The 113,284-nt window shown below is 71.8% G+C and carries 99 protein-coding genes, 3 tRNA genes and 5 pseudogenes; 42 read left to right on the top strand and 65 right to left on the bottom strand.

From position 1 onward, the window contains the following. Positions 1–32: 32 nt before the first annotated feature. The 3 genes from nirD to ACZ6D7_RS00525 are packed head-to-tail and all read right to left on the bottom strand — an operon-like array spanning position 33 to position 4,192. Entirely contained in the window at positions 33–383 is a 351-nt protein-coding gene (gene nirD / locus ACZ6D7_RS00535; protein WP_469481706.1) for a nitrite reductase small subunit NirD, read from the bottom strand. Next, positions 380–2,977 carry a nitrite reductase large subunit NirB gene (gene nirB, locus ACZ6D7_RS00530; protein WP_469481703.1) on the bottom strand — a complete coding sequence of 866 codons (2,598 nt, stop codon included), beginning with the start codon at positions 2,975–2,977 and terminating at the stop codon, positions 380–382. The genes nirD and nirB overlap by 4 nt, the downstream gene beginning before the upstream one ends. Continuing rightward, positions 2,978–4,192 (bottom strand): NAD(P)/FAD-dependent oxidoreductase, encoded by a 1,215-nt coding sequence (locus tag ACZ6D7_RS00525; protein WP_469481700.1) that lies wholly within the window; start codon positions 4,190–4,192, stop codon positions 2,978–2,980. A gap of 250 nt (positions 4,193–4,442) precedes the next feature. Here ACZ6D7_RS00525 and ACZ6D7_RS00520 point away from each other — a divergent pair. Further along, positions 4,443–5,257, top strand: a pseudogene (locus tag ACZ6D7_RS00520) (sulfite exporter TauE/SafE family protein). 30 nt (positions 5,258–5,287) lie between these two features. Here ACZ6D7_RS00520 and ACZ6D7_RS00515 read toward each other — a convergent pair. The 3 genes from ACZ6D7_RS00515 to ACZ6D7_RS00505 form a co-directional block, all read right to left on the bottom strand. After that, positions 5,288–5,962, bottom strand: coding sequence for a class F sortase (locus tag ACZ6D7_RS00515; protein ID WP_469481698.1), 675 nt, complete (start codon positions 5,960–5,962; stop codon positions 5,288–5,290). A 131-nt stretch (positions 5,963–6,093) separates the two neighbouring features. Further along, positions 6,094–6,621 (bottom strand): hypothetical protein, encoded by a 528-nt coding sequence (locus tag ACZ6D7_RS00510; protein WP_469481693.1) that lies wholly within the window; start codon positions 6,619–6,621, stop codon positions 6,094–6,096. A gap of 224 nt (positions 6,622–6,845) precedes the next feature. Further along, positions 6,846–7,280 (bottom strand): gamma-glutamylcyclotransferase family protein, encoded by a 435-nt coding sequence (locus ACZ6D7_RS00505; RefSeq protein WP_469481690.1) that lies wholly within the window; start codon positions 7,278–7,280, stop codon positions 6,846–6,848. A gap of 248 nt (positions 7,281–7,528) precedes the next feature. Here ACZ6D7_RS00505 and ACZ6D7_RS00500 point away from each other — a divergent pair, with 248 nt between their 5' ends. Continuing rightward, positions 7,529–9,175, top strand: coding sequence for a M4 family metallopeptidase (locus ACZ6D7_RS00500; RefSeq protein ID WP_469481683.1), 1,647 nt, complete (start codon positions 7,529–7,531; stop codon positions 9,173–9,175). Positions 9,176–9,320: 145 nt separating this feature from the next. Here ACZ6D7_RS00500 and ACZ6D7_RS00495 read toward each other — a convergent pair whose 3' ends face one another. Beyond that, positions 9,321–10,829 carry an MFS transporter gene (locus ACZ6D7_RS00495; protein WP_469482974.1) on the bottom strand — a complete coding sequence of 503 codons (1,509 nt, stop codon included), beginning with the start codon at positions 10,827–10,829 and terminating at the stop codon, positions 9,321–9,323. Positions 10,830–11,027: 198 nt separating this feature from the next. Between ACZ6D7_RS00495 and ACZ6D7_RS00490 the strand changes: the two genes are divergently transcribed. Beyond that, a complete protein-coding gene (locus ACZ6D7_RS00490; protein WP_469481681.1) occupies positions 11,028–11,783 on the top strand; it encodes a TetR/AcrR family transcriptional regulator C-terminal domain-containing protein in 756 nt (251 codons plus the stop codon). 62 nt (positions 11,784–11,845) lie between these two features. Here ACZ6D7_RS00490 and ACZ6D7_RS00485 read toward each other — a convergent pair whose 3' ends face one another. From ACZ6D7_RS00485 to ACZ6D7_RS00475, 3 genes are all read right to left on the bottom strand, one after another. After that, a complete protein-coding gene (locus ACZ6D7_RS00485; RefSeq protein WP_469481678.1) occupies positions 11,846–14,023 on the bottom strand; it encodes a molybdopterin oxidoreductase family protein in 2,178 nt (725 codons plus the stop codon). Positions 14,024–14,140: 117 nt separating this feature from the next. Continuing rightward, on the bottom strand, positions 14,141–14,437 hold the full coding sequence (locus ACZ6D7_RS00480; RefSeq protein WP_469481675.1) for a hypothetical protein: 297 nt from the start codon (positions 14,435–14,437) through the stop codon (positions 14,141–14,143). Positions 14,438–14,609: 172 nt separating this feature from the next. Continuing rightward, a complete protein-coding gene (locus tag ACZ6D7_RS00475) occupies positions 14,610–15,287 on the bottom strand; it encodes a SanA/YdcF family protein (RefSeq protein WP_469481672.1) in 678 nt (225 codons plus the stop codon). Between the two features lie 227 nt (positions 15,288–15,514). Here ACZ6D7_RS00475 and ACZ6D7_RS00470 point away from each other — a divergent pair, with 227 nt between their 5' ends. The 5 genes from ACZ6D7_RS00470 to ACZ6D7_RS00450 all read left to right on the top strand — a co-directional run bounded on the left by ACZ6D7_RS00470 (position 15,515) and on the right by ACZ6D7_RS00450 (position 22,551). Then, complete coding sequence (locus ACZ6D7_RS00470; RefSeq protein WP_469481669.1) at positions 15,515–16,396, top strand: sirohydrochlorin chelatase; 882 nt, start codon at positions 15,515–15,517, stop codon at positions 16,394–16,396. Between the two features lie 69 nt (positions 16,397–16,465). Further along, the gene (locus ACZ6D7_RS00465; protein ID WP_469481666.1) at positions 16,466–17,719 is read left to right on the top strand and encodes a deoxyguanosinetriphosphate triphosphohydrolase; all 1,254 of its coding nucleotides are present in this window, start codon (positions 16,466–16,468) and stop codon (positions 17,717–17,719) included. A 166-nt stretch (positions 17,720–17,885) separates the two neighbouring features. Then, positions 17,886–19,151, top strand: coding sequence for an NAD(P)/FAD-dependent oxidoreductase (locus ACZ6D7_RS00460; protein ID WP_469481663.1), 1,266 nt, complete (start codon positions 17,886–17,888; stop codon positions 19,149–19,151). Between the two features lie 44 nt (positions 19,152–19,195). After that, positions 19,196–21,097, top strand: a complete 1,902-nt coding sequence (gene dnaG, locus ACZ6D7_RS00455) for a DNA primase (RefSeq protein WP_469481660.1) — start codon at positions 19,196–19,198, stop codon at positions 21,095–21,097. A 104-nt stretch (positions 21,098–21,201) separates the two neighbouring features. After that, positions 21,202–22,551, top strand: coding sequence for an RNA polymerase sigma factor (locus ACZ6D7_RS00450; protein ID WP_469481657.1), 1,350 nt, complete (start codon positions 21,202–21,204; stop codon positions 22,549–22,551). Between the two features lie 63 nt (positions 22,552–22,614). Here ACZ6D7_RS00450 and ACZ6D7_RS00445 read toward each other — a convergent pair whose 3' ends face one another. The 4 genes from ACZ6D7_RS00445 to ACZ6D7_RS00430 form a co-directional block, all read right to left on the bottom strand. After that, positions 22,615–24,543 carry an ABC transporter ATP-binding protein gene (locus tag ACZ6D7_RS00445; protein WP_469481653.1) on the bottom strand — a complete coding sequence of 643 codons (1,929 nt, stop codon included), beginning with the start codon at positions 24,541–24,543 and terminating at the stop codon, positions 22,615–22,617. Further along, on the bottom strand, positions 24,543–26,276 hold the full coding sequence (locus tag ACZ6D7_RS00440) for an ABC transporter ATP-binding protein (RefSeq protein WP_469481650.1): 1,734 nt from the start codon (positions 26,274–26,276) through the stop codon (positions 24,543–24,545). The genes ACZ6D7_RS00445 and ACZ6D7_RS00440 overlap by 1 nt, the downstream gene beginning before the upstream one ends. Positions 26,277–26,458: 182 nt before the next feature. After that, complete coding sequence (locus tag ACZ6D7_RS00435) at positions 26,459–27,913, bottom strand: xylulokinase (RefSeq protein ID WP_469481648.1); 1,455 nt, start codon at positions 27,911–27,913, stop codon at positions 26,459–26,461. 51 nt (positions 27,914–27,964) lie between these two features. Then, on the bottom strand, positions 27,965–28,270 hold the full coding sequence (locus tag ACZ6D7_RS00430; RefSeq protein ID WP_469481645.1) for a YtxH domain-containing protein: 306 nt from the start codon (positions 28,268–28,270) through the stop codon (positions 27,965–27,967). Positions 28,271–28,430: 160 nt separating this feature from the next. Between ACZ6D7_RS00430 and ACZ6D7_RS00425 the strand changes: the two genes are divergently transcribed. The 5 genes from ACZ6D7_RS00425 (at position 28,431) to ACZ6D7_RS00405 (ending at position 29,915) form a co-directional block, all read left to right on the top strand. After that, positions 28,431–28,503 (top strand) — tRNA-Asn (locus ACZ6D7_RS00425). Between the two features lie 5 nt (positions 28,504–28,508). Next, a tRNA-Asn gene (locus tag ACZ6D7_RS00420) sits at positions 28,509–28,581 on the top strand. A 179-nt stretch (positions 28,582–28,760) separates the two neighbouring features. Beyond that, positions 28,761–28,834 (top strand) — tRNA-Ile (locus ACZ6D7_RS00415). A gap of 293 nt (positions 28,835–29,127) precedes the next feature. Beyond that, the gene (locus ACZ6D7_RS00410) at positions 29,128–29,673 is read left to right on the top strand and encodes a hypothetical protein (RefSeq protein WP_469481642.1); all 546 of its coding nucleotides are present in this window, start codon (positions 29,128–29,130) and stop codon (positions 29,671–29,673) included. Then, positions 29,637–29,915, top strand: a complete 279-nt coding sequence (locus tag ACZ6D7_RS00405; protein WP_469481639.1) for a hypothetical protein — start codon at positions 29,637–29,639, stop codon at positions 29,913–29,915. Before ACZ6D7_RS00410 ends, ACZ6D7_RS00405 begins: the two co-directional genes overlap by 37 nt. Before the next feature lie 118 nt (positions 29,916–30,033). On the opposite strand, the gene ACZ6D7_RS00400 is transcribed toward ACZ6D7_RS00405, so the two are convergent. Then, the gene (locus ACZ6D7_RS00400; protein ID WP_469481636.1) at positions 30,034–30,981 is read right to left on the bottom strand and encodes a hypothetical protein; all 948 of its coding nucleotides are present in this window, start codon (positions 30,979–30,981) and stop codon (positions 30,034–30,036) included. Beyond that, positions 30,978–31,334, bottom strand: a complete 357-nt coding sequence (locus ACZ6D7_RS00395; RefSeq protein ID WP_189944291.1) for a PadR family transcriptional regulator — start codon at positions 31,332–31,334, stop codon at positions 30,978–30,980. Before ACZ6D7_RS00395 ends, ACZ6D7_RS00400 begins: the two co-directional genes overlap by 4 nt. Positions 31,335–31,429: 95 nt before the next feature. Between ACZ6D7_RS00395 and ACZ6D7_RS00390 the strand changes: the two genes are divergently transcribed. Beyond that, positions 31,430–31,648, top strand: a complete 219-nt coding sequence (locus ACZ6D7_RS00390) for a hypothetical protein (protein WP_469481633.1) — start codon at positions 31,430–31,432, stop codon at positions 31,646–31,648. A 520-nt stretch (positions 31,649–32,168) separates the two neighbouring features. Continuing rightward, positions 32,169–32,915 (top strand): sulfite exporter TauE/SafE family protein, encoded by a 747-nt coding sequence (locus ACZ6D7_RS00385; RefSeq protein WP_469482972.1) that lies wholly within the window; start codon positions 32,169–32,171, stop codon positions 32,913–32,915. Positions 32,916–33,003: 88 nt separating this feature from the next. On the opposite strand, the gene ACZ6D7_RS00380 is transcribed toward ACZ6D7_RS00385, so the two are convergent. Further along, positions 33,004–33,393 carry a pentapeptide repeat-containing protein gene (locus ACZ6D7_RS00380; RefSeq protein WP_469481631.1) on the bottom strand — a complete coding sequence of 130 codons (390 nt, stop codon included), beginning with the start codon at positions 33,391–33,393 and terminating at the stop codon, positions 33,004–33,006. An 11-nt stretch (positions 33,394–33,404) separates the two neighbouring features. On the opposite strand from ACZ6D7_RS00380, the gene ACZ6D7_RS00375 reads away from it, so the two are divergent. Further along, on the top strand, positions 33,405–33,584 hold the full coding sequence (locus ACZ6D7_RS00375; protein ID WP_469481628.1) for a hypothetical protein: 180 nt from the start codon (positions 33,405–33,407) through the stop codon (positions 33,582–33,584). Between the two features lie 12 nt (positions 33,585–33,596). Here the strand turns inward: ACZ6D7_RS00375 and ACZ6D7_RS00370 are convergent, their stop codons facing one another. The 5 genes and pseudogenes from ACZ6D7_RS00370 to ACZ6D7_RS00350 all read right to left on the bottom strand — a co-directional run. Continuing rightward, positions 33,597–35,684 (bottom strand): trypsin-like serine peptidase, encoded by a 2,088-nt coding sequence (locus tag ACZ6D7_RS00370; protein WP_469481625.1) that lies wholly within the window; start codon positions 35,682–35,684, stop codon positions 33,597–33,599. 1 nt (position 35,685) lies between these two features. Next, positions 35,686–37,542: a peroxidase family protein gene (locus ACZ6D7_RS00365; RefSeq protein WP_469481622.1), complete on the bottom strand. Its 1,857-nt coding sequence runs from the start codon at positions 37,540–37,542 to the stop codon at positions 35,686–35,688. Positions 37,543–37,630: 88 nt separating this feature from the next. Beyond that, on the bottom strand, positions 37,631–41,470 hold the full coding sequence (locus ACZ6D7_RS00360; protein WP_469481619.1) for an nSTAND1 domain-containing NTPase: 3,840 nt from the start codon (positions 41,468–41,470) through the stop codon (positions 37,631–37,633). After that, a complete protein-coding gene (locus ACZ6D7_RS00355) occupies positions 41,467–41,742 on the bottom strand; it encodes a hypothetical protein (protein WP_469481614.1) in 276 nt (91 codons plus the stop codon). Before ACZ6D7_RS00355 ends, ACZ6D7_RS00360 begins: the two co-directional genes overlap by 4 nt. A 765-nt stretch (positions 41,743–42,507) precedes the next feature. Beyond that, a pseudogene (locus ACZ6D7_RS00350) lies at positions 42,508–42,669 on the bottom strand (fumarylacetoacetate hydrolase family protein); the annotation flags it as partial. A gap of 438 nt (positions 42,670–43,107) precedes the next feature. On the opposite strand from ACZ6D7_RS00350, the gene ACZ6D7_RS00345 reads away from it, so the two are divergent. Further along, positions 43,108–44,229 carry a PP2C family protein-serine/threonine phosphatase gene (locus tag ACZ6D7_RS00345; RefSeq protein WP_469481611.1) on the top strand — a complete coding sequence of 374 codons (1,122 nt, stop codon included), beginning with the start codon at positions 43,108–43,110 and terminating at the stop codon, positions 44,227–44,229. A 34-nt stretch (positions 44,230–44,263) separates the two neighbouring features. On the opposite strand, the gene ACZ6D7_RS00340 is transcribed toward ACZ6D7_RS00345, so the two are convergent. Then, entirely contained in the window at positions 44,264–45,970 is a 1,707-nt protein-coding gene (locus ACZ6D7_RS00340; RefSeq protein WP_469481608.1) for a VanW family protein, read from the bottom strand. Between the two features lie 288 nt (positions 45,971–46,258). Between ACZ6D7_RS00340 and ACZ6D7_RS00335 the strand changes: the two genes are divergently transcribed. Then, positions 46,259–46,636, top strand: a complete 378-nt coding sequence (locus tag ACZ6D7_RS00335) for a hypothetical protein (protein WP_469481605.1) — start codon at positions 46,259–46,261, stop codon at positions 46,634–46,636. After that, positions 46,603–46,848 (top strand): annotated as a pseudogene (locus ACZ6D7_RS00330) (cation:proton antiporter); the annotation flags it as partial. The gene ACZ6D7_RS00335 and the pseudogene ACZ6D7_RS00330, both read left to right, overlap by 34 nt. On the opposite strand, the gene ACZ6D7_RS00325 reads toward ACZ6D7_RS00330, so the two are convergent. Next, the gene (locus ACZ6D7_RS00325) at positions 46,838–47,203 is read right to left on the bottom strand and encodes a DUF2278 family protein (RefSeq protein ID WP_469481602.1); all 366 of its coding nucleotides are present in this window, start codon (positions 47,201–47,203) and stop codon (positions 46,838–46,840) included. The pseudogene ACZ6D7_RS00330 and the gene ACZ6D7_RS00325 overlap by 11 nt on opposite strands. 215 nt (positions 47,204–47,418) lie before the next feature. Beyond that, a complete protein-coding gene (locus ACZ6D7_RS00320) occupies positions 47,419–47,748 on the bottom strand; it encodes a hypothetical protein (RefSeq protein ID WP_469481599.1) in 330 nt (109 codons plus the stop codon). Between the two features lie 233 nt (positions 47,749–47,981). On the opposite strand from ACZ6D7_RS00320, the gene ACZ6D7_RS00315 reads away from it, so the two are divergent. Continuing rightward, positions 47,982–48,932 (top strand): zinc metalloprotease, encoded by a 951-nt coding sequence (locus ACZ6D7_RS00315; protein WP_469481597.1) that lies wholly within the window; start codon positions 47,982–47,984, stop codon positions 48,930–48,932. A gap of 19 nt (positions 48,933–48,951) precedes the next feature. Here the strand turns inward: ACZ6D7_RS00315 and ACZ6D7_RS00310 are convergent, their stop codons facing one another. The 4 genes from ACZ6D7_RS00310 to ACZ6D7_RS00295 form a co-directional block, all read right to left on the bottom strand. Then, complete coding sequence (locus ACZ6D7_RS00310) at positions 48,952–49,512, bottom strand: hypothetical protein (protein ID WP_469481591.1); 561 nt, start codon at positions 49,510–49,512, stop codon at positions 48,952–48,954. A 3-nt stretch (positions 49,513–49,515) separates the two neighbouring features. Further along, complete coding sequence (locus ACZ6D7_RS00305; RefSeq protein ID WP_469481588.1) at positions 49,516–49,890, bottom strand: hypothetical protein; 375 nt, start codon at positions 49,888–49,890, stop codon at positions 49,516–49,518. Between the two features lie 130 nt (positions 49,891–50,020). Next, positions 50,021–50,974, bottom strand: coding sequence for an ArsR/SmtB family transcription factor (locus tag ACZ6D7_RS00300; RefSeq protein ID WP_469481583.1), 954 nt, complete (start codon positions 50,972–50,974; stop codon positions 50,021–50,023). 267 nt (positions 50,975–51,241) lie between these two features. After that, on the bottom strand, positions 51,242–52,081 hold the full coding sequence (locus ACZ6D7_RS00295; protein WP_469481581.1) for an SAM-dependent methyltransferase: 840 nt from the start codon (positions 52,079–52,081) through the stop codon (positions 51,242–51,244). A 108-nt stretch (positions 52,082–52,189) separates the two neighbouring features. Here ACZ6D7_RS00295 and ACZ6D7_RS00290 point away from each other — a divergent pair, with 108 nt between their 5' ends. Beyond that, positions 52,190–53,392: a cytochrome P450 family protein gene (locus ACZ6D7_RS00290; RefSeq protein ID WP_469481577.1), complete on the top strand. Its 1,203-nt coding sequence runs from the start codon at positions 52,190–52,192 to the stop codon at positions 53,390–53,392. A gap of 89 nt (positions 53,393–53,481) precedes the next feature. On the opposite strand, the gene ACZ6D7_RS00285 is transcribed toward ACZ6D7_RS00290, so the two are convergent. The 5 genes from ACZ6D7_RS00285 to ACZ6D7_RS00265 are packed head-to-tail and all read right to left on the bottom strand — an operon-like array spanning position 53,482 to position 58,097. Next, positions 53,482–54,657, bottom strand: coding sequence for a DUF475 domain-containing protein (locus tag ACZ6D7_RS00285; protein WP_469481574.1), 1,176 nt, complete (start codon positions 54,655–54,657; stop codon positions 53,482–53,484). Next, positions 54,654–55,055 carry a universal stress protein gene (locus ACZ6D7_RS00280; RefSeq protein WP_469481571.1) on the bottom strand — a complete coding sequence of 134 codons (402 nt, stop codon included), beginning with the start codon at positions 55,053–55,055 and terminating at the stop codon, positions 54,654–54,656. The genes ACZ6D7_RS00285 and ACZ6D7_RS00280 overlap by 4 nt, the downstream gene beginning before the upstream one ends. Beyond that, positions 55,052–56,557, bottom strand: coding sequence for a tripartite tricarboxylate transporter permease (locus ACZ6D7_RS00275; RefSeq protein WP_469481568.1), 1,506 nt, complete (start codon positions 56,555–56,557; stop codon positions 55,052–55,054). The genes ACZ6D7_RS00280 and ACZ6D7_RS00275 overlap by 4 nt, the downstream gene beginning before the upstream one ends. After that, on the bottom strand, positions 56,557–57,090 hold the full coding sequence (locus tag ACZ6D7_RS00270) for a tripartite tricarboxylate transporter TctB family protein (protein ID WP_469481566.1): 534 nt from the start codon (positions 57,088–57,090) through the stop codon (positions 56,557–56,559). The genes ACZ6D7_RS00275 and ACZ6D7_RS00270 overlap by 1 nt, the downstream gene beginning before the upstream one ends. Then, a complete protein-coding gene (locus tag ACZ6D7_RS00265; protein ID WP_469481562.1) occupies positions 57,087–58,097 on the bottom strand; it encodes a Bug family tripartite tricarboxylate transporter substrate binding protein in 1,011 nt (336 codons plus the stop codon). Before ACZ6D7_RS00265 ends, ACZ6D7_RS00270 begins: the two co-directional genes overlap by 4 nt. A gap of 97 nt (positions 58,098–58,194) precedes the next feature. Between ACZ6D7_RS00265 and ACZ6D7_RS00260 the strand changes: the two genes are divergently transcribed. From ACZ6D7_RS00260 to ACZ6D7_RS00245, 4 genes are all read left to right on the top strand, one after another. Then, on the top strand, positions 58,195–59,835 hold the full coding sequence (locus tag ACZ6D7_RS00260; RefSeq protein WP_469481560.1) for a sensor histidine kinase: 1,641 nt from the start codon (positions 58,195–58,197) through the stop codon (positions 59,833–59,835). Beyond that, positions 59,832–60,509, top strand: a complete 678-nt coding sequence (locus ACZ6D7_RS00255; RefSeq protein ID WP_469481558.1) for a response regulator — start codon at positions 59,832–59,834, stop codon at positions 60,507–60,509. The genes ACZ6D7_RS00260 and ACZ6D7_RS00255 overlap by 4 nt, the downstream gene beginning before the upstream one ends. A gap of 111 nt (positions 60,510–60,620) precedes the next feature. Beyond that, positions 60,621–60,827: a hypothetical protein gene (locus ACZ6D7_RS00250; RefSeq protein ID WP_469481556.1), complete on the top strand. Its 207-nt coding sequence runs from the start codon at positions 60,621–60,623 to the stop codon at positions 60,825–60,827. 322 nt (positions 60,828–61,149) lie between these two features. Further along, positions 61,150–61,551, top strand: coding sequence for a response regulator (locus ACZ6D7_RS00245; RefSeq protein ID WP_469481553.1), 402 nt, complete (start codon positions 61,150–61,152; stop codon positions 61,549–61,551). A gap of 33 nt (positions 61,552–61,584) precedes the next feature. Here the strand turns inward: ACZ6D7_RS00245 and ACZ6D7_RS00240 are convergent, their stop codons facing one another. The 9 genes from ACZ6D7_RS00240 to ACZ6D7_RS00200 all read right to left on the bottom strand — a co-directional run bounded on the left by ACZ6D7_RS00240 (position 61,585) and on the right by ACZ6D7_RS00200 (position 75,230). Continuing rightward, positions 61,585–62,457: an LLM class flavin-dependent oxidoreductase gene (locus tag ACZ6D7_RS00240; protein WP_469481551.1), complete on the bottom strand. Its 873-nt coding sequence runs from the start codon at positions 62,455–62,457 to the stop codon at positions 61,585–61,587. A 101-nt stretch (positions 62,458–62,558) separates the two neighbouring features. Further along, the gene (locus ACZ6D7_RS00235; RefSeq protein ID WP_469481549.1) at positions 62,559–63,680 is read right to left on the bottom strand and encodes a glycoside hydrolase family 5 protein; all 1,122 of its coding nucleotides are present in this window, start codon (positions 63,678–63,680) and stop codon (positions 62,559–62,561) included. A gap of 193 nt (positions 63,681–63,873) precedes the next feature. Continuing rightward, entirely contained in the window at positions 63,874–64,911 is a 1,038-nt protein-coding gene (locus tag ACZ6D7_RS00230) for a rod shape-determining protein (protein WP_469481547.1), read from the bottom strand. Positions 64,912–65,168: 257 nt separating this feature from the next. Continuing rightward, positions 65,169–69,080, bottom strand: coding sequence for an SAV_2336 N-terminal domain-related protein (locus ACZ6D7_RS00225; RefSeq protein ID WP_469481545.1), 3,912 nt, complete (start codon positions 69,078–69,080; stop codon positions 65,169–65,171). After that, entirely contained in the window at positions 69,080–70,117 is a 1,038-nt protein-coding gene (locus tag ACZ6D7_RS00220; protein WP_469481543.1) for an AAA family ATPase, read from the bottom strand. The genes ACZ6D7_RS00225 and ACZ6D7_RS00220 overlap by 1 nt, the downstream gene beginning before the upstream one ends. 118 nt (positions 70,118–70,235) lie before the next feature. Then, positions 70,236–71,945, bottom strand: a complete 1,710-nt coding sequence (locus ACZ6D7_RS00215; protein WP_469481540.1) for a VMAP-C domain-containing protein — start codon at positions 71,943–71,945, stop codon at positions 70,236–70,238. Beyond that, positions 71,942–72,355 (bottom strand): CU044_2847 family protein, encoded by a 414-nt coding sequence (locus tag ACZ6D7_RS00210; RefSeq protein ID WP_469481537.1) that lies wholly within the window; start codon positions 72,353–72,355, stop codon positions 71,942–71,944. Before ACZ6D7_RS00210 ends, ACZ6D7_RS00215 begins: the two co-directional genes overlap by 4 nt. A 95-nt stretch (positions 72,356–72,450) precedes the next feature. Further along, on the bottom strand, positions 72,451–73,788 hold the full coding sequence (locus ACZ6D7_RS00205) for a carboxyl transferase domain-containing protein (RefSeq protein WP_469481534.1): 1,338 nt from the start codon (positions 73,786–73,788) through the stop codon (positions 72,451–72,453). Beyond that, complete coding sequence (locus ACZ6D7_RS00200; RefSeq protein WP_469481531.1) at positions 73,785–75,230, bottom strand: acyl-CoA synthetase; 1,446 nt, start codon at positions 75,228–75,230, stop codon at positions 73,785–73,787. Before ACZ6D7_RS00200 ends, ACZ6D7_RS00205 begins: the two co-directional genes overlap by 4 nt. A gap of 202 nt (positions 75,231–75,432) precedes the next feature. Between ACZ6D7_RS00200 and ACZ6D7_RS00195 the strand changes: the two genes are divergently transcribed. After that, positions 75,433–76,305 (top strand): ATP-grasp domain-containing protein, encoded by an 873-nt coding sequence (locus tag ACZ6D7_RS00195; protein WP_469481527.1) that lies wholly within the window; start codon positions 75,433–75,435, stop codon positions 76,303–76,305. On the opposite strand, the gene ACZ6D7_RS00190 is transcribed toward ACZ6D7_RS00195, so the two are convergent. Then, positions 76,286–76,885: a hypothetical protein gene (locus tag ACZ6D7_RS00190; protein ID WP_469481524.1), complete on the bottom strand. Its 600-nt coding sequence runs from the start codon at positions 76,883–76,885 to the stop codon at positions 76,286–76,288. The two genes, ACZ6D7_RS00195 and ACZ6D7_RS00190, sit on opposite strands and share 20 nt — an antisense overlap. Before the next feature lie 133 nt (positions 76,886–77,018). Between ACZ6D7_RS00190 and ACZ6D7_RS00185 the strand changes: the two genes are divergently transcribed. Beyond that, complete coding sequence (locus tag ACZ6D7_RS00185) at positions 77,019–77,792, top strand: IclR family transcriptional regulator (protein WP_469481521.1); 774 nt, start codon at positions 77,019–77,021, stop codon at positions 77,790–77,792. Continuing rightward, positions 77,789–78,637, top strand: coding sequence for an SMP-30/gluconolactonase/LRE family protein (locus ACZ6D7_RS00180; RefSeq protein ID WP_469481518.1), 849 nt, complete (start codon positions 77,789–77,791; stop codon positions 78,635–78,637). The genes ACZ6D7_RS00185 and ACZ6D7_RS00180 overlap by 4 nt, the downstream gene beginning before the upstream one ends. 844 nt (positions 78,638–79,481) lie before the next feature. Here ACZ6D7_RS00180 and ACZ6D7_RS00175 read toward each other — a convergent pair. The 7 genes from ACZ6D7_RS00175 to ACZ6D7_RS00145 all read right to left on the bottom strand — a co-directional run bounded on the left by ACZ6D7_RS00175 (position 79,482) and on the right by ACZ6D7_RS00145 (position 86,719). Then, on the bottom strand, positions 79,482–80,882 hold the full coding sequence (locus ACZ6D7_RS00175; protein ID WP_469481513.1) for an NAD(P)/FAD-dependent oxidoreductase: 1,401 nt from the start codon (positions 80,880–80,882) through the stop codon (positions 79,482–79,484). 65 nt (positions 80,883–80,947) lie between these two features. Next, entirely contained in the window at positions 80,948–82,123 is a 1,176-nt protein-coding gene (locus ACZ6D7_RS00170; protein WP_469481510.1) for an MAB_1171c family putative transporter, read from the bottom strand. After that, on the bottom strand, positions 82,120–83,307 hold the full coding sequence (locus ACZ6D7_RS00165; protein WP_469481507.1) for an MAB_1171c family putative transporter: 1,188 nt from the start codon (positions 83,305–83,307) through the stop codon (positions 82,120–82,122). The genes ACZ6D7_RS00170 and ACZ6D7_RS00165 overlap by 4 nt, the downstream gene beginning before the upstream one ends. Continuing rightward, on the bottom strand, positions 83,304–83,810 hold the full coding sequence (locus ACZ6D7_RS00160) for a toxin (RefSeq protein WP_469481504.1): 507 nt from the start codon (positions 83,808–83,810) through the stop codon (positions 83,304–83,306). The genes ACZ6D7_RS00165 and ACZ6D7_RS00160 overlap by 4 nt, the downstream gene beginning before the upstream one ends. 175 nt (positions 83,811–83,985) lie before the next feature. Beyond that, positions 83,986–84,576, bottom strand: a complete 591-nt coding sequence (locus ACZ6D7_RS00155) for an XRE family transcriptional regulator (RefSeq protein WP_469481501.1) — start codon at positions 84,574–84,576, stop codon at positions 83,986–83,988. 293 nt (positions 84,577–84,869) lie between these two features. Then, the gene (locus tag ACZ6D7_RS00150) at positions 84,870–86,105 is read right to left on the bottom strand and encodes a DUF6545 domain-containing protein (protein ID WP_469482970.1); all 1,236 of its coding nucleotides are present in this window, start codon (positions 86,103–86,105) and stop codon (positions 84,870–84,872) included. Continuing rightward, a complete protein-coding gene (locus tag ACZ6D7_RS00145; protein ID WP_469481499.1) occupies positions 86,105–86,719 on the bottom strand; it encodes a toxin-antitoxin system, toxin component family protein in 615 nt (204 codons plus the stop codon). Before ACZ6D7_RS00145 ends, ACZ6D7_RS00150 begins: the two co-directional genes overlap by 1 nt. 222 nt (positions 86,720–86,941) lie before the next feature. On the opposite strand from ACZ6D7_RS00145, the pseudogene ACZ6D7_RS00140 reads away from it, so the two are divergent. The 7 genes and pseudogenes from ACZ6D7_RS00140 to ACZ6D7_RS00110 all read left to right on the top strand — a co-directional run. Continuing rightward, positions 86,942–87,224 (top strand): annotated as a pseudogene (locus ACZ6D7_RS00140) (extracellular solute-binding protein); the annotation flags it as partial. Then, a pseudogene (locus ACZ6D7_RS00135) lies at positions 87,224–87,436 on the top strand (carbohydrate ABC transporter permease); the annotation flags it as partial. The pseudogenes ACZ6D7_RS00140 and ACZ6D7_RS00135, both read left to right, overlap by 1 nt. Positions 87,437–87,447: 11 nt before the next feature. Continuing rightward, a complete protein-coding gene (locus ACZ6D7_RS00130) occupies positions 87,448–88,416 on the top strand; it encodes an arabinan endo-1,5-alpha-L-arabinosidase (protein ID WP_469481496.1) in 969 nt (322 codons plus the stop codon). Positions 88,417–88,506: 90 nt separating this feature from the next. Then, complete coding sequence (gene arfA / locus ACZ6D7_RS00125) at positions 88,507–90,021, top strand: arabinosylfuranosidase ArfA (protein ID WP_469481493.1); 1,515 nt, start codon at positions 88,507–88,509, stop codon at positions 90,019–90,021. Between the two features lie 14 nt (positions 90,022–90,035). Next, positions 90,036–90,497, top strand: a complete 462-nt coding sequence (locus ACZ6D7_RS00120; protein WP_469481489.1) for an RrF2 family transcriptional regulator — start codon at positions 90,036–90,038, stop codon at positions 90,495–90,497. A 340-nt stretch (positions 90,498–90,837) separates the two neighbouring features. After that, positions 90,838–91,749 carry a sulfite exporter TauE/SafE family protein gene (locus tag ACZ6D7_RS00115; protein WP_469481486.1) on the top strand — a complete coding sequence of 304 codons (912 nt, stop codon included), beginning with the start codon at positions 90,838–90,840 and terminating at the stop codon, positions 91,747–91,749. A 233-nt stretch (positions 91,750–91,982) separates the two neighbouring features. After that, the gene (locus ACZ6D7_RS00110; RefSeq protein ID WP_469481483.1) at positions 91,983–92,309 is read left to right on the top strand and encodes a hypothetical protein; all 327 of its coding nucleotides are present in this window, start codon (positions 91,983–91,985) and stop codon (positions 92,307–92,309) included. A 90-nt stretch (positions 92,310–92,399) separates the two neighbouring features. On the opposite strand, the gene ACZ6D7_RS00105 is transcribed toward ACZ6D7_RS00110, so the two are convergent. Further along, positions 92,400–92,945 carry an intradiol ring-cleavage dioxygenase gene (locus ACZ6D7_RS00105; RefSeq protein ID WP_469482968.1) on the bottom strand — a complete coding sequence of 182 codons (546 nt, stop codon included), beginning with the start codon at positions 92,943–92,945 and terminating at the stop codon, positions 92,400–92,402. A gap of 581 nt (positions 92,946–93,526) precedes the next feature. Here ACZ6D7_RS00105 and ACZ6D7_RS00100 point away from each other — a divergent pair. Beyond that, positions 93,527–94,174: a DUF4360 domain-containing protein gene (locus ACZ6D7_RS00100; protein WP_469481480.1), complete on the top strand. Its 648-nt coding sequence runs from the start codon at positions 93,527–93,529 to the stop codon at positions 94,172–94,174. Positions 94,175–94,229: 55 nt separating this feature from the next. Here the strand turns inward: ACZ6D7_RS00100 and ACZ6D7_RS00095 are convergent, their stop codons facing one another. Continuing rightward, positions 94,230–94,472 (bottom strand): DUF397 domain-containing protein, encoded by a 243-nt coding sequence (locus tag ACZ6D7_RS00095; RefSeq protein ID WP_469481477.1) that lies wholly within the window; start codon positions 94,470–94,472, stop codon positions 94,230–94,232. Beyond that, entirely contained in the window at positions 94,469–95,293 is an 825-nt protein-coding gene (locus ACZ6D7_RS00090; RefSeq protein WP_469481474.1) for a helix-turn-helix domain-containing protein, read from the bottom strand. The genes ACZ6D7_RS00095 and ACZ6D7_RS00090 overlap by 4 nt, the downstream gene beginning before the upstream one ends. Positions 95,294–95,419: 126 nt before the next feature. Here ACZ6D7_RS00090 and ACZ6D7_RS00085 point away from each other — a divergent pair, with 126 nt between their 5' ends. Both ACZ6D7_RS00085 and ACZ6D7_RS00080 read left to right on the top strand, forming a co-directional pair. Beyond that, complete coding sequence (locus ACZ6D7_RS00085; protein WP_469481472.1) at positions 95,420–95,911, top strand: ATP-binding protein; 492 nt, start codon at positions 95,420–95,422, stop codon at positions 95,909–95,911. A 62-nt stretch (positions 95,912–95,973) separates the two neighbouring features. Then, a complete protein-coding gene (locus tag ACZ6D7_RS00080) occupies positions 95,974–97,098 on the top strand; it encodes an FAD-dependent monooxygenase (RefSeq protein WP_469481469.1) in 1,125 nt (374 codons plus the stop codon). Between the two features lie 32 nt (positions 97,099–97,130). Here ACZ6D7_RS00080 and ACZ6D7_RS00075 read toward each other — a convergent pair whose 3' ends face one another. Next, the gene (locus ACZ6D7_RS00075) at positions 97,131–97,901 is read right to left on the bottom strand and encodes an intradiol ring-cleavage dioxygenase (RefSeq protein ID WP_469481466.1); all 771 of its coding nucleotides are present in this window, start codon (positions 97,899–97,901) and stop codon (positions 97,131–97,133) included. A 142-nt stretch (positions 97,902–98,043) separates the two neighbouring features. Continuing rightward, on the bottom strand, positions 98,044–98,463 hold the full coding sequence (locus ACZ6D7_RS00070; protein ID WP_469481463.1) for a hypothetical protein: 420 nt from the start codon (positions 98,461–98,463) through the stop codon (positions 98,044–98,046). Positions 98,464–98,761: 298 nt separating this feature from the next. On the opposite strand from ACZ6D7_RS00070, the gene ACZ6D7_RS00065 reads away from it, so the two are divergent. Further along, positions 98,762–99,733, top strand: a complete 972-nt coding sequence (locus ACZ6D7_RS00065) for an arabinan endo-1,5-alpha-L-arabinosidase (protein WP_469481460.1) — start codon at positions 98,762–98,764, stop codon at positions 99,731–99,733. Positions 99,734–99,855: 122 nt separating this feature from the next. Beyond that, positions 99,856–100,272 (top strand): hypothetical protein, encoded by a 417-nt coding sequence (locus ACZ6D7_RS00060; protein ID WP_469481457.1) that lies wholly within the window; start codon positions 99,856–99,858, stop codon positions 100,270–100,272. A 56-nt stretch (positions 100,273–100,328) separates the two neighbouring features. On the opposite strand, the gene ACZ6D7_RS00055 is transcribed toward ACZ6D7_RS00060, so the two are convergent. From ACZ6D7_RS00055 to ACZ6D7_RS00020, 8 genes are all read right to left on the bottom strand, one after another. Continuing rightward, on the bottom strand, positions 100,329–102,020 hold the full coding sequence (locus ACZ6D7_RS00055) for a pyridoxal phosphate-dependent aminotransferase (protein WP_469481454.1): 1,692 nt from the start codon (positions 102,018–102,020) through the stop codon (positions 100,329–100,331). Positions 102,021–102,204: 184 nt separating this feature from the next. Then, positions 102,205–103,359: an aldose epimerase family protein gene (locus ACZ6D7_RS00050; RefSeq protein ID WP_469481451.1), complete on the bottom strand. Its 1,155-nt coding sequence runs from the start codon at positions 103,357–103,359 to the stop codon at positions 102,205–102,207. 57 nt (positions 103,360–103,416) lie between these two features. Further along, entirely contained in the window at positions 103,417–104,661 is a 1,245-nt protein-coding gene (gene mmsB / locus ACZ6D7_RS00045; protein ID WP_469481448.1) for a multiple monosaccharide ABC transporter permease, read from the bottom strand. Then, the gene (mmsA, locus tag ACZ6D7_RS00040) at positions 104,658–106,208 is read right to left on the bottom strand and encodes a multiple monosaccharide ABC transporter ATP-binding protein (RefSeq protein ID WP_469481446.1); all 1,551 of its coding nucleotides are present in this window, start codon (positions 106,206–106,208) and stop codon (positions 104,658–104,660) included. Before mmsA ends, mmsB begins: the two co-directional genes overlap by 4 nt. Before the next feature lie 42 nt (positions 106,209–106,250). After that, the gene (gene chvE, locus ACZ6D7_RS00035; RefSeq protein WP_469481443.1) at positions 106,251–107,357 is read right to left on the bottom strand and encodes a multiple monosaccharide ABC transporter substrate-binding protein; all 1,107 of its coding nucleotides are present in this window, start codon (positions 107,355–107,357) and stop codon (positions 106,251–106,253) included. Positions 107,358–107,509: 152 nt separating this feature from the next. Then, entirely contained in the window at positions 107,510–108,496 is a 987-nt protein-coding gene (locus ACZ6D7_RS00030) for a hypothetical protein (protein ID WP_469481440.1), read from the bottom strand. 177 nt (positions 108,497–108,673) lie between these two features. Continuing rightward, complete coding sequence (locus tag ACZ6D7_RS00025; protein WP_469481437.1) at positions 108,674–109,678, bottom strand: zinc-dependent alcohol dehydrogenase; 1,005 nt, start codon at positions 109,676–109,678, stop codon at positions 108,674–108,676. Then, complete coding sequence (locus tag ACZ6D7_RS00020; protein WP_469481434.1) at positions 109,675–110,832, bottom strand: mandelate racemase/muconate lactonizing enzyme family protein; 1,158 nt, start codon at positions 110,830–110,832, stop codon at positions 109,675–109,677. The genes ACZ6D7_RS00025 and ACZ6D7_RS00020 overlap by 4 nt, the downstream gene beginning before the upstream one ends. Positions 110,833–111,044: 212 nt before the next feature. On the opposite strand from ACZ6D7_RS00020, the gene ACZ6D7_RS00015 reads away from it, so the two are divergent. After that, a complete protein-coding gene (locus ACZ6D7_RS00015) occupies positions 111,045–111,896 on the top strand; it encodes an SCO2400 family protein (RefSeq protein WP_469481431.1) in 852 nt (283 codons plus the stop codon). A gap of 7 nt (positions 111,897–111,903) precedes the next feature. Here the strand turns inward: ACZ6D7_RS00015 and ACZ6D7_RS00010 are convergent, their stop codons facing one another. Beyond that, complete coding sequence (locus ACZ6D7_RS00010; protein WP_469481428.1) at positions 111,904–112,413, bottom strand: Imm21 family immunity protein; 510 nt, start codon at positions 112,411–112,413, stop codon at positions 111,904–111,906. Between the two features lie 275 nt (positions 112,414–112,688). Here ACZ6D7_RS00010 and ACZ6D7_RS00005 point away from each other — a divergent pair. After that, the coding region (locus ACZ6D7_RS00005; RefSeq protein ID WP_469481425.1) for a nuclease/transposase family protein at positions 112,689–113,284 on the top strand (596 nt) is incomplete at its 3' end.

Below are 113,284 nucleotides of genomic sequence, written 5' to 3'. Positions count from 1 at the left end.
GGCCCGGCCGTGTGACGTGCGGGGGAGGGGGCTCAGGCCACCCGCACCTCGTACGTCGCGATGCGTACCGTCTCGTCGTCCAGGCACACCCCGCTCACCAGGTCGAAACGCTGCTTGAGCAGCGGCGAGGCGACGAACGGGCGGCCCTGGTGGGTGCCGGTGAGGCCGCGCGAGAGGACCGCCGCGCCGCCGAACGGGTCGCGGTTGTCGACGGCGTACAGCTCGCCGGCGCGGTCGCGGAACAGGGCGACCTGGCGGCCGTCCGGCAGCAGGGCGGCCACACCGCGGCCCGGCGTCAGCGAGGTCAGGTCACAGATGGTCAACCAGTCCTCGTCCAGCCGCAGCTGGATCTTCAGGTCGGTGGTCTCGGGTGCCAGGGTCATCGCTGGGCGCTCCCTTCCAGGGGACGGTGGCCGATGGTCAGCAGCGGCAGATCGGGCTTGATCTGGTCGCGCTCCGGCACGAAGCCGACGACCGGGTCGGGGGTGTCCGGCGCGTTCACGAAGGACACGAACCGGGCGAGCTTCTCGGGGTCGTTGATGGTGGTCGCCCACTCGTCGGCGTAGTGGGACACGTGGTCCTTCATCAGGGACTCCAGCTCCTCGCAGATGCCGAGGGAGTCCTCCACCACCACGTCGCGGACGTGGTCCAGGCCGCCGGGGATCCGCTCCAGCCAGGTCGAGGTGCGCTCCAGCCGGTCGGCGGTGCGGATGTAGAACATCAGGAACCGGTCGATCAGCCGGATCAGCTCGGTGTCCGACAGGTCCTGCGCCAGCAGGTCCGCGTGGCGTGGGGTCGCGCCGCCGTTGCCGCCGACGTAGAGGTTCCAGCCGTTGGAGGTGGCGATGATGCCGAAGTCCTTCGACTGGGCCTCGGCGCACTCGCGGGCGCAGCCCGACACCGCCGACTTGAGCTTGTGCGGGGAGCGCAGGCCCCGGTAGCGCAGCTCCAGGTCGATCGCCATGCGGACGGAGTCCTGGACGCCGTAGCGGCACCAGGTCTGGCCGACGCAGGACTTCACCGTGCGCAGGGACTTGCCGTACGCGTGCCCGGACTCGAAGCCGGCGTCCACCAGCCGGGTCCAGATCAGCGGGAGCTGCTCGACGCGCGCGCCGAACATGTCGATCCGCTGACCACCCGTGATCTTCGTGTAGAGCCCGAAGTCGCGGGCGATCTCGCCGATCACGATCAGGCCCTCGGGGGTGATCTCACCGCCGGGGATGCGCGGGACGACCGAGTACGAGCCGTTCTTCTGGAGGTTGGCGAGGAAGTGGTCGTTGCTGTCCTGGAGGGCCGCCTGCTCGCCGTCCAGGACGTACCCGCTCGCGCCGATCGTCGGGGCGAGGGAGGCGATGATCGACCCCACCGCCGGCTTGCAGACCTCGCAGCCGTCGCCGCCCCGGGCGCCCTCACGGCCGTAGCGGTCGAGGAGGTCCTGGTAGGTGTTGATGCGCAGGGCGAGGACGATCTCGTACAGCTCCTCGCGGGTCTGTCCGAAGCAGCCGCACAGGCCCTTGTCGACCTCGACGCCGCTCGCCTCCAGCTCGGCGGTGACCAGCTGGCCGAGCACCTTGACGCAACTGCCGCAGGTCGTACCGGCCTTGGTGCACTTCTTCACCTCGGGCACGGTGGTGCACCGGTGCTCGGTGACCGCGGCGCGGATCGTGCCCTTGCGGACGTTGTTGCAGGAGCAGATGATCGCGTCGTCCGGCAGCGCGGACGGGCCGAGCTGGACGGACTCCCCGGCACCGGCCGGCAGGACCAGCGACTCGGGCGAGACCGGCGGGACCGAGCCGGTGAAGGCCTTCAGCGTGCCGTACGCCTCCGCGTCGCCGACCAGGATGCCGCCGAGGAGCGTGCCGTCGCGGCCGATGACCAGCTTCTTGTAGAGGCCGGAGCGGGAGTCGGAGTAGACGACGTCGAGGCAGTCCTCGGTGGTGCCGTGCGCGTCGCCGAAGGACGCCACGTCGACGCCGAGCAGCTTCAGCTTGGTGGAGAGGTCGGCGCCGGTGAAGGAGGCCTCGTCGGCGGCGATGGTGGCCGCCGCCGTCTCGGCCTGCTCGTAGCCGGGGGCCACCAGGCCGTACACCCGGCCGTCGGCCGCCAGCGCGCACTCGCCGATCGCGAAGACGTGCGGGTCGTTCACCGTGCGGCACTGCGCGTCGACGGCGATGCCGCCACGCTCGCCGACCGTGAGGCCGCAGTCGCGGGCCAGCTGGTCGCGGGGGCGGACACCGGCGCTGAACACCACGAGGTCGGTGGCGAGTTCGGAGCCGTCGGACAGCTTCATGCCGGTGACCGCGCCGGCCTCGTCGGTGACGATCTCCTGTGTGCCCACCCCGGTGTGGACGCTCAGGCCCATCTCCTCGATGGTGCGCAGCAGCGCGGCGCCGCCGCCCTCGTCGACCTGGACGGGCATCAGCCGGGGCGCGAACTCCACGATGTGGGAGGTCAGTCCCAGACCCTTCAGGGCACCGGCCGCCTCGAGTCCCAGCAGACCGCCGCCGACCACCGCGCCGGTCGTGGCGCGTGTCTTGGCGTACTCCTCGATGGCGAGGAGGTCCTCGATCGTGCGGTAGACGAAGCAGCCCTCGGCGTCCTTGTTGGGCACGGGCGGCACGAACGGGTACGAGCCGGTGGCCAGGACGAGGACGTCGTAGTCGACGACGAGCCCGGATCGCGCGGTCACCCTGCGGGCCTCGCGGTCCACGGTCTGCGCCGGGTCCCCGATGTACAGCTCGATGCCGTGCTCGCGGATGAACTCCATGTCGGTCATGGAGAGGTCCTCGGGCGTCTTGCCCGAGAAGTACGAGGTGAGGGCGACGCGGTCGTACGCGGGTCGCGGCTCCTCGCACAGCACGACTACGCGGTGCGTGGCGGTCAGGCCGCGCTCGGCGAGCGCTTCGAGGAAGCGCTGGCCGACCATGCCGTGGCCGACGAGCACGATCGTGGGGGTGGCCCCCTCGGTGGCGGTCATTCAGGAGCCTCCATCGTTGGTGAGCAGGTGGAGCAGGGGGCCGTCGTCGGAGGGGAGCGGCTCTGCTCCCTCCCAGGCACGGGCGAGCGCGCCGACGGTGCCGAGTTCGCCGACGAGGACGCCGCCGACCAGGCGGTCGTCGCGGACGACGACCTTGCGGTAGGTACCGCGGGTGGCGTCGGCGAGCTGCACGACGTCGTCGCCGGGGCGGGGCTCCGTCTCGCCGAACGCGGCGAGGTCGAAGGGGCTGTGCCCCGCGAGGGTGAGGCGGGTGAGGGAACGGGTGCCGGTGTAGCGGGCGTTCGTGTCCCCGGCGAGCGACTCGGCGAGCACATCGGCCTGTTCGAGGGCCGGGGCGGCCAGCCCGTACACGGTCCCGGAGTGCTGGGCGCAGTCGCCGACGGCACGGATGTGCGGGTCGGACGTCCGCAGTTCGTCGTCGACCAGGACGCCCTTGTGGACGGCGAGACCGGCGGCCTTGGCGAGACCGGCGCGCGGGGAGACCCCGCAGGCCAGCACCACCAGATCGGCGTCGAGGGCGTAGCCGTCGGCCATCTCGACCGAGCGGACCGCGCCGCCGACGCAGCGCACGTCCCGCACCCGGCACTCGGTGTGGACCTCGACGCCGAGGTCGACGAGGTGCCGGCGCACCAGCTTCGAGGCCGCCGGGTCGAGCTGGCGCTCCATGAGCCGCTCGGCCTGCTGGGCGAGGACGACCTGCGCGCCGCGCAGGGCGAGCGCACGGGCCGCGGAGACCCCGAGCAGCCCGCCGCCGATGACCACGGCCCGGACGCCGGGCCGTACGGCCTTCGACAGGCCCAGGCAGTCGTCCATGGTGCGGAAGGCGTGGACGCCCTCGGGCAGCACGTGGTCGGGGGTGAACAGACCGCGCAGCGGCGGCAGCACCGGGTTGGAGCCGGTGGCCAGGACCAGCGTGTCGTATGCGATCTCCGAACCGTCGGCGCAGGCGACGGTCCGCCGGCCGCGGTGGATCCCGGTGACCCGGGCCCGCACCAGTCCGGCCGGCGCGGGCAGCGCGATCACCTCGGGGGCGTACCGGCCGGCCAGCACCTCGGCGAGCAGCACCCGGTTGTAGGGCCGGTGCTCCTCGTCGCCGACGAGCAGCGCGGGCACGCCCAGCTCGCCGAGCCGCCGGGCGAGCCGTACGCCCGCGAGGCCGGCGCCGAGCACCACCACACGCGAATTCGAGGTCATGTTCAGGAGCGTGCGGTGTTGACGTTACCCGGCAGCATCACGGTTGTTTCCCGCGAGGAACGCTGCCCTCAGCGGGGGCGGGAGGTGGGTGTGAGGGTTCCCGGGGCGGGTTCCGGGGTGTGTGGGGAGGAGGCCGCCGCCGGTCGCCGTTGGCCGTCACCGGCCGTCACCGGCCGCTTTCGGGGCTGCTACCTCAGAAGATCCTCAGGTGCGTGGCCTGTGCACACACCGGGACCGTAGGGCCCCGGTCATGCCCGACACAGCCCTGACACCGTCGCCGTCCTCTGCCTCGCCGCGCTCGCGGCCGGCTGGATCGACGCGGTGGTGGGCGGGGCGGGCTGCTGCTCCTGCCGGTGCTCCTGCTCGGCTGTACGCGGCCGGCACCCCGGCCGCGTACACGCTCGGCACCAACAAGGCGGTGGCGATCGTCGGCGCCTCGGGCGCGGCGGTGGGGGCACCTCCCACGCCCTTGAGGCAGTGGGGGACTACGCGCGCCGGGCGCCGGTCGATGTGCGCACCACGGTCCGGATCGGGCTCGCGGCGCTCGCCGACTCCTCGGCGGGGGCCTTCTTCGCGGCCGGGATGAGCACCGAGGTCCTCAAGCCGGTGATCATGGTCGTGCTGCTGGCGGTCGCCGCGCTCGTGATCCTGCGGCCCGCCTTCGGCACCGCCCCCGCGACCGGCCCGGCGGGCCCGCGCCGCATCCTCGCGGCGATCGGCCTCGCGGGCCTCGGCATCGGTTTCTACGACGGTCTGGTCGGCCCCGGCACGGGCACGTTCCTGGTCCTCGCGCTCACCGCCGCCCTCCACCTCGACCTGGTCAGCGCCTCGGCCACGGCCAAGATCGTCAACTGCTGTACCAACGCGGGCGCCCTGGCGACCTTCGCCTGGCAGGGCACCGTGCTGTGGCAACTGGCCGCCCTGATGGCCGTGTTCAACCTCGCGGGCGGCATGCTCGGCGCCCGCACCGCGCTGAAGAAGGGCAGCGGCTTCGTCCGGATCGTCCTGCTGGTGGTGATGTTCGCGCTGGTGGGGAACCTGGCGTACGAGCAGTGGCCGGCCTAGGGGGCACCCCCTGGGTTCCAGGGCCTGCCCTCACCCGGGGGCCTTCCGGCGGCTGTCGGTGAGGTGGGCGAAGACGACCACGTTGCCCTGATAGCCGGTCGCCTCGGAGTAGGGGCCGCCGCAGGTGATCACCCGGAGTTCGGGGCGGGCGGCCGCGCCGTACACCTTCTCGTCGGGGAATCGGCGGGCGTCGTAGACCTCGACGGCGTCCACCGTGAAGACGGCGACCGTGCCGTCGCGCCGGTCCACCTCGACGGTGCTGTGCTTGCGCAGGGCGCCCAGGCCGTAGAAGACGGCGGGGCCGTCGGCGTTGTCGACGTGGCCCGCGAGGATCGCGGTGCCCGTCTCGCCGGGGGTGGTGCCGGACTCGTACCAGCCGACGAGGTTCGCGCGCTCGGCGGGCGGTGCGTCGAGGCCGCCGGCGGGGGTGAGGCCGAGGCCCGTGAGCGGGGCGTCGACGCGGAGGGAGGGGATACGGACCCGGTCGGGCGGGGAGGGCGGCAGGGGTGGCGCGGACCGTATGTCCCAGCGGTCCTCGCGGTCCTCGCGGTCCCCGCGATCCCCGCGGTCCTCGCCGCCCGAGCGGGCCTGCGCCGCGGACGGCTGCGGCGGGGGCGCCTGGGCGCCGCCATGCAGCAGCCACGCGCCCGCGCCGAGGGCGACCGCGGTCACGGTCGCTATCGCGGTGTTGCCGACCCTGCGCATGCGGCTTCCTCACCCTCTCCGTGAACTCTCCCTGAAACGGGCCCCGTACCCCCCTCCGGGCCGCGAGGGGCGTCGGACCCGGAGGGGGAGGGGACATGCGGTACCGGCGGACGGACAGCGGAGGGTGTCCGTCAGATCCCATCGCCTCTCGCCCGGCGATGCAGGAGCCAGGTACCGCCCGCGGCGGCGACGGCGAGAGCCGCCACACCGGCCGCGGTCTGTACGGGGTCGGGACCGAGCGCGCCACCGACCCCCGTCTTCACACTGCCGCGCGGATGCGCCGGCTGCCGGTCCGAGGCCAGCGTGACCACCAGGTCCCCGGTGAGCCGCCGGCCTCCCTCGGCGCACTGCGCGACGATCTCGTACGTCCCCGGCTGCGCGCTCGGCGGCACCCGGAACTCACCCAGTGCCCCGCCCCGGCCGGTGCCGGGCGCGAGGGTGAACCGTCCGGCGCCCACCGCGCCGGCGTCACCGGCCGCCGTGCCGTCCCGGCCGCACGCCGCCGTGCGCACCGTGACCCGCTCACCGGGCACCACGCCGACGGGCCGCACCTCCAGGCCGGCGGTGCCGGTGCCCGCGGCGTACGCGGGCACCGCGAGCCCGGCCGCGGCGACGGCGGTGAGCGCGCCGCCGGTCAGCAGCCGTGCGGTACGTCGCATCTCTGCTCCTTCGAGCCTCTCGGGTCGCGTCCCTGCCCTTCCGAGGTAAGTCCCCGCGCGGCGAGCGCGCTTCCTGAGGGTTCGTCAGGAATGGGATGAACGGGTGTCGGGTGCCGGGGTGAGCGGCTCGTCCGGCTCGCTGTTTCAGCAGGTCACCGGCGTGCGGACGGTACGGTGCGGGGCGCTGCGGAAAAGCCCGCGCGGGGGGTGTGAACGGGTGACCGTCACCGGCGCGCCAGCCAGTCCCCGCTCCCGATCCGCCTCCCCGCGGCCCGCAGTCCGGCGGCGACGGACGGCGCGGCGACATAGACCCACGCGGGGACGGCGCCGGCGCCCGCGGTCACCTCCCGTGCCACCCGTTCGTACAGGTTGTCCGGGGCGCCCGGCCGGTATTCCTCCAGCCGGTCCAGTTCGGCGAGCAGCCGCGCGTACGCCTCGGGCCGCGCGGTGACCAGCTCCCCGGCCACCGTCCCGCCGGGCTCCTCCACCGCGTAGGGGTAGCCCGGACCGTCGTACAGGACCGCGCCGGTGAGCTGGGCGGGTTCCTCGCGGAGGGTGCGGCCGCGCAGGAAGAGGTCGTGGTTGACCTCGCCGGGGCGGAGGGTGCCGTAGACGAAGAACGGCAGGCCGGGGGCGGGCGGTGTGGTCGAGATGCTCACGGAAACGATTCTCTCCCCTCACGTCACCGGCACGTGGGCGCTATGGACATGACTTGTCATGCCCTCTTAAATCTCAGGACGACCTGAGCGCACCTGAGCACACCTCAGCGCGACCTGAACACACCTCAGTGCGAACTGAGCACACCTCAGCGCGATCGCGGCACGAACCCAGCACGACCTCAGCGCGACCTCAGTGCCACCCCCACACGCGCCCCCACGGCGCCTTCCCGAGGAGACCGAGCAGACTGATGAGTCGGATACGGCAGCACGTCCGAGGTTCCCGTCTCGCCACCGCCGGCATCGCCGCCACCACGGCCACCCTGCTGGCCGCCGTACTCTCCCCGGTCGCCGACGCGGCCGACAGACCCACCCGCGCCACCGCACTGGAGCACGCCGCCGCCGTCCTCGCCGACCGCGCCGCGAGCCTGGGCCTCACCGCCACCCAGGACACCGCGGTCCGTGACGTCGTCATCGACAAGGACGGCACCCAGCACGTCCGCTACGACCGCACCTTCCGTCAACTGCCCGTCCTGGGCGGCGACTTCGTGGTCCATCTGGCGCCCGACGGCGGCTACCGCAGCGCGGACCGCGCGACGCGGGCCGCGATCTCCCTGCCGACCATCACCCCGAAGGTGTCCGCCCCGAAGGCCGCCGACACCGCGGTGAACGCGCTGCGCGCCGCCCGCCTCGGCGAGACCCTGAAGCAGGTCAAGGCCAAGCCGGAGCTGGTCGTCGACGCCCTGCACGGCACCCCGAAGCTGGCCTGGCGGACCAACGTGGTGGCCCTGGACTCGCTGGGCAACCCGGTCGCCCGCACCCTTCTCACCGACGCGCGCACCGGCGCCCGGATCGACGCCTGGGACACCATCGAGACGGCGGGCGGCGACGGCACGTCCCTCTACGGTGGCACGGTCCCGCTGGAGACGACCCTCTCGGGCTCGACGTACCAGCTCAAGGACCCCACCCGCGGCAACACCTACACCGGCGACGCGGCGAACAAGACCGACCTGTGCATCTTCGGCATCTGCATCAGCCGCGCCCCGGCGACGCTCTTCACCGACACCGACAACCACTGGGGCACCGGGACCACGGCGGACCGCTCCACGGCCGCCGTCGACGCCCAGTACGGCACCGACAAGACCTGGGACTACTACAAGAACGTCCACGGCCGCAACGGCATCGGCAACGACGGCAAGGGCTCCTACAACCGCGTCCACTACGGCAACAACTACAACAACGCCTTCTGGGACAACAGCTGCTTCTGCATGACCTACGGCGACGGCGACGGCTCGGTCTTCGGACCGCTGGTCTCCCTCGACGTGGCCGGCCACGAGATGTCCCACGGCGTCACCTCGAAGACGGCCAACCTGACCTACTCGGGCGAGTCCGGCGGCCTGAACGAGGCCACCTCCGACATCTTCGGCACCCTGGTGGAGTTCTCCGCGGGCAACGCCTCCGACACCGGCGACTACCTCATCGGCGAGAAGATCGTCCGCTCCGGCTTCGGCCGGGACGCCCTCAGGTACATGGACAAGCCGAGCAAGGACGGCAACTCCGCCGACTCCTGGAGCAGCTCGGTCGGCAACCTCGACGTCCACTACTCCTCCGGCGTCGCCAACCACTTCGCCTACCTCCTCGCGGAGGGCAGCGGCACCAAGACCATCAACGGCGTCACCTACAACTCCCCGACCTCCAACGGGTCGACGGTCACCGGCATCGGCCGCGACAAGCTCGGCGCCATCTGGTACCGCGCCCTGACCGTCTACATGACGTCCTCCACCAACTACGCCGGCGCCCGCACCGCCACCCTGAACGCGGCCCGCGACCTCTACGGCGCCGGCAGCACGGAGCGCAGCGCGGTTGCGGCGGCTTGGAGCGCGGTCAACGTGAACTGACCGCGCCCCACGGCGGCGAACCGGGCGACGCGGTCACGGCCGCCGGCCCAGCCGCTGAACGCCCCACTCGGCAACTGGTCGAACCCGGCGGGCACGCCGAAGGCCGGCACCCCGGGGTGCCGGCCTTCGTGTGGTGAGGTGGTGGTCAGGCCACCAACTCCCGTTCCTCCTGCGAGATCTCGGCCGCAGGGGCCGCCGGCTTCTTGTCCCGCATCACCAGTGTCGCCAGGACCGCCGCGGCCAGGACGCCGATCGCGCTGACCGTGAAGGTCGTCGCCATCGCGTCGGTGAAGGCCTCCCGGGCCGCCCGGACCAGACCCGCGTCCTGGCCGGCCACCGCCAGGGCGCCGCCGATCGACCGGCGGGCCGCCTCGGGGGTGTCGGCGGGCATCTCGGCGGCGAATCCGCTGGTCAGCAGGGAGCCGAGGATCGCGATGCCGAGGGCGGTGCCGGCCTGCTGGATGGTGTCGTTCAGGGCCGAGCCGACACCTGCCTTGTCCTCGGGGATGGTGCCCATCAGCGCGCCGACCGCGGCCGGCATGGCGAGACCGGCGCCGAGGCCGAGCAGACCGAGGGAGATCGCCGGGACGGTGAAACCGGAGCCGGCGTCGACCGTCGTCAGCAGGGCGAAGCAGGCGACCATCACGAGCATGCCGGACAGGATCACGAACCGGTTGCCGATCTTCTCGGCGAGCTTCACGCCCACGCCGTTGCCGATCAGCGCGGCGATCGCGAGGGGCAGGAAGGCGAGGCCCGCCTTGACGGGGGAGTAGCCGAGGACGAACTGAAGGTACTGGGTCAGGACCAGCAGCAGACCGCCGTTGCCGATCTGGACCAGGGCCAGCGAGAGCGAACCGCCGCTGAAGTTGCGGTGCTTGAAGAGGACCAGCGGGACCATGGGTGCCTTCGTGACGTTCTCCCAGACCACGAATCCGGCGAGGGCGACGACCGCGACGGCGAGGGTGAGGGTCGAACGGCCGCCCAGCGCGCCGTGCTCCGGGATCTCGATGATCCACCAGACCAGCGCGGTCATGCCCACCGCGGAGAGCACGGCACCCAGCGGGTCCGGCTTCTGCCAGGGCGCCCGGGACTCCGGCATCAGGGCCACACCGGCGACGATGGCGAGCAGCACGACCGGGACGTTGATCAGGAAGATCGAGTGCCAGGAGAAGTGGTCGATCAGCACACCGCCGAGCACCGGGCTGCCGACCAGCCCCAGCATCGACACCGAACCCCAGGCCGCCATCGCCCTGCCGCGCTCCTCCTCGTCGAAGACGGTGATCAGGATCGAGAGCGTGGACGGCATGATCAGCGCCCCGCCGACACCCATCGCGGTGCGGACGGCGATCACCTCGCCGGGGCTGGTGCAGAGCGTCGCGGCCAGTGAGGCCGCCCCGAAGAGCACCAGGCCGATCAGCATCACCCGCCGGCGGCCGAAGCGGTCACCGAGGCTGCCCGAGGTGAGCAGCAGACCCGCGAAGACCAGGATGTAGGAGTCCAGGATCCACTGGGTGTCCTGGGCGCCGGCGCCGAGGTCCTCGGTCATCGAGGGCAACGCGACGGTGAGGGCCATGCTGTCGATGGTCAGGACCACCGTGCTCAGGCACAGCACGACGAGGATCCACCAGCGTCGCGGATCGCGGGCTCGGGCCATGGCTTCCATGAGGGGCGTCCTTTCGTCGTGCGCACAACGTTCTCGCGTTGCGAACACTGTTCCGACTGCTGCGTACGGCGTTCCGTTCGATGCGAACACTGTACGCACAGCGGAACGGTGTGCGCAATTCTTGAACGGTGTACGCGGATCGAGAACTCTGTACGCTGGAAGCGCACGATGTACGCACCATGTCGCGAGATGAAGGGGAAGCACGTGGCCGCCACGACGAAGAACCCGAACCCCGTCCCGTCCGTCTGGACCCGGCAGAAGCGCGAGCCCGACCAGCCCGCGCTCAGCCGGGACGCGATCGTCCGCGAGGCGGTCGTGATGCTGGACGCCGACGGCATCGAGTCGCTGAGCATGCGCAAGCTCGGCGCCCGCCTGGGCGCCGGCGCGACCTCCCTCTACCGGCACGTGGCCACCAAGGACGAGCTGATGGAGCTGGCCGTCGACGAGGTCGCCGCCGAGATCCACGTACCCCCCGCCGACAGCACCGACTGGCGCACCGCCGTCGCCGAGGCCGCGGGCTCCTTCCGCGCGGTGGCGCTACGGCACCCGTGGCTGTCGTCGGTCCTGGGGCAGGCTGGGCTCGCCTATCTCGGCCCGAACCTGATGTCGTTCGCCGAGCGGCTCGCCGCCCTGTTCACCGCGGCCGGCTTCGACGAGCCGGGCCGGGCGATCGAGCCGCTGCTGAGCTACGTCATCGGCGTGAGCACCACCGAGGCCGCCTGGCTCACCACGGTCGCCCGTTCCGGCGAGACCGAGGCCGAGTTCATCGCCCGTCTGATGCCCGCCGCCCAGCAGGCCGCCGCCTCCTACGACCACCTCGCCGAGGAGTACGCCACCGGCGCGGCCGAGGCGGCCGACCCGGTCGCCCTCCGCGACACCAAGTTCACCTACGGCCTGGACGTCGTCCTGGACGGCCTGTCCCTGCGTCGGCCGGGCAAGGGCTAGGTTTCCCTGTTCCCCTGGGGTCCCGGCACGGGTGAGCCGCCCGTGAACCGTCCGTGAGCCGCCTACGACTCGGCGGTCTCCGCGGTCTCCGCGGTCTCCGCGGTCTCGACGGGCTCGGCGGTCTCCGCGGTTTCGGGGATCTCCACCCGCACCGCGCACACCTTGAACTCCGGCATCCGTGAGGTCGGGTCGAGGGCCGGGTTGGTCAGGGTGTTGGCGCGGCCCTCGCCGGGCCAGTGGAAGGGCATGAAGACCGTGTCGGGGCGGATGCCGGTGGTGATGCGGGCCGGTGCGACGGCCCGGCCCCGCCGGGACACCACCGCCACCGGGTCGCCCTCGGCCGCCCCGAGCCGCGCCGCCAGCCGGGGGTGCAGTTCGACGAACGGGCCCGGCGCGGCGGCGTTCAGCTCGTCCACCCGGCGGGTCTGGGCGCCGGACTGGTACTGCGCCACGACCCGCCCGGTGGTGAGCAGCACGGGGTAGTCGTCGTCCGGCTCCTCGGCCGAGGGCCGGTGGGTGACCGGCACGAACCGGGCCCGGCCGTCCGGCGTGGCGAACCGGTCGAGGAAGAGGCGGGGCGTGCCCGGGTGCGCGGGCCCGGACCCGGGGCCGGTGCCTCGCGCGAGGTCGTCCGCCGGCGCGGGGCACGGCCAGAACACCCCGTTCTCCGCCGCGAGCCGCCCGTAGGTGATCCCGGAGTAGTCCGCGATCCCGCCCGCGCTGGCCCGCCGCAGCTCCTCGAAGACCTCCTCGGGATCCGCCGGGAAGCCCTTCTCCACGCCCAGCCGCGCCGCGAGTCCGTGCAGGACGTCGAGGTCGCTGCGCACCCCGTCCGGAGGGGTGATCGCCTGCCGCCGCAGCAGCACCCGCCCCTCCAGGCTGGTCGTGGTCCCGGTCTCCTCCGCCCACTGGGTGACCGGCAGGACGACGTCCGCGAGGGCCGCCGTCTCCGACAGGACGACGTCACAGACGGCGAGGAAGTCGAGCGACCTGAGGCGCTCCTCGACATGGGCGGCGCGCGGCGCGGACACCACCGGGTTGGACCCCATCAGCAGCAGGGAGCGCACGTCCTGGCCGAGCGCGTCCAGCAGCTCGTAGGCGCTGCGTCCCGGTCCGGGCAGGCTGTCCGGGTCCACGCCCCAGACCTCCGCCACGTGCCGCCGCGCCGCCGGATCGTCCAGCTTGCGGTAGCCGGGCAACTGGTCGGCCTTCTGGCCGTGCTCGCGTCCGCCCTGTCCGTTGCCCTGCCCGGTGAGACAGCCGTAGCCGCTGAGCGGGCGGCCCGCCCGGCCGGTGGCCAGGCACAGGTTGATCCAGGCGCCGACGGTGTCGGTCCCCTTGGACTGCTGCTCGGGCCCGCGCGCGGTGAGCACCATCGCGGCCTCGGGCTCGCAGAACATCCGGACGGTTTCCCGCAGTTGGGGAACGGACACCCCCGTGATCCGTTCCACGTACTCCGGCCAGTGCGCCATCGCCGCCGCCCGGGCCTCCTCCCAGCCGGTGGTGCGCTCCCCGACGTAACTCTCGTCGACCCGCCCCTCGGCGACGACCAGGTGCAGCAGCCCGAGCGCCAGCGCGAGGTCGGTGCCCGGCCGGGGCATCAGGTGCAGATCGGCCTGCTCGGCGGTCTTCGTGCGGCGGGGATCGACGACGATCAGCGTCCCGCCGTTCTCCCGCAGTTCGCTGAAGAAGCGCAGCGACGGCGGCATGGTCTCCGCGAGGTTGGACCCGACGAGGATCACGCACCCCGTCCGCGGGATGTCCTCCAGCGGGAACGGCAGCCCCCGGTCCAGCCCGAACGCCTTGATGCCGCCCGCCGCCGCGGACGACATGCAGAAGCGGCCGTTGTAGTCGATCTGCGAGGTGCCGAGCACGACCCGGGCGAACTTGCCCAGCGCGTACGCCTTCTCGTTGGTCAGCCCGCCCCCGCCGAACACGCCCAGTGCGTCGGGCCCGTGCTCGTCCCGGATCCGGCCCAGCCGCCCGGCGATCAGGTCGAGTGCCTCGTCCCATGTGGCCGGCACGAGCGAGTCGCCGGAGCGCACCAGCGGGGAGGTGAGCCGCACCTGGGAGGAGAGCACCGCCGCGGCGGTACGGCCCTTGCCGCAGAGCGCGCCCCGGTTCACCGGGAAGTCCGCGCGCTCGACCACCTCGACGCCACCCGTGGGCAGGGGCGACAGGGCCATCCCGCACTGCAGGGCGCAGTACGGGCAGTGGGTGGGCGTCGAGGTGGTCCGCATGCCGTTCAGCGTGCGTCGGCCGTGTTACGCGCCGTGCGGTCTCCTGTTACGGCGGTGTGGTGGTGCCCTCCCGGCGGGCCGCCGGCCCGCGTGAGGCGGGCACCCCGTCCCGCCCGGTCAGCACACGTACGCGTAGTACGGCTCGTCGCCCGGCTCCAGACCGATGGTCGCGGTCGAGTAGGGGGCGATCTGGATGCACGACGGGTCCCAGCCGTCGACCTCGACGCTGGCGGAGATCGTGTAGCCGCAGGAGTTGTAGATGTTCGCCCAGCCGCTGCCGGAGGAGCCGAGCTTGGCGCAGCCGGGCTCCCTCGCCTGCGCCGCCTCGGCCGCCGAGGCGGTCGTCACGACGGCCGGGGCCATGAACAGCGCGGCCGCCGCGGCGGTGACGAGGGCGGTACGGAGTGCGGTCATGAGATGTCCTTCCCCGAGAACGCGGCGGCCGGCCCGATCCGTCGCCGCACACCGGAGGACACTAAGGGTGATCGTGCGGTCACAGATAGTGGCACCCGGGTCGCTTCACGCGCCGGAGTGAAATGCGCGCGTCAAACCTGCCGGGGAAGAATGTCCGGATCGATCCGACCGGCTATTCGGCCGTGGCCAAGGCCCGCCGCACGCCCGGCTCCCGCGGTCCGAGGAACCGTGGGTCCGGCTCGAACACCGCGTCCAGCGCCGCCTTGCCCGCCGCGAAGATCTCCCGGGTGCCCCCGTAGTACCAGGTCGCGTCGTGCTTGGCGGCGACCCCGACACCGTACGAGTCGACCCCCGCCGCCTCGCACAGCGCCACCGCCCGCCGGATGTGGAAGTCCTGGCTGATCAGGACGGCCTCGTCGACGCCGAAGATCTTCTTGGCGCGCACACAGGAGTCCCAGGTGTCGAACCCGGCGTAGTCGCTGACGATCCGCGCGTCCGGCACGCCGTGCCGGGTCAGATAGGTGCGCATGGCGTCGGGCTCGTCGTAGTCCTTCCGGCTGTTGTCGCCGGTGACCAGTACGACCTCGACCCGCCCCTCCTCGTACAGCTTCGCCGCCGCGTCCAGCCGGTGCGCCAGATACGGCGACGGCTCGCCGTCCCACAGGCCCGCGCCGAAGACCACCGCCACCTCGGTGCGCGGCGCGTCGGCGGTGGTGCCCAGCCGGCCCGCCGTCGACACGAACAGCCAGGTGGCCGGCAGCAGCGCGAGCACGCACGCGCCCATCGCGGCCTGCACCAGCCGCCGCCGTCCGGCACGGGTGCGCGGCAGACGCGGTCGACGGATGTTCATACGGTGCTCTCCCCGGTCGGCAACCCCTTCGGCCTCGCAAGACGCGCCCCGCGGTGATCCGGTTCGCCCCTCCTCGCGGGGCGTAGCTCACACCGTCTCGCGGGGCGTACCTCACACCGTCTCGCGGGGCGTACCTCACAGTGCCCGCCCCGGCGCCGTGAACGCACGGAAAATACTCGTGACGGTCAGGCAACGGCGGCGCAACCTCCCGCCGCCACGATCGATCCATGACGGCGTCGCCCCTCTCGCACGACGAGTCCGAGCACGACGAGCCCGCACCCCACCTCGACAGTACGGCGCACCTCATGGACCGGATCAGCACCCAGCTCATCAGCCAGCTCAGCCTCGTCCCGTTCGACGGACGACGGCGCCCCGGGCCGCCCGCGCTGGTCGTCGTCGCCCACGGCAGCCGCGACCCGCGCGCCCTGAACACCGTCCGCGCCCTCCTCGACCGGGTCCGCGAGCAGCGCCCCGGCCTGCCCGTGCACCTCGGTCACATCGAGCTGAACGAGCCCCTGCTGACGGACACCCTGGCCGGCCTGGACGCGCACGGCACGACGGACGCCGTCCTGGTCCCCCTCCTCCTCGCCCGTGGCTACCACGTCAAGCGCGACATCCCCGAGATGGCCGCCGCCGCACGGGTACGCACGCGCGTGGCCGCCCCTCTCGGCCCGCACCCCCTCCTCGTGGACGCGCTGTACACGCGCCTGGTGGAGGCCGGCTGGCGCACCCGGATGACGTCGCAGGAGCGCCGCACGAGCGCGGTCGTCCTCGCGGCGGCCGGCTCCCGGGACCCGGACTCGGCGATCGACACGAGCCGCACGGCCCAGCTCCTCTCGAAGCGCCTGGGCGTCCCGGTGGTCCCCGCCTACGCCTCCACGGCGACCCCCGCGGTCCCCGAGGCGCTGCGCGCCCTGGCCGCGCGGGGCCGCGACAGGGTGGCCGTCGCCTCCTGCTTCACGGCCCCCGGCCGCTTCGCGACGGAGTGCGCGCAGGCGGCCCCGTGGATCGCCGCGGCCCCCTTGGGCACCCACCCGGCGATGGCGGGCCTGCTGCTGCACCGCTACGACGAGGCCCTCGCGGCGAGCGGCTCCAGCAACGCCGCCTGATGTCCGGGAACAGGCGACCCGGCGGTCCGGCGGGCACCGATTGTCACTGCCGCCGCTTACTGTCGAGACATGCCCTACGACCCGCAGTCGACACAACGCTGGGCGTCGGAGCCCGACAAGCGCCCGGGCCGCACCGCCTTCCAAAGAGACCGCGCACGCGTCCTGCACTCCTCGGCGCTCAGAAGACTCGCGGGCAAGACCCAGGTGGTCACGCCGGGGGAGCGCAGCCAGGTCTGGGACGCCACGCCCCGCACCCGCCTCACCCACTCCCTGGAGTGCGCCCAGGTCGGCCGTGAGCTGGGCGCGGCGCTCGGCTGCGACCCGGACCTGGTGGAGGCGGCCTGCCTCTCGCACGACCTCGGCCACCCGCCCTTCGGCCACAACGGCGAACAGGCGCTGAACGAGTTCGCCCACGACTGCGGCGGCTTCGAGGGCAACGCCCAGTCGCTGCGGCTGCTCACCCGTATCGAGCCCAAGCGCTTCACCGACGAGGGCTCCGTCGGCCTCAACCTCACCCGCGCCACGCTCGACGCCGCCACGAAGTACCCCTGGCCGCGCGGCGCCCACCCCACGGACCCGGAGTCCCCCAAGTTCGGCGTCTACGACGACGACCGGCCCGTCTTCGACTGGCTCCGCAAGGAGGCCCCCGGCACCCGCATCTGCTTCGAGGCGCAGGTCATGGACTGGGCGGACGACGTGGCGTACTCGGTGCACGACGTGGAGGACGGCCTGCACGCCGGCCACATCGACCCCAACGTGCTGCACGCCGAACCGGAGCGGCAGGAGGTCTTCCGGGTCGCGGTCGGCCGGTACGTGCCCGCGGACACCGACCCGGCCGAGCTGGCCGCCGCCCTGGACCGGCTCCAGGACGCGCCCTGGTGGCCGCACGGCTACGACGGCACGGCGGTCGCCCAGGCCCGCCTGAAGGACGCGACCAGCCAGCTCATCGGCCGCTTCTGTCTGGACGCGGAGGGCGCCACACGCGCGCGGTACGGCACCGGCCCCCTCACCCGCTACGGCGCCGAACTCGTCGTACCGCACGCCACGCGCCTGGAGTGCGCGGTCCTCAAGGCGGTCGCCGACCGGTACGTGATGCAGCGCGCGGAACAGGCACGCCTGCGTGCCGACCAGCGGGTGGTCATCACCGAGCTGGCCGAGGCGCTCACCGCCCGCGCCCCCGACGGTCTGGACCCCCAGTTCCGGGCCCTGTTCGACAGCGCGCCCGACGACCGGGCGCGCAAACGGGTGGTCGTCGACCAGATCGCCTCCCTCACCGACGCCTCGGCGCGCTCGCTGCACACCCGTCTGACGGGACATCTATGACCAGACCTGACCGAGTGCGCCCAAACGGGCTCGAACCACGACACTCCGTGGCCTGATCGGACCCGTCCCCCTTCCCCCATCACGCTGCGTGCGGGACGCTCGCATGTGGCGGTTCGCACAGTGTCATCTGGGGGACACCCCCCAGATGCCCGTTAGGAGGCATCACGTGGTCGACGCGGATCAGACGTTCGTCATCGTCGGAGGAGGCCTGGCCGGCGCGAAGGCGGCCGAGACGCTGCGGGCGGAGGGCTTCACCGGCCGCGTGATACTGATCTGCGACGAGCGCGACCACCCCTACGAGCGGCCCCCGCTCTCCAAGGGCTTCCTGCTCGGCAAGGAGTCCCGCGAGAGCGTCTTCGTGCACGAACCCGCCTGGTACGCGCAGAACGACATCGAGCTGCACCTGGGCCAGAGCGTCGACGCGATCGACCGTACGGCGAAGACGGTCCGGTTCGGCGACGACGGCACGCTCGTCCATTACGACAAGCTGCTCCTGGCCACCGGCGCGGAGCCACGCCGGCTCGACATCCCCGGCACGGACCTCGCGGGCGTCCACCATCTGCGCCGGCTCGCGCACGCCGAGCGCCTCAAGGGCGTCCTGACCGCCCTGGGCCGGGACAACGGCCACCTGGTGATCGCCGGAGCCGGCTGGATCGGCCTGGAGGTGGCGGCGGCGGCCCGCGAGTACGGCGCCGAGGTCACCGTCATCGAGCCCGCCCAGACCCCGCTGCACGGCGTGCTCGGCCCCGAACTGGGCGCCGTCTTCGCCGACCTGCACCGCGAGCGCGGCGTCCGGTTCCACTTCGGCGCGCGGCTCACCGAGATCGTCGGCCAGGACGGCATGGTCCTCGCCGCCCGCACCGACGACGGCGAGGAGCACCCGGCGCACGACGTACTCGCGGCGATCGGCGCCGCCCCGCGGACCGCCCTCGCCGAGGCGGCGGGGCTGACGCTGGCCGACCGCGCGCACGGCGGGGGCGTCGCGGTGGACGAACGGCTGCGCACCTCCGACCCCGACATCCACGCCGCCGGCGACGTGGCGTCCTTCCCGCACGGCCTGTTCGACACCCGGCTGCGGGTGGAGCACTGGGCCAACGCGCTGAACGGCGGCCCGGCGGCGGCCCGCGCGATGCTCGGCAAGGCCGTCACCTACGACCGCGTGCCCTACTTCTTCACCGACCAGTACGACCTGGGCATGGAGTACAGCGGCTGGGCGCCGCCCGGGTCGTACGACGAGGTGGTGATCCGCGGCGACGCGGGCAAGCGGGAGTTCATCGCGTTCTGGGTGAAGGAGGGCCGCGTCCTCGCCGGGATGAACGTGAACGTGTGGGACGTCACAGAGCCGATCCAGAAGCTGATCGCCTCCCGTGCCGCCGTGGACACCGAGGCCCTGGCGGATCCCCATGTGCCGCTGGAGAGCCTCGGCGCCTGACCGGCGGCCCCGTCGTTGTCGGCGCGCCCCCGTAGAATCACCTCGTGGCAGGACGGATCAACGACGAGGACGTGAAGGCGGTACGGGACGCGGTCCCGATCGACGCCGTCGTCTCCGAGTACCTCCAGCTGCGAGGCGCGGGCGGCGGCAACCTCAAGGGCCTCTGCCCCTTCCACGACGAGAAGTCGCCGTCCTTCCAGGTCAGCCCGAGCAAGGGACTCTTCCACTGCTTCGGCTGCCAGGAGGGCGGCGACACCCTCACGTTCGTGATGAAGGTCGACCACCTCACCTTCTCCGAGGCGGTCGAGCGCCTCGCCGCCCAGGCCGGCATCACGCTGCGCTACGAGGAGGGCGGCTACAACCCCTCCCACCAGCGCGGCGAACGCATCCGCCTGGTCGAGGCCCACAAGATCGCCGCCGAGTGGTACGCGGAGCAGCTCGCGGTCAGCCCGGAGGCCGACACCGGCCGGATCTTCCTCGCCGAACGCGGCTTCGACCAGGCCGCCGCCGTCCACTTCGGCGTCGGCTACAGCCCCCAGGGCTGGGACCACCTCACCCGCTTCCTGCGCGGCAAGGGCTTCACCGACAAGGAACTGCTCCTCTCCGGCCTCTCCCAGGAGGGCCGCCGCGGCCCCATCGACCGCTTCCGGGGCCGTCTGATGTGGCCCATCCGCGACATCGGCGGCGAGGTGGTGGGCTTCGGCGCCCGCAAGCTGTACGAGGCGGACAACGGCCCGAAGTACCTCAACACGCCCGACACGGCGATCTACAAGAAGTCCCAGGTGCTGTACGGCATCGACCTGGCGAAGAAGGACATCGCCAAGGCCAGCCGCGCGGTCGTCGTCGAGGGCTACACCGACGTCATGGCCTGCCACCTCGCCGGGGTGACGACCGCGATCGCCACCTGCGGCACCGCCTTCGGCGGCGACCACATCAAGATCCTGCGCCGGCTGCTGATGGACAACGGCAGCGCCCGCGTGATCTTCACCTTCGACGGCGACGCGGCCGGCCAGAAGGCTGCCCTGCGCGCCTTCGAGGACGACCAGAAGTTCGCCGCCGAGACGTACATCGCCATCGCCCCCGACGGCATGGACCCCTGCGACCTGCGCCTCGCCAAGGGCGACGAGGCGGTCGCCGACCTGGCCGAACCCCGCACCCCGCTCTTCGAGTTCGCGCTGCGCCAGATCGTCGTCCGCTACGACCTCGACACCCCGGCGGGCCGCGCCGCCGCCCTCGACGAGGCCGCGCCCATCGTCGCCCGCATCAAGAACAGCGGCGCCCAGCACGAGGTCGCCGTACAGCTCGCCGGCATGCTCGGCATCCTCGACACCCAGTTCGTCGTCAAGCGGGTCTCCCAGCTGGCCCGTTGGGCGCGCGACCGCGGCGGCAAGGCCCCGGGCCCCGGCAACCGCGCCTCCCAGCCTTACGAGGCCGCCCCCCGCCCCGCCGCCTCCGGCCCGGCCCTCACCCTGCGCAACCCCGTCTACGCGACGGAACGCGAGCTGCTGAAACTCGCCCTCCAGCGCCCCGAACTGGTCTCCCCGGCCTTCGACGCGTACGGCATCGACGAGTTCACCGCCGCCCCCTACGCCGCCGTACGCCAGACCGTCCTGGACGCGGGCGGCGCCGAGTGGGGCACGCAGGACGCCCAGGAGTACCTGGTCCGGGTCCGCGAGGCCGCGCCCGACGACACGGTCCGCGCCATGGTCACCGAACTCGCCGTCGAGCCGATCATGCGCCGCACCGTCGACGAGGTCTACGCCGGCACGGTCCTGGTCCAGGTCCGCCGCCGTGCCGTCGAGCGCCGCGTCCGCGACGTCCAGTCCCAGCTGGCCCGCCTCGCCGCCTCCGGTGACCAGGCCCAACTCGCCGCCGTCCAGAACGAACTCTGGATCCTCCAGCAGTACGACCAGGCGTTGCGCGAGCACGGAGCCGCAGCTCTCTGAGCGTGTCGCGGCCCTAGGGGTCACCGGCCGGTCACGACCCGGACGCAAAAAGTCACCGCACGCCCCTCGTGGCGGCGATGTGTCGTACTCCACACTGGGTTCCGGTGCCTGAGTCCTCGGAGCGCGGCCGATCCGTCCCCAGCGGGTCCCACACCCCCGCGGTTCCGCTCATCGCGTACGGGACGGACAGCGGCATGGCCGCCGACTCCGCCCCCGAAGTACCGCTGCCGCCCGCCTCAGCAGCGATCATCCTGGAGGTCGCCCCCGTGCAGACCCAGACCCTGACCCAGACCGACCGCACGACCGCCCGCACGACCGCCCGCACGACCGACGGCACGACCGAAGGCACGGACGCGGACGCCGAGACCGACGTCCTGGTCGCGGTTCCGCCGCAGAACCGTGCCGCGCACCACCCGGAGACGGCGACGGAGCCGGAGGCCGAGCCGGACGCGGAGCCACCCGCCGAGGCGCTGGAAGAGGCCCCGGAGGCCCCGGAACCCGTCGAGGCTCCGCCCGCCCGCGCCCGCGCCACCGAGAGCGCCAGCCCCTCCTCCGACCTGTTCCGCCAGTACCTGCGGGAGATCGGCCGCATCCCGCTGCTCACCGCGGCCGAGGAGGTCGAGCTGGCCCGCCGGGTCGAGGCCGGCCTGTTCGCCGAGGAGAAGCTGGGCAGCACGCCCGACCTGGACAGCGAACTGGCCCTCGACCTCGACCGGCTGGTCGTCATGGGACGCATGGCCAAGCGCCGCCTCATCGAGGCCAACCTGCGGCTCGTCGTCTCCGTCGCCAAGCGGTACGTCGGCCGCGGCCTGACCATGCTCGACCTCGTCCAGGAGGGCAACCTCGGGCTCATCCGGGCCGTCGAGAAGTTCGACTACGCCCGCGGCTACAAGTTCTCCACGTACGCCACCTGGTGGATCCGCCAGGCCATGTCCCGGGCGCTGGCCGACCAGGCCCGCACCATCCGCGTCCCGGTCCATGTCGTCGAACTGATCAACCGGGTCGTCCGCGTCCAGCGGCGCATGCTCCAGGAACGCGGCTACGAACCGACCGCCGAGGAGGTCGCCGACCAGCTCGACCTGGCGCCGGAGCGCGTCGGCGAGGTGCTGCGGCTGGCCCAGGAACCGGTGTCCCTGCACGCCCCGGTCGGCGAGGAGGACGACGTGGCCCTCGGCGACCTCATCGAGGACGGCGACGCCGCGAGCCCCGTGGAGTCCGCGGCCTTCCTGCTCCTGCGGGAACACCTGGAAGCCGTGCTCTCCACCCTCGGCGAACGCGAGCGGAAGGTCGTACAGCTGCGCTACGGGCTGGCCGACGGCCGCCCGCGCACCCTGGAGGAGATAGGGCGCATCTTCGGCGTGACGCGGGAGCGGATCCGGCAGATCGAGTCGAAGACGCTCAACAAGCTCCGCGACCACGCCTTCGCGGACCAGCTGAGGGGCTACCTGGACTGAGCGGGGGCCGCTCCCCGGACGAGAGCGGCCCCCTTCCACCGATCTGCGGACGAACCCCGGTCCTCAGTCGACCTCCGCCACCGCCTGCGCGAACTGCGCCTGGTACAGCCGCGCGTACGCCCCGTCCGCCGCGAGCAGCTCCGCGTGGGCGCCCTGCTCCACGATCGAGCCGTTCTCCATCACCAGGATGGTGTCCGCGTCCCGGATGGTGGAGAGCCGGTGGGCGATGACGAACGACGTGCGCCCGTGCGCCAGCTTCGCCATCGCCTTCTGGATCAGCACCTCGGTCCGGGTGTCGACGGAGCTGGTCGCCTCGTCCAGGACCAGGATCACCGGGTCGGACAGGAACGCCCGCGCGATGGTGATCAGCTGCTTCTCACCGGCGCTGACCCCGCTGCCCTCGTCGTCGATCACGGTGTCGTAGCCGTCGGGCAGGGTGCGGACGAACCGGTCCGCGTGCGCCGCCCGCGCCGCCTCCTCGATCTCGCCCCGGGTGACCTCGCGCGCCGCGCCGTACGCGATGTTCTCCGCGATGGTGCCGCCGAACAGCCAGGTGTCCTGGAGCACCATGCCGATCTCGGCGCGCAGGTCGTCCCGGGTCATCGACGCGATGTCGACGCCGTCGAGGGTGATGCGTCCGCCGGAGACGTCGTAGAACCGCATCAGCAGGTTGACCAGGGTGGTCTTGCCGGCGCCCGTGGGGCCGACGATCGCCACCGTGTGGCCCGGTTCCACGGTCAGCGACAGGTCCTCGATCAGCGGCTTCTCGGGGTCGTACCGGAAGGACACGTCCTCCAGCGCCACCCGCCCGCGCAGCTTCGCCGGACGCTCCGCCGGGACCGGATCGGCCGCCTGCTCCTCCGCGTCCAGGAGTTCGAAGATCCGTTCCGCCGAGGCGACGCCCGACTGGACCAGGTTCGCCATCGACGCTACCTGCGTCAGCGGCATCGAGAACTGGCGGGAGTACTGGATGAACGCCTGCACGTCACCGATGGAGAGCGAGCCGGACGCGACGCGCAGCCCGCCGACCACCGCCACCAGCACGTAGTTGAGGTTCGACACGAACATCATCAGCGGCTGCATGACCCCGCTGTTGAACTGCGCCCTGAACCCGGCCTCGTACAGCGCGTCGTTCTGCTCGGCGAACTGCTGCGCCGACTCCTCCTGGCGGCCGAACACCTTCACCAGCGTGTGCCCGGTGTACATCTCCTCGATGTGGGCGTTCAGCTTGCCCGTGGAGCGCCACTGCTGCACGAAGTGCGGCTGCGACCGCTTGCCGACCCGGGTGGCGACGACCGCCGACAGCGGTACGGTCACCAGCGCGACCAGCGCGAGCAGCCACGACACCCAGAACATCATCGCCAGCACCCCGACGATGGTGAGCAGCGAGTTGACCAGCTGGCCCAGCGACTGCTGGAGCGTCTGCCCGATGTTGTCGATGTCGTTGGTCGCCCGGGAGAGCACCTCGCCGCGCTGACGCTTGTCGAAGTACGACAGCGGCAGCCGCGACAGCTTCGTCTGCACGTCCTCGCGCATCCGGAACATCGTGCGGTTGACGGCCCGGTTGACCAGGCGCGTCGCCACCGCCATCAGCAGACCGGCGACGAGGAACACCCCGAGCGCGAACAGCAGGACCTCACCGACCTGACCGAAGTCGATGCCCTTGCCGGGGGTGAAGTCGGTGCTCTTGAGCATGTCGGCGACCTGACCCTCGCCGCGCTCGCGCATCGAGTCGAGCACCTGCTCCTTGCTCGCGCCGGCCGGCATCTCCCGGCCCACGATCCCCGCGAAGACCAGGTCGGTGGCCCTGCCGAGGATCTTCGGCCCGACGACGTTCAGGCCGACGCTGATCACCACGCAGAACAGCATCGCGTAGAGGGTGAGCCGTTCCGGCTTGAACTGGGCGAGCAGCCGCCTGCCGGACACCTTGAAGTCCAGCGAGCGGTTCTCGGGACCGGCGCCGGCCATCATGCGCCCCATGGGCCCGGCCATCAGGCGGCCTCCGCTTCCGTCAGCTGGGAGAGCACGATCTCCCGGTAGGTCTCGTTGTCGGCCATCAGCTCGCGGTGGCTGCCCGTGCCGACGACCCGGCCCTCGTCGAGGACGATGATCCGGTCGGCGTCGCGGATGGTGGCCACCCGCTGGGCGACGATCACCACGGTCGCCTCGGCGGTCTCCCGCCCGAGTGCCGCGCGCAGGGCCGCGTCGGTGGCGTAGTCGAGGGCGGAGAAGGAGTCGTCGAAGAGGTAGATCTCCGGCCGCTGCACGAGCGTACGGGCGATGGCGAGCCGCTGGCGCTGACCGCCGGAGACGTTCGTGCCGCCCTGGGCGATGGGGGAGTCCAGCCCGTTCTCCAGCCCGCTCACGAAGTCCTTGGCCTGCGCCACCTCCAGCGCCTGCCACAGCTCCTCGTCGGTGGCGTCCGGGTTGCCGTACCGCAGATTGCTCGCGACCGTCCCGGCGAACAGGTACGGCCTCTGCGGGACGAGCCCGACGGTCTTCGCGAGGACCACGGGGTCGATCTCGGCGACGGCGACCCCGTCGACGAGGACCTCGCCGTCGGTGGCGTCGAACAGCCGGGGGACCAGCCCGAGCAGCGTGGACTTGCCGCTGCCGGTCGAGCCGATGACGGCGGTCGTCTCACCGGGCCGCGCCACCAGGTCGACGCCCTTCAGGACGGGCTCCTCGGCACCCGGGTAGCGGAAGCCGGCGCCCCGGATCTCCAGATGCCCGTGCCGGCGCAGCTCGCGCACCGCGGCCACCGGCGGCACCACCGACGACTCGGTGTCCAGCACCTCCTGGACGCGCTCGGCGCACACCTCCGCGCGCGGCACCATCATGAACATGAAGGTGGCCATCATCACGGACATGACGATCTGCATGAGGTAGGCCAGGAAGGCGGTCAGATCACCGATCTGCATCCCGCCGCTGTCGATCCGGTGGGCGCCGAACCAGACCACGGCGATCGACGACAGGTTCACCGTGGTCATGACCACCGGGAACATGAACGCCAGCAGGTTGCCGGCCTTGAGGGAGATGTCGGTCAGATCGGCGTTGGCCTTCCGGAACCGCTCCTCCTCGTAGCCGTCCCGGACGAAGGCGCGGATCACCCGGTTGCCGGTGATCTGCTCGCGCAGGACCCGGTTGACGGTGTCCAGCCGCACCTGCATGGACCGGTACAGCGGCCGCAGCCGCCGCACGATCACCGTCACACAGATGCCGAGTACCGGGACGACGGCGACCAGCACCGCGGACAGCGGCACGTCCAGGCCGAGCGCCATGACGATGCCGCCCACGCACATGATGGGCGCGGACGCCATCAGCGTGAACGCCATCAGGGCCAGCATCTGGACCTGCTGCACGTCGTTGGTGGTCCGGGTGATCAGCGAGGGCGCGCCGAACTGGCCGACCTCCCGGGCGGAGAAGGACTGCACCCGGTCGAAGACGGCCGCCCGGACGTCCCGGCCGAGCGCGGAGGCGGTCCTGGCCCCGTAGTACACGGCACCGATGTTGCACACGACCTGCGCCAGCGAGATGGCGATCATCAGGCCGCCGAAGGACAGGATGTAACCGGTGTCCCCCTCGACGACACCGTTGTCGATGATGTGCGCGTTCAGCGTGGGCAGGTAGAGGGTCGCGCAGGTCTGCAGGAACTGGAGCAGCACCAGCAGGGCGATGGGTTTCTTGTAGGGCCTGAGATAGGTCCGCAGAAGTCGTATGAGCACGCTACGTCTCTCGGATCGGCGGTAGGGGCATTGGTTGCCCCTGGCCCCTATCGTGGAACACTCCACCCGTGTTACCTCAACCCATTAAGCCGAGTGCGGTGTGCTAAGCGGCCTTACGGGTACACGTCAGCGGCCTTACGGATACACGTCACGTGACGTCGGAGGCGCTCCCGAGTCGCCCCTCACACCCGGAACGCCCCGGGATGGGTCTGCTCCCGCACCGACACGTACTGCTGCCGCACCGCCTGCCCCACGGCCAGCTCGTCGCCCGGTTCGAGCACCTGCCCGGCCGGCCCCTGCCAGAGCGGCGGGGTCCGCGGATCGATCGTCCCCTGCGTCACCCCGAGCGCCCAGGCGGCCTGCCGCGCCGCCCCGATCGCCGCGTAGTCGGCGGGCTGCGGTACGACGATCTGCGCGCCGAAGAGCGGGGGCGCCGCCGCCTGCACGGCCGGCAGCTCGGCGGCCGCGCCGAGCAGGAAGACCCGCCGTACGTCCACGCCCCGCCCGCGCAGCACGTCCAGCGCGTCCGCGAGCCCGCACAGCATGCCCTCGAACGCGGCCCGCGCGAAGTGCTCGGGCTTCATGGACTCGCGCCGCAGGCCCGCCAGGGTGCCGGCGGTGTGCGGCAGGTTCGGCGTCCGCTCGCCCTCCAGATAGGGGAGCATGACCAGCCCGTGCGAGCCCGGCGTCGACTTCATCGCCAGCTCGGACAGGCCCTCCAGGTCGGGCACCCCGAGCAGCTCGGCGGCGCCGCGCAGGGTCCGTACGGCGTTGAGAGTGGTGACGACCGGCAGGTGCATGCCCGTCGCGTCCGCCAGGGAGGTGATCATCCCGCTCTGGTCGACGAGCGCCTCGGGGTGCACGGCCATCACCGAGCCGGACGCGCCCAGGGACACCACCGCGTCACCGAGCCCGATGCCCAGCCCGAAGGCGGCGGCCATGGTCTCGCCGGTGCCGGCGGAGATCAGCAGCCCCTCCGGCGTCGTACCGGCCGCCTCGGACGGGCCGATCACCTCGGGCAGCATCACCTGGTGACCGAGGGCCAGCTCGACGAGGTCGGGCCGGTAGCCGCCGGTGGCGGCGGACCAGTACCCGGTGCCGGACGCCCCGCCCCGGTCGGTGGTTCTCCTGACCGGCCGCCCGAGCAGCTGCCACACCAGCCAGTCGTGGGCCTGGAGCAGCACGGCGGTTCGCACCGCGGCGTCGGGTTCGCTCTTCGCGAGCCAGCGCAGCTTGGTCACCGGATGCCCGGCCTGCGGCACGGACCCCACGGCCTGCGCCCAGGCCTCACGGCCCCCTAGCGCGTCGATCAGATCGGCCGCGGCGACCTGCGCCCGCTTGTCACTGCCGACCATCGCCGGCCGAACGGTGTTGCCCTGTGAGTCCAGCGGCACCACGGCGTTCTGCTGCGAGGAGACGCCGATGGCCTGCACCCCTTCGAGCAGCCCGCCGCCGGCGGCCTCACCGAGGGACAGCAGCCAGGCCTGCGGATCGACGTCGCTCGGCCGTGCCCCACCCGCCGGACCCTCGAGCGGATGCGGTGCGTAGCCCTGCCTGAGCACGGCGCCGGAGTCGGCGTCGCAGACGACGATACGAGTGAAATCGGGCGAACTGTCCAACCCGGCGACTATCCCCATGATGAAAATTCTGCCGCACCGCGCGGGGTGACCGTGTCGGCCGTGCGGCCACTAGGTGTTGCTGGTGCCCCAGTCGTCCCCTCCGCCGTCGTGCGCGCTGCGCTCCCGCAGCGACCGCACCCGGCCCGCGACCGCCTCGGGCATCCGCTCACTGACCTTGTCACTGACCGTGTGGTACGCCTTCCCCGCGAACTGGCGGCCCTGGTGCGCGGCCGTCTCGGCGGTGTTGCGTACGGCGGGGTTCTGCGCGACCTGGCGTGCGGACTTCTTCAACTGCTCGTAGCGCTCCCGTCCGGCCCGCGTGCCCAGCACGTAACCCACGGCGAGTCCGACGACGAATGTGAGCCGGTAGCGCATGACGGCCACCCTCTCCCTTGTGTAGGTCCCTGGCACGGTCATCGGCGCCGGGGGGAACCGATTGGCGGAGCACCCCCCTGCTTGCGCTAATGTATGTGTCGCAGCGAGCGAGCGCCCCCTGGCGAATACCCAGGTAGGTACGTTCGATGCAACGAGGCATTCCTCCGTAGCTCAATTGGCAGAGCAGCCGGCTGTTAACCGGCAGGTTACTGGTTCGAGTCCAGTCGGGGGAGCTCGGTCCTCCGTAGCTCAATTGGCAGAGCAGCCGGCTGTTAACCGGCAGGTTACTGGTTCGAGTCCAGTCGGGGGAGCATCGTGAACGAGGACCCCGTAGGGGTCCTTTTTCATGTCGGTGTCACGCCGACGGGAACCGCGCAGGCAGCAGCGCGGTCTCCATGGTCATGCAAGGTCGACCAGCCGAAGCGTGAGATCGTATGAGCGGCTATGCTGCGGCAGACGGCGCGCACACATGTACGCGACACGCCGCTATGGGGCGGTAGCTCAGCCGGTTAGAGCAGCGGACTCATAATCCGTCGGCCGTGGGTTCGAGTCCCACCCGCCCCACTGTGCGCTCCTGTGACCTGCGGAAACGTCTCATCAGGCGTGCGGATTCGGGACTTTGGGCCAACGGATCGCAACCGCGTCTCGTTAGCGCCGGCGGACCGTCTGCAATGAAGATCCACCATCTTGAAGTCGCTGGTCACGGGGCTGGTGTGAGTCGTTGAGCGTGTACTCGTGCTGGTCGAGGAGGCTTGTCGGAGCTCAAGATCCTCTGCCGTTCCGGCGATCACGGATCTGCGGATTTTCCGGCGTGTGCGAGGCGGGTGTCCGTACGACCCGAGCGGGAGGTGCGACTGGTGGCCCAGGACGCGGAGCCGGACCTTCGTGAGCTGATCACGGCTCGCCGGGCCGAACTGGAGGTGCAGGCAGAGAAGTTGAGCCAGCAGCTTCAGGAGGTCCGTGACGAGCTGGAGGAACTGGCCGTCGCCGAGCGCGTCGCGCGTCGGCTGGCCGAGCAGGTACGCACCGAAGCCGAGCGGAAGTCGCACGCTGACGGGCCCGGCAGACGATCTTGGGAGCAGACAACTGCCCCAGACCAGTACGAGCACACGATCGCTCACTCACACCAGCCCCAACGACCTGCGGATTCGAAGTTGGTGGATTTCAGTGACGAGACCGGCCGCCCGGCCCTGGCACTTCGACAAGGACGTCTTGGACGCCCAGGCCGCCGCCGACGGCTGGTACGCGTTGCTGACCAACCCGAGCCCCGAACAGGCCAGCGCCAGGAGGTGTTCCTGCGCTACAAGGGGCAGGGGCTGGTCGAACGCCGCTACCACGACTTCAAGGGCCCGCTCGCCGTCGCACCGTGTTCTTGCAGCACAACCGCCGCATCGCTGCCCTGATCACCGTGATCTGCCTGGCCCTGCTGGTGTTCTGCCTGATCGGACGCCATGTCCGCCAAGCCCTGGGCTCCGAGCAGACCATGCGCGGTCTCTACCCCGACAACCGCGCCGTCCGCCCCACTGGCCGCATGATCTTCTGCCGGCTGTCCAGCCTGACTCTCCGCCCCGGCAGCGTGACCGACGCACCTGTGATCCTCATCAACCGAGGAGTTCAAGCACACCTGCTTGAACTCCTCGGTTGATGAGACACGACCCCGCTGGCTGGAGACCTAACTCCCTATGTGCGAAGTCTCCGGCCAGCAGGAGGCCCGGCAGAAGCGCCGGGCCGATCCGGGGTGCGGCCCGGGGTCCCGGAGCCGGCTATGCCGCGCTCGGCGGGGTTGACTGGAAGTGGCGCCGGCGCGCGCGGAGGAAGGGCACCGTGCTGCTGAGTAGGACCAGGAGCAGGACAACCACGCCCGCGGGGGTGAGCTGGACCGTCACCTGCAGCGTGGTGGGCAGCACGGCCACCGCCACGCCCGCGACGGTCAACCGGTCACGCGTGCCGAAGAGCAGGGCGATCGCGAGGACCCCGGCCCACAGGACCCCGGCCCACAGCGGGCCGATGACGCTGAGAAAAACGCCCAGCGCATAGGGGTAGTACATCTCGACGACCTGCACGCCCGACACCAGGACGGCCGCCAGGGCGGTGGTTCCCATGATCGTGCGGCGTTGTGGCAGGGAGGGGCCGAGCAGATCCCTGGGTGCGGCGAGGACGACGGCGCCGGTGAGCAGCGGCACGGCCAGTCGGACCACTGCGATCGAGGGGTCGCCGTGGAGGCCGGAGGAGGTGAACGTGGCCAGCAGGACGTCGGCCAGGCACAGCACCATCGCCGGCACGACCAGTGCACGGGCCACGGTCCAGCGCCCGGTCCAGACAGCCGCGAGCGCCGCCAGCCAGAGCAGCGGCGTGAGGCCCGTGTTGGCCAGGCTCAGCACATTCGGGAGCGAGGACGCCGGCAAGGTCCGGACGCCGGGGGCGAAGAGCCACAACCGGCCCGCCACGAAGCTACCCGTCGCCACGGCGGCAGCCAGCGGGGCCGCCTGCGCCAGGACCTGACCCGCCATCCGGTCGGAGCCCAGGCCGGTGCGCCGCCGCAGGCCATGGCCGGCGACATCGAGCGCCTCGCGCAGCCGACCGAGCGGGCCGGCATCCTGCGTCGCCTCGGCATAGATCGCGGTCAACTCGGCTTCGTGCTCAGCGCGGTAGGCGGCCGGATGGAGGCGCAGCGCCCAGCGGAACGCGAGTGAGCTGTGCTGCTGCGTCATGCCAGGGCCCCCTTCGGGCGGATGGCGTGGGCGCGACGGGCGGCCAGTCGACGCTCCGCCTCGGCGACGACAGCACGCAGCCGCTCCGTCTCGGCGGCCAGCACGTCTCGGCCGGCCTCGGCGAGGGCGTAGACCTTGCGCGCCCGACCGTCCACGACCTCCTCGCGCTCGACCCGGATCAGGCCCTGCTGGACCAGCCGGTCCAGCGCGCCGTAGAGAGTACCGGTGCGCATCCGCACACGGCCCTGGGAGATCGCGTCGATCTCCTGAATCAGTCCATAGCCGTGCCTGGGCTCGTCGGCCAGGGCGGTGAGCAGGAGCAGCGTCGGCTCTTGAAGCGGTCGCTCATTCATGCCACCTATATATATCAGCGACCGGCATATGTTGTCGATCGATTCATCGTTCTGCCGCCCGGAAGCCCGATCCGCTGCCTGGGGGCCTGGCCGCTGTGGCGGCGGCACGTCAGCGGGCTGATATCGCCCAGTACCCGATCGCACAGATAGTCGCTGGCCGGCTGCACCTCAGCGCCGGATTCGTCGACTACGGCATACGGCGGCACTCCATCCGGGAGCGCGACCGCGCCGCCCACGCGAGGCAGTACTCGACGACCACGCAGAGCTCGTCACGGCGCTCGCGCTCCTACCACCAAGCGCACGGCGAACGGTAGCGAGGCCACCAGCCCGGCGGGCGAGAAAGTGCAGTCAACAGGTCATCCACACCAGGCCAGAAGGCCCTCACCCATTTCAAGATCGCACGTCAATGATCGCTGTCACCAACCTCCGTGGACAGAACACCTTTCCTCACCAAGCTGCGGATGTCGCCCCGTTATGCGACCACGCTGCTGCGGGCCCTGCTCGTGCTGACCAACACCGAAGTCGCACGCTGACGGGCCCGGCAGACGATCTTGGGCACGGACAACCGCCCCCGACCAGTACGAGCACACGATCGCTCACTCACACCAGCCCAAACGACCTGCGGATTCGAAGTTGGTGGATCTTCAATGAGGCGCCGAAGACCGGCGGCAGCTGCCACCAGGCGCAGCTTGGCCTTGGTTGCGCGGCGGGGAGCACTCTGGGAGTCGAGGCGGGGCGATCTACGCTGTCGCGGAAGGTTGAGCTGGGCAAGCCGAGGCGACGAGGGGGCACCGGGTGGAGTGGGAGCTGGGCGTGGTCGGCCTCGGGGCCGGGATGCTGATAGCCGTGGTGACCGCGCCGGTCGGAGTCTCCGGGGCGGTTTTCCTGCTCCCCATGCAGCTCAGCGTCTTCGCCGTGCCCAACCCGGCCGTCACACCCACGAATCTGCTCTACAACGTGGTGGCGGGGCCTGGCGCCCTGCTGCGTTACCGACGCGACGGCACCCTGGCCGGACCGCTCGCGCGCTGCTTGGTGCTGGGCGCCGTGCCCGGCGTGGTCCTCGGAGCGGTCGTCCGCGTGTTCGCTCTCCCAGGCCCGCGCGTCTTCCGCCTTCTGGTCGCGGCGCTGATGCTGCCGCTCGGCATCTGGCTCATCGCCCGGACCCTCCATACTGGGCTTCCGGAGAGCCGAGGCCCTGAGCCTGCACCCCGGACGGTCACCGCCTTGGCGCTCGTCGTCGGGGTCGTGGGCGGCATCTACGGCATCGGCGGAGGCTCGATCCTCGGCCCCGTCCTCGTCGGGCGCGGCGTTCCCGTTCCCACGGTCGCCCCGGCTGCCCTGGCCTCCACCTTCGCCACCTCGGTGGTAGGCGCCATCACCTACGCCCTGCTGTCCCTGGCCCACAGCGGCAACATCGCCCCCGACTGGTTCCTCGGCCTCGCCTGCGGCATGGGCGGTCTCATCGGCGGCTACCTCGGCGCCCGCCTCCAGCCGCACCTGCCCGAGACCTTCCTCCGCCTCCTCCTCGGCGCCCTGGCCGCCGCGCTCGGCACCCTCTACGCGATCAACACGCTGCGCTGATTCCGATCTGAGCAATGGGGGGCACAAGCGCAACGCCGTCTCCATGACAGGGGAAGACATCGGCTGTCCGCGCGCGGCGGCCGGAGGGTCACGGCGAGTCGCCACGGCTGTGACGAGGCACTCCGCGTGCGCCCTCGAGGATCGCGCCCGACAGCTTTGCGCCCGACAGCTTCGCCCCGGTCAAGTCCGCGTTGCTCAGGTCTGCATGGGTCAGGTTTGCGCCGCGCAGGTCGGCGCCGGCCAGGTCCGCGTCAGTCAAGTCCGCGTCGATCAGGATCACGCCGCGCAGGTCCGCGGTGCTCAGGTTCGCGCCGCGCAGGTCCGCGTTGCTCAGGTTCGCGCCGCGCAGGGACGCGCGGGTCAAGTTGGCGCTCGAGTCGGCCGCACTGGTTTCGTCGGCTTCCTCGGCCCTGCTCAGGTGCGCGTTGTGAAGGTTCGCTCCGCCGAGGTCCGTGCCGGTCAGGTCGGCCGCGCCCAAGCGCGCGTGCCGTGGCAATTGCTCCGGACGGCACCTGGCTCGCCACCGCGGACTGGCGCATGGAGCGCGTTGTCACGCTGATACGGGCCGACGGCCCTCTGTCCGCCTGTGCCTGGACACCCGACGGTCGTGGCACAGTGGTCAGCGGTGCTGGAGGGGTGCGCTTCTACGAGTTCTCCCTGGACGCCTGATCCAGGCAGCCGTCACCCTGGCATCTCTGCTGATGTGGGCATGAAGGCGCCGAGGTGGCTGCCGATGGATCGGGCGACCTCGGCGTGGGCGAGGTATTCGACGATGCTGTGGGCCCGGTCGCGGGCGTTGACCACGGCGAGGTCGGACAGGCCGTCCGCCCAGTCGTCGCCCAGCGGGCATCCGATGGCCACCGCGTCGGTCGGGGACCAGGTGTTGAGCCAGTCCGCCACGATGTCCGGACGCTTCGGCCCGCCGACGAGCAGTCTGCTGTACACGCTGTCCAGGCCGAGGGGACTGCCCGCCGTGGTCAGGTGGACGCGGTTCACCCCGGGGGACAGCCGGGTGGTGAGATCCATGCCGACGACCGTGCCGAGGCTGTGACTGACGAGGACCACGTCCCCCGTGTCCGGCATCGTCTCGAGTACGCAGTCCAGGACCTCGTCCCGGATGCGCCGGTCGTCGAGGTACGCGGCCACGTCACGGAAGACCAGGGCGATGGCCCAGGCGTCGACGTCGCTCCTGGCGGCCAGCCAGCTCAGCCGCTTCTGCAGGGACCCGACCACGTCACCCAGGCCGATCCGTTCGGTGGCCAACTGGCTCTCGTGCGGCATGTCCCACTTCGTGGCCGCCTCGCCGATGATCTCCTCGTACACCGCGCGGGCGGTGGGCGTGGCCGGTGCGACCGCCTCCGCCGCCCTGGCGGCCGGCGCCTCGGTGAAGTGGGGGACGGCCTCGTGCGCGGTGAGGGCGTGCACCAGCCGGTCGCCGTAGTAGGGGAACCAGACATCCGCCGGGTCGACCGGAGGGAGCCCGGCGCGGACGAGCCCCTGGTTGAGTCCGGCCGCCCATGCGCGGCGCAGTTTCTCGGGGTCCTTGCCTTCCTGGGAACGACCGTGCAGGAAGACCAGATGCCGTCCGCCGCCGAACGCGCCGTCCCGGGCGCGCAGGCCCGCACGCGCGGTGGCCCGCTCGACGGCCGGGAGCGACGCCGCCACGGCGGGAGCCGGAGCGGTCACCGGAGCCGTCATCGGAGCCGCCGCCGGACCCTCGGTGGCCTCCCCGAGGCGCAGCCCCGACTCCGGGCCCATCTCGGCCAGCAGCGCCCGCTGCCGGGAGGTGAGGGGCAGGGCGGCGAGGTGGTTCAGGACGGAGCTGATGCGTACGCCCTCGTTGGACACCCAGTCGATGGAGTCGTCGCCGTCACCGGGCTGCCAGACCTGCCCGTCGCGGCGCAGGACGCGGCCCTGTTCGTCGGTCCTGGGCACACCGCTGTGGTGGAGCGCGACGACCTCCCACTGGTCGTTGAAGACGGGAGAGCCCGAGTTTCCCGGCTCGGTGTCCGTCTTGTAGTGGAGGAAGTCGTCGAGGCGCACCTGGAGCATGTTGTCGCGTACGGCGATCTCCTTCAGGCGCCCCATCGGATGGCCGATGACGTTGACCGGTTCGCCGATCACCAGCTTTCCCATCTGCGTGCTGAGCCGGTTCCAGCCGAACGTCTCCCCCGGGGAGCGCAGGTCCGGGCCGGGGGCGACCAGCACCAGAGCGAAGTCGAGCGTCGGGTCCGCGACGAAGAACCCGTCGGGGTCGAGTTCCAGCCGCGTCGGTGGCTGCGGTGTGTTGTCGACGGTGACCTGGGCCTCGAACTCCACGAAGCACTGCCGGGCGGCCTCCGCGTCGGTGAGCACGTGATGGTTGGTCATCAGCAGGCTCGGCGACACCAGGAAGCCGGTGCCGATGGGCAGCTCGCGGCCGTTCTCCCGCACCGAGATCCGGGCGACGGTGCGTGCCGCCCGGGCGCCGCGCGGCAGGAAGCTCCAGGCCTGAAGGTCCCTGGACACCCCGAGGATGCGTTCGTACGCGGCGGTCGCGGCCAGCGGTTCCGCCCGGACGGCCTCCACCACCATGGCGGCGGGCACCGCCTGCCGGTCGAGCAGTCGGGCCGCGCGCGCCGCGAGCGCCTCCTGCGAATCCGGGAAGGTGACCCCGGCGTCCTGCCGCTCCTCGGCCGCCCGCCGTTCGTCGCCGGTCTCTCCGTACCGCGCGGCGGCCGCCGCGACCTGGCGCTCCCGTTCCTCACGGGACCTGTCCGTCGCTGCCATGTCAGGTCACCGTCCTTCCGGCGGTGTGCCACGGCACGAAGGCGTTCGTCAGCCCCGCGAGAGCCGGACGCAGCTCCGGGTGGTGGCGCAGCAGCACCGTGATCATGCTGTTGTCGTCGATCCAGGCCATACCGGCCTTGGAGTACACCTCGGGGGTGTAGTACTCGGTGAAGAAGCGGTCGCTGTTCAGCCGGCGCGAGGCCATCAGGATGAAGATGCGGAACGCCGTGTCGCTGAAGGCGAATCCGGCCGGCAGCTTCTCCGCGTACAGCCCGACCATGAGGTCGACCTTCTCGATGTCGTCGTCGTAGAGCCACTGGATCTGCTCGGCCCACGCCCGGTTCTCCGTCAGCTCCTGGAAGTTCGCCGCGGGCTTCAGCCGCAGCAGCCGCCGGAACTCGTTGTAGCGGGGGACACCCAGCTCCCGGGAGCGCAGGATGTCGGTGGCGGCGAGGTCCTGGAGTTGCCCGTCGGGGCGCTCGAACTCCTGAAGGAACCTGGGGAAGTTGTGCAGGGTGACCAGCCCGGGGTGGAGCGTGCCGAAGCTGTAGAGCAGATCGGTCATCCCGGTGGTCTCCAGGACCTTCAGCGCCCCGGGGCCCGAGATGTCGCGGAGGGTGCAGTGGCGCAGGCTCGTGTCGTCGGCGGCGGAGCGCAGATGCCACTCGTCGCGGATGAGCGGGTGCATGCGGTAGACGGCCACGAACTCCTCGGTGAGGGAGTACGGGACGCCGTAGTGGTCCGTCTCGCCGCCGGGGATGCCGCTGACGACCTCGCTGTCGCTGATCCGGCCGAAGAGGTCGTGGACGCGCTCGCCCGCGAGGCCCCACCAGTTGGCGCGCAGCGCCTTGACGGTGGTGGGGTGGCTGATCACGGCCGGTGTCCACTCCACGGTGTGGATCTTGGCGAGGAGCGCGGCGTTGACGAGCCGGGCGCGCTGGAAGAGTTCCTCGTCGTTCCAGGACGGGTACGCGCCGTGCAGGTGGTCGCAGATCGCGTTGTGCTCACGGGCGAACAGGTCGTGCATCATGGCGAGGCCCAGCCAGAAGCCGGGAACGCGCGAGGGGTCCCGGGAGGGGTCCGAGGGGACCGGGGACTGCTCGCCGTCCCACAGCCGCAGCTTGCCCAGTTCACCGGTGCGCATCTGGCGCTGCTCGGTCTCGTTCGTCCCGTAGATCTGCGACGCGTCCCACCAGTGGGAGGACACGTTGACGCGGGTGTCGGGCGTCCCGGCGGGTGCCTGCGGGTCGCGGGTCGGGTCGTCCGGCGTCCGCATGATCCGCATGGGGTGTTCCGGCCACGGGTCGTCGTCCATGAGGGGCACTTCCCAGGGCCGTTCCGTGGGGCTGGTCCCGTGGCTGAACCAGTCTCGGACCATGAACTGAAGCCAGGTGGCGACCAGGGAGTTGACCGATTCGGCAGGGGTGAGCTCGTCGCGGGTGAGCAGCTCGCGGCTGACCTCGCGCGGGTTCGGCGTGGACAGTACGTCCGCGGGTGCGGCCGGTGCGATCCGGTCCAGCGGGATGTTCCGGCCGAAGCGGGTGCCCGCCATGCCCACCCGAGGCTCGTCGAGGTCGTTGTGGCTGCCGTCGGCGGTCCGGTTGACCTTGTGGGCCTCGGAGGGGGGTGCGGGATCGGGCAGATCGACCGAGGGCAGGTGGCCGGTGTCGTGGAGGTTCTTCTGCCGGAGCTTGACGCGCAGTCCGAGAAGCGTCAGCAGGCCCGGTATGACGGGCAGTCTGTCCCAGCCGAGGCGCCGGTCCACGAACTCGGCGCCGGCGGTGACGATCCGCCAGGGCAGTGACGTGCGGTATCCGGATGTGGTGGAACGTCGTGCGGCGCGTCGTTGCTTGCTCATCGCGGTACTCCTTGGGTGGTTGCTCCTTGGGCGGTTGCTCCTTGGGCGGTTGCTCCTTGGGCGGTTGCTTCATGGGCGGTCGCGGGGCTCAGGTTCGTCCGGGGCACGGCGGTTCGTAGTCCCGTTGCGGGATGTACTTGTGCCAGAGGGCGGGTGTCAGGAGGTTCCCAGTCGCCCGGCACACGTAGTCGACGGCGGCTTGGGCGGACAGCGGCAGGGTGTACACGGTGTACTCGCCAGTGCCGACGAAGAGGAATCGCCCGTCAGGGGAGAACTCGACTGCGTTGACCCAGTTGATGACTCCGGTCACCGGCAGTCCGTGGGCCCGCGCGCGGCCCCGCTCGTCGACGTCCCACAGCCGGAGTGTCGTGTCGGAACTGCCGCTGACCAGAGTGCGGCCGTCCGGGTTGAAGGCCAGGGTGTACACGATGTCCGTGTGGCCGGTGAGCGGGGCGCCCGTCGATGTGGGGCGCGCGCGGTCGGTGAGGTTCCACAAGCGGATCGTGCTGTCGTTGCCGGCGGCGGCGAGGGTACGGCCGTCCGGGCTGAAGGCGACGGCCTGGAGCGGCTCCGCGCTGGGATGCAGGGGTGTCCCCAGCGGCGTCGGCTGCGTGGGCTCGGCGATGTCCCACAGGCGGAGGGTGCCGTCTTGTGCCCCAGCGGCGAGCGTGCGGCCGTCCGGGCTGATGGCCAGGCGGTTGATCCGGCCTGCCCGGGTCTCCACCGGTGACCCCAGGGACGTGTGGCGGGACGGATCGGAGACGTCCCACAGTCGGACCGTACCGTCCGCGTCGCCGCCTGCCAGCGTGTGCCCGTCCGGCGTGAACCCGACGGCCAGGAGGCTGCCCTGGGGATTGTGCAGCGGACCACCCAGCGGCTGGGGTTCGGCCGGTGCGGTTACGTCCCATAGCCGGATGTCCGCTCCCGCGGCGACGGCCAGGACCCTGCCGTCGGGGCTGAAGGCGACCCAGTTGACGAACGGCGTATGGCCGGTGATCGACGTGCTGACCTGGCGGGGAGCGGCCGGGTTCGCGACATCCCAGAGACGGACGGTGTTGTCCTGGGAGCCCGAGGCGAGCAGCCGGCCGTCGGGGCTCACGTCCACGGTGTCGACGTAGCCGGTGTGCCCGCGCAGGATCGTCCGCGGGATGGTCCACAGGCGGATGGTGTGGTCGGCGCCCCCGCTGGCCAGCGTGGTGCCCTTCGGGTCGAAGGCCAGGGCCAGCACGGGCCCGGTGTGACCGTCCAGGGCGTTGGTGAGGTTCCGGACGTCGCCCGGATTCGTCACGTTCTCGAGCCAGATGGTGTTGTCGTCCCCGCCGTAGGCCATGAGGTTGCCCGTGCGGGAGAAGGCGACGGTGTTGACGACGTTGTTGCTGGCGGCGGAGTCGACCCGGACCGGTTTGGTGGGGTTCGTGACGTTCCACAGGTGGGTAGCCTGGTCGCTCCCGGCCACGGCCAGCGTGCGGCTGTCCGGGCTGAAGGAGACCGCCTGGGCGAAGCCGGGGAGCCCTGCCCTGTAGGAGATGTCGGCCGTCCGGCCGACGGCCGATGGGTGCCGACGGTCCGTCACCTTCCACAACCGCACCGTCCCATCGTTTCCGGCGCTCGCCAGCAGCTTGCCGTCCGGGCTGAAGGCCACCCCGTTCACCTCGTTCGCGGAGGCGGTGAGCGGCTTGGAAAGGGGCCGCAGGTGGCCGGGATCGGTGGTGTCCCACAGGTGAATGCGGCCGTCGTGCCCTGCCACGGCCAGGGCGTGTCCGTCCGGGCTGAAGGCGAGCGTTCTCAGGTCGCCGGTACCGTCACGGGCCGTGGTGCCGAGGCCATCCGGGTGGCCTGGGTCACGGATGTCCCACAGGCGTACGATGCCGTCCTCGCCCGTGCCGGCCAGGAGGCGTCCGTCGGGGCTGAAGGCGAGCGCCCGTACCGCGCCCTTGGGGCCGCGCAGCGGATCGCCCAGCGGGGCCGGTTGGCCCGCGCGGGCGGTGTTCCACAGCCGGATCGTGCCGTCGCCGCCGGCGCTGGCCAGCACGCGTCGGTCCGGGCTGAAGCCAACGGCGTTCACCCGGTCGGTATGGCCGGTCAGCACGGTGGCCAGCGGCACGTTCTGGGCACCGAGCAGGTGCGTCTCCGTCGACGCGGCCGGCGACATTCGGTGTGCGACCAGATTCAGCTGGGCGGCCAGCGACGGGTCGGTCGCGCGCGCCAGGTCGGCCTGGGCTCTGATCTCGCCGAGGATGGCGGTGTTGCGTTCCTGCTGTGCCGTGTCGCGCTGCTGGAACGCGAGGACGGCGGACAGCGCGGCGAGGAGGGCAAGCACGGTCAGGCCGGCGACGACCCCCTGGCGGATCCGGCGCGTGCGGTGCCGTTGCCGTACCGAGGCGGCGATGAACGCGGACACGTCCGGATCGACCTCGCCCGTGCCCTTGTCGTCGGCCAGGGCACAGGCCTCGTCCAGGCGGTGGCCCCGGTACAGCAGCCCCGGGTCGTGGTCGGCGTCCTGCCACGCGGTGGTCGCGTCCTCCAGCCGCTGGCGTGCCATGTACTGGGCGCGGTGGGCCTCGATCCACTGCCGCAGGCGGGGCCAGGCCCGCAGCAGGACCTCGTGGGTGATGGTGACTGTGTCCTGCTCCCGGGTCAGCAGCCGTCCCCGGGTGAACGTTTCGACGACATCGGCCGTCTCGTCGGATTGCGTGCCGTGGCTCAGCAGTTCGGCGTACCGCACCGGGCGACGCGTGTCGTGGGTGCCGTCGCCGAACTTGACCAGGCGTAGAAACACGGACTGTGCGGTGTGCTGCGCCTGCGGGTCCAGCCCGTCGAAGCAGCGGTCCGCTTCGGCCGTCACGCTGTGCGCGATGCCGCCGGTGGCCTCGTAGCCGTCCACGGTGAGGACGTGGCCCGCCCGGCGGAGCCAGGTGGCCCGCAGGGCATGGGCGAGCAGCGGAAGCCGGCCGATCTCGTAGGCGTCGGCTTCGTCCGTTCCTGGCTGTGGGTGGTCCGGTGCCGATGCCCCGAGGTCGCGCAACAGGACCTGTACGAGACCCGGTTCGACATCCAGTCCGACTGCTCGGGCGGGATGAAGGATCGCCTCCCGCAGCCCGGCCCGGGACAGCGGCCCGACGATCACCTGGTTGCGTTCCACCGCTTCGAGGAGCCTGGGATGTGTGGCGCACTGGGTGTAGAAGTCCGAGCGCAGGCCGAAGACGACGAGGCCGACGGGCGCTTCGCCGTCCGGGCCCGGGGCCGCCATGCCCAGGACTGTGGCCAGGAATTCCCGCCGCTCCCGCTCGTCGGTGCACAGCGTGAACAGTTCCTCCAACTGGTCCACGACCAGCACCAGGCGGCGTTCCTCGCCGTTCCCGCCGTCGTCCACCGCGAGGGCGCGCCGCAGCACGGCGGGCCGCCACAACGGCGCGCCCGACCCGTTGCCGGAGGCTCCTCGCGCCCCGTCCACAACCTCTGACAGACGGGACCCGAGGGCCGCCATCGGCTGTGCGCCTGGGGTCAGACACAGACGCGGCCAGCACGCCGAGCCCGGCAGGGCCCCCCGGCCGACCTCGGCCAGGAGTCCCGCTCTGATCAGCGAGGACTTCCCCGCTCCGGAGGGCGCGACGACGACCAGGGCCCCACCCACCGTGAGGCAGGTGTCCAGCCGGACCAGCAGCTTGGCCACGAGCGCGTCCCTGCCGAAGAAGTACTGGGCTTGTTCGGCGCTGAACGCGGCCAGACCGGGGTACGGGCACTCCTGGGACGTCGCGGCGGCGTGCACACGACGGGCCGTGCGCACCCCGTCCTCGTAGTGCAGGTGCAGGTCCCGCTCCGACACGTACAGGTCCCGGCGTGCCTGGTAGATCCGGGCCCGTTCCGAGGCGTGGGCCTCCAGCCGGATCCCCTCTCCGTCCCCGGGATCTCTGTCGGCGGGACTCATGACCCGTAGATGTTCTGGTCGCGTCCGGCCTGGTACACCCGCCCGTGTCCGGATGCCTCTGCCCGGAACGTATGAGATCCGGTGTGGGTGCCGTTCTCGTGCCCCAGGAGCGGGGCGATTTCTTCGTCGATCAGCTGCCGTAGTCCGTCCACCAGCGCGGGGTCGTCCCGCAGCAGTGCGGTCAGACGGGTCGCCCAGGCTGCGACGAGGTGCGATTCCGATTCCTCGTCCCGCGCTCGGCGGGCCGTCAGCACGCGGTCTCGCGAATCCACGAACGCGGCGTACACCTGCTCTGCCTGATTCGGACGTATACGTCGCCACCAGGTTACAAGGGCCTCTCGTGCCTGCTGCCATGTGTCCACGGCCATCGCTCCTACCAAGGACGTGGCCGCGGACATTACGATTTCATCCATCGCCATCAACTTCCTTAGGGCGCGATATGCAATCATTCGCATTTTTTGGCAGTTTGGTTGACACAAGAAAGGTCGAGAGGAAGAATTTCTCGCCAATGGCTCTCCCTGGTTCCCGGTCCGCCGAAGTCGGCGCGGTACCGGTACCGGCTGGGCCTCCGAGACGAGCCTGGCGAACTCCGCTGGTCGCCCGACACTGTGGGGCTTCCAGGTTTGCCTTGGTGTGCGGCCCCACAAGGGTTTCGAACGGCGTCTAAATGGTCGCGCTGCGGATTCGTGACTGTGGGGGAGAAGAATCAATGGGGCTCTACGACGGCATCTGGTTGCTCGTGGATCGTAGGCTGGCGAGGGCCTCGTGAATTGCTCGCCGCAGGCGTCGAGTTCGTCAGATGTGGGGCCGATGCTCCGAAGGGATGCCGCGTACTGAGGTCATCACGGCCCGTATCGTTTTCTCATTCAACGTCTCGCAGCCGTTCGCCCGACCGCGTCTGTCCTCCGTTTACAGATATTCTCTCCCCAATAGCGCCCCTTGTGCATCTGGAGGAAGTCGAGGCCAACCGGTGTCAGGGGCTTCGTCCCTCCGGCGGAGTGTCCGACTTGGTGAGTTGGAATTCTCCGAAGTGGATCCACGGTGTTGCTGATGGTGCCGATGCCCTCGAACGTCATGGTGACGGTGTCGCCGGAGCCCAGGACGTCACCGGGGCGGATCCAGGTGCCGCGGGAGGCGTACGCCGTCATCTCCTCGAACGTCCAGGCCATGCTGGCCGGTCGATCCTGACCGACGATCTGGGCCAGGCAGACGGCCAGACAGCCGGCGATGATCGTGCCGGTGTGGCGTGCCGTGGCGACCGGTGCGGTATCGGGCGACGGGGCGGCGGGTCGGTCGTAGGCGGGGGTGGAGACCATGTCTCCAGGGCGGACAGCTGCCGGCCGCCTGCTACTTCACGACGATCCTGCGCTGGATCCGAGCGGAGCCGGCCCCCTTCGACCTCCACCAGCGACTCGCCGGCGCGCTCGGCATCATCCTGCGGGGCCTCCTCGGCGGCGAAGCGGCCTGACGCGGCACGTCACGAGCCGGCGGGAACGGCCCCGCGTCGCTCGAGGCCGTCGCAGGCGCTTACGGCGGGAACGTGATGCGTGCGCCCGGCCGTGGGCTGCCGCCGACACGGGCGGCGAGCGACCTGTCCGCACGGGCGTCAGGGGTGCGATGCGGTGTATTCAGGACATATGGCTCATCGACGACTGCGCGTAGATCACCAGCTGCCGGAGCCACGGCACGCGCTGCTGGCGCTGCCGATCGCGCTGATCGCGCTGGTCTCGGTGGCCGACATCCTGGCCCCGGCCAACGTCCACCTCGGGCCCTTCCTGGTCGCCGCACCCGCTGTCACGGCGTCGTTCGCCGGGCCCCGGGCGACCGCGTGCGTCGGCGCGCTCGCCGTCCTGGCCCAGGCCGTGGTCGCGGTGGCGCGCACCAGCCTCGTCGACCTGAACCACACCGTCCAGATCATCACGCTGATCCTGATGTCGGCGTTCGCGACGTCCATCGCCGCCCGGCGAGAACGCCATGAGAAGGAACTGACCCAGCTGCGCTCGGTGGCGACGGCCGCACAGGAGGTGGTGCTCAAGCCGCTCCCCCACCGGATCGGTCCGCTGCGCATCGCCTCCGTCTACCTGGCCGCCGAGACCGCGGCGCAGATCGGCGGCGACCTGTACGCCGCAGCCCGCACGGCCCAGGGAACCCGGATCGTCATCGGCGACGTCAGGGGCAAGGGCCTGGAGGCGGTCGGGGACGCCGCCCTCCTCCTCGGCGCGTTCCGGGCCGCGGCCCACCGGCAGGCCGACCTGTCGGCGCTGGTCGCCTTCCTGGAGGGGACCGTCTCCTCGGACCTGGACGACCCCGCGGCCCCCGAAGACAGAACGAAGGACCGCGGCGAGGCGTTCATCACCGCCGCCGTACTGGACGTCCCGGACGACGAGCCGGTCCTTCGCCTGATCAGCTGCGGGCACCCCCCACCGCTGCTGCTGCGCGACGGCGAGGTCGGCCTCCTGGAAGTGAGCCGGCCCGCACCGCCGCTGGGCCTCACCGAATTCGGGGAGACCGATCTCTCCACGGAGACGTTCGCCTTCGAGCCCGGCGACATCGCCCTTCTCTACACGGACGGCGTCATCGAGGCCCGCGACCGGGACGGCACGTTCTACCCGCTCACGGAACGGGCGGCCGACCCGTCCGGCAAAGGCCCCGACGCGCTCCTGGCCCACCTGTGCAAGGACCTGCTGCGCCACGCGGGCGGTCATCTGGGTGACGACGCGGCCATGGTGGCGATCGAGCGGATGTCCGAGTCGTCGTGAGCCGGGGCCGGACCGCTCCCGCGACGGGCGATCACTACGGGGCTTCGCAGATGATCTCGTCACGTGGCGTGTAGTGGGTGCGGAACGGCTCCCGCTTCACTTCCTCGCCGTCGTTGCGGAAGACACGATCGACGGTGACGTCGAAGCCCTCGAGCGGCGTCTGCGGCACGCACCGCGGGTCGGCGCTCACCTTGTGCTCCGGCTGCTTCACCTGGGTGCGAGGTCCGTTGACCGACGTGACCTCGTCGTACTTCCTGGTGCCCAGGAAGCTGACGGTCACCGAGGTGTCGGTGGACTCGGCCTGGATGTAGAGGGCCTTGCCGGAGTCGTTGGTGAACCTCAGATCGAGACTGCCCCAGGCGACCGTCGCCTCGCGGCCCTCCGGGTAACGCTCGATGTAGAAGGAGTGGGCGCCGTACTCCACGGGCTTGACGCCGGCGAAGAACATCGCGTTGAACACGGTCGTGGCCACGGCGGAGACGCCACCGCCGGGCGCCTTCGTGAACTGGTCGTCGAGGATCATGATGCCCTCGACGAAACCGTTGCTCTCGGTGCGCTCCCCGACGGTCCGGTTGAAGCTCCAGGTCTCGCCCGGCATGACCACGGAGCCGTTGATGAGTTCCACGGCCCGGCCGATGTTCTTCGTGCGGTACGGGGCCGGTTCGAAGTTGACGGTGAAGGAGGACATCTTCTCCGTCAGCCCGAGCCGCGCGGCGTTCTCGCCGGTCACCTCGGGCTGGCTCCGCAGCGCCGCCACCTCCCCGGTGCGGGCGGTGCCCGATCCGGTGAGCAGCGGCAGCACGGCCTTGCCCAGCGCCTTGTCGGTGATCTGGATGCCGGTCCGGCCGACGTCGGCCACCACGACCCGGTCGCCGTCCAGCCGCAGTGCGGCGTTCTCCGGCGTCGTGGTGATGCCGGCCAGCGCGCGCGCCACCGAGGGGGCGGAACGCAGGCCCTTGTCGTCCAGCTTCGGTGTCAGCCGGCCCGAGTCGTCCGGCCGCATCGTCAGGTGCTCACCGAGAACGGTCGGGCTGATCGTGAACCGCTTGCCCTCCGTGGTGAGCGTGACGGGCGCGGACATGGCCGGCTGCGCGAAGTCCCGCACCGTCCGCCGCACCTCCTCCGCCGAGACCTTCGGCTCGGTCTCCCGGGCGGGCAGGGCCGTGACCGCGCCCGCCTCACCGCGCAGGAAGGCCGTCCGGAGCGGGCCGACCGCGGCATCCACGTCCAGTGCGGCGCCACGCCGCGGGGCGACCTGCTCGACCCGGCCGTCGGCGAACGTGACGGCGCCGTCACGGACCTTCTGGTCGAGCGTCTTCGCCAGCTTCCCGAGAGAGCTGCGCGCCTTGTCCTCGTCGAGGCGTACGACCGGCTCGATGTCACCGCCCGAGCGAAAGAACCCGCCGATCACGCTGAACGGATCGGAGGCGGTGCGCACCGCCCGGTCGACGGTCCGCTCGGCGTCGAAGGCGATGCCGGCCTGCCGCGGGTCGACGGTCCCGGTGCGGTCGCCGACCTTCACGGCCAGCTCCCGCGGGCCGGCCGCCGTCAGGCGCTCGTCCAGCTCGTCGATGGCCTCCGTGCGGCTGAGGCCTCCGATGTCCACCCCGCGCACCGTCGTGCCGGCCTCGATCTCACCGCCCGTGAGCAGCAGCCCGGCAAGATACACACCGCCCACACCGACGGTCAGCGCACCGCCCGCGAGGGCGAGGGGCGGCACGGAGGCTATTCGGGGGCGCATGGGTCTCCTGGACGGACGATCGGCAGGTGGTCCACCCCGATGACGCGACGCCGCGTGGAGGGACACCGCGCAGGGGTAAGCGCCTCAAGCTACCCATAACGGACTACAAGTGCATATGGCCCAGAACACGTATGTTCCAGATCACGTCGGGCGTCCGGCCGGGACGACGACGTGGCGGCGTGGGCCGACCCGGTGGCCGATCCCGGTGTCCCGCGCAGGAAACACACGGTGTTCCGGCACAGCCGGTTGACTCCCACTCGGTGCCCGGCGACCGAGGAGGAAGCGGCTGTGACGGACGACGAGATCCTCCTCGGCATCGCGCTGACGCTGGTGCTCGCCACCGGATCGCAGATCCTGGCGAGCAAGCTGAGAGTCCCCGCCCTGATCCTGCTGCTGCCGGTCGGCTTCACCGCGGGTGCCCTGACCGACGTCATCCACCCCGACCGGCTGGTGGGGCCGGAATTCTCCGCCCTGGTGTCCCTGTCCGTGGCGGTGATCCTGTACGACGCCGGTCGGGGACTCGACCTGCGCAACCTCACCGGCCGGACGGGCGCCGTCGTGGGCAGGCTGCTGGTGTTCGGTGTGGTCCTGACCTTCCTGGCCGTCTGGCGGTCGGCCCGGCGCTGTTCGACATGCCGCTCAGGGTGGCGTCGATGCTGGGCATGATCCTCGTGGTGTCCGGCCCGACCGTCGTGGGTCCGCTGCTCGACTACGTGCGGCCCACGGAAAGGGTGCGGCACGTCCTGATCTGGGAAGGGACACTGACCGACCCGATCGGCGGCATTCTCGGAGCACTCACCTTCCACGCCATCGCCACGACACACCGCATCGACATCGGCAGGGGCTACCAGCTCGGCCAGTTCCTGATCAGCATGGGCGTCGGCCTCGCCGGCGGGGCGGTGGGCACCGCGCTGCTCTGGCTGACCCGGCGCACCCTCCGGCTCGGCGAGACGCTCGGCACGCTGGCCGGCTGGCGGTGGCCGGCCTCGACGGCAGGGCGGTCCAGCCACTGCCGGCGGGTGGAAGCAGCTCCGTCAGGGGGTGGCGGAAGCTGTCGTCGGCCAGGTAGAGCAGCTCCGAGGGGGCCTGCTGGGACTCGACGTTGACTGCGGCCCGGTAGTGGGTGCCGGCGTCGTCGGTGAGGTGGATCTGATAGTGCGGGGTGTCGCTGGATCCCTCCCGGCGCCGGTCGACGGCGCGGGCGGCCAGCACACCGTATTTGTCCAACGGCATGGTTCATCCTCCGAATGCGGTGGAAGGGCACGGCCACGCGCGGTCGTGCCGACGGGACGGGAAAGACCGGATGCGGGACGTTGTCGACGCCGTCCGCTCCTGGCGTTGTCCCCGGCCGTGCCCACGTGAGACAGGCCGCCGCCCGATGTTCACCCGCTTGGTGTGCAGGGCGCTCCGACTCCCGGCGGGGCGTTGTCGAACGACCGACCTCACGGCTACGTGGTGTGCGGTGACCGGCGGAGGCGCAGGACGTGCTCGTCGCAGTGCACGATCTCCCACGCGCGTTCCGGACGGTCGCTCTGGGGGAAGGTGACGGTCAGACGGCGGCCCTCTGTGAGCTCCCAGCGGCCGGCGATCGTGTCCTGGGCGTCACCACGTCCGACGGGACGGTCGATGAACGTGCCGTCCGAAGCGAACTCCATCCCACCGCGCCCACGCGCGGGCGGGAAGGGGTGGTCGGCCGGCCGATACACCGTCACACCCTCGCTGTCCTCCTCGAACGAGTGCATCCAGCGTCGGAACAGGCCGGCGGGAAGCTCATCCATGATCGACCATCTCCGCTGTCGCCCATTGGTCGCTGTCGATTGGCCGCCATCACCCATTAGCCATGGCGATTTGCCAAATTGCCCGGTTCGTTGCTATATGCCTACACTTTTCATTATATGGGCTCATGGGTGGGGCGCGACGGCCGCGAAGTCCGCTCAGTCCGCGAAGTCCGCGAAGTCCGCCACCGGAGCCCGTGCCTCCCCTCTCCGACGACCCGATTCGGAGGCTCACCATGCCCGGAACCCCGTCCTCCTCCCGTGTCACCTCCCCCGACTACAGCCGCTGGTGCGGCGCGATGGAGGTCCATCGCAGGCTCCTGGACCAGAACCCCGAGTACGCCGGCAACCGCTCGTTGGTCGAGAACACCGCGGCCGGATACGAAGCGGGGCGGGAGTCGACGACCAGGTCGGGTGTGACCGACATCCCGGTCGTCGTGCACGTGGTGCACAACACCCCCGAGCAGGACATCAGCGACGCCCAGATCAACAGTCAGATCCACGTCCTCAACCAGGACTTCCGGATGAAGAATCCCGACGTCTCCGGCGTGCCCGCGGTGTGGCAGGCGACAGCGGCGGACGCGCGCATCGAGTTCCATCTCGCCACCACGAGCCCGCTCGGCCAGCCCACGAACGGCATCACCCGTACTCCGACCTCGCTCCGGGACTTCGACACGGACGACGCGGTCAAGTTCTCGCTGGGCGGCGGCCAGGACGCCTGGCCGGCGGACAGCTACCTCAACATCTGGGTCTGCCAGCTGCGCAGCGGTCTGCTCGGTTATGCCCAGTTCCCGGGCGGCGCCGGCGCCACCGATGGTGTGGTCATCACCCACAGCGGGTTCGGCACGACGGGCACCGCCGCCGCACCGTTCAACGGGGGCCGCACGGCCACGCACGAGATCGGTCACTGGCTCAACCTTCGGCACATCTGGGGCGATGACGGCGACGGCTGCATCGGCGACGACTACGTCGCCGACACTCCGAACCAGGCAGGACCCAACCTCGGCACTCCGGGCTTCCCGAAGACCTCATGCGGCAACGCGCCGGACGGCGACATGTTCATGAACTACATGGACTACACCGACGACGTGGCCATGTTCATGTTCACGGCGGGCCAGGTGGCCCGGATGGACGCCACCCTCGACAACGCCCGCCAGGCCCTCACCCGCCAGGCGGTCCACGCCTAGCGACTCCAGGCGCGGGCATTCAGAAGCGCAGGGGTACGATCGTCGGCAGTTCCGGGTAGACGTGCCTCCACTGGCCGGTCACGCAGTCGACGACCTTCGTCTCGTCCTTGGCGGAGGCGGCGAAGTCCGCGAGGTTGCGTTCCTCGGTCGTCAGGCGGACGCCCTGGCGTTTCACGCAGGCGCCGACCGCCGCCCTGAGGGCCTTGTCCATCACCTGGGGCCGCGCCTCGACGAAGGTCGGTTCCACGAGGGACAGGTGGGCGAGGTTGCAGGTCTGGACGGCCTCGTTGTAGGTGTCCGGGTCGCCGCTGGGCGTGATGTCGTAGATCAGCGTCAGATTGTCCGCGGGGCTGCGCACCGGGTCGCCCACGGCGTAGCCGGCGTCCCGCACGCAAGAGACGAACCGGTCCACCGCCGTACGGTATTCCGCGGCGGTGACCTTCCCGTCGCCCAGTGCCCACTCCTGACCGGGCAGCGGAATGTCGCCGGAGCGTTCCCGGCCGCCGCCGTCGCGGGCCGGGGCGCAGCCCACGACGACGGCGGCCAGGAGCCCCGCGACGACGAGCGTCGCTCGGCGCATGGGTCAGGACCTGGTCACATTGCAGGCGTCGCAGCCCCAGTGCAGGCCGTACCGGTCGGCCACCGGGTTGGTGGTGTCGGTGGCGTACGCGCGGCTGCTGGTGCCGTACACGCGGGTCGTCCAGTAGCCGTTGTTGCGCTCCAGGGCCGCGCTCAGCCGGCCGGCGCAGTCTCCCGACGCCTTGGTGGTCAGGGCCCAGCTGAAGCTTCCGGTCCAGCCGCTGGAGACGCGGTTGGTGCCGCAACTGCGCGACACCTCACGGTTGTTGCCCAGCGCCTGGGCGTCGGTCGCGGCGATCACCGGGGTGATGACCATCAGCGCCGTCACGGCGGCCGCCGCCGCGCTCTTCCGCGGGGACCAGGGGAATCTCACTGCCATGTTCCTCACGCTTCCTTTCGGAACCGGGAATCGGGGTCAGGAGAGGAACGCTACGGAACCCGCCCGCACGGACGTACCTTTTGCATGTACAGGCAAAAGCGGCACATCGCGGTGGATTCCGTGCCCGGGTTCAGGCGCCGTGCAGCAGCGCGGTGCCCAACCGCGTGCGCGTGTGCAGCACGGACGTGCCCAGCCGCTCGGTGGCGACCAGGCCGGCCTGGCGCAGCGCGGCGGCATGGCGGCTGGCCGTGGACGCGGAGACGCACAGCCGCGTGGCGAGCGCGGTGGTGCTGTGGCCCGTGTCGAGGAAGCGCAGCGCGGCCGCGCGGGTCGGTCCGATCAGGTCCTCGAGTCCCTGTCCGCAGGGTCCGCCCCGTCCGCCCCCACCGCCCCGGCCGCCCGGTCCGGCCGTCGGCGGCTGCGGGATCCACAGCCGGGAGCGTTCGACCGGGTAGATCAGGACGGGCGGCAGTTCGGGGTCGGCGAAGCCGATCGGATGGTTGTGGCAGAAGAAGCTGGGGATCAGGTACAGGCCGCGCCCCGCGAGCCGGAGGGTGCGCTCCACCGGGTAGCTGACCTCCAGCACCGGGGGCCGCCAACGCAGCCCGGGGCCCAGGCTGTCGAGCAGGGCCTCGCTGCCCTGCTCCAGGAGCAGTTCGGCTCGGCAGACCGTGTCGCGCCTGGCCCACGCCAGCGCCGCGGGAGCGTACGGGGCCAGCGCGACGGCGTGGTAGCGGCGAAGGGCCGCGCCCAGCCGGCGCAGCGCGGGAGGCCGTCCGGCGGCGATGCCGTCGAGCCGGGGCGACGGACGGGACCGCGCCCCGACGAGCCGGTCGATCTCGGTGCGCAGACGCCGTCCGCCCGTGGACAGGACCACCTCGATCCCGGCGTCGAGGACGGTGGTGTGCCCCGGTGGAGTCAGGAAGTCGGGGAAGTAGGAGCTGATGGGGGCGATCGCCGTCAGCAGCTGTACCTCCTGGCCCAGGCCGGCGTCGGCCAGGGCCTTGCGGGCGGCGCGCTTCCACGGGGCGAAGAACGGGTTCGGGCTGACGAGTTGGTGCAGGCTCAGGATCGTTTCCCACATGACGTCCGGCTCTGTGGCCAGACGTAAGCGTCCTAGATCGGTACTGCTGAAGTGAATGCGAAGCACGGGTCCCCCTCCGGTCGCATGATGTGGACGGTGACGGGGTGCTGCCGGGGGGTTCGGCTCAGTGCGGTCACCCGCTCGGTGTGACGAGCGGACACTGGTGGACCGGCAGCACAGAACTCCGATTCCATGAGAAGCGAGCGGAGTAAACGTCGTCTTGGTGTTTCCTTGCCGTCCCGGGACGCCCGCCCGCCGCCGCCGGTCTCAGCCCCGGCGCCCCGAGAGCCGCACCCCGCCGACGGCGCCGCCCGTGAACAGGGCGCTCACGGTGTCGTAGAACCGCAGCAGCCGACCGGCGAGGGGTTCGCCGTGCAGCCGGACCCGCTGCGTGAAGTCCCGCCGGAAGGCCGTGGCCCGGTCGCGCACCCACGGCAGCCACAGGGCGGTGGCGTCCGTCCAGGTCACGTCGGTGAGGCCGGCCCGGTCCAGGTCCTCGCGGTAGCGGGCCTCGTCCGGGAGCCAGGGGCAGGCGACGAGCTCGGCGAGGTCGGCCCGCTCCGCGCCGGTCAGGGGGCGGCGGGCGTAGAAGTCCTCGACGTAGAAGGTGCCTTCGGGACGCAGCAGATCCCGGCAGACGCCGAAGAGCTCGGCGCGGTGCGGGATGTGCAGGATCGCCAGGAGCGAGATCAGATGGTCGTACCGCTGGGACCAGTCCGGGCCGCCCAGGGTCAGGGCGTCCGCCCGTACGGCCCGGACCTGCTCCGACAGACCGCACAGCGAGGTCAGTTCCTCGCTCAACAGGTGCAGTTCCGGCTGGAGTTCGACCGCCGTCACCCGGCACGCGTACCGCTCGGCGAGATAGCGGGCCGGGCCGCCGAGCCCGGCGCCGATGTCCACGACCCGCGCGCCCGGCCCGGCGCCCAGCCGTGCGACGGCGTGGTCGAGGGCACGGTGACCGAGGTAGTGCAGCTGGTCGTACGGTTCGAGGTCGCCCGGGGTGAGCGGGGCGGGGCGGTTCAGCAGGGGTGTCAGGGCGTCGCGGACGTGCTGGAGGTCGTACAGGGCCATACCGTCGAAGCGGCAGCCTTCGTGGTGTTCCGTCACGCCCGGCATCCTGCCCCGGGGGGACGGTCCGGGACCGACCTCGACGGGGGGCCGTCACCCCGGGGCGGGCGTCCGTCCCGGCGGCTCCCGCTGTCTAGGGTGGAGCCCATGTCCACCACAACACCCGGTCAGACACCGCTCGTTGACCCCGCCGAGCTGATGGCGGACCCGTACGCGGTGTACGCGCGGCTCCGCGAGGCGGGACCCGTCCACCGCATCACCGGAACGGATGGTCTCCCGGCCTGGCTGGTCACCCGCTACGACGACGTACGCCAGGCCCTCGCCGACCCTCGGCTCGCGCTCGACAAGCGCCGTGCGAAGCCCGGCGGTTACCACGGGCTCGCGCTGCCGCCTGCGCTGGACGCGAACCTGCTGAACATGGACCCGCCGGACCACACCCGCATCCGGCGCCTGGTCGTGAAGGCGTTCACCCCGCGCCGGGTCGCCCTGCTGCGCGAGCCCGTCCGCCGGACCGCGCACGCGCTGCTCGACGCCGTCGAACCGCTCGGCCGCGCCGACCTGATCGCCGCGTACGCGGCCCCGCTGCCGATCACCGTGATCTGCGATCTGCTGGGCGTGGCCGAGGGCGACCGGCCGGACTTCAGGACGTGGACCGACGCCCTGGTCGTCCCGGACCCCGCGCGGCCGGAGCGGGCGAAGGACGCCGTGCGCTCCCTGCTGGGCTGTCTGGCCGGGCTCCTCGCCGCCAAGCGGGCCGACCCCGCCGACGACCTGCTCTCCGACCTGGTCGCCGTACGCGACGAGGAGGACCGGCTGAGCGAGGACGAGCTGATGTCGCTGGCCTTCCTCATCCTGTTCGCCGGGTACGAGAACACCGTCCATCTGATCGGGAACGCCACCCTGACCCTGCTCACCCACCCCGAGCAGCTGGCCGAGGTCCGCGCCGAACCCGGGCGGCTGGGCGAGGCGGTCTGGGAACTGGCCCGCTACGACGGTCCGGTCCCGCTGGCGATCCGCCGCTTCCCCACCGAGGACATCACCATCGGCGGGGTCGGCATCCCGGCGGGGGAGACCGTCCTGCTGTCCCTGGCCGCCGCCCACCGGGACCCGCGCCGGTTCACCGACCCCGACCGGCTCGACCTCGGCCGAGACGTCGGCGGTCACCTCGCCCTGGGGCACGGCATCCACTACTGCCTGGGCGCGCCGCTCGCCCGGCTGGAGGCCGAGATCGCCCTGGCCGTGCTCCTCGAACGGTTCCCCCGGCTCGCGCTCGACGTGGCGCCGGACGCGCTGAACCGGCGGCCCTCGATGCGCTCGCGCGGGCTGCTGGCGCTACCGGTGCGGTACTGACGGAGGGGGGTGCGGGCTCTACCGGTGCGGTACCGACGGGCGCCAGGGCCGCCCGGACACCCGGTCGCCCGTCATACCGCGACCGCCCGTCACACCTCGGAAGGCACCTCGGCCCCCCGGTCCTCCGGTGCCGGATCCTCCCCGGCCCCCGCTCCCGTCTCCGCCGCCTTCTCCTCCGCCGCCAGCGCCCTGTTCCGCCGCACCGACGAGACGAACGACGCCGCGATCAGCACCACCCCGACCAGACCGGTGACGATCTCGCTGATCTGGTACTGGACGGTGACCAGCAGGATCCCGGCGAGCGCGCCGATCGCGTAGTGGGCGCCGTGCTCCAGGTAGACGTAGTCGTCGAGGGTGCCCTGGCGGACCAGATAGACCGTCAGCGACCGGACGTACATGGCGCCGATGCCGAGCCCGAGGGCCATCCAGAAGATGTGGTTGGTGACGGCGAACGCGCCGATCACACCGTCGAAGGAGAAGGACGCGTCCAGGACCTCCAGGTAGAGGAAGAGGAAGAACGCGGCCTTCCCGGCGAGGGCGACGGCCGACACCGGCCGGCCTTCGGCGCGGGCCTTCTCCTCCTCCTCGTGCTCGTGCTCCTCCTCTTTCTCCAGCCGGTCCTCGAAGTAGCCGGAGAGACCGCCGACCACGAGGTACGTGACCAGGCCGGCCACACCGGAGAGCAGGACCGTGGCGGACTTGTCGGCGTGGCCCGTGCTGACGTGCGCGTGGGTCGCGAAGGTCGTCGCCGTGACCATGAGGGCGATCAGCGCGACGCAGACCGACAGCATGTCGACCTTGCCGAGCCGGGCCAGCGGGCGTTCCAGCCAGGCCAGCCACTTGATGTCCCGGTCCTCGAAGAGGAAGTCGAGGAAGATCATCAGCAGGAACATGCCGCCGAAGGCCGCGATCGCCGGGTGGGCGTCGGTGACCAGGTCCTCGTACCGCCCCGGTTCGTCGAGGGCGAGCTGCACCGCCTCGACGGGGCCGACCCTGGCGCTGATCGCGACGATCACGACCGGGAAGACCAGCCGCATGCCGAACACCGCGACCAGGATGCCGAGGGTGAGGAAGATCCGCTGCCAGAAGGCGTTCATCTTCTTCAGGATCCCGGCGTTGACCACCGCGTTGTCGAAGGACAGCGAGATCTCCAGGACGGAGAGGATCAGGACGATCCCGAACGCCTCCCAGCCCCACTGCCAGGCCGCGAAGGCGAGCCCGAGCGCCGTGACGGCGAACGACCAGCCGAACGTCTTGAGGATCATTCCTGACCCGCCGCCTTCACCGCGAGGACCGGGCAGCCCGCGCCCAGCAGGATCCGCTGGGCCACCGAGCCCATGATCAGCTTGCCGACCGGGCTGCGCCGCCGGAGCCCGATCACCACCAGGGACACGTCCGCCTGCTCGGCGAGCTCGACGATTTCCTCGGCCGCGTCGCCGCCGCCGAGCACCTGGCGGATGTCGAACGCGATGCCGAGGGCGGCCAGGTCCTCGCGGACATGGGCCAGTTCGGGTTCCTGCGCGAACCGCGGGTCCACCGGGGCGTCCCCGCGCGAGGTGTTCACCACCAGCAGCTTCTCCCCGCGCAGCCGGGCCTCGTCGATGCCTGCCCGGAGCGCGGCCTCGCCCTCGGACGAGGGGACGTATCCCACCAGGATGGTCATGCTTGCACTCCCTCTCGGGACAGGGGACGGACGACGAACCGCCGGACGAGCGGCCAGACGAGCACCAGGGCGATCACCGCGTAGACCGTGTACGACACCGGTCCGCCCACCAGCCCCGACAGCTCGCCGCCGGACAGCTGGAGGGAGCGCCGGCCCTGGAGTTCGGCGCGCGGGCCGAGGATGACGCCGACGATCAGCGGCAGCACTGGCAGCCCGAACCGGCGCATCGCGAAGCCGAGGAGGCCCAGGATCAGCAGCAGGAACAGGTCCAGGGGCTGTGCGTTGACGGCGTACGCGCCCATCGACGCGAAGAACAGGATGCCCGCGTAGAGATAGGGGCGCGGGATCCGCAGCAGCTTCGCCCAGGCGGGCGCGAGCGGCAGGTTCAGCAGGAGCAGCAGCAGGTTGCCGATGAACAGGCTGGCGATCAGCACCCACACCAGGCTTGCCTCGCGCTCGAACAGCAGGGGGCCGGGCTGGATGCCGTACGACTGGAAGGCGGCGAGCATCACCGCGGCGGTCGCGTTGGTGGGCAGGCCGATGGCCAGCATCGGGACCAGGGTGCCGGCGGCGGAGGCGTTGTTCGCGGCCTCCGGTCCGGCGACGCCCTCGATCGCGCCCTTGCCGAACTCCTCGGGGTGCCGGCTCAGCCGCTTCTCGGTCGCGTACGACAGGAAGGTGGGGATCTCGGCGCCGCCGGCCGGCAGCGCGCCGAACGGAAAGCCGAACGCCGTGCCCCGCAGCCAGGGCTTCCAGGACCGCTTCCAGTCGCTCTTTCCCATCCAGGGCCGGCCGACCGGGACGATCTCGGCGGGCTTGCGCCGCAGATGCGCGGCCACCCACAGCGCCTCGCCGACGGCGAAGATGCCCACCGCGACGACGACCACGTCGATCCCGTCGGCCAGCTGGGGCACGCCCAGCGTCAGCCGCTGCTGGCCGGAGACCGCGTCGATGCCGACCAGGCCGATGGTCAGACCCAGCAGCAGCGATATCAGGCCCCGGATGCGGGAGGCGCCCAGCACGGAGGTGACCGCGACGAACGACAGCAGCATCAGGGCGAAGTAGTCCGGCGCGCCCAGGGCGACCGCGAAGTCGACCACGAACGGGGTGACCAGGACCAGCAGCAGGGTGCCGATGGTGCCGGCCACGAACGAGCCGATCGCGGCGGTGGCCAGGGCCTGCGCGGCCCGGCCCGACTTGGCCATCTTGTTGCCCTCGATGGCCGTCACCACCGAGGACGACTCCCCGGGGGTGTTCAGCAGGATGGAGGTGGTCGAGCCGCCGTACATGCCGCCGTAGAAGATGCCGGCGAACATGATGAACGCCTGGACCGGCTCCATGCCGTAGGTGACCGGCAGCAGCAGGGCCACGGTCATCGCCGGGCCGATGCCCGGCAGGACGCCGACGGCGGTGCCGACGACGACGCCGATCAGCGCCAGCAGCAGGTTCATGGGGGCGACGACGTCCGCGAAGCCCTGCATGAGGTTGTTCAGGTTGTCCATCACAGGATTCCTTGCAGGACACCGGCCGGGAGGTTCACACCGAGCCCGATCGCGAAGGCGTAGAACGTGGTGAGGGCCAGCGTCACCGCGATCAGCAGGTTGCGGACGTAGTGCCGGTTGCCGAGCGCGAAGGCCGTTCCCCAGAAGAGCAGGGTTCCGCTGATCACCCAGCCGAGCGGCTCGATCAGCACCGCGTTCACCACGAACGCTCCGGTCAGCAGCAGGACCGTGCGCCAGTCGGCGCCCTGGGAGAGGTCGACGTCCTCGCCGGCCTCCGGCTCGCCGCGGCCGCCGCGGGCCACGTCGACGGCGTACAGGGCGGCGACCACCACCAGCAGGACGCCGAGCACCAGCGGTACCGCGCGCGGTCCGACCGGGTCGGTGCCGCTGGTGATGTGCGGGATGCCGAGGCCGTCCACGATCACCGCCGTGCCCAGGAGGGCGAGGAACGCGCACACGCCGTACTGCGCGCGGTCCCGGCCCTCGGGCGGACGGGTCTCCTCGGTGGTCGCCTCGTCCGTCTGGGTGCTCATGCCAGCCCGAGCTCGGTCAGCAGGCTGGCGACGGACTTGTCCTGGTTCTTCAGGTAGGTGCCGAACTCGTCACCGGTGACGAACGCGTCGGTCCAGCCGCGCTTGGTCAGCTCGGCCTTCCACTGCGCGGAGTCGTGCATCTTCGTGACGCTGTCGATCCAGGTCTTCTTCTGCGCGTCGGTGATCCCGGGCGGGGCCACGATCCCGCGCCAGTTGGTGAAGACCAGGTCGATGCCGGAGTCCTTGAGGGTGGGGGCGTCCGCGACCGCCTCGATCGGCTTCTCGCTGGTCACCGCGAGGACCCGGACCTGGCCGGCCTCGATCTGGTCCAGGAACTCGCCGAACCCGCTGGCGCCGAAGGCGATCTTGTCGCCGAGGATGGCGGGCAGCAGCTCGCCGCCGCCGTCGTAGGAGACGTAGTTGACGTCCTTCGGCTCGATGCCGACGGCCTGCGCGAGCTGCATCGGCAGCAGGTGGTCGGGGCCGCCCGGCGAGGAGCCGCCGCCCACGGCCACATTCTTCGGGTCGTTCTTCCAGGCGGTGACCAGGTCATCGATCGTCTTGTACGGGGAGTCCTTGGAGACGACGATCGCGCCGGCCTCCTCGATCAGCTTGGCGATCGGGGTGGTGTGGGTCAGCTTGGCCGACGACTTCGAGGTGTAGGCGGCGCCGACGACACCGAGGCCCATCTGCATGGCCAGCTTGCCGTTGCCGTCCTCGTTCACCAGCCGCTGGAGGCCGACCGTGCCGCCGGCCCCGGGGAGGTTGTAGACCTGCACCCCGGACGCCACCTTCGAGTCCTGCATCACCTGGGCGACGGTGCGGGCGGTGACGTCGTAGCCGCTGCCCGGGGTGTTGGGCACCATCAGGCGCAGTCCGCTGACGGGCTTGTCGCTCGCGCCCCCGCTTCCGGAGTCCTCCTTGTCCGCGGTGGCACCGCAGGCACTGACGGAGAGCAACGACACAGTGGCAAGAGCGGAGAGAAACGCGGCTCTGCGAGATCTCATGGCTCATCTCTTTCGCTTGGGCGAGTCCGGCGCCATGATTGTGCGATCCCTCGGACACCCCGTCTGCCTTGTGTGACCATTGAAGGTTGAGTTCATTGTGGTCGTGACGTCCCGCCGCCCCACGCTCGCCGGTGAGCTGCTGGCCTTCCAGCTCGCCATCGTGCTGGTCGTGCTGGTCGCGGTCGCCGCGGTCTCGCTGGCGCAGTCGAAGGCGACGTTCGACCGGGTCGAGGGACGCCGGGTCACCGCCCTGGCCGAGGAACTGGCCGGAAACCCCCTCCTGCGCAGCCAGCTCGTCCGGCCCGCGCCCGCCGAGACCCTGGCGCCGCTGCTCCAGACCCGGCGGACCCAGTCGAACGTCTCCTCCGTCACGGTCGCCGACGCGTACGGCGAGATCGTCGCCGCCACCGACCCCACCCTGGTCGGCACCCGGCTGCCGGTCGCCGGGCCCGAGGTGGCACAGGCGCGCGGCTGGTCCGGGGAGCTGCCGGTGGACGGGGTACGCGAGCTGGTGGCCCAGGTCCCGGTGCTCGGCGACGACCCCGACCACATCGGCGTCCATCTCGGCACGGTCATGATCGGCCGGGTCTCCCCGACGGTCTGGCAGCGCCTCGGCGGCGCCTCGTCCTATCTGCTCGCCTACCTCGGCATCGCGAGCGTCCTCGGGGTGGCCGGCTCCTGGCTGCTGGCCCGGCGGATCAAGCGCCAGACCCTCGGCCTGGAACCGCGGGAGATCGCCGGCCTCGCCGAACACCGCGAGGCCATGCTCTTCGGCCTCGCCGAGGGCGTGGTCGCGCTCGACCCGCAGCTCCGGCTCACCCTGGTCAACGAGGTCGGCCGCGCCCTGCTCGACCTCCCCGAGGACTGCGTCGGCCGCAGCCTTTCCGACCTCGGCATCGAGGGCAGGCTGTACGACGTCCTGGCCGGCACCGGCGGCGAGCGGCGCGACGAGGTCGTGCTGCGCCGGGGCCGGGTGCTGGTGATGAACCGGATGGACGTCACCAAGGACGGCCGCCGTCTCGGCTCGGTCACCACCCTCCGGGACCGCACCGAACTGGCCCAGCTGGAACGCGAGCTGGGCTCGTTCCGGAGCAGCACCGAGCTGCTGCGAGCCCAGGCCCACGAGTTCTCCAACCAGCTGCACACCATCTCCGGGCTGATCCAGATCGGCGAGCACGACGAGGTCGTCCGGTACGTCCGCGCCCTGCGCCGGCACCGCGAGTCGCTCGACCTGACCCTCACCAGCCGGGTCCGGGACCGGGCCGTCGCCGCGCTGCTCATGGCGAAGTCCGCGCTCGCGGCCGAGCGCAAGGTCCGGCTGCGGATCTCCGAGCGCACGGCCCTGGACAAGCTGGAGCCCACCGACTCCGCGGACGTGGCGACGGTGCTCGGCAACCTCGTCGACAACGCCCTCGACGCGGCGGCGGCGGCCGGCGAGCACGACGACGAGGCCTGGGTGGAGGTCGAACTGCGCCAGGACGCCTCCAGCGTGGAGATCGTCGTCCGGGACTCGGGTCCGGGCGTGGCCCCCGAGCTGGCGCAGGAGGTGTTTCTGCACGGCTTCACCACCAAGGCCGCGCGGGGCGGCGACCGGGGGATCGGTCTGGCCCTCACCCGGCTGGTGTGCACCCGCCGAGGGGGCGAGGTGTCGGTGTCCAACACACAGGAAGGCGCCATGTTCATCGCCTGGATGTCCGTGGGCCGGCTGACCGGCCGGGAGCCGGAGGAGGTCCGATGATCGACGTGCTCGTGGTGGAGGACGACTTCATGGTGGCGCGGATCCACCGCGGATTCGTCGACAGCGTCGACGGCTTCCGGGTGGTCGGCACGGCGGACTGCGGCGAGCAGGCGCTCACCGCCGCCGCCGAACTCCAGCCCGACCTGGTCCTGCTCGACCTGTATCTGCCCGACATGTTCGGTTTGGACGTCGTGCCCCGGCTGCGGACCGCCGGCCACGACTGCGACGTGATGGTGATCAGCGCCGCCCGGGAGGCGGAGGCGGTCCGCGCCGCCGTCCGGCAGGGGGTCGTCGACTATCTGCTGAAGCCCTTCGACGCCGAGGACCTCAGGGAACGGCTGGAGCGCTACAGCTCCCGGCGCGGCGACCTGGCCGTCGGGACGGTCCGCGGACAGGCCGACGTCGACAGGGCGCTCGGCCGGGTCGCGGCCCCGGCGCAGGCTCCCACGCTCCCGAAGGGCATGAGCGTCGAGACCTCGGGACTGGTCGAACGCGCCCTGCGCGCGGCCGACGGCACCCTGTCCGCGGCCGAGTGCGCGAACCTCGTCGGCATCTCCCGGGTGAGCGCCCGCCGTTACCTGGAGCATCTCGTCGTCACCGGCCGGGCGGCGGTGACCCTGCGCTACGGGCAGGCGGGGCGGCCGGAGCGGCGCTACCACTGGCAGGTGCCGTAAGCCGGGCGATGGAGTGGATTCGGACGCCGCTGAGCGGTCCTTGGGGTACGGCGGGCGGACGGCACCGCAGACTGTCGGCGTTCCCATGTGACGGCCTGGAGGGCTGACGGCATGCACTACCTGATCTTGGGGCTCGTGAGCCTGTACGCGGGGCTCCGGGTGCTCGCGCTGCGGCGCCGGCGGCTCACGACGGCGGCCGGGCCGTCCCCCCAGCTGATCCTGCGGCCGGCGGTGCTCGCCGTGATCGCCGTCGTCGCCGTCGTGGGGGGTGCCTTCCTGCTGGCCGGCGGGCTGGTTCTGGTGGTGCGGGGCGACTGAGCGGCGCGCCCCGGCGCGCGCAATTCCCCGAGGCACAGTCACTGACGTGGGCATGCCTCGGAGTCGACGTGGGTAAGGGACCGTCGGGAGGGGCGTCCTCCCGAGTCGAGGCATCCCGACGACGAGTCCCGATGCACCCAGGAGGGCGTCATGAACCGACAGAAGACCCGCGTTCGCGTCATCCGCCGGCCCGCCGCTCCCCGTGACATGCCGATCGACCGCAGGACCCCCTCGGGACGACTGCTGCCCTACTGACCCGGCGCCGGTCGGTACAGCCCGGCACTGACCGGCACACCGGCCGCGCGCGCCGTAGCGTGAAGGCATGCGTGTGCTGGTCGTCGAGGACGAGGAGCGGTTCGCGGCGGGCTCAGGGGCGGGCTCGAGGCCGAGGGGTTCGCCGTCGACGTGGCCCTCGACGGGGTCGACGGAACTGTGGCCGGCCTGGGAGAACAGCTACGACGCCGTCCTCCTCGACCTCATGCTGCCGCGCCTCAACGGCTACCGGGTCTGCCGCAGCCCGCGCGCCGACGGCGACTGGACGCCGGTCCTCATGCTCACCGCCAAGGACGGCGAGTGGGACGAGATCGAGGGCCTCGACACCGGCGCCGACGACTGTCTGACCAAGCCGGTCTCCTACGCCGAGGCGGCCGACCGTGCGGACTTGACGGAGGCGGGGCGGTCGGCGCCGCGGCTCGCCGACGGCATCGGGAAGGTGACGCGGTGACGGAGAGCCGCCCTGTCGCGGGGCCGGCGGGGTTCAGCGGCCCCGGGCCTCCAGTACGGCCTCCAGCTGCCGCAGCGGCTGCGCGCCCACGAACCGCAGGACGACGGTGTCCGCGCCGGCCGCCGCCAGGTCGCCGATGTGTCCGGCGGACTGCGAGGCGGTGCCCGAGACGGTGAAGACCTCCTCCCGCGGACGGCCGAGCCAGGCGCCGTGGCCCTCGGTGTGCGGGTGGAGGGTGCGGGCCATCTCGTCGGGGTCGTCGCCGACACAGGCGAACGAGAACACCGTCAGGGTGTGGTCGGGACCCGCACCGCCCTTGGCGGTCGCCTCCCGGGTCCGCTCCAGGTCGCGCGGCCCGTGACCCTCGGCGATCAGGGTGCCGTCGGCGACCCGGCCGGACAGTTCCAGCGAACGGGGACGCACCACACCCGCGATCACCGGCGGTACCTCGGCCGGTGGGTGCACCAACTCCACGCCGTCCAGCCGCACTTCACGTCCCTTCAGCTCGACCCGCTGCCCGCGCAGCAGCGCGCGCACGGAGGTGATCGTCTCCTCCAGCAGGGCCAGCGGGGAGCGGGCCGCGACGCCCACCTGGGCCATCCACTCCTGCACCCCGTGCCCGACACCGGCCACCAGCCGCCCCGGGAACACCCGTGCCAGCGTGGCCAGTTCCATGGCCAGCAGCGCCGGGCTGCGCAGCGGCGCGGGGGCGATGCCGATGCCGACCCGCACGCGCTCGGTCGCGCCCAGCGCCACGGCCGCCGCCGACACCCCGCCGTTCCAGCCGAGATCCTCCACCACCCACAGGTCGTCCACCCCGAGCGCCTCGGCCGCCCGCGCGAACCCGGGCAGCCCCGCGGGGTTCCGGTCGCGGTCGTACATCACACCGATCCGTACGTTCGTCATGTCTCGGGAACCTGTGCCTTCCGTCGGGTGAGCGGTCACCGGGGTGTTCCGGACGGCGTGAGGGCCCGGCCCGCTGCCGGGCGGGCCCTCACGCGCGGCGGTCAGTCCCGCACCGGCCTGCCCCGTCCCCAGGCCCAGGCGAGGCGGTCGGCGCCGGACTGGTTGGTGGTGGTCAGCCAGGGGCGGTTCGGGTCGCCGACGAGCTTCTGGAGGGAGTACGTGTCGTCGGTGCGCAGCCCCGGCCAGTAGACGGAGCCCATCTTCAGTTCGCGGAAGGTGTCGGTGACGGCCTGGATGAAGTTGACGTAATTGTCGTCCGGCGTCTTCGCGTTGTAGTCCAAGCCGGTCGTCATCGGCGCGCCGAACTCGTCCGCGACGGTCCGGCCGGCGCAGTCGCCGATGCGGACCTTCAGGTCGGCGACCCACTCGTCGTAGGTGGCGTACGACTTCCAGAAGCCGTAGTGGTGCAGGGAGAGGTAGGTGCCCTTCAGGCGGGGGTCGGCGCAGACGGAGGTCACGTGGTCGTTGTAGCCGGCGCCGCTGACGAAGACCCGGTCGCGCGGGACCTTCGGGTACGTCGACAGCCAGGTCGCGGCGATGTCGGCCCACTCGGTGTCGGTGTAGCCGTGCGGCTCGTTCATCGGCTCGAAGTAGACGTGCCGGTCGTTCTTGTACGCCTTCACGACGGTGTCCCACATCGGCCAGTAGGCGGCCTGGTCGTCGATGAAGCCGTCCTTCCGGGCGCCCGTGCCCTCCCAGTAGGACACGATGACCTTGAAGCCCTGGTCGGACGCCGCGTCGATGACCCCGCGGTACGACTTCCAGTACGCGCCGTCGGCCGTGTACGGGTTGATCGGCAGCCGGACCGTGTTGGCGCCGAGGTTCGCGCGGAACGCCGCGATGATCCGGGCGGCCTTGGTGTAGGTCTGCCGGTAGGTGTCGGTGGTCGACAGGCCGGAGAGCCGGAGGAGGTCGTCGGCGAAGTTGTCCCGCGGATCGGCCCAGTTGACGCCCTTGAACGAGGTCGGGTCGAGGACCGGGGCGGGCTTGACGTCGGCGACCGGGGAGGCGGCCGGGGAGACGGCCGGGGAGACGGCCGCCGGGGAGGCGGCGGCGGGCCCGGCGGCGAGGGTGCCGGCGCTGATCGCGGTGATCGCGACCGCGGCGAGCGTGGCGCGCAGGCGGGGGGAGAGGGAGGCGGCTCTGGCGGGGGTCTTGCGCATCGACGTGCCCTTTCGGAGACGATGTTTGCGTAAACATCCCGCCCCGCGGTGGCTGATGTTTACGTAAACATGGCGGCGCCGGAATCGTGGCACCCGGCTGAGTGATCGTCAAGGTTTCGGGCGCGTGACGTTCTTGGGGCGGCTGCGGGACGAGGGGCGTCCAGGTGTCGCCGCCGCCCGAGGACGGCGGGGCTCAGGTGGCCAGCGGGTCCAGGGTCAGGGGCGCGATCCGGCCCTCCAGCATGGCGCCCAGGCCCTGCGCGGCGCAGATGTCGGGCCGCTCGGCGATGTGCACCGGCATACCCGTGGCCTGGCGCAGCATGTGGTCGAAGCCGGGCAGCAGCGCGGAGCCGCCGACCATCATGATCCCCCGGTCGGCGAGATCGGCGACCAGGTCCGGCGGGCACTCCCGCAGCACCCGTCCGATGCCGTCGAGCACGGCCGTCAGCGGGGTCTCGATGGCGTCCCGTACGGCCGCGGTGTCGACCCGCACGGAACGGGCCAGGCCGGTGGCGACGTCCCGCCCGTGGATCTCCGTGACCTGCGGTCCGTGCGGGGTGAGACCGTTGCCGGAGAGGGCGAGCTGGAGCGGCCGTACGGACTGGCTGGGCAGCATCAGCTCGTGCTCGTGCCGCAGATGCTGGACGATCGCGTGGTCCACGGCCTCGCCGCCGACCGGCACCCGCTCGGCGGTCACGATCGAGCCCAGGGAGAGCACCGCGACCTGGGTCGCGGCCGCCCCGCACACCATGATCATGGTGGCTTCCGGCCGCTCCACGGGCAGCCCGCAGCCGACGGCGGCGGCGATCAGCGTGTCGACGAGCTCCACGCGCCGGGCGCCGAGGCCGACCAGCGTCTCGATCGCCGCGCGCTGGGCGAGCGGGTCGGCGTCGTGCGGGGTGCAGGCGGCGGCGCGCAGGAACGGCTTGCGGCGCAGCTGGCGGCGGATCTTGTCGCCGAGCAGATGGCGCAGCATGCGCTGGGCCATGTCGATGTCGACGACCGTGCCACCGGAGACCGGGCGCATCACGCGGATGTAGTCGGGGGTGCGGCCCGTCATCTTCTCGGCGAGCTCACCGACCGCGATCAGCCCGCCGGTCCGGGTGTTCACGGCGGCGGCGGAGGGCTGGTCGACGACGAGCCCGGCCCCCTTCACGTACACCCGGGTCCGAGCCGCACCGAGGTCGACGGCGAAGTGGCAGCGGCGCAGCTGCTCCAGACTGGCGGTCATGGCGGGTCCTCCCGAGAGCGCAGACCGTGGGGGCCGCCGGGCGGGCGGGCCTCGTGGGCGTGGGGCCGCCTGGCGGTCGGCCTCCTTCGCATCCTGCGGGGCCGGGAGGAGCGCCGCCTTCTCAGGTGGGCCGGGCGGGGAGCGGCCGAACGGGGGTTCTTCTCCCGTATGTCAGAGATGTGGTCACGGGAAGGGCAGGTGGAGGTGCTAGAGGGGCCGTGCCGGACGGCCGTGCTGGACGGCCGTGCCGGGGGGTGTCAGAGCGACTGGGCCGCCTCCAGGACGGGGGTGAGGGAGGACACCGTGAGCGTGCAGCCCGCCTCGCGCAGCCGCTGTCCGACCGTGGGGTTGCGGGCCAGGCCGACGAACCGCAGGCCGGCCTGCTGAGCGGCCGTCAGCTCGGCGAGGGTGGAGCCGATCAGGACGCCGGTGCGGGCGGGGACGCGGGCGGGGGTGCCCTGCGGGCCCAGGGCGCGCAGCAGACAGTCCGGGTGCGGCATGAGCCGGCCGAGATCGGCGGCGCGGCCGTGCACCCCGGCCAGGAGCGGCAGCCGGTAGGCCTCCAGATACCGGTGGACGGCCTGTTCGCACACGTCGGTGACGACGCCGACCCGGCGCCCGGAGCCGTGCAGGGCGCGGACCAGGGCGGCGGAGCGGTGCGTGGCCGGTGCGTCCGGTACGGCGCGCAGCTCCAGGTCGTCCAGCCGGTCCCGCAGCAGCGGGCCGAGCCGGTCGTGGGCGAAGGCGCGCAGGACGTCCAGCGGGTGCACGAACAGCTCCCGCGTCGCGCTCCGGTCGCCCGCGGCGCGGCCGGCCAGGGCGTCCTCGGGGTCGCGGTGCTCGACGACGAGCGTCAGCAGGTCCCGGGCGGCCTCGCGGGCGGCCGCCGCCGGGAACAGGCGGGTCAACGGGCCGTCGAAGCCGAGCAGGACGGTCTCGGCTTCGGCCAGCAGCTCCGACAGCGGGCGGGCGGCGGGGCCCGGCCGGGGGACCTCGGGCGGCGGGGCGTACTCCGGCGCGAGGGTGGCCGTGCACGCCACCTCCAGGCCCGCGACCGGCCAGCGGCCCAGCTGGGAGTTGACGGCCCGTTGCGCGCCGGCCGGGCGGCGCGGGGAGTGGTGCCGGGTGATCCGCGAACCGGCCTCGACCAGATGGGCCAGCAGAAGCGCCGGCACCCCGGTGGCCTCCGCCCGCACGAACGCCACCGGGTCGGTGACCCGCCAGGTCAGTTCCACGGCGGCGGTGAAGGCGCCCTTGCCGGAACTGGGGAGGGAGACCTGGTGGACCGTGCGGTGCGGGGTGAGGTCGACCTCGTAGTAGGTCGCCGGGCGGCGCGGGCCACCGCCGTACGGCTGGGCCGGGTCGAGGAGGGCGAGCGGGAGGTCCGGCCGTGTGTGCACGATCGCGGTCCGGCCGGGCGCGGGGACGCCGAGCTCACGCAGGTCCCGGGTGAGGAGCGGCCCCCGGACCAGGTCACGGCCCGCGTCCGTCTCCGCCGCCGGCGCGGGGGGCGCGGGCAGCGGGCAGTACCAGGCGACGGGCGGGGCGTCCGGGGTGTCGCCGTACAGCGGGTGGAAGCGGTGCGGTCCGGCGGCGGCGGAACTGTCGGCGAAGGCCTCGAAGAGCGCCGGGGTGACGGTGAGCAGGACCGGCGCGGGCACCTCCGGGGGTGCGGCGGAGGTGGGGGAACCGTCCCTGAACGTCACCCGCAGCCGAGGGGGATCGGCGAGGCCGGCCAGGGGGCCGGGCAGCCAGCGGAGGGCTGCCGCCAGGACGGGGAGGAGATACGCGTCGGGGGCGAACTCGACGACGTACCCGTCCTTGCGGACCCGGGTCTCGTACTGCTGCGGCGTCAGATCACCCCGGGCGAGGACCTCGTGGACGACGTACTCGAGCGTGATCCGGGACTCGGGGTGGGCGGTGAGGTCGGTGGGGGTTTCGAAGAGGAGGGCGGGGCGGGGGACGGGCGGGGCCTTGCGGCGGGCGTCCAGGACGCGATCGCGCAGCCGGCGCACCTCGTCGTTGTCCGGGTGCTCCTGGAGGAGGTCGCCGAGGGCGACCGACGCGCGCTCGAACTCCCCCAGCTCCAGGTCGAGTTCGACCCCCGTCACGCAGAGAGCGAGGTGCTGGGCGCGAAGACCGGCGCGGGTCTCCTCGGCGGCCGGACCCGGAACACCTTCCAGAGGTGTCCCACGCCACAGCGCCAGCGCGGACCGGACCGCGGTGCGGCCGCGTTCCCTGTCGCCCTCGGCACGAGCCGCCTCCGCCTCGGCGGCGAGCAGGCGGAAGCGGACGACGTCCACGTCGTCGGGGTCGGAGGCCGCAGGCAGGCGCAGCGCGTACCCGCCCTCGGCGGACTCCACGAGAAGCGGCCCGATGCCGTGCCGGATCCCGGCCGCGCAGGTGCGCAGGGTCTCCACGCCGTCGGTGGGGGCCGAGCGGCCCCACAGCCCGGCGAGCAGTTCGTCCCGGGTGACGAGACCCTTTCGCCGGAGCACCAGGACGCAGAGCATGGCCTGCGCGTAGGGGGAGTCGAGGGTCACGGCGTGACCGTCCCGGGTGACCAGGACCGGGCCGAGGAGGGAGAAGCCGACGGCACCGCGCTCCGGGGACCCGCCCAGTCGCCGTACCGTCTCCTCGCTCACCGTCGCGAAGGCCGGTCCGCCCGGTTCGCCCTCGCCGCCGCCGGTCTCCGCGCGGAACTCGCCCGCCGTCAGGCCCGCGCGGGCGTCGATCAGGTGGCCCACCCGGTCCAGGAGTTCGCGGGTGCGGCCGCGGGCCGTGCGGGGCAGGGTGCGCAGGAGGAGGTCGCGTACGCCGGGACGGAAGTCGTAGGAGCCGGGTGGGCCGGGGACCGCCGTGAGCATGCCGCTGAGGATGACCTCGGCGAGGTGCTGCGGGCGCGGATCGCGTTCCACGGCACGCTGCACGAGCCGCATCACCGGCACCGACGGCATGGCGAGGGCCAGGTGCCCGGCGAGCCGGAACGCCCCCGGGGAGGCCGTGGCCCGGAAGCGCAGCACCAGGTCCTGGGCCGGGAGCGCGGACGGGGCGTCGGGCGGCGCCGGCGCGGGCGCGGCCGGCAGCCAGGCCGCCGCGCCCGGAGCGTGGCCGCCGCCCGGCATCGCCACCAGCGCCGCCCAGTTGGCCAGCCACGGCGCCCCCGGCTCCAGGACGGGGAGCGGGACGGCACCGGGCGGCGCCGGCGCGGCCTCCGTGTCGTACGGGGTGAACGTCAGGGCGGAGAGCGGGGCCGCCGCCCCGGGGGACAGCAGTACGCCCGGCTCCGCCGGCAGCGCGGTCGTCGCCCACAGGTGTTCCGGCAGCGGCTGGACGACCGCCAGCGGCATCCGGGCCGCCCAGTGCCGCAGGGTGCGGTACCAGCGGGCGCCCGCCGGGCCGGCGCGCCACTGCGGTCCCGTGCAGTCGCTGACGACCAGCGTGACGGTCCGGCCGTCCGCCGGGTCGGGGACGTGCCGCGCCCGGCCGTCGGGCGTCGCCGTGTGCAGGGTGACCGTGCGGAAGACGCCCGACTGGGCCAGCACGGTGTGCAGTTCGCGGACCAGGGGCCGCCAGACCGGCATGGTCGGGCCGGTGTCGTGGACCAGGTTGAGCCGCAGCCAGCGGTCGCGGGCGGGGCGGAACACGGGCATCCAGACGTCCGGGTGCGCGCCGAGCCGTGCGATGCGGTCGGCGGTCGCCCGCTCGTCCAGGAGCCGGGCGCGCGGTGCCGGGACCGTGCGCTTCAGCGGGCGCAGGGCCCGCTGGAGGGCGAGCGGGCGGGGGAGCATCGGAGGCGCGGGCGCGAGGAGGGGGGAACGGGAATCGGCACCCCGGTCCCCGTCGCCCGTCGCTCCGGGTTCCGGGTGCGTCGGCGGCGGGGCGGCGGGCGTGGGGAGGTGGAGGGGGACGCGGTCCCCGGGGGCGGTGACCGGGTCCGGCTCCGCCTCGTGACCGGCCGGGGGTGCCGCCCCGGCCGGGGGCGCCGGCACCGTCGTGTCCGCACGCCCGTCCGGGGTCGTCTCGTCCCGCTCGCCCGACCGGCCCGCCAGCCACAGCAGTTCCGCCAGCTCGCGCGCCGTCGGCGCGGTGTCCGTCGCGGCGGTCAGGAGTGCCGTCAGCCGTTCCAGGGCGGAGGTGTCACCGGCCCGCGTCCCCTCGGTGGTCATCAGAAGCCGTCGCCGTCCGCCGTCGCGCTCAGGTACGGCATCAGCTGTTCGGCGAGCGCGTCGCGGGAGTCCGCGTCGAGGCCGGCGACCCCGGTGAGGTAGAGGGCGTTGAGCAGTTGGTCGGTGGCGAGTTCGCCGCCGGCGGCGCGGTCGAGGAAGCGGGTGATGAGGTGTTCCGCCTCGCCGGGCGGGGTGTCGAGGTGGGCGTGGACGATGTCGGTGAGCTGCTCGCGGTCGGGGCGGCGCAGCTTCAGACGGACGCAACGGCGCAGGAAGGCGGGCGGGAACTCGCGCTCGCCGTTGCTGGTGAGGACGACGAACGGGAAGGCGCGGCAGCGGACCCGGCCCCGGGTGACGGTGACCGGGGTGTCGGTGCCGTCGGCGAGGACCTCGGCGGTGGTGCCGTCGGCCGAGTGGCGGGCGGCGCGCATCAGTTCGGGGATCTCGTACTGGCCCTCCTCCAGCACGTTCAGCAGGTCGTTGGGCAGGTCGAGGTCGCTCTTGTCGATCTCGTCGACGAGGAGGGCGCGGGGGCGCTCGTAGGGCAGCAGGGCGGTGCCGAGCGGGCCGAGGCGCAGATGGTCCTCGACCTCGCCGCCCAGCGGGCCGCCGTCCGCGCCGGACCGGGCCGCCTGCCGGGCGGCGTAGAGGCGGGACAGCGGGTCGTACTGGTAGAGCCCGTCGGCCAGGGTGGAGCGGCTGGTGATGTTCCAGCGCAGGACCGGGCCCAGGCCCAGCTCGCGGGCGACCGCGTACGCCAGGGAGGACTTGCCGGTGCCGGGCGGGCCGGTGACCAGCAGCGGGCGGCGCAGCACGAGCGCGGCGTTGACCAGCTGGACGCTCTCCGGGGTGGCGACGTACGTCCGGGCGCGGTGCACGCGGTCGGGGGAGACGGCGGCCTCGTCGTCGGCGTCCCGGGGCGGCGGCAGGACGGGCTCGCCGTCGAACGCCCGCCAGGGCGGGGGCGGGGGCAGCCGGTCGATGCCGTCGTGCGGCTCGCTGTCGCTGTTGCCGGTGTAGACGGACCAGTCGGGCATGGTTCTCCGGGGATCGGGCGGTCGGCCGGTCGGCCGGTCGGGTCATGGGGGGAGTGGGCGGGGCGGGGGGGCGAGGGCGGGCGGCTCAGGTCAGGGGGAGTGGGTGAGGGCCGGTGGGTCAGGCCACGGGGGAGTGGGCGGGGGTGGGGGCGGTGGTGCCGTGCGGGTCGGTGAAGACGCGCGGGTCGTCCCACAGCAGCTGGATGTCGCGCGCCCAGTGGCCCTCCTCCGCGTCGGCCTCCTCGCGCAACGCCAGGATCCGGCGGGGGAGTTCGGCGGGCGGGACGCCGGACACGCACGCGTCCAGCTCGTCGAGGAACGACTTGCCCGCGCAGCCGTCCCCGCCCGCGCACGCCTCCTCCGCGCCGGCCGCGCAGCCGCCCCGGGACCAGACGACCAGCGGCGCGGGCGCGGTGAGCGTGGCGTCGAAGTGCGGGCGGGTGTGGGGCGCGGCCGGCGCGGCGGCGAAGCCCGCGAGACAGGCGTCGGGCCGGCGCAGCCGCAACCGCAGCCGGGGCGGCTCCTCCGGGCTGCCGCACTCCACGCGCAGGACCCGGGCGCCCGCCGCGGTGTCCAGGCGTTTCCAGGCACGGGTCAGCTGGTGCCGGGCACCGGGCCGGCGCCGGGCCTGGTCGGTGACGACGAGCGGGTAGACGGAGCCGAGCGGGGTGTCGTCGTCGGGGGCGCTGGCCCAGCGGTCGACGGGCAGGTCGATCCAGTCGCGGGGCAGCGCGAAGGCGATCAACTCGTCGGAGCCGGGCGTCAGATACCGGAAGGCGGCCTCGATCCGGTCCTGGACGTAGTCGGCCAGCCGGGACCGCGGGACGGTGTCGGAGCCGACCGGGTGCCGGCGCCCGCCGCTGTACGCGGACACCTCGACCCGGACCTGTCCGTCGCCCGCGCCGCTGTGCTGGAGGTCGACGAGGATCGGCGACCAGTCGGGGGCCGCCGACGCCTCGGCGGGTGCCTGGAACAGGGCCTCCAGCCGGTCCGCGAACCGGGCGACGGTCGCCGCCGCGTCCGCCCCGTCGATCTCGCAGAGCACGAACAGCGCCGCCGACCACAGCGAGTCGAAACCCTCCTCGGGCGCGGGCGGGTCCAGCGGCCCGGCGGCGGCGCCGTAGAGCCGTACGGGGTCGCAGTCCAGGCCGGAGCGGACGGCCTGCTCGACGAGGCCGCGCAGCCGGGCGCGGTCGGCCGAGCGGTGGTCGGAGGTGGGCACCAGGCCCTCCAGATCCGGCCAGTAGCGGGCCATGACCTCGGTGGGCATCATCCGCCCGTTGTTCACCCCGGGGTCGCCGGCCGCCGCCGTGACCATGCCGACCACCTCGCCGGTGTCGACCAGGGTGACCGCGGCGCCGCTGAACCCCGGCGCGAGCGCCCGGCCGCCGGGCTGCCAGGCCTCCAGCTGGATCCACTCGCGGTTGAGCAACTGCGTGGCGGTGATGCGGAACTCGGCGAGGGTGCCCTCGTCGAAGCCGAGCGGGAAGCCGTACACGAGGAGCTTGCGGGGCCGGTCGGGCCGGTCGGCGTGCGCCGCGTCGACGGGCGCGAGCGCGGCCGGCGCGATCGGCACCTCGTGGGCCAGCTCCAGGACGGCGAGATCGCCCGGGTCGGTGACCCCGCCGCGCCAGCCGCCATCGGCGACCACCCGGGCCGGTACGGCCGCGTGGTCCGGGCGCTCGGGGAAGGTGACCGTCAGCGTGTCGTGGGGGGCGCCGCTCACCACATGGGCGCAGGTCAGCACCTTGCGCGGGGTGATGAGGAAGCCCGCGCCGGCGACCCGGTCGGCGGTCTCGATCCGGGCGTGCCACTCGGCGCTGATCATGACGCGGCGGCGGGCCCCGGCACCTGCGCGGCGGGATCGGCGGGCGCGGGTACGGCGGGCGCGGGCGCGGGCGCGGGTACGGCGGGCGCGGCGGCGGACGGCGACCAGGTCAGCCGCACCACGAGGTGGCCCTCGGCCGTCCCCTTGGCGATGATCGCGCCCGTCTCCGCCGACAGCTTCACCCCGAACTCGATCTCCACCCCGTCGGGCCGTAACGCGCCGTCCCGGAACACCCGCAGCGCGGACTCGGCGGCCGTGCGCACGCCCTCCAGGGCGCCCTCGAAGGTGCGGGCCGCCTGGACCGTACCGTCGCCGCGGGCCACCAGCCGGGACCCGGGCCGCCCCTCGGGGATCGCCTCCACGGCGACCACGGCGCCGCCGTCGGTCGTGAACTCCACCAGTCCTTCCACGGTTCCCCCGTCGTCCCTTCCGTCGGTCCTGCGGCTCTGTGCATCCCCATTGTTACGGACGGTACTTGCGGTTGTCCTGTTGCACCCGCCGTTTTTCACGGGGGCCGCCGGTCCTCTGTCCGGATCACCCCCAGTGCGGCCAAGTCCTGTGGCCGGATCCGGAGTTGGTCGGCCGTCGTCTCCACCTCCCCGGGCGGGCGCTTGAGGATGGCGGCGGCGAGTTCGGGCGCGATGACGGAGAAGTAGCTGTCCGGCGCGGCCCAGGTGCGGCCGGGCGCGGCGAGCGCCAGCGCGCCCCCGGAGCCGCCCTCGCCGATCACCAGCGTGGTCAGCGGCGTGCGGGCGGTCGCGACCGTGCCGAACAGCTCCGCGATCGCCGCGCCCGCCCCCTGCCGTTCCGCCGCCGCGTCGTTGGCCGCGCCCGGCGTGTCCACCAGGGTCAGCACCGGGATGCCGAGCCGGTCCGCGAGCCGGATCAGCCGGGTGGCGGTGCGGTATCCGGCGGGCCGGGTCGCCGCGCCGGTCTGCGCGGCGTACGCGACGGTGCGGCCCCGGTGCGTGCCGAAGCCGCAGAGCATCCCGTCGGGGTCGGTGCCCCCGCACCGGTCGCCGGAGATCGCGAGGCGGTGGGTGAAGTAGGCGTCCAGGTAGCGCGCGGCACGCGGCCGGCCCGCCGCGCGGGCCCGTCGTACCGCGTCCCAGCCGGAGGCCGGGAGGTCCGTCGCCCCCAGTGGCTCGGGCACCGGGGCGGGCTCGGTGGACGGACCGGTGAGCAGCCGCAGCCAGAGCCCCAGCGTGGCCCGCAGCTCCCGCGGCGGGACGACCGCGTCCGCCGAGCCCGCCGCGACCTGTGCCTCGGCCGTGTACGCGGCCGGGTCGGCGTCCGCCGGGCGCACCCGTGACCCGGCGAAGCCGACCTGGGCGCCGGGCAGCGCGAGGACCACGTCGGCGCTCGCGCCGACGGTGGCCCAGCCGCCGCCGGTCGTCGGGTCCCGCAGGACCGCGAGCTGCGGCAGCCCGGCCTCCCGGGTGAGCGCCGACTGCCGGGCCACCCGCTGGAGCTGGGTGAGCGCGAGCATGCCCTCCTGCATCCGGCTGCCGCCCGTCGCGACCAGCGCCACGACCGGCAGCCGGTGGGCACGGGCGTAGGTGTACGCCGCCTCCAGCCGGTCACCGGTGCGTTCGCCCAGCGAGCCGCCCAGGAAGCCGAACTCGAAGGCGATCAGCACGGCCCGGGTGCCCTCGACGCTCGCGGCGGCGCAGACCACGGACTCCGACTCGCCGGTGCGCTCGGCGGCACGCGCGCGGGAGGCGTCGTAGCCGGGCCAGCCGAGCGGTCCGTCGGGTGCGGTGTCCCGTTCCGGGTACGGGAGTTCGGCGGAGGAGTCGGCGACCAGTGCGATGACCTCGCGGGCGCTCGCGCGTCCGGTCACGACGGCAGCGCCCGCTTCATGATCTTCCCCATGTCGTTGCGGGGCAGCGCGTCGAGGTGGCGGACCACGCGGGGGCGCTTGTGCGGGGCGAGCCGCCGGGCGACGTGGTCCGCCAGCTCGGCCTCCCCGGGCGGCGCCTGGGGGTCCACCGGCACCACCCACGCCACGATCCGCTCCCCGAGGTCCGCGTCCGGCTCCCCGGTGACGGCGGCCTCCCGCACCCCCGGATGCTCCAGCAGGGCGTTCTCGATCTCGCCGGCGCCGATCTTGTAGCCGCCGCTCTTGATGAGGTCGGTGGCCTTCCGGCCGACGATCCGCACATAGCCGTCCGGGTCGCGCACGGCCACGTCCCCGGTACGGAACCAGCCGTCGGCGGTGAACGCGGCGGCGGTGGCGTCGGGCCGGTTGAGGTACTCGGTGAACAGGTTCGGGCCGCGCACCTGGATCTCCCCGACGCTCTCCCCGTCGCGGGCGGTGACGACCGCCCCGTCCTCCTCCACCAGCCGCAGCTCCACCCCCGGCAGCGGCACCCCGACGGTGCCCGCGCGGGCCTCGCCGTCGGCGCGCACGGCGGTGTTCATCAGGGTCTCCGTCATGCCGTACCGCTCGATCACCCGCCGTCCGGTGGCCGCCGCGATCCGCTCGTGGTCGTGGACGGGCAGCGCGGCCGAACCGGACACCAGCAGCCGGGCCCCGCCGAGCGCCTTGGCCAGCTCCGGCTCGGCGGGCAGCGCCTCGGCGATGCGGTGGTACATCGTCGGCACGCCGAACAGCATGGTCGCACCCTCGGTGAGCTCCCGCGTGACGCCCTCGGTGGAGAACCGCCCGAGATGCCGTACGGACCCGCCGCGGCGCAGCGGCCCGAGGACGCCCAGCACCAGCCCGTGCACATGGAACAGCGGCAGCCCGTGCACGAGGACGTCGTCGCCGGTCCACCGCCAGGCGTCGGCGAGCGCGTCCAGGGTCGTGGCGATCGCCCGGCGCGGGATGACCGCGCCCTTCGGCGGGCCGGTGGTGCCGGAGGTGTAGACGACGAGCGCGGGATCCTCGTCGTCCACGGGCCCCGCGGCGGGCGCCGCCCCGACGGCGTGCGCGTCGACGTCGATCCGCTCGGTCCCGGCCAGCGCGGCGGGCAGTTCGTCGCCCGGCGCCGCCAGCACCAGCGCCGGGGCGCTGTCCCCCAGGATGTGCCCGAGTTCCTTCTCGCCCGACTTCGGGTTGAGCGGCACGGCGGCCGCCCCGGCGAGCAGTACGCCCACCACCCCGACGGCGGTCTCCAGCGAGGGGGTCGCCCACACGGCGACCCGCCCCGCCCCCCGCACCCGCTCGCCGACCGCCCCGGCCGCCGCCGCGAGCTGCGCGTACGTCAGAGACCGCGTCCCGAACCGCAACGCGACTCGCCCGGACGGTTCATCGGTCAGGGCCGGGAAGAGAGAGGACACGCGGACACTCCTAAGGCTCATCGGTGACGTAAGGCTCATCGGTGACGACAGAGGCCTTCCTACCCTGCCCTGTCCCCGGCCACCGTCTCCACCCCGTGCCGCCACCGCCGTCGCGGCACGGGGGCACGGGGGAACGGGGCACGAGGCACGGCGGTTGTTAGCCTTCCGACGATCGGACAGCCGTACGAAACTGGAGCCCGCCGTGCCCCGCATCGCCCTCGTCACCTGCCGGCCCGGTCCCGAGGTCTCCGCCGACCGCGATCTGCCGGGGCTGGTGGCGGCGTTGAAGGACACCGGGGCGGACGCGGAGGCCGTGGTGTGGGACGACCCCGAAGCCGACTGGGCCGCCTTCGACCTCGCCGTGATCCGCTCCACCTGGGACTACAGCTGGCGGTCCGCCGAGTTCCTGGCCTGGGCGCGCGCGGCCGCGGCGCTGACCCGGCTGGCCAACCCGGCCGAGGTGGTGGCGTGGAACGCCGACAAGCGGTACCTCGGCGAGCTGGCGGCGGCCGGTGTGCCCACGGTCCCGACCGCCTACCTGGCGCCGGGCGAGCCGGCCGGGCTGCCCGACGGCCACGAGTACGTGGTCAAGCCGACCTCCGGCGCCGGCGCCCGCTTCGCCGCCCGCTACACCCCCGACGAGCACGACACCGCCGTACGGCAGCTCGCGCGCATGCACGAGGAGGGCTTCACCGCGATGGTGCAGCCCTATGTGCGGGGCATCGACAGCAGCGGGGAGCGGGCCCTGCAGTTCTTCGGCGGCCGGCTTCTGCACGCCAGCCGCAAGGGCGCCGTCCTCGCCCCCGGCACGCCGTACGACGAGCGCAAGGTCGCCCACCCGGGCCTGACCCGCTGGCAGCCGACGGCCGACGAACTCGCCGTGGCGCAGCGGGCGTTGGCGGCCGTCCCCGACGCCCCCGAGCTGCTGTACGCGCGCGTGGACCTGGTGGACGACGAGGACGGCCGCCCGCAGGTGATGGAACTGGAACTGGTCGAACCGAACCTGTTCCTGTCCCTGCACGCCGGGTCGACGGCAGGGGTGGTCGAGGGGATCCTCAGCGCGGCCCGTCGCTGACCGCCGTCCGCTGGAGCAGCCCCCAGGTGAACTCCGCGGCCACCTCCCGTCGTACCCCCGACGCGTCCGGCGCGGTGAAGACGAGGCCCCAGCGGGTCGGGGCGCTGCCCTCCACGGGGCGGGCGGGGGCGAAGGCGCGGGCGGCCTCGTCGACCGTGCAGGACCAGGGGGTGAGGTCGTCCAGGGTCTTCAGCTCGGGGGCCTGGGCGCCCGGGGCGCGGACCAGCCACTCGTTCCAGACGGTGTTGGCGGAGGTGAGGAGCACCTCGAAGCGCAGGTCGGGCCAGAGCGGGAGCGGCCATTGCCAGGCCTCGCAGTCGAGGTCCCCGATCCGGCGGGGCGTGCGGGACTCGGGCTCGCCGAGGACCGAGCGGTAGCGGGGCAGGGCGCCGCGGGCGTGGGGTGAGTGGACCATGGCCTGCCAGCGCTTGTTGGCCTCCCGCATCTGTGCGAGCGAGATGCCGAGGCGATGGCGGGCGTCCTCGACCCGGTCGGGGCTGTGGTCGGCCATGCGGCGCAGGAGGACCAACTGGAAGTCGAGCACGCCGAAGGAGCCGGCGAGGCGTTTCTGGGTCGGCATGCGTCCCATCCTGGCGTACCGCGCGATTCACGACCATTGCCCGGCGCAGGCCGATGTGACTAGCCTGTGTTCGTCATGCCGATCGCCTGTTGATATTTCGAACACAGGCCGACGAACAGGGAGGGGGCCGGTCGTGGGACGCCTTGTACCAGCCGTGACCCGGGCTCTCGACATTCTCGAGCTCTTCCTCGACGGGGACGGGACGCTCTCCGCCCCCGACATAGTGCGCCGCCTGCAGTTGCCGCGCACCACCGTGCACGAGCTGGTGACCACGCTCGCCGCCCGCTCCTACATCGTCGGCGTGCCCGGACAGCCCGGACGCTACCGCCTCGGCGTCCGCCCGTACCAGCTCGGCAGCCGCTACGCCGAGCAGCTCGACCTCGCCGCCGAGGGTCAGCAGGTCGCGCGCTCTGTCGCCGAGACGTGTGACGAGACGGTCCACGTGGCCATCCTCGAGGGCACCGATGTCATCTACATCGCCAAGGTCGACTCCACGCACGCGGTGCGGATGGTGTCGGCCGCCGGCCGCCGTCTTCCCGCCCACTGCACCTCCGTCGGCAAGATGCTGCTGGCCTCCCTCCCCGAGCCGGAGCTGGCCGCGCGCATCCCCGACGACGCCGACCTGGTCCGGATGACCCCGAACAGCATCACCGAGCCCGGGGCGCTGCGCGAGGCCCTGACGGAGATCCGGGAGCGCGGCCTCGCCGTCGAGAGCCGCGAGTCCAACCCGGACGTCAGCTGTGTCGCCGCCCCGGTCCGCGACCGCACCGGCCAGGTCGTCGCCGCCCTCTCCATCTCCGTGCCCATGATCCGCTGGAGCGACGAGCGCCGCGCCGAGCTGGAGCAGCTCGCCGCCAAGGGCGCCGCGGAGCTGTCGGAGCTGCTGGGCTACCGGAGCGTGGCATGACGTCCTCGTACGACGTGGCGGTCCGGGCCGAGGCGACCCTCGGCGAGGGTCCCACCTGGGACCCGGCGACCGGCCGGCTGCTCTGGCTCGACATCCTCGGCGCCCGCCTGCACACCTACGAGCCCTCGACCGGCCGGCGCACGGTGCGGGTGACCGACCAGCACGTGGGCGCCGCCAAGCCCCGCGCGGGCGGCGGGCTGGTCCTGAACCTGCGGGACGGCGTGGGGCTGCTCGACCCGGACGGCGCCTTCCGCTGGCTGCACCACGAGCCGGTCCCGGGCCGGCGCGCCAACGACGCCGCCGTCGCCCCCGACGGCACGCTCTGGGCCGGGACCATGCGCTACGACGAGGCCCCCGGCGGCGGCACGCTGACCCGCTACGGCGCGGACGGCCCGGTCGCGACGGTCCTCGACGACGTGGCGGTGAGCAACGGCACGGGCTGGAGCCCGGACCACACGCGGATGTACTACATCGACTCGCCCACCCGGCGCGTCGACGTCTTCGACCACGAGGACGGCCGGGTGGCGAACCGCCGTCCCCTCGTGGAGATCGAGGACGGCGCGGGCTTCCCCGACGGCCTCACCGTCGACGCCGACGGCTGTGTCTGGGTGGCCCTGTGGGACGGGGGAGCGGTGCGCCGCTACACCCCGGACGGCGAGCTGGACCGGGTGATCACGCTGCCGACCCCGCGCGTCACCGCGTGCGCGTTCGGCGGCGCCGGGCTGACCGACCTGTACATCACCACGGCCCGGGTGGGCCTGAACGCCCCCCACCCGGTGGCGGGATCCCTGCTGGTCCTCCCCAACGCAGGCAAGGGCCTGCCCCAGCCGGCGTTCGGGGGCTGACCTGGCGGGGTCCAGGGGCTGACCTGGTGGGCGTTCACAGGTGAACCGGTGGGCGTTCGCGGGCTGACCCGGCCGGCATTCACCGGCCGAGCGGACCCGGACCTGGCGATCACCGAGCGGTGGCTCTGCCGGCCGTCCGGCGGTCGGTGGGCGGCCGGCCGCGTGCAGTTCGCCCCGGCGTCACTTCGCCGGTGCCCTGCGGGTCGCCCCGGCGGGCGCTCCGCAGGTCAGCGGGCGGTCACCCCGTCGGCTACTCCGGCGGTCGCCCCGCCGGACACCGGGGGTCGCCCTGCCGGTCACTCCGGGGGTCGCTTCGGGGTCGGTGGGCGTGACGAGGGTGATCGGGACGTCCTGCGCGTCGATGACCCGATGGGTCACCCCGGCTGCTGCCTTGGCGCTCGCCCCGGCGGTCACTCCGCCGGTCGTCGGGCGGTCACCCGCCAGCCACCCCGCCGGTCGCCTGACGGTGGCCCCGTCGGTTGCCCCCTCGGCCACCCCGCCGGTTGCCCCGTCGGTCGCCGGGCGGTCGTCTGCCGGTCTCGCCCCGCCGTCCGCCCCCGTGCTCACCCGCCGGTTGCGCCGTCGGTCGTCGGGCGGTCGTCTGCCGGTCTCGCCCCGCCGTCCGCTCCCGTGCTCACCCGCCGGTTGCGCCGTCGGTCGTCGGGCGGTCGTCTGCCGGTCTCGCCCCGCCGTCCGCTCCCGTGCTCACCTGCCGGTTGTCCCGTGGGTCGTCGGGCGGTCGTCTGCCGGTCTCGCCCCGCCGTCCGCTCCCGTGCTCACCCGCCGGTTGCCCCGCCGTCCGCCCCCGTGCTCACCCGCCAGTTGCCCCGCCGGCCCCCGCCACTCACCCCCCACTCCGGTCCAGCCTCCGCAGGATCTCGCGTTCGCCGGTGGTCAGCGGTGCGGAGGTCGCTGAGGGGAGTGGGGGGCCGCTCAGTGTTGCCAGGATTGTTCCGGGGCGCAGCAGTCGTTCCGGGCCGCTCGTCATGCTGGTGACGTCCCAGACGGCCGATGCCGTGCGGTAGGAACCGGTCGCCGTGCGGATCACCCGGCGCGTGTACTTCGTGACCAGCCGGTCGGCGACGGTCGGGGCGCCGCCGCGCGTCCCGGGGAACCAGACGTCCTGGCTGACCGCCATGGTCCAGGCCGCGTTGACCGACCCGGCCGCCCCGCGCTGCACCCGTCGGGCCAGCCCGGGCGCGGTGGGACCGGTGCGGGCCAGTTCCCGGCTCAGCACGGCGGCCCCGAGCGCCGCCACCGCCATGCCCTGTCCGTAGGCCGGGTTGAAGGTGGCCAGCGCGTCGCCGAGGACCACGAACCGCTCGGGCCACACCCGGGACTTCTCCAGATAGCGCCGGTGGTTGCTGGTGCTGCGGCTGACGTGGATGTCGGTGAGCGGCTCGGCGCCGGAGATCAGCCGGCCCACGATGGGGTCGGGCAGGTCGAGCGTGTACCGCAGGAAGCCCTCGGGGTCCGACGGGGGTTCGCCGCCGCCGCGGGTCCCGGCGAGGCTCACCATCCAGCGGTCGCCCTCGATCGGCAGCACCATGCCGCTGCGGCCCGGCCGGGACAGATACGGGTTGGCCTGCACGATGGTCAGCGGAAAGCTTTCGGCGCCCTCAGGCGTGCGGTAGATCCGGGTGGCGTTGACCAGACCGGCGTCCACGGTCTTCTCACGGATGCCCGATATCCCGAGCGAATCAAGCCACTTGACGACCCGTGAGCCGCGCCCGCTCGCGTCGATCACGAAGTCCGCCGTCAACTCCTCCTCGCCGTCGGCCGTCGAGAGCCGTACGCCCTCCACCCGGTCCGCATCGCCCAGGAGTTCGAGCACCTGACCCTTGCGGATCCGCACGTCCGTGTGCGCCAGCACCGCGACCCGGACCGCCCAGTCCAGCAGCGCCCGGCTGCACGTCAGCATCTGCGGCCCCTCGTGGCGCCAGCGGCGGAACCAGCCCTCGGGCGTCAGGGCCACCATGCCGGAACTGATCGAGATCTCCCGGGCACCCGCCGCGAGCAGGTGCTTGCGCATGCTCACCCCCGGCACCAGGTCCTCCATCGCGGCCAGCCCACCGGCCATCAGGAGATGGGCGTGGCGCCCCTGCGGCAGCCCCTTGCGGTGCTCCGGCCCGTCGGGCAGCTCGTCGCGCTCCACCACGACGACCTCGTCCACGACGGTGGACAGGGCCGCCGCGGCCAGCAGGCCGGCCAGACCGGCACCGATGACGACAGCTCTACGCGACATGGGGCTCCTCGAACTCGGCCATGAAGGCCCTCGGCCATGAAGGCACCGGGCGGAAGGGCAGGTATTCAGCCATGGAAGGCTTTCACCGTACCTTCACGCGCCGTGTCCGAGGCAGGGGTTCGGCCCAGAGCCTGTGCCAATTCGACCAGGCCACCGGCACCGGAGACCTCCGTCGCGTGCAGCCGGTAGGTGCTCGGCGTCTCCTGAGGTTCCTCCCGGGCGGCGGCCCGGCGCGCGGCCTCGGCCAGCATCGTGGCCTCCGCCGCGACCCGCGCCTCGTGCGCGCCGCGGCCCTCCCGCAGCGCGGCCGCCCGCGCCCGCTCCCGCACCGTGTCGTCGAAATAGGGGGCCAGCGCGAGCAGCGCGTCGTGGATGGCGACCTCGCGCCAGTGCAGCCGCTCCTCCGGCAACTGCCACCAGGACACGGGCGGCTTGGGGGCCGTCGACACGAACCCCACCCGGGACCACAGCGGCCCCAGCCGCCGGTGGTCGCGCAGCCCGCGCCAGTGCGCCCCGGCGGCCGGCAGCAGCCGGGGCAGCACGAACCCGGCGGAGCAGATCAGCGCGGCCAGCGAGGCCATCGGCGGGGCCACGGTGGTGGAGAGGAAGTCCAGGTCGTGGCCGGACCAACGGGCCGCGATCGCCGTGTACTTGGCCAGCTGGAAGCCCACGACGTCCAGCAGCGCGCCGACGAGGATCAGCCGCAGCCCGGTCCGCAGCAGCCCGGTGACCTCGTGCCCCCACTTCACGCACACGACGGACATGGCCACCATCACGGCCGTGTGCCCGAGCAGATAGAGCAGGATCATCTCCCGCATGTACGGCGTGTTCGCGTAGTACGTGTCGAGGTCGGTGAGCCGCTCGGTGCGCGCGTCGGCGAACACGAACAGCAGCACGACGGCCACCACCAGCGGCCCGTAGACGGCGATGGAGCGCAGCACCAGCCGCCGCACCAGCTCGGGCGGCCCGCCCCGCCAGTTGATCAGCAGGATCAGCAGTGAGCAGGAGTACGCGGTGAGCATGCCGTACGTCAGCGGCGCGCCGAAGTTCGGTACGCCGGTGAGGGAGTTGACGGCCGACAGGGTCATCGGCGCCGAACAGACGAACACGACCGCGCCGAGCAGGATCGCCACGCAGGTCGACACGGTCAGCGGATTGCGGACGGCCGCGCGCGGGCGGCGGAACAGTACGACGGAGGAGAGGGCGAGGACGGCGGCCGCCAGGTAGACGACGACACTCATGCGCGGGAACTCCGTTCGGCCGGTGCGGTTCTGGCGCCGGGCGCGGTGGCGCGGACCGGCGGGCCGGCGGCCAGCGCGTCGGCGATCCGCTCCAGCGCGGCCGGTTCGGGCGCCCGCTCGAGGAACCAGTCGGACTCACCGGAGTACCGGGCGCGCGCCGGGCCGGCGTCCCGCCGGGCGGCCGCCGCGATGACCGCCGCCCACGCCGTGGCCGCGGCCCGCTGCGGATCGCCCGTCAGCCGCAGCGCGGCCCGGAGGGTCTCGTCGTACAGCTCCCGGTCGGCGTAGGCGTCCAGATGGCTCAGCGCGTTGTGGATGCTCGTGCGGCGCCACACCAGACGGGTGACGGGGGAGGCCCAGCGCGGCCGGGGCAGGCGCAGGGCTCGGCGGGCGAGGACGTCGTCCAGTTCGCGCTCCAGGGGTTCGAGACGGACGTAGGTGCGCCAGGCCCGCCACCACTCCGTCAGCCGGGGGCCGGCGAGCGGGATCAGGACGCCGGTGACGGTCAGCAGCGCGCCCGCACCGGCCGCGGCCGGTGAGACGTACGCGCTGAGCGCGGACCAGTCGTGGCCGCTCCAGTGGGCGACCACCGCGGCGAGCTTGCCCGCGCTGAACCCGATCCCGCACAGGGTGCCCAGGCCCAGCGTCGTCAGCCCCGCCCGCAGCCAGCCGCGCACCCGGCCCGCCCAGCGCAGCGCCGCCACCGTGGTGGAGCCGACGGCGGTGAGGTGCGCGAGCAGATAGAGCAGGATCATCTCCCGGATGTACGGGGTGCTCGCATAGTAGGTGTCCAGGTCGGTGCGGCGCTCCACCGGGGCGTCGCCCAGGGCGAACGTCACCGCGATACCGACGACGACGCACGCGTACGCCACCATCCAGCGCCGCGCGGACCGGCACACCCGCTCACCGCCCCGCCAGCGCACGATCAGCACCTGGGAGGCCGCGCTGTACGCGGTGATCGCGACGTACGTCAGCGGCGCGGCCAGGTTCGGGACCCCGCTGAGGGCGTTGACGGCGCCGACGGTGGGCGGGGCGCCGAGGAAGAAGCAGAGGCCGGCCAGGCCCAGCACCGCGCAGATGCTGCGCAGATAGGGGTCGTGGCGGTGGCGCAGCAGCTCCGGCGCCCGGACCGTCAGGCCGAGCCACAGGACGCCGGCGCTGACGTAGTTGGTCACTCCGGTCACCTGCGCGTGCCCCGGTAGTTGAGCGCGGCGCCGATCCGGCCGGCGAGGTCCTGGGCGTCGTCGCCGTGCACCGCGTACACGGACTCCGGCGGGGCCTCCAGCCAGGTGCGCAGCCGGCGGCCCATCAGGATGCCGAAGCGGTCGGCCTCCTGCTCGTCGGCCAGGGTGAAGTCGGAGCGGGCGGCCGCGTGCAGCCCGGTTCCCGGAGTGTCCGCCCGCCGCTGGTGCATGTGCCACACCTCGTGGCAGAAGATCACGATCTGGTGCCAGACGGCGGCCCGCTTGTCCACGATGACGTCGTCGTGGGTCTCGCGCTCCAGCCACAGCCCGCTGGCGGTGTGCGGCGGGAACACCTCCCGGTGCACCACGATCCGCCGCCCTCGCCACCGCTCGGCCGCCTCGACGACCGCCTCGAACAGGACCTCGGGATCCGCGGGGACGGGCACCCGGACGGCGTCGACGAGCGCGTCGGCGAGGCGACGCATCTCCCTGTTCGTACGCACGGTTCTCCCCGTGGCTGAGCGGTGTTCGATCCTGTGCAATATGCCAAGACCAGCACGGATTCAGCTACCTCCGCCCGGACGGGCCGGGACGGCGACAGGGGAGGAAAGGGGTGCAACGGATGAAGCGGCGGCAAGCGCCGGCCCGAGGTGGCCGAAAACACCGCCCGTCGTACGCTCAGAGGTCGTCGTCGCCCGCGGAGTTCCGCTCCGTGACCATCTCCGCCCACTCGGCCAGCGCCTGGAGCTTGCGCGGGGACATGTGGGGCGCGCGCCGGGCCAGCCGGTAGAAGCCGGGGGTGCGCAGCGGCGCCAACGGGTCGGCCTTCGCCTCCAGTTCACGCAGAACGGGCTGGAGGGCCGCGTGCAGGGCCTCGGCGTCGTCGGCGGTGAAGAACCCGGCGGGCAGGTCGAAATGGCGGCGGATCCGGTCCGCGTGCTCCAGGCTGGGCAGCCCGCTGGTGCGCCACTCGCTCAGCCACTGCCGGCTGGTGCCCGCGATCCGGGCCAGTTCGTCCAGCGAGTACCGCTTGCCGTCGGGCCGGCGCCGGGTCGCGCGTACGAAATCCAGCCTTTGTCTCACGCGTTCGCCGAGGCCGGTCTCCGGCCCGCTCCCGCCCGCCAGCAGCGCGGCGACGGTCTCGGCCGGAATGCCGGTGCGGTACGACAGGTCGTCCACGTCGAGGGTCTCGGCCAGCCGGCCCGGGCGTTCGGTCAGTTCCTCGAGGCGTGTCCGTGCCTCGGCAAGGGAAACGTGGGCGTCGCTCACCGAGTTCTCCCTGTTCTCCCGTGGTTCCCCCGCCGGTGCGCCTGGTCGGGGCGCGCGGCTGTTCGGGCTGACCGGAGGCTACCGGGTCGGGTCCGCCCCCGACCAGTGACGGCAGCAATAGCTGCGTAATTCCGCAGCATTGGTTGACAGTTGAGGGTGTCGGAGGCAATGATCGTCGTACGGCGACGGAGTGATCCGGTTGCCGAACGGCCCGGTGTCACGGGGCGCCGCCATGGGGGAGTGGCGTACGGGACACCGGGCCGTACCTGTGCCTGGCACCCTTTGCGGGGCCGTCAGTTGACGACGAGCACGCCGTCGTCCGGAGCAGGGGCCACCCGCGCCCGCACCGCCCGGACGTCCTCACCGCGCCGCAACTCCCGGGACACCGCCCCGATCTCCCGCAGCAGGTCCGTGGTGTCCGGATCGGTGCCGCCGTCGCCGCCCTGCGCCTGGCCGCCGCGGGCGTCCGCGGCGGCCAGGATGGTCACCGCGGCGGCCAGCGCCTTCGCCCGCTCCGCCGGGAAGCCGAGCCCGACGGCCGCCTCGTACGACCGCCGCCGCAGGTCCTCGTCGATGAACCGGGCCAGCGACAGCAGCGTGTCCCGGATGAACGTCTCCCGCCGGATCAGCCGCAGTTCGGTGCTGGCACGCAGCACGAACGGCACGCCCCGGCCGCTGACCGACCGCATCAGCAGGTACAGCGGCCGCAGTTCGTGCAGCGCCAGCCGGACCCGGCAGCGGTCGTGCAGATACTGGCCGGCGTGCGGCAGGATGAAGCCCACCGCCACCAGGATCGCCGCCAGACAGGCGATGGGCGGCGCGACGGCCGTGCTCAGCCAGTCGAGGTCGCGGTCGTTCCAACGCGCCACCAGCGCCGTGAGTTTGGCCGCGTCGAAGACCAACTGGAGCGCGTAGCCCACGCCGAGGAACTTCAGGCCCCAGCGCAGCCAGGCGTCGAGTCCGTCGGTGCGGATCCAGTTCCAGATCAGATAGTTGGTGATCAGGCTGGAGTTGGTGTGCGCGAGCAGATAGAGCAGGATCAGCTCGCGCATGTACGGCGTGTTGGCGTAGTACGTGTCGATGTCCCGCAGCCGCTCGACGGGCACGTCCGCGAGGGCGAACAGCACCCACAGCGCCACGATCACACCGGAGTACCCGATGACCACCCAGCGCATCGCGCGCCGGGTGCGGGCCGAGCGGTCGGACAGGCCGTTGCGCCAGGTGATGATCAACAGCAGGCAGGCCCCGCCGAACGCGGTCAGCAGCGAGTACACCCACGGCGCCGAGATGTTCACCACGCCCGTGAGCCGGTTGACCCGGGCGATCGTCGACGGCGCCACGAACACGAACACCGCCAGCGCGAGGAGCAGCAGCCCGCCCACCGCGCGTAGCATCGGGTCCTTCCAGAGCCGGATGATGCTCGGCAGCTTGATCGCCAGGGCGGCGGCCAGGATCCCGGCCGGGATCCACCAGAACGACGGGTAGAACTCGTTGACGAAGCCGGCGGGGCTCAGCGCCAGACGCGACATCACCGCGCCCCGCCCTCGCGCCCCCGGTACCCCAGGGACCGCTGCACGGGAGCCAGCGGCTCGTCGGCGCCGGCGCCCGGCCGGCCGGTCAGCAGCGGCCGGAAGGCGGCCGCCAGCCGGTGCCCGAACTCGTCGGCCTCCGCCTCGTCCCGCTCCCGGGAGCCGTCCCGGGCGGCCACCGCCAGCGCGACCTCCCGCCATCCCGGCCGGCCGGCCAGCGCGTCGGCGGCCGCCGTGCCCACGGTGTGGTGGTGGCCGTGTCCGGCGTGCAGATGCCACAACTCGTGCCCGAGGATGACCAGTTGCTGCACGGCCTCGGCCCGCTCCTCCACGATGACCAGGTCGAAGTCGTGGAACTCCACCCACAGCCCGGTGACCTCGATCTCGTCCGGGAACCGCTCGAAACGCAGCTCCACCGGGCGCCCGCCGCGCCGCGCGCTCATCTCCTGGCACAGTGCGGCGCACAACTCGCGTACGTCGGTGGGTGGTTGGGGCCGTCCGTGCAGCGCGGCGGTCAGCTCCGAGGCGAGGTCGCGCATGCCGGAGACCGCACGAGGGCGGAGCAGTGCCGAGGCGACCCGGGCCGCCGTCCTCCGCGCGCCCGCGATGTCCATCGCGCCCCCTCACTTCCCCGCACTACAGCAGGCTGCCGTTCGAGACTACGCGGGCGGACGTGTCCGCGTCACGCGAAGCCCGCAGACCGGCGGGGAGGAGAGGCGCGTAGAAAGCGCTGTCATAAGTCCTGTCGAAACCATTGACGCACGGGCGCGCGGATCTTACGGTCCCGTTCGAAGTTACGGGCACGATTCGGAATGTCGAACGACAGGGGCAAGGTCATGCGACAACCTGGCCTGAATCGCAGGCAACTTCTGACCGCCCCCGGCGGCCTGACCATCGCCGGCAGCTTCGGCTTCGCGGCCCTCGGCACCGGCGCCGACGCACTCGCCACCGGCGACCGCACCCGCGTGCGCTACTGGAACCTCTTCCAGGGCGGCGACGGCGCCAACCAGGTCGCGATGGTGGACGCCTTCCGCGCGGAGCACGGACATCGCCGTCGAGGACGCCACCCTGGCCTGGGGCAACCCCTACTACACGAAGATCGCCATGGCCGCGGCCGGAACAACTTCCTGTGGCCCTACATGGTGACCGACAACCCCGACCTGATGACCCTGCCGAACGGCATCGCCACCGTGCAGAACTCCTTCGGCATCGTCTGGCCCCAGCTCATGGCGGGCGGCCTCCTCGCGGGCCTGCCGCTGATCGTCGTGTTCGTCTTCTTCCAGAGCCAGATCGTGCGGGGCGTCGCCCACACCGGTCCGGCCGGCCAGTGAGGAGCCCGACCGTGCGACACAGACTCACCGTGGCCCTGTTCACCGCGGCGGCCGCCGCCCTGACCCCCACCGCCGCGGGTGCCGGTGCGACCTACCCCGACCCCCAGCCGATCACCGGTCAGCGGATCATCCACGACCCGACGGTGATCCGCCTCGCGTCCGGCCGCTACGTGGCCTACTCCACCGGCGGGATCATCGGCGCCCGCACGTCGAAGGACCGCACCCACTGGGACGACGCGGGCAACGCCTTCGCGACACCGCCGACCTGGTGGTACGAGTACAACGACACCGGCGACCCCTGGGCCCCCGACCTCTCCTACCGGGCGGGCCGCTACTGGCTCTATTACGCCGTCTCCTCCTGGGGCACCAACCACTCCGCGATCGGCGTGGCCACCTCCCCGACCGGCCTCCCCGGCACCTGGACCGACCACGGGAAGGCCTTCACCTCCGAACGCACGGACACCTGGAACGCCATCGACCCGGCGATCGTCCGGGCGGACGGCAGGCTGTGGATGTCCTTCGGCTCGCACTGGACGGGCATCCGGATGGTCGAGCTGGACCCGAGGACGGGCAAGGCGGTCGAGGGCGCCCAGGTCCACCACCTGGCGACCCGCCCGGACGCCCCGTACGCCGTGGAGGGCCCGTACATCGTCAAGCACGGCCGCCACTACTACCTCTTCGCCGGCTATGACCAGTGCTGCGCGGGCGCGAACTCCACCTACAAGGTCAGGGTGGGCCGCTCCACGTCCGTGACCGGCCCGTACGTGGACAGCAGCGGGAAGCCCCTGCTGGAGGGCGGCGGTGACCTGCTCCTGGCAGGACACGGCCGGTACGTGGGCACAGGCGGAGAGTCGGTCTTCAAGGACAGGGGCCGCGACGTCCTGGCGTACCACTACTACGACGCAGAGGACGGCGGCACGCCAAAGCTGGGGCTGAACAGGCTCGGCTGGTCGAGAGACGGCCGGCCAAAGGTCCTTTAGGGGCACGGGGCCGTGTCCGTTTGCGGCTCCGCCGCGTGGGCGCGACCAGCCACGAACCACCCGCAGACAAAACAGAACCGAAAGGCCAAGATGAGCACCGCACGCTTCAGCCTCGACCCCGCCTTCACCATCGGCGAAGTCAACCCCCGCCTCTTCGGCAGCTTCGTCGAGCACCTCGGCCGCTGCGTCTACACCGGCATCCACGAGCCCGGCCACCCCACCGCCGACGCCGACGGCCTTCGGACGGACGTCCTCGACCTCGTCCGCGAACTCGGCGTCACCACGATCCGCTACCCCGGCGGCAACTTCGTCTCCGGCTACAAGTGGGAGGACTCGGTCGGCCCGAAGGACGACCGCCCCCGCCGCCTCGACCTCGCCTGGCGCTCGACCGAGACGAACCGCTTCGGCCTGTCCGAGTACATCGCGTTCCTCAGGAAGCTCGGCCCGCAGGCCGAACCGATGATGGCCGTCAACCTCGGCACCCGCGGTGTCGCCGAGGCCCTCGAACTCCAGGAGTACGCCAACCACCCCTCCGGCACGGCCCTCTCCGACCTCCGGGTCGCCCACGGCGACAAGGAACCCTTCGGCATCAGGCTCTGGTGCCTGGGCAACGAGATGGACGGCCCCTGGCAGACCGGCCACAAGACGGCCGAGGAGTACGGCCGCGTCGCCGCCGAGACGGCCCGCGCGATGCGCCAGATCGACCCGTCCGTCGAACTCGTCGCCTGCGGCAGCTCCAGCCAGTCCATGCCGACCTTCGCGGAGTGGGAGGCGAAGGTCCTCGCCGAGACCTACGACCTCGTCGACCACATCTCCCTGCACGCCTACTACGAGCCGCACGACGGCGACCTCGACTCCTTCCTCGCCTCGGCCGTCGACATGGAGTCCTTCATCGAGAACGTGGTCGCCACCTGCGACCACGTGGGCGCGAAACTCAAGTCGAAGAAGAAGATCAACCTCTCCTTCGACGAGTGGAACGTCTGGTACCTCTCCCGCTGGGAGGAGCACGCCCGCACCGCCGACCCCCGCGACTGGCCGGAGGCCCCCCGCCTCCTGGAGGACAACTACAGCGTCCTGGACGCCGTGGTCTTCGGCTCGCTCCTCATCGCCCTGCTCCGGCACGCCGACCGCGTCACGGTCGCCTGTCTCGCCCAGCTGGTCAACGTCATCGCGCCGATCATGACCGAGCCGGGCGGCCCGGCCTGGCGGCAGACGACGTTCTTCCCCTTCGCCCAGGCGTCGCGCTACGGCCGGGGCGAGGTGCTCGACGTCCGGGTGGACTCACCGACGTACGACACGGAGAAGTACGGCGAGACGGACCTGCTGCACGCCACGGCCGTGCGCGCCGAGGACGGCTCGGTGACGGTCTTCGCGGTCAACCGCGGCCGGACGGCGGCGCTGCCCCTGGAGGTGGCCCTGAGCGGCCTGAACCTCACGTCGGTGGTCGAGCACAGCGCGCTGGCCGACGCCGACCCGGACGCCCGCAACACGCTCACCGAGCCCGAGCGGGTCGCCCCGCACCCGGTGGCGGGCACCACCCTGACCGGCGGACGGCTGAGCGCGACCCTGGAACCCCTCTCCTGGAACGTGATCCGGCTGGCCTGACCCACAATGGGCGCATGAGGATCTCGGCACGGGCGGACTACGCGGTACGGGCGGTACTGGAGCTCGCCGTACGGCAAGGCGGCGACGACCCCGTCAAGGCGGAGACGATCGCCGCCGCGCAGGACATCCCGCACAAGTTCCTGGAGGGGATCCTCGGCGACCTCCGCCGCGCCGGTGTCGTCGACAGCAGGCGCGGCGGAGGCGGCGGCTACCGCCTCGCCCGCGACGCCGCCGCGATCACCGTCGCGGACGTGATCCGGGCGGTGGACGGCCCGATCGTCTCCGTACGCGGCGAACGCCCCACCGGGCTGACGTACACCGGCACCGCGCAGCCCCTGCTGCCGCTGTGGATCGCGCTGCGGGCGAACGTGCGGCGGATCCTGGAGGGCGTCACGATCGCCGACATCGCGGCGGACGCGCTGCCGGACCAGGTGAAGGCGCTGGCGGCGGAACCGGCGGCCTGGGAGAACCCGTGACGGCCGGCCGGCCGTCACGCCCGCCGGACGGACTGCCGCCCGCCTGTGAGCCGTTCTCATCGCTCCCTCAGCCGGGTCTCAGTTCGAGCGCCTAGGACCTGTCCGGCCGATCATGCCGCAGACGCGGGGTGTGGCACGCCCATCTGCGGCGTTGTCGTCGGTTGCCGACGCTCCGCGTCGACGCCCTCCTCCGCCTTGCAGCTGCACGCACCACACCCCGCTCACCGGCACTACCCAGGCACCGTCGCTTTCCTGCGACTTGATCGGCCGGACAGGTCCTAGCCTCGCCTCCCGTTCAACCCCACCTGACCGGTGGGAAAGACGGGAATCGGGAGTCCTGATGCGCACGCTCGTACTGCTCGCCCTCGCGGGTCTGGGGGCCCAGCTCGTGGACGGCAGCCTCGGCATGGCCTACGGGGTGACCTCGACCACGCTGCTGCTGGCGCTGGGCACCGACCCGGCCGCCGCGTCGGCCACGGTCCACCTCGCGGAGATCGGTACGACGCTGATGTCCGGCGCCTCGCACTGGCGCTTCGGGAACGTCGACTGGAAGGTCGTCGCACGGATCGGCGTGCCGGGGGCCGTCGGCTCCTTCCTCGGCGCCACGGTCCTCTCCCGGCTCTCGACCGAGGTCGCGGCGCCGCTGATGTCCCTGATCCTGCTGGGGCTCGGCCTGTACGTGATGTCCCGGTTCACCTTCCGGGGCCTGCCGAAGGACCGGCTGGGGCAGCCGCTGCGCCGCCGTTTCCTCACCCCGCTCGGCCTGGTGGCCGGCTTCCTCGACGCCACCGGCGGGGGCGGCTGGGGGCCGGTCGGCACTCCGGCGCTGCTGGCGAGCGGGCGGATGGAGCCCCGCAAGGTGATCGGCTCGATCGACACGAGCGAGTTCCTGGTGGCGGTGGCGGCGAGCCTCGGCTTCCTCGTCTCGCTCGGCTCCCAGGGCCTGGAGTGGACCTGGGTGGCGGCCTTCCTCCTGGGCGGTCTGGTCGCGGCGCCCGTCGCCGCCTGGCTGGTCCGCCTCCTCCCGCCGCGCGTGCTCGGCTCGGCGGTCGGCGGGGTCATCATCGTCACGAACGTCCGCACGCTCCTGAACAGTGACTGGATCGCGGCCCCGGCCGCCGTGAGCACGGCCGTCTACGTCGCCCTGTACGCGATCTGGGCCGCCGCCCTCACGTACGCGATCCGTGCGCATCTGCGGGAGCGGGACGCCGTGGCCGAATCCACCGAGGAGCGCCGGCCGGTCGCGGCCTGATTCCCAAACAGATCTTCTATTTCCGGGCCGGCGGAAATCCCGGGCGTGGCGAATTCATCACATGACACGATCCTCGGGCCGGAACGACAGCGCGAACACGGCGCGGTTCCGGCCGCACAAAAGGGGAGGGTCAGAAAATGGGCAGGTCTCTTTTCCGCGGATCTTTTTCCCGCGGATCTTTGTCCCGGGGGTCCGTATTCCGCAGGGTGCGGCTCTGGGCGGCCGGAGGGCTGATGGCGGCCGGCGCCGTCGGGCTCGCGGCGGCGCCGGCGAGCGCGTGGACCGGGGGGAACGTCTGGGTCAACTTCGGCAGCTGGAACTGCCCGGCGGGCGGTTCGGTCGTGGGCGTGTACTGGGCGGTGGACGCGTACTCCAGCGGCCCGGCGACCGGTGACTGGGGCGACAACGTCATCTACCCGCGGGTGCGGGTGGGCAGCGGCGCCCACAACACCCTCAGCTACCAGGTCATGTGCAAGAAGTGGGGCTGGTACACCTACCGCGGCGCGGTGAGCGCGCGGACCCTGACGCCCTACAAGTCGGGGCTGAGCTACACCTACTAGGCCCCGGCGGGGCCTGTACGGGCCGGCCGCCGCGCCCCGCGCTCGTGATGCGGGACGCGGCGGCCTCTCGCCGCCCGAGGAGTCAGGTCGTCAGGCGGAGTTGACGCCGACGGTCAGGATGGCCTTGTAGCCGTCGGAGACGCCGGCGCCGAGCGCGGTCAGGGTGAGCAGCCCGGAGGAGGCGCCGCCGTCGTCGGATATGGAGTCCGCGGAGAGCAGGGTCTCCTTGGTGGTGTTCTCCGCGTACGGCGAGGTGGCCTGGATCTCCGCGTTGATGTCCGGGTCGAAGAACAGCCGGCCGGTGTGGATGATGTCGCCGCCGGTGTACGAGTCGTCGGTGAGCGTGACGTCCGTGTGGACCCGCATGTGGACGTGGACGGCCCGGGAGACGTAGTGGCCGGGCCAGATCGAGGTGATGCTGCACTCGCCGTTGGTGTCGGTCGTCTGGCCGCCGCGCAGGAAGGTGCCGTTGTCCTCCTCCTGGTGGCCGTTGCCGCCGACGAAGCCGGAGTACTCGCCGAGCGCGTCGCAGTGCCAGATCTCCACCAGCGCGTCGGCGAGCGGCGCGCAGTCGTTCGCCTGGTCGACGACCGTGAAGGTGTACCGGACCTCGAATCCCTCCTTGTCCTCCCTGATGTCCTCCCGGACCAGGGCGCCTTCGAGCGAGTAGGGGCCCTCGGTGACCTCCGCGTTCAGCGTGCAGATGCCGGCCGTCGTCGAGGCCGACGCCGAGGCCTCCGTCGAGGCGTCCGCCGCCGTCGACGCGGAGTCGCCGGTGTCGGTGTCGGTGTCGGTGCCGGTGTCGGCCGACGCGGGCGGGCGATGGCCAGACCGCCGGCCGCGGCGACCGCGCCGCCGCCGATCAGGACCCGGCGCCTTTTCATGGTGTTGCTCTGCCGGTGCCGGCCGGGCAGCGCGCCTTTGTCGCCCTTGTCGTGGTGGTCGAAGATCTCGTGGTGCTCTGTGTTTCCCGTCATGTGCAGCAAATTAGGAGCGAATCTGAGGAAATCCTTGATGCGGGGCTGTGCGGGTGCTGGGGATTGAACGGATTGAACCGTCAACACCCCCTGTTTTCAACAAAGTTCGGGCATCCGCCGGGGGTTGTGAATGGGCCGGGGTGAATGGCCGGAGTTCTACCTGTCCCGGCCATGGGGCGCTCCCTACGATGCGTTCGCCACGGTTCTTCACAGCAACTTCACAGGTTGGAGAGACCCCCCATGGCAAGTGGCCTGCTCCTCGGCGGCGCCGTCGCCGCTCTCGTCACCGCCGCGGTACCCGCGCACAACCCGTCGGGCATCGTCGACCCGCCCCCGGACAAGATCGTCATCGATGTCGCCACGGTGAACGGCTCCGGCTGTCGCCCCGGCACGGCGGCCATCGCCGTCTCCGAGGACAACACCGCCTTCACGGTGACCTACAGCGAATACCTCGCCCAGGTCGGCGGCAACTCCGACCCCACGGCGTTCCGCAAGAACTGCCAGCTCAGTCTGATCGTCCACGTCCCGCAGGGCTTCACGTACGCCATCGCCCAGGCGGACTACCGGGGCTTCGCCTCGCTCCAGGCCGGCGCGAGCGCCGTGCAGCGCGCGTCGTACTACTTCCAGGGCTCGTCGCAGACGGTGTTCAAGAACCACACCTTCAACGGCGCCTACAACGACAACTGGCAGGCGACCGACATCACCGACTGGGCCAATCTCGTCTACGCGCCCTGCGGTGTTCAGCGCAACTTCAACATCAACACCGAGATGCGCGTCAACGCGGGCACGTCCTCGCCGAGCAAGGTCAGCTTCATGACGATGGACTCGACCGACGGTGACATCAGCACCGTGTACCACATGGCCTGGAAGGAGTGCCCGGCCAAGTGAGGCGGCGGGCCGCCTGCCGCCTGCCGTCCGGCGGGGTGGCGGGCGGCCCGTACGTTCAGTGCGCCGCGTGCGTGATGAAGTCGGCCCAGGCGGTGGGGGAGAGGATGAGCTGAGGGCCTGACCTGTGCTTGGAGTCGCGGACGTGGATACGGTCGGGGCGGGTGGCGACCTCGATGCAGTTGTCGCCGGAGCCACTGCTGTAGCTGGACTTGTGCCAGTCGAGTGCGACCTCCACGCAGTCTCCGTCGCCGCCGCTGCTGTAGCTGCTCTTGAACCATGCCAGTTCGGACGCGTTCATAAGTCTCCTCGCATCTGCCGCAACAGGCCCATGGATTCGGCTGGTCGGAGAGCCTGCGCAAGCATCCTGGCATAGCGCATGTGCAGGATGCTGACCTCTTTCGGGTCGGAGACCAGCAGGCCACCCCGCTGCCCCTCGCAGTATGCGAACCACTTGTGCTTCGGTGTTTCCAGCAGTTGGATCGGGCCGTCGAGCCCGGCGTGCGAGTCGCGGATCGTCGGCATGATCAGGATGTCGATGTTCCGCAGTTCACCGATCTCCAGCAGCTGATCGATGCCCCCGCGAGTGATCTCGGCTCCTCCCGTCAGCCGCCGTAGCACGTGCTCTTCGAGAATGAAGCCGAAGTTGGTGTTCGGCCGCTCCCTCAACAGCCGCTGACGCTTCGCTCGTGCGACCCAGTTGGCCTCGATCTGCGCGTCGTCCAGGGGCGGCAACTGCTCGGTGAACAGGTGCCGGGCGTACGCCTCGGTCTGCAAGAGTCCGTGGATCATCCGGGACTCGTACACATAGAGCGTGATCGCCGTCTGCTCCAGCCGAGCCCACCGCTGGAACCAGTCCGCCAGTCCCGCCTGCCGTTCCACGAACCCCGAGGCCCTCCTCAACGCCCCGGTGTTGCCCAGTACCAGTTCCGCCGCCTCCACGAACTCCTCGTCCGGCATGCGTCTGCCCAACTCCACGGAGGCCACGGTGTGTTTGGAGAAGCCCACCACGTCACCGAGTTGCTCCCTGCTCAGCCCGTGATGCTCCCGCAGCCCCTGGACCACCGCCCCGAACGTCCGCAGACTGTCCGACGACTCCGGCTCACCGCTGTCGACCGCCATGGTCACCTCCCGCGCCCATGGTCACGGAATGTCACCGAAGATGTCCAGTACGTCACCGCGTACGCTCGCGCAGCGTACGCGCGGAACACCTGGTGAATCCCCGTGGGCGCCCTCCACATTGGCCTCATGACCGCACGCCCCACCCCCCAACCTCTCGTCACCGTACGTGTGTTCGCCCAGCGCCTCAGCGCCACCCCGCGCGGTGCCCGCCTCGCCCGGCGGCTCGCGCTGGCCCAGCTCCATGACTGGGGCATCCCGCACGGTACGGACGTCGCCGACACGGTCGCCGCGATCGTCGCCGAGCTGGCGGCGAACGCCGTGACCCACGGCCGTGTACCCGGACGGGACTTCGAGCTGCGGCTCTCCCTCGTCCCGGGCAGTGTCCGCGTCGAGGTGACCGACACCTGCACCGGTCCGCGCCCGCCCGGACCCGGCGCCGTACGGCCGCCGCGCGCCCTGGACGAGAACGGGCGCGGGCTGGTGCTCGTGGACGCGCTCGCCGCCCGCTGGGAGGTGCTGGACCGGCAGCCGCCGCCGGGAAAGACCGTGCGCGCCGAGGTCGACGTACCGAACTGGCTGGCGCTCGTGAAGGCGTCGCCGTTGTGGCCCCTCGGCTGATCCCGGCCCGGGGCACGGGAGAAGATGGGCTGAGCGATCGTGACCGGGGGAGGGCGGGGCGGATGGGGCTGCGCAGCGCGGTGGTGGTCGGCGGGGGCATCGGGGGGCTGGCCGCGGCGATCGGGCTGAACCGGATCGGCTGGGGCGTGACGGTGCTGGAGCGGGCCCCCGCCTTCGCCGACGTGGGCGCCGGCATCTCGATGCACGCCAACGGCATACGGGCGCTGGACGCGCTCGGCGTCGGCGAGGCGATCCGGTCCACCTCGCGACCGCTCTACTCGGGCGGCACCCTCACCGTCGCCGGCCGGCTGCTGTCCCGGATGGACGGCGCGGCCCTGGAACGGCGGCTCGGCACCCCCGTCGTCGGCGTCCTCCGTGCCGACCTGCACCGCGTCCTGCGCGAGGCGCTGCCCGCCGGATGCGTGCGCAACGGGGCGGAGGTGACGGACGTGCACCGTGTGGGGGAGGCGGATCTGGTCGTGGCCGCCGACGGGGTCGACAGCCGGGTCCGCGCCCAGTTGTTCCCGCACCACCCAGGGGCCGTCTACAGCGGTTCGACGGTCCTGCGGGCGATCACCGGGCACCCGCTGCCCGAGCCGCCCGCCGACCTGGAGCTGACCTGGGGCGGGGGCGCCGAGTTCGGGCACATGGTGTTCCGCGACGGGCGGATCGAGTGGCACGCGGTGATCAGCGCGCCGCCGGGTCTGCGCCACCCCGACCCGCTCGCGGCGATGCGCCGCCGCTTCCACGGCTGGCACGACCCGATCCCCGCGCTGCTGGACGCGACCCGGCCCGAGGACGTCCTGCACCACGACATCCACGAACTGGTCACGCCCCTTCCGACGTACGCCGTCGGCCGGGTCGCGCTGCTCGGCGACGCGGCGCACGCGATGACCCCCAACCTCGGGCAGGGCGCGAGCCAGGCACTGGAGGACGCGGCCGTTCTGGCGTCCTGCCTGGCCGCCGAGCCCGCCGTCGAGCCGGCGCTGCGCCGCTACGACGCCGTACGCCGTCCGCGCAGCCAGTCCGTGGCCCGCGCCGCCCGCCAGATGGGCCGGGTCGGGCACCGGCTCACCCAGCCGGTGGCCGTCGCCCTGCGGGACACCGCCCTGCGGCTGGCGCCCTCGGGGGTGGTGCTGCGCGCGGCCCTCCGACACGCCGACTGGACGCCACCCCGGCTCGGGTGACGCCCAGTCGGACACGGGGCCTTCGGATCGGATCAGCTGCTCTCGACGCCAAGGGTCAGCGTCCCGGTGTACCCGGCGGACGGTGAACTCCCGAGGGCGGTCAGGGTCAGCAGGCCGGAGGCGGCGCCGCCCTCGTCGTAGATGGAGTCCTGGGCGAGGGTGGTGCGGGTGACCGTGTTGGCCGAGTACGGGGAGAGTCTCGCGACGGCGGTCATGATCGTCTCGTTGAAGAACAGCTGGCCGGTGTGGATCTCCTGGCCGCCGGTGAAGGAGCCGTCCGAGGTCAGGGTGACGTTCGTGTGGACCTTGACGTGGATGTGGACGCACCGGCCCCGGTACCAGCCGGGGTAGACCGTGGTGATCGAGGCGAGGCCGCTGGAGTTCGTCAGCACACCGCCGCGCATGAACGTTCCGCTGTCCGGCTCGCTGTGGCCGTTGTTGCCGACGAAGCCGGAGTACTCGCCGAGGACGTCGGAGTGCCAGACCTCCACGAGGGCGTTGCTGAGGGGAGCGCAGGTGTCGTCGTCGACGACGGTGAGGGCGAGCTTCAGCGGGAAGCCCGTCTTGCCCTCGGTGATGTCGGTGCGGACGTACTGTCCGTCGAGGTAGTAGGGGCCTTCGGTCATCTCCTTCGTGAGGGTGCAGACGGCCGCGGCGGCGACGGGGGCGGTGTCGGCGGTCTCGGCTGTGGGGGCTTCGGACGTCGCGACGGCGCCCACGGCGAGGGTCGCGGCGGTGGCGCCGGAGGCCACCAGCACGGTGCGGCGTGCGATCTGGCTGCGAGTTTCCGAGGTGTCTGTCATGGGCACGGCACCGTAGAAAGGCGCTCTGTCGGGACCCTGTCAAATTGGTAAAGTGGCCGCCCGTCAAGTCCGTTGCCGGGCAGATCCAGGTGCCGCCGTCCGCCGGTGGGGCGGCCGGCGGCGAAGTCCGGGCCGGAGGCCGCTACTTGGTCGGCCGGAACCTCCAGGCCTGGAATTGGTCGCCGTAGTCGGGGGCCAGGGCGACGCGCGGCGGGTAGATCCGCAGCAGGCTCATGCCCAGGCGCAGCTCGGCGTCCGGGACGCTGATGGCGTAGGTGCCGGGCTCAACGCCGGGGATGAGGTTCCATACGCGGGGCTGGGGCAGCAGGATGGCCAGCTCGTGCATGTCCGGCTCGCCCTCGTAGCTCACCTGTTCACGCGCGTCGGGGACGCCGATGGTGTGGCCGCCGTTGCCGTCGCTCCGCAGCTCCCATGTCTGCATCAGCCCTTTCTCCGGCGGCAGGAGCATCAGTGGCGCTCCGGGTTCGCTCCCCGGGGCGGTGAGGAACTGCTGGTCGGTGAAGATGATCTGGTAGGGGCCGTCGGGCGGTAGGGCTGTCATGTGCACTCCGTGTCTCTGGGGCGTGTCCCTGGGACATGTCTCCTGGGAGGCGCCGGGTGGCGCCGTCCGCGAGCGAACCAGAGTGAACAGCCGGAAACCAGTACGAAACCCTGCATTCGACACGATCGTGTGGCATATGACGGCAAAGGGGCGACCGGGATCGGGCCCCGCTTCTCGAAGAGTTTCGAGTGGCGGCGGCGGCCATTGACGCGCAAAGGGTTCGATTCTACGGTCCCGTCCGACGACGCGACTGTCGTTCGTGATGTCGAACGACGCACCCCGCTGAAGGAGCGTCCGTATGAGCCGCACCTCCCGCAGGGCCACGCTGCTGGCCGTCCCCGCCGCAGTGTTGCTCGCCCTGACCCCCACCACCGCCGCCGCCTACCCCAACCCCGGCACGGTCACCGGATCCACCGTGGTCCACGACCCGACGATGATCCGCACCTCCGCCGGCCGCTACCTGCTGTACGCCACCGGAGGCGGCCTCGCCCACCGCACCTCCACCGACCGGATCGCGTTCAGTGCCGGCGGCGACGCCTTCTCGACCAGGCCGAGCTGGTGGTCGTCGTACGGAACGACCGAGGCGTGGGCGCCGGACATCTCGTACCAGGGCGGCAAGTACCTGATGTACTACGCCGTCTCCACCTTCGGCTCGAACAGATCAGCCATCGGACTGGCCGGTTCGGCGACCGGTCTGCCGGGCTCCTGGACGGACTACGGGACCGTCTACACCTCCACCACCTCCAGCGACTACAACGCCATCGACCCCAACCTCTTCGTCGACGACGACGGCAAGTGGTGGCTGTCGTTCGGCAGTTGGTGGACCGGGCTGAAAATGATCCGGATCAACCCGTCCACCGGCAAGCAGCTCGCCTCCGACACCACCCGCTACACCCTGGCCGCCCGCCCCACCGGGACCAAGGCCGTCGAGGCGCCGTACCTCGTCAAGCGCAACGGCTACTACTACCTCTTCGCCTCGTACGACACCTGCTGCGCCGGCACCGGTTCGACGTACAAGGTCAAGGTCGGCCGCGCCACCGCCGTCACCGGGCCGTATCACGACAAGAACGGCGTGGCGATGACGAACAACGGCGGCACACCGGTGCTGGAGTCGCACGGCCGCTCCATCGGCCCCGGCGGCCAGTCGATCATGAAGGACACCGACGGCGACCTGATCGTCTACCACTACTACGACGGCAACGACAACGGCACCCCCAAGCTCGGCATCAACCTCCTGGACTGGAGCAGCGGCTGGCCGGTGGCGTACTGACCACGTTCCGAGTCGGCTTGCAGGGCGGGAGAGGCTGTAGGAGCGTGGTGAGGGGAGGGAGTGGGGGTCATCGAGCCGGCTCGTGCACAGAACTACTCGTCCGCCCATGAGCAGGTGGTCCCATGTTCACACGCAAGTCCCGCAGCTCCCGCACGCTCACGATCACGATTCCGCTCGTCACCGCCGCGCTGGTGGGAGGCCTGGTGACGGCAGGGCCGGCGTCGGCGGTCGATACGGGCCCGGTGACTTACAAGGGCACCGTGACCTGCGAAAAGGCGTTCCCGAAAACCAAGTCGGTCGCCAAGTCGGTGACGCTGGACAGTGACGAGGACGATGCGACGGACAGCAAACTCATCGTCGTGGAAGGCCGCAGACTGAGGTACGAGATCAAGGGCTTGGAGGTCCCGCTGGACTCGAAGTTCACCCTCGTGGCCACTGTCTCGTGCAAGGCACCCAAGAAGAAGGCCGTGAATTTCACCCGGACGTTCCCGCAGGTCGACCTCACCGAGGACGAGGTTGTCAAGCTGAACCTCAAGTAGCCGCACAACGCCCCGCCGAGCCGACGGCTTGACGGGGCGTCCGCTTGCGGTGGGTCCTAGCCGGTCTGGCCCATCCCCGCCGCGTTCGGCCAGCTCTGGGCGTTGGGCCAGCCCGTGGCCGCCGCCGGGGTGAGGCCGTTGGTGCCGCGGACCTGGGCGGCGGTGAGGCCGCCGCGGGCCGGGACGCCGGGCGGGGTCGGGCCGGGGGCGGGAGCGGCCGCCGCCGGAGCCATCGCCGGCGGAGCCATCGCCGGCGGAGCCATGGCGGGGGCCATCGCCGCGGGTGCCATGGCCGGGGCCATCGCCGCCGGGGTCATAGCCGGTGCCATCGCCGGTGCCATCGCCGGTGCGGGCGCGGGCATCTGCGCCGGTACCGGCGTCGACTGGGGGAAGACCTGGGCCGCGGCGGGCAGCGGCATTCCGCCGTAGGACGGATTCGCCTGCGCCACGGCGGGCGCGGGCATCGGCATGCCGGGTGCGGCCGGGGCCGCGGCCGGCCCCGACATGCCGACGGCCTGGGCGGCAAGGTTGTGCATGCCGGCCCCGTTGGTGGCCTCCACCAGCCGGTCCACGGCCGCCGTACCCGAGCTGTAGCTGGTCCCTGCGCCCAGCTCGGGCACGGCGGCTCCCCTCCTGGTCCCGTAGAGCACCTGTTCCAGGCCGGACACCAGGCGACGCACGTCCACCTGGGGGCGCACCACGAGCCGCAGGAAGCGGCTGGAGGAGCCGATCTTGTTGCCGCACTCGCGGACCAGGATCCGGTGCTCGGTGAGCAGCCGGTCCCGGACCACGGTCCCCTCGGCGCCGACGGGAAGGCGCACGAAGAGGAAGTTCCCCTGCGAGGGGTAGACGGTGAGGCCGGGCAGCGCGGAGAGCTGGCTGGCCATCTCCAGACGGTCCCGGCGCACCTGCATCAGGCTCTGCGCGTACTCGGGGCCGTGCTCCTTCAGCATGAACACCACGTACTCGGCGAAGGCGTTGAGGTTCCACTTGGGCAGCATCGAGCGGACCCGGCCGGCCAGTGAGGGGTTCGCCACCATGTAGCCGAAGCGGATGCCGTGCAGACCGAAGTTCTTGCCGAGGCTGCGCAGCACGATGACGTTCGGCCGGATCATCGCCTCCTGCACGACGCTCGGTTCCTGCTCGGCGTCCGCGAACTCCAGGAACGACTCGTCGATGACGATCAGGTCCAGGTCGGCCATCGCGTCCATGAACTGCACCAGCGCGTGCTTGTGCAGGAAGCCGCCGTCGGGGTTGTTCGGGTTGCAGATGACGGCGACCTTGGTGCCGCGGGTCCGGATGAACTCGGCGTACTGCGCGAGGTCCAGGGCGAAGCCGCTGGACTCCTGGAGCGGGAACATGTCGACCCGCTTGCCGGTCTCCATGGGCTGGTCGGTCCAGCGGCCGAAGGTGGGGACGGGGATGGCGAGGGACTCACGGACCAGCAGGTGGTCGATCCAGGTGATCAGCTCGGTCGAGCCGTTGCCCATCGCCACGGCCTGCGGCGGGAGCTGGAGCAGGTTGCACAGTTCTGCCGTGATCGTGTCGGCGCCGCTCGGGTAGTACGTGATGATGTCGCGGAACCTGACCGACATCTCGTCGAACATCGCCGGCGTGGGGAAGTACGGGTTGCACGGGATACAGAAGTCCACCGGGCCGGTGCCCTCGCCGCCTTCTCGCGTCAGCGCCGCCATCGACGGACTGTGCGCCGCCGTGCTGCGGAACAACGAGGTGACGTTGTCGGCCATGGAACCTCCGTATGGGGCGGGTCCGGTGGGGACGCCCGGGCCCGTCGTCTTGGGGTGGCCCGCGCGGGGGAGCGCGGGCCGCTCTTACATACGAGGGTGTGAGTGACACCGTTCAACGGGTGTGAAAAAAATGTGAGTTGCGGAACCGGGGACCCGTGTTTGGCGTCGGGCCCCCGGTTCACGCCTACGCGCTGAACGTGTGGATCGTCGTCGTCCGGTACGTCTGACCGGGCCGCAGCGTGGTCGACGGGAAGGACGGCTTGTTCGGCGAGTCCGGGAAGTGCTGCGTCTCCAGGCAGAGGGCGTCGCCCTGGCGGTAGATGTGGCCGCCGGTGCCGACGAGGGTGCCGTCGAGGAAGTTGCCGGAGTAGAACTGGAGCCCGGGCTCGGTGGTGGAGATCTTCATCGTGCGGCCGGAGGACGGGTCGCGCAGGGTCGCCACGTGCGCCGGCTTCGCCGTCACACCCTTGTCGAGGACCCAGTTGTGGTCGATGCCCTTGCCGTACAGCAGCTGCTGGTTCGCGACCCGGATGTCGCGGCCGATCTCCTTGGCCCTGCGGAAGTCGAAGGGGGTGCCCGCGACCTTCGCCAGCTCGCCCGTGGGGATCAGCCCCGAGTCGACCGGCGTGTAGCGGGAGGCGGCGATGGACAGCTCGTGGTCGTAGATCGATCCGCTGCCCTCGCCGGCCAGGTTCCAGTAGACATGGCTGGTGAGGTTGACGACCGTGGTCTTGTCGGTGGTCGCCGCGTAGTCGATGCGCCAGTCGCCGTGCTTGGTGAGGGTGTAGGTGACCTTCACCTTGAGCGTGCCCGGGTAGCCCATCTCCCCGTCGACGCTCGTGTAGTACAGGTACAGGCCGACGTCCGAGCCCTTCACGAACGGCTCGACGTCCCACACGCGCTTGTCGAAGCCCTGGGCGCCGCCGTGCAGGCTGTTCGCGCCGTCGTTGACGTTGACCTGGTAGGCCTTGCCGTCGAGGCTGAACTGCCCCTTGCCGATGCGGTTGCCGAAGCGGCCGATCAGCGCGCCGAAGTACGGGGTCTTGGCGACGTAGTCCTCGAGGTTGTCGAAGCCGAGGGAGACGTTCTTGCAGCGGCCGTGACGGTCGGGGATCTCCAGGGACTGCACCACGCCGCCCCAGGAGAGGACCTTGAGCTTGGTCCCGCCGTTGGCCAGGGACCAGATGTACACCTTCGTGCCGTCGGCGAGCTTGCCGAAGAGCTTCTTCGACGGCGCCCGGCCGCCGCCGGTGGAGGCCTCGGCGGTGGAGCCGAGGGTGGTCGCGGCGAGTCCCGCCGCCGCCGCGCCCGCGATGACCGTGCGTCTGTTCAGTTCCATGTGCGGCTCTCCCGGATAAGGGTGGGGCCCCGCCGTATCGGTGGGGCCCCGGCTGACTTACGAACCGGACTTGCGCTTGTTCCACACGTCGAACCCGACCGCGGCCAACAGGGCCATGCCCTTGATGACCTGCTGCCAGTCGGTGCCGACGCTGAGGAGGTTCATGCCGTTGTTCAGCACACCGAGGACGAGACCACCGATGATCGCGCCGAGGACGGTACCCACACCGCCGCTCATGGACGCGCCACCGATGAACGCCGAGGCGATGGCCTCGAGTTCGTAGTTCAGGCCCGCCTTCGGCGAGGCCGCGTTGAGGCGGGCGGCGATCGCCAGACCAGCCAGGGCCGCGAGCACGCCCATGTTCAGGAAGACCAGGAAGGTGACCTTCTTGTCCTTGACACCGGACAGCTTCGCCGCCGGCAGGTTGCCGCCGATCGCGTAGATGTGACGGCCGAAGACGGAGTTGCGCATGACGTAGCCGTAGCCGACCACCAGCGCGCCCAGGATCAGCAGAATGATCGGCGCGCCCTTCCAGCTGGCGAGCAGCAGGGTGACGACGAGCAGCGCGGAGACGATCGCGACGAGCTTGAGCAGGAAGAGGTTGGTCGGCGGCACGTCGAGCGAGAACTCCCGCTGACGCTTCCTGTCCCGGACCTCCTGCAGGACCACGAAGGTGATCAGGATGAGGCCGAGGAGCAGCGTGAGGTTGTGGTAGTTGGTCTCCGGACCCGTCTCCGGCAGGAAGCCGTTGCCGATCTTCTGCAGCCCCACCGGGAAGGGACCGAGGGTCTGGCCCTCCAGAAGGATCTCCGTCACACCGCGGAAGGTGAGCATACCGGCGAGGGTGACGATGAACGAGGGTATGCCGAGGTAGGCGATGAAGAACCCTTGCACCGCGCCCGCCACGGCGCCCGCCAGCAGGCAGAGCGCGACGGCGACGGGCCACGGCACGTCGTGCTGCACGGTCAGCACGGCCGCGAACGCGCCCACGAAGGCCGTCAGCGAACCGACGGACAGGTCGATGTGGCCCGCGATGATCACCAGCATCATGCCGATCGCGAGGATCAGGACATAGCTGTTCTGCAGCACCAGGTTGGAGATGTTGTGCGGTGTCAGCAGGCCGCCGTCGGTCCACACGGCGAACAGCACCACGATCAGGCCGAGCGCGATCAGCATGCCGTACTGGCGCATGTTGCGGCGCATGCCGTCCAGCATCAGCTGGAGCAGGTTCCCGCCTGCCGCGCCTCCGCTCTTGCCGGGCGGCGCGGGGGCCGGGCTCTTGGCGGTCACTTCCGTGCTCATCGGGTTACCTCTTTGTCCTTCGTCATCTGACGCATCAGCGATTCCTGCGTGGCCTCGGCACGCGGGAACTCACCCGTCAACCGCCCTGCGGCCATCGTGTAGATGCGGTCGCACATCCCGAGCAGTTCCGGCAGCTCGGAGGAGATGAAGACGACCGCCTTGCCCTCAGCGGCCAGCTTGTCGATGACCGTGTAGATCTCGTACTTGGCGCCGACGTCGATGCCGCGCGTCGGCTCGTCCAGGATCAGCACGTCCGGCCCGGCGAAGATCCACTTGCTGAGGACGACCTTCTGCTGGTTGCCGCCGGACAGCTTGCCCACCGGCTCGAAGACGGTCGGCGCCTTGATGTTCATGGACGTGCGGTAGCGCTCGGCCACCTGCCGTTCCTCGTGCTCGTCGACCACACCCCGCTTGGCGACCTTCTCCAGGGCCGTCAGTGAGATGTTCCGGTTGATGGTGTCGATGAGGTTGAGGCCGTAGTGCTTGCGGTCCTCGGTGACGTACGCGATGCCGTGCCCGATCGCCTCCGCGACGGACTTGGTGCGGATCTCCCGGCCGTCCTTGAGGACCGTGCCGCCCGCGTGCCGGCCGTACGACCGACCGAAGACGCTCATCGCGAGCTCGGTGCGGCCGGCGCCCATCAGGCCCGCGATACCGACGATCTCCCCGCGCCGCACATGGATCGACACGTCGTCGACCACCTTGCGCTGCTGGTCGATCGGGTGGTGCACGGTCCAGTTGCGGATCTCCAGGGCCGGGGCAGCGCCCACCTCCGCGTCGTGCGGGGTGCGCTCGGGGAAGCGGTGGTCGAGGTCGCGGCCCACCATGCCGGAGATGATCCTGTCCTCGGTGGTCTCCTCGGACCTCACATCGAGGGTCTCGATGGACTTGCCGTCGCGGATGATCGTCACCGAGTCGGCGACCCGGCGGATCTCGTTGAGCTTGTGGGAGATGATGATCGCGGTGATGCCCTGCTTCTTCAGCTCCAGGATCAGGTCGAGGAGCTTGCCGCTGTCCTCGTCGTTCAGCGCCGCGGTCGGCTCGTCGAGGATGAGCAGCTTCACCTTCTTGGACAGCGCCTTCGCGATCTCCACGAGCTGCTGCTTGCCCACGCCTATGTCGGCGACGCGGGTCTCGGGGTGGTCGTCGAGACCGACCCGGCGCAGCAGCTCGGTGGCGTGCCGCAGGGTCTCGTTCCAGTTGATGAGCCCGCGCTTGGCGTGCTCGTTGCCGAGGAAGATGTTCTCCGCGAGGGAGAGGTGCGGCACCAGCGCCAGCTCCTGATGGATGATCACGATGCCGTGTTGCTCGCTCGCTCGGATGTCCTTGAAGCGGCAGAGCTCTCCCTCGAAGAGGATCTCCCCCTCGTAGGTGCCGTGCGGATGGACGCCGGAGAGTACCTTCATCAGGGTCGACTTGCCGGCGCCGTTCTCCCCGCAGATGGCGTGGACCTCGCCCTGACGGACGGTCAGTGTGACGTCCGACAGCGCTTTGACGCCGGGAAAGGTCTTGACGATCGAGCGCATTTCCAGGACGGGTCCCGCCATGGTCGTGCCTTCCAATCCGTGTTCGTTGACGGGCGTCGGCGCTTACTTGAGCTGGTCGGCGGTGTAGTAACCGCCCTTGACCAGGACCTCTTCGTAGTTGGTCTTGTCGACGCTCACCGGCTCCAGCAGGTAGGCCGGGACGACCTTGGAGCCGTTGTCGTAGGTCTTGGTGTCGTTGACCTCGGGCTTCTTGTCGTTCAGGGCGGCGTCGACCATGTTCGAGGCGACCTTGGCCAGCTCACGCAGGTCCTTGTAGACGGTCTGTGTCTGCTCGGCCGCGATGATCGACTTCACCGAGGCCAGCTCCGCGTCCTGGCCGGTGAGGACCGGCAGCGGCTTGCTCCCGGAGCCGTAGCCGTCGGACTTCAGCGCCGACAGGATGCCGATGGAGATGCCGTCGTACGGGGAGAGGACCGCGTCGACCTTCTTGCCGCTGTACGACTTGGAGAGGATGTCGTCCATGCGGCGCTGGGCGGTGGCTCCGTCCCAGCGCAGGGTGGTGACCTGGGTGATCTTGGTCTGGCCGGACTGGACGACGAGCTTCTTGCTGTCGATGTACGGCTGCAGGACGCTCATCGCGCCGTTGAAGAAGTACTTGGTGTTGTTGTCGTCGTTGGAGCCGGCGAACAGCTCGATGTTGAAGGGGCCCTTGCCGCTCGCCAGGCCCAGCTTCTCGACGATGTAGTTGGCCTGGAGCTCGCCGACCTTGGTGTTGTCGAAGGAGGCGTAGTAGTCGACGTTCGGGCTGTTGAGGATCAGGCGGTCGTAGGAGATGACCGGGATGTTGGCGTCCTTGGCCTGCTGGAGCACGTTGTCGAGCGACTTGTTGTCGATCGCCGCGACGATCAGTGCCTTGACGTCCTGGGCGATCAGGTTCTCGATCTGAGAGACCTGCTGTTCGGGCTTGTCCTCGCCGTAGACCAGCTTGGTCTTGTAGCCCTTGCCCTCCAGCTCCTTGACGACGTTGTTGCCGTCGGAGATCCAGCGCTCGGAGGACTTGGTCGGCATCGCGATGCCGATGGTGGCGCCCTTGGTGTCGCCCGGCTTCTCCTCGCTGCCGCCCTCGCTGTTCTGGCCGCAGGCGGACAGGGTCAGGGCGAGGGAGGCGGCTCCGGCTATGGCGGCGAGTGCGGCTCTGCGGTTACGCATGGTCATCATCCTTGATGTGTGTGCAGGGCTCGGTCTCGCGGTGCGAGGACGCTCCCGAGGGTGGCGCCGGGAAGGACCGAGAAGAACCGAGAAGAGGTGTGTGGGATTCTGCGCGCCTGTGTCGGCTTCTGTGAAGCGGGGTTTCCGGAACGTTATGACCCGATGTCGAACCTGTTCAGTTCGCCGGGCAGACGCGTGCCGAGCGGAGCCATGTCACCGTCCGCGCCGTGCCGCGCGAGCAGGTCCAGGGCGAGCCGTCCGCGCCGCACGCGCTCGCGCGCGGTGGACAGGGTCAGATCCCGGAGGTGGTGGCCGTAGGGATAGATGCCGGGGGCCTTGGACAGGCCGAACTTGAGATACAGCGGTGCGCCGCGCCGGATCAGCTCGGCGACCTCGTACATCCGGATATAGCCGCCGAGATCGTCGGGGGCCTCGATGTACATGTCCATGGGGGCGCCGGAAACCCGGCGGATCTCGGTGAGATGATCCAGCGTCAGATCGCTGGGCACATTGACCGAGTCGGCCCCGAGCCGCTCGTACACCGCGTACGAGGCCGGGTTCACGGGCCCGATGAGCGCCGACACCTTCAGTGTCGTGTCGGCCGGGATGACGCCGGAGCGCCGCGCCCGGTGCAGCGTCCACAGCACACCCTCGTCGGCGACGAGCAGGCACTTGACGCCCAACTCCGTGGCCCGGACGGCGTCCTCGACACAGCCGGCGACGGCGTCGTGGCCGCGGGCGCGCAGCCCGCCGCCCCGGGAGTCGGTCCGGGTCGAGCCGCCGATGTCCCAGGTGCCGCGCGGGCCGGTGAACAGGCAGAGCTCGATGTCGCGTTCGGCGGTCGCGTCGACCATCTCGGTGATCTCGGCGTCGGTCAGCATCCACACGCCGCTGCCCTGGCTGATCCGGTGGATCGGCACGTCCAGCCGCGAGGCCTCCTTCAGGATGACGGCCAGCGCTTCGGGACCCTCGCACGAAGGGACCTCGGTGCGCCAGCGGCCGCCGCCAGGGAAGGAGTGGGCGGAGGCGTCGGCGGGGTCGAGGGCGGGCGCGCCCAGGCCGAGCGAGGTGAGGGCCTGCTCACCGGGCCTGCGGGCTGCCGTGGCGGAAGCGTCGGTCGTCACAAGGCTGTCCTTCATGTTCGGTATTTCGGACGAGGTTCGCGGCTCAGGTCGTACGGGGCTTGGGTGTACGCCGGCACGGGGACCGTCAGGTCGCCCCCGTACCGGCGTACGGCTAGGGGTGTCTCCCGGTGTACGGGCCGGGAGGCCGGCGGGCGGGGAACCGGGGCGTCCGGTCGGCGCGCGCCGGGGTTCCTACGGCCGGAGCAGTACCTTGCCCACCTTCGGATCGCCGGAGCCCACCAGCTCGATGGCCTCCGAGAACTCGGCCAGCGGCAGCTCGTGCGTCACCAGCGGCAGCGGATCCAGCAGCCCGGCCCCGAACACCCGCACGGTGTGCGACCAGGCGTCCGGCGGTGCCCCGAAGACGGTGTGCACCTCCAGCTGCCGTACGACCAGGTCCGTCGGGTCGAGCCCGTCCGCGCCCGGCGCGGGGATCCCGGTCAGCACCAGCCGGCCGCCGCGCCTCAGCAGGGAGGCGGCAGTGCGCGCGGCGGACGCCGAACCGGCGGTCTCGATCACCACGTCGAAGTCGTCGGGCAGCTCCTGGTCCCGGGTGCGGAAGTCGGTGGCCCCGAACTGCCGGGACAGCGTCTCCCGGTCGTTGCGCGTCCCGACCACCAGCAGCTCGGCCGGGGAGCCCGCCTTCAGGAACTGGACGGCGAACATGCCCAGGGTGCCGGTGCCGACCACGGCCACCCGCTCGCCCGGCAGCGCGTTCGCCTTGATCGCGGCGGCCGCGATACAGGCGGCGGGCTCCAGCAGGGCGGCGGCGGTGAGGTCGGCGTCCTCGGGGAGCGGGTGCAGCAGCCGGGCCGGCAGGGTGAGGGTGGCGGCCATCGCCCCCGGCTGGGTGAAGCCGGTCTCCTCGTACCCGTGCGTGCACAGCGTGGTCTCGCCCGCGTGACAGCGGTCGCAGACCTGGCAGTTGCGGAAACCCTCTCCGACGACCTTGCGGCCCACCAGGGAGGCGGGGACGCCGGCGCCGACCGCCTGGACGGTCCCGGACCACTCATGACCCGGCGTCAGGGGGTAACGGACGTACCCCTCGGGCCGGTTGCCCTGGTACACCTCGCGGTCGCTGCCGCAGATGCCGACCGCGTGGACACGGACGAGGGCCTCGCCGGGGCCGGGCTCGCGCGGAGTGTGCTCCGCCAGACGGTGCTCTCCCGGCGCCTCGATGACGACCGCGGTGCTCACTGCGTGCCCTTCGGCTTGCGCTGCTCCCAGCCCTCGGCCCAGAGGTCGAAACGGGCCTGCTGCTGGGGGAACTCGGCGGCGGCCTCGACGTCCAGCTCGACCCCGAGACCGGGCGCGTCGGAGAGGTGGAAGTATCCGTCGATCACCTCGGGCGCGCCCTTGACGACCTTCTTGATCTCCGCGTCGGCGAAATCGTTGAAGTGTTCGAGGATCTTGAAGTTGGGGGAGGTGAAGCCGACCTGGAGGGAGGCGGCGGTGAGCACCGGGCCGCCCACGTTGTGCGGGGCGACGAGCACGTAGTGCGCCTCGGCGGTCGCGGCGAGCTTGCGGGTCTCCCAGATACCACCGATATGGCCGACGTCCGGCTGGATGATGTCGACGGCCTGGCTCTCGAAGAGTTCGCGGAACTCGATGCGATCGTGAATGCGCTCACCGGTGGCGACCGGGATGTCCACCTTGGCGGCGACCTTCTCCAGGGCTTTCAGGTTCTCCGGCGGGCAGGGCTCCTCCAGCCACGCGGGCTTGAAGGGGGCCAGCTCCTTGGCCAGCCGGACGGCGGTGGCGGGGGAGAAGCGGCCGTGCATCTCCAGCATCAGCTCGGCGTCCGGCCCGATGGCGTCGCGCACGGCCTCGATCAGGGAGACGGCGTAGAGGGTCTGCTGGTGGTCCAGCTCGAAGTGCCCGGTGCCGAAGGGGTCGATCTTCAGCGCCTTGTACCCGCGCTCCATGACCCCCTGGGCGGCCTTGTGGTACGCCTCGGGCGTCCGCTCGGTCGTGTACCAGCCGTTGGCGTACGCCTTGACCTTGTCCGTCACCTTGCCGCCGAGCAGCTGCCAGACGGGCACGCCGAGGGCCTTGCCCTTGATGTCCCAGCAGGCCATCTCGACGATCGCGATGCCGGACATCACGATCTCGCCGGCGCGGCCGTAGTCGCCGTACTTCATCCGGCGTGTGAGGTCCTCGACAGCGAACGGGTCCGAGCCGAGAATGTGGTTCGTCTCCGCTTCTCTCAGGTAGCCGATCAGCGCGTCGGTGTGGCCCAGCATGCGGGTCTCGCCGACACCCGTGATGCCCTCGTCGGTGTGCACCAGGACGTAGGTCAGGTTGCGCCATGGCGTCCCGACCACGTGCGTGCTGATTCCGGTGATGCGCACGGAAGTTACCCTTCGACCGTTCGAGATTTCGTCACTCGTTCGAAATGCTGGCGTGACAGTAAGGACGGTGTGAGGGGGGTGTCAATGGGTCGAACGCATAACGGTTTCGATAGTTTCGCTCAGGCGTTTCGGGTTTAGAGTGCCTGTTCCCACACAACCTTCACAGCCGCGTATAGGAACGTGACCGTCCGGGAACCTACTCTTCCCGGGTCATGGACTACTGCCACCCGTGCCGACGGCACCTCAATGGCGCCCTCGCCTGCCCGGGGTGCGGCGCACCGGCCCAACAACTACGCGCGTATCAGCCGGACGCCTACGAGCCGCAGTCGTACGAGCCGGAACCGTACGTGTCGGAGTCGTACGCGTCCGAGTCGTACGCGCCGGAGCCGTACGCAGGTCAGGCGGCGGGCGGCGCCGAGGAATCGGCCGACGCCGACGCCGACGCCGACGCCGAGGGTGGCTCGGACGGCGCGGACGGTACGGGCGACGAACCCCAGGGCCGTGCCGCGCGCCGTCGTGAGCAGGGCCGCGGGAGCCGGCGCGGCCCCTCGGGCGCGGCGGCCGCCGACACGGACGCGAGTCGTCGCGATCGCAAGGCCGCGGTCCACCGCAGGCGCCGCAGACGCATGGTGCTGATATCCGCCGGCTTCGTCCTGGCGGCGGGCGGACTGAGCCTCGCCGAACTCGGCATCGACGCGCCGGGCTTCTCCTCGCCGAACCCGGCGGCGGCCGGCGGCGAGTCGGCGGAGGTGGACGACTCGACACCGGAACCGAGCGCGACGGCGCAGCCGCTGGACGACACGACGGACGAGAACGGCTCCTCCGCCTCCCCCGACCCCTCGGACTCCCCGTCGGCGTCGGCGTCGCCGTCCGTGTCGGACGAGGCCGAGGCGAGCGAGACCCCCGACAAGGTTCCCCAGTCGGCCACCCTCCCCGGCCCCTCCGCCCCCTCCACCCCGGCCGGCTCCGCCTCCGCCCCGGCCGCCGACCCGACGACCTCCGACCCGTCCCCGCAACCGTCACCGTCGGAAACGTGCAACCGGTTCCTGTGGTGGTGCACCTGAGTCTCCGTCAGTTGAACGGAACCAGCTGAACGACACAGAACCGCGTGCGCGCCCGCGGACTCACCTCGGCGGCGCGCACCAGATACCGCCCGGCCGGGAGATCCACCCGGATCCGCTCGTCCACCTCCGACTCCCGCCCCGGCACGGCCGAGTCGCACAGCACCAGGGCTCCCGGCACGTCCCAGACGAGGCTCTCCTCCCAGACGGCGGCCTCCAGCGCCGCGCCGACACTGTCCAGGACCTCCCGCTCCGAGTCGGCGCCGATCCAGCAGACGAAGACCCCGTGTCCGGCGAGGAACGTGGCGTGCGCGGGGATCAGCCCGAGCACGAGGGCGGCCGCTCCGCCCACCTCGACGAGCCCCACGTATCCCTCGACGGCGCAGGCCCGGTCGTAGTCCTCCCAGTCGTCCCCGTCGGCTCCCCGCCACACCGGGGCCACCGCCTCGGGCAGCACGATCAGCGGCCCGCCCTCCGACTCGACCCACGCGACGCCCCCTGGATCCTGGTAGATCGCCATGGCGGGGACGCTACCGCGCACCTCCGACAGCGCCGCCGGCACACCTTCAGCGAGATTCTTGCGAGGAACCCCAGGCGTTTACGCCTGGGAGGAATGGCATCGTGTGGTGGCGACGCGGAGCGTCGCAGTGTCCGGGAGTTCGGGCGCGGAGCGCCCGCAGGGCTGTCCGGCGGAGCCGGGGCAATGCCGAACGTACGGTCGGTAGGTCGCTGAATGGTGGGACGGGTGTGCGGAAGCCGTCTGTTTGTACGGGCGGCTGTGTAGGTTCGGGTGTCATGAAGCTGGTGGTGCAGGTCAAGCTGTTGCCGACGCCCGTACAGGCGGCGGCGCTTGAGGCGACCCTGCACGCCTGCAACGAGGCGGCGTCCTGGGCGTCCGAGGTCGCCTTCGCCAAAGATGTGAAGCGGAACTTCGCGCTGCGCGAGCACACCTACTCCGAGATCAAGCAGCGGTGGGGCCTGGGTGCGCAGGCCGCCCAGCACGCCATCAAGAAGACCTGCGACGCCTACCGCACGCTGGCGGCGAACCTGAAGGCCGGGAACCTGGGCAAGCCGTGGTCCAAGCGGTACCGGCGGGCCACCGGGAAACCGATCACGTTCCGGCCCGAGGGCGCGCAGCCCTATGACGACCGGATGCTGTCCTGGCAGATCACCGATCGGACCGTCTCCCTGTGGACCCTGTCCGGGCGGGTGAAGGGGGTGGCGTTCACCGCCTCCCCGGAACAGTTGGCCCGCCTGGCCCTGTACCGCAAGGGCGAGTCCGACCTGCTGTACCGAGACAGTATGTGGTTCCTGAACGCCACCTGCGAGATCCCCGAAATCGAACCGAACGTGGATCCGGACGGCTTCCTCGGCATCGACCTGGGGATCGT

It is taken from the genome of Streptomyces sp. NPDC041784 (assembly GCF_055591025.1).
This window is presented reverse-complemented; position numbering and strand designations above follow the sequence as displayed.

Coding starts and splice junctions, on each gene's coding strand:
- nirD (WP_469481706.1), bottom strand. CDS start 383: ATGACCCTGGCACCCGAGACCACCGACCTGAAGATCCAGCTGCGGCTG.
- nirB (WP_469481703.1), bottom strand. CDS start 2,977: ATGACCGCCACCGAGGGGGCCACCCCCACGATCGTGCTCGTCGGCCAC.
- ACZ6D7_RS00525 (WP_469481700.1), bottom strand. CDS start 4,192: ATGACCTCGAATTCGCGTGTGGTGGTGCTCGGCGCCGGCCTCGCGGGC.
- ACZ6D7_RS00515 (WP_469481698.1), bottom strand. CDS start 5,962: ATGCGCAGGGTCGGCAACACCGCGATAGCGACCGTGACCGCGGTCGCC.
- ACZ6D7_RS00510 (WP_469481693.1), bottom strand. CDS start 6,621: ATGCGACGTACCGCACGGCTGCTGACCGGCGGCGCGCTCACCGCCGTC.
- ACZ6D7_RS00500 (WP_469481683.1), top strand. CDS start 7,529: ATGAGTCGGATACGGCAGCACGTCCGAGGTTCCCGTCTCGCCACCGCC.
- ACZ6D7_RS00495 (WP_469482974.1), bottom strand. CDS start 10,829: ATGGCCCGAGCCCGCGATCCGCGACGCTGGTGGATCCTCGTCGTGCTG.
- ACZ6D7_RS00490 (WP_469481681.1), top strand. CDS start 11,028: ATGAAGGGGAAGCACGTGGCCGCCACGACGAAGAACCCGAACCCCGTC.
- ACZ6D7_RS00485 (WP_469481678.1), bottom strand. CDS start 14,023: ATGCGGACCACCTCGACGCCCACCCACTGCCCGTACTGCGCCCTGCAG.
- ACZ6D7_RS00480 (WP_469481675.1), bottom strand. CDS start 14,437: ATGACCGCACTCCGTACCGCCCTCGTCACCGCCGCGGCGGCCGCGCTG.
- ACZ6D7_RS00475 (WP_469481672.1), bottom strand. CDS start 15,287: ATGAACATCCGTCGACCGCGTCTGCCGCGCACCCGTGCCGGACGGCGG.
- ACZ6D7_RS00470 (WP_469481669.1), top strand. CDS start 15,515: ATGACGGCGTCGCCCCTCTCGCACGACGAGTCCGAGCACGACGAGCCC.
- ACZ6D7_RS00465 (WP_469481666.1), top strand. CDS start 16,466: ATGCCCTACGACCCGCAGTCGACACAACGCTGGGCGTCGGAGCCCGAC.
- ACZ6D7_RS00445 (WP_469481653.1), bottom strand. CDS start 24,543: ATGGCCGGGCCCATGGGGCGCATGATGGCCGGCGCCGGTCCCGAGAAC.
- ACZ6D7_RS00435 (WP_469481648.1), bottom strand. CDS start 27,913: ATGGGGATAGTCGCCGGGTTGGACAGTTCGCCCGATTTCACTCGTATC.
- ACZ6D7_RS00430 (WP_469481645.1), bottom strand. CDS start 28,270: ATGCGCTACCGGCTCACATTCGTCGTCGGACTCGCCGTGGGTTACGTG.
- ACZ6D7_RS00400 (WP_469481636.1), bottom strand. CDS start 30,981: ATGACGCAGCAGCACAGCTCACTCGCGTTCCGCTGGGCGCTGCGCCTC.
- ACZ6D7_RS00395 (WP_189944291.1), bottom strand. CDS start 31,334: ATGAATGAGCGACCGCTTCAAGAGCCGACGCTGCTCCTGCTCACCGCC.
- ACZ6D7_RS00385 (WP_469482972.1), top strand. CDS start 32,169: ATGCTGATAGCCGTGGTGACCGCGCCGGTCGGAGTCTCCGGGGCGGTT.
- ACZ6D7_RS00370 (WP_469481625.1), bottom strand. CDS start 35,684: ATGGCAGCGACGGACAGGTCCCGTGAGGAACGGGAGCGCCAGGTCGCG.
- ACZ6D7_RS00365 (WP_469481622.1), bottom strand. CDS start 37,542: ATGAGCAAGCAACGACGCGCCGCACGACGTTCCACCACATCCGGATAC.
- ACZ6D7_RS00360 (WP_469481619.1), bottom strand. CDS start 41,470: ATGAGTCCCGCCGACAGAGATCCCGGGGACGGAGAGGGGATCCGGCTG.
- ACZ6D7_RS00345 (WP_469481611.1), top strand. CDS start 43,108: ATGGCTCATCGACGACTGCGCGTAGATCACCAGCTGCCGGAGCCACGG.
- ACZ6D7_RS00340 (WP_469481608.1), bottom strand. CDS start 45,970: ATGCGCCCCCGAATAGCCTCCGTGCCGCCCCTCGCCCTCGCGGGCGGT.
- ACZ6D7_RS00325 (WP_469481602.1), bottom strand. CDS start 47,203: ATGCCGTTGGACAAATACGGTGTGCTGGCCGCCCGCGCCGTCGACCGG.
- ACZ6D7_RS00320 (WP_469481599.1), bottom strand. CDS start 47,748: ATGGATGAGCTTCCCGCCGGCCTGTTCCGACGCTGGATGCACTCGTTC.
- ACZ6D7_RS00315 (WP_469481597.1), top strand. CDS start 47,982: ATGCCCGGAACCCCGTCCTCCTCCCGTGTCACCTCCCCCGACTACAGC.
- ACZ6D7_RS00310 (WP_469481591.1), bottom strand. CDS start 49,512: ATGCGCCGAGCGACGCTCGTCGTCGCGGGGCTCCTGGCCGCCGTCGTC.
- ACZ6D7_RS00305 (WP_469481588.1), bottom strand. CDS start 49,890: ATGGCAGTGAGATTCCCCTGGTCCCCGCGGAAGAGCGCGGCGGCGGCC.
- ACZ6D7_RS00300 (WP_469481583.1), bottom strand. CDS start 50,974: ATGTGGGAAACGATCCTGAGCCTGCACCAACTCGTCAGCCCGAACCCG.
- ACZ6D7_RS00290 (WP_469481577.1), top strand. CDS start 52,190: ATGTCCACCACAACACCCGGTCAGACACCGCTCGTTGACCCCGCCGAG.
- ACZ6D7_RS00285 (WP_469481574.1), bottom strand. CDS start 54,657: ATGATCCTCAAGACGTTCGGCTGGTCGTTCGCCGTCACGGCGCTCGGG.
- ACZ6D7_RS00280 (WP_469481571.1), bottom strand. CDS start 55,055: ATGACCATCCTGGTGGGATACGTCCCCTCGTCCGAGGGCGAGGCCGCG.
- ACZ6D7_RS00275 (WP_469481568.1), bottom strand. CDS start 56,557: ATGGACAACCTGAACAACCTCATGCAGGGCTTCGCGGACGTCGTCGCC.
- ACZ6D7_RS00270 (WP_469481566.1), bottom strand. CDS start 57,090: ATGAGCACCCAGACGGACGAGGCGACCACCGAGGAGACCCGTCCGCCC.
- ACZ6D7_RS00265 (WP_469481562.1), bottom strand. CDS start 58,097: ATGAGATCTCGCAGAGCCGCGTTTCTCTCCGCTCTTGCCACTGTGTCG.
- ACZ6D7_RS00255 (WP_469481558.1), top strand. CDS start 59,832: ATGATCGACGTGCTCGTGGTGGAGGACGACTTCATGGTGGCGCGGATC.
- ACZ6D7_RS00250 (WP_469481556.1), top strand. CDS start 60,621: ATGCACTACCTGATCTTGGGGCTCGTGAGCCTGTACGCGGGGCTCCGG.
- ACZ6D7_RS00245 (WP_469481553.1), top strand. CDS start 61,150: ATGCGTGTGCTGGTCGTCGAGGACGAGGAGCGGTTCGCGGCGGGCTCA.
- ACZ6D7_RS00240 (WP_469481551.1), bottom strand. CDS start 62,457: ATGACGAACGTACGGATCGGTGTGATGTACGACCGCGACCGGAACCCC.
- ACZ6D7_RS00235 (WP_469481549.1), bottom strand. CDS start 63,680: ATGCGCAAGACCCCCGCCAGAGCCGCCTCCCTCTCCCCCCGCCTGCGC.
- ACZ6D7_RS00230 (WP_469481547.1), bottom strand. CDS start 64,911: ATGACCGCCAGTCTGGAGCAGCTGCGCCGCTGCCACTTCGCCGTCGAC.
- ACZ6D7_RS00225 (WP_469481545.1), bottom strand. CDS start 69,080: ATGACCACCGAGGGGACGCGGGCCGGTGACACCTCCGCCCTGGAACGG.
- ACZ6D7_RS00220 (WP_469481543.1), bottom strand. CDS start 70,117: ATGCCCGACTGGTCCGTCTACACCGGCAACAGCGACAGCGAGCCGCAC.
- ACZ6D7_RS00215 (WP_469481540.1), bottom strand. CDS start 71,945: ATGATCAGCGCCGAGTGGCACGCCCGGATCGAGACCGCCGACCGGGTC.
- ACZ6D7_RS00190 (WP_469481524.1), bottom strand. CDS start 76,885: ATGCCGACCCAGAAACGCCTCGCCGGCTCCTTCGGCGTGCTCGACTTC.
- ACZ6D7_RS00180 (WP_469481518.1), top strand. CDS start 77,789: ATGACGTCCTCGTACGACGTGGCGGTCCGGGCCGAGGCGACCCTCGGC.
- ACZ6D7_RS00175 (WP_469481513.1), bottom strand. CDS start 80,882: ATGTCGCGTAGAGCTGTCGTCATCGGTGCCGGTCTGGCCGGCCTGCTG.
- ACZ6D7_RS00170 (WP_469481510.1), bottom strand. CDS start 82,123: ATGAGTGTCGTCGTCTACCTGGCGGCCGCCGTCCTCGCCCTCTCCTCC.
- ACZ6D7_RS00150 (WP_469482970.1), bottom strand. CDS start 86,105: ATGTCGCGTCTGGCGCTGAGCCCCGCCGGCTTCGTCAACGAGTTCTAC.
- ACZ6D7_RS00145 (WP_469481499.1), bottom strand. CDS start 86,719: ATGGACATCGCGGGCGCGCGGAGGACGGCGGCCCGGGTCGCCTCGGCA.
- arfA (WP_469481493.1), top strand. CDS start 88,507: ATGAGCACCGCACGCTTCAGCCTCGACCCCGCCTTCACCATCGGCGAA.
- ACZ6D7_RS00120 (WP_469481489.1), top strand. CDS start 90,036: ATGAGGATCTCGGCACGGGCGGACTACGCGGTACGGGCGGTACTGGAG.
- ACZ6D7_RS00115 (WP_469481486.1), top strand. CDS start 90,838: ATGCGCACGCTCGTACTGCTCGCCCTCGCGGGTCTGGGGGCCCAGCTC.
- ACZ6D7_RS00110 (WP_469481483.1), top strand. CDS start 91,983: ATGGCGGCCGGCGCCGTCGGGCTCGCGGCGGCGCCGGCGAGCGCGTGG.
- ACZ6D7_RS00100 (WP_469481480.1), top strand. CDS start 93,527: ATGGCAAGTGGCCTGCTCCTCGGCGGCGCCGTCGCCGCTCTCGTCACC.
- ACZ6D7_RS00095 (WP_469481477.1), bottom strand. CDS start 94,472: ATGAACGCGTCCGAACTGGCATGGTTCAAGAGCAGCTACAGCAGCGGC.
- ACZ6D7_RS00090 (WP_469481474.1), bottom strand. CDS start 95,293: ATGGCGGTCGACAGCGGTGAGCCGGAGTCGTCGGACAGTCTGCGGACG.
- ACZ6D7_RS00085 (WP_469481472.1), top strand. CDS start 95,420: ATGACCGCACGCCCCACCCCCCAACCTCTCGTCACCGTACGTGTGTTC.
- ACZ6D7_RS00080 (WP_469481469.1), top strand. CDS start 95,974: ATGGGGCTGCGCAGCGCGGTGGTGGTCGGCGGGGGCATCGGGGGGCTG.
- ACZ6D7_RS00075 (WP_469481466.1), bottom strand. CDS start 97,901: ATGACAGACACCTCGGAAACTCGCAGCCAGATCGCACGCCGCACCGTG.
- ACZ6D7_RS00070 (WP_469481463.1), bottom strand. CDS start 98,463: ATGACAGCCCTACCGCCCGACGGCCCCTACCAGATCATCTTCACCGAC.
- ACZ6D7_RS00065 (WP_469481460.1), top strand. CDS start 98,762: ATGAGCCGCACCTCCCGCAGGGCCACGCTGCTGGCCGTCCCCGCCGCA.
- ACZ6D7_RS00060 (WP_469481457.1), top strand. CDS start 99,856: ATGTTCACACGCAAGTCCCGCAGCTCCCGCACGCTCACGATCACGATT.
- ACZ6D7_RS00055 (WP_469481454.1), bottom strand. CDS start 102,020: ATGGCCGACAACGTCACCTCGTTGTTCCGCAGCACGGCGGCGCACAGT.
- ACZ6D7_RS00050 (WP_469481451.1), bottom strand. CDS start 103,359: ATGGAACTGAACAGACGCACGGTCATCGCGGGCGCGGCGGCGGCGGGA.
- mmsB (WP_469481448.1), bottom strand. CDS start 104,661: ATGAGCACGGAAGTGACCGCCAAGAGCCCGGCCCCCGCGCCGCCCGGC.
- mmsA (WP_469481446.1), bottom strand. CDS start 106,208: ATGGCGGGACCCGTCCTGGAAATGCGCTCGATCGTCAAGACCTTTCCC.
- chvE (WP_469481443.1), bottom strand. CDS start 107,357: ATGCGTAACCGCAGAGCCGCACTCGCCGCCATAGCCGGAGCCGCCTCC.
- ACZ6D7_RS00030 (WP_469481440.1), bottom strand. CDS start 108,496: ATGAAGGACAGCCTTGTGACGACCGACGCTTCCGCCACGGCAGCCCGC.
- ACZ6D7_RS00015 (WP_469481431.1), top strand. CDS start 111,045: ATGGACTACTGCCACCCGTGCCGACGGCACCTCAATGGCGCCCTCGCC.
- ACZ6D7_RS00010 (WP_469481428.1), bottom strand. CDS start 112,413: ATGGCGATCTACCAGGATCCAGGGGGCGTCGCGTGGGTCGAGTCGGAG.